The following is a 111,401-nucleotide window of genomic DNA, read 5'->3' as shown; positions in this document are numbered from 1 at the left end:
TTCCAGGCAGCCTTTGTCGGTCACGTGCGCGAGGCGAGCTTTCGGGCGGACGGCAGCTCCGGCGGCTTGGCAAGCTGGACGGCCGCCGAGCTTCTGGCGAGGAAGTTGGTCGACGGGATCGCTCATGTGGTGCCGCGCTCCGACGGCGAGGACGATCGCCAACCGCTCTTCCGCTACCGGATCTCGCGAACGGTGGAAGACGTGCGCGATGGCGCCAAGTCGCGTTACTATCCCGTGGAGATGTCCGCGATCGTCGACGAGATCAGGCGCCGGCCCGGACGCTATGCGGTGCTCGGCATCCCGTGCTTCGTCAAGGCCGTGCATCTCCTTTCTCGGCAGGATCCGGTCCTGAGCGAGCGCATCACCTTCACGCTCGGCCTTTTTTGCGGACACATGAAAAGCGCTCGTTTCGTCGAAAGCTTCGCCTGGCAGATGCAGGCGAGGATGGGAGACGTTGCGGGTGTCGATTTCCGGCTGAAGGATGTCCGCCGGCCGGCGAACTGGTACACCGCTCAGTTGCGGCTCAGGGACGGAGGGACCAGGAGCAAGGACTGGTGGCATCTCGTCGACGGCGACTGGGGGGCTGGATATTTTCAGAATTCCGCCTGCAACTTCTGCGACGACGTGGTCGCCGAGACGGCGGACATTTCATTCGGCGACGCCTGGGTCGAACCCTACTCGTCCGACGGACGGGGCACGAATGTCGTTGTGGTTCGCTCTCCATTGCTGCATCGGCTCATCGCCGATGCCGCCGACGAAGGAAGGCTGGCTCTCGACGAGGTCGACGCCGATTTCGTTGTGCGAACCCAAGCGGCGGGATTCAGACAGCGACGCGAGGGGCTTGGCTTTCGCCTGAGCTGGCCGCGATACGGAATAAGGCCGAACAAGCGCGTGGCGCCGAAATGGAGCGGGCTGCCGGCCCGACGCATGCTGGTCTACTGGCTGCGCAGTTCGATCAGCGCCCACAGCCATCGCATCTTCCTGCTGGCAAGGGCACTCCACCTGCCAATCATCTATACCCGTTGGGCTTCGACGATGCTCGCCCTTTATCAGGGCGTCACCTATTCGCGCGGCTGGGTCGGGAAACTCGTCGATCGCATCGGCGGTCGCGGTGAGAGCTGAGGCTGATCGAGGACACCTACCGGCGACGGGTGAGGAGCATAGCGCTCGGTCATCTCGGCGCAGAATTCGGCAAATTCCTCCGGCACGATCGGCGCGCTCGTATGGTGCGGGGCAAGGCCCCGGTGTTCCGGCGTGAAGCAATAGGTGACGGTCACGTCGAAATCCTCGAGCGCCTCCATCTGCCGATCGAACCATGCCAGCGCATCCGGCCGGAATCGGTCGGCCCAGGAGAGGCCGGTGCGCAGGCAGGTGATCCCGAGGCGCTTCATCCATTCTACGGCGTCCTCAAGCCGCGGGTCCTCGAAATGGAACCATTGCACCAGCCCGATGTCCGGCGTGTGCCGGGCAAATTCCTCGAGCGCCAGCTTCGGCGTGCCGTCTTCGCGCAGAAGTCCCATGTAGAAATGCCGGTAATAGGAAGACCCCTCCGCCTCCTTGTGCCGGGTCGTGGCCGGCCAGGCGCTCGGCAGATCGTAGAGGCTGTACCACTGAATTCGTTCGACCTTGCCCTTCAGCAATTCGGCGGTTCTTTTCAGTCCCCATAGCTGCACCTCCTCGGCACCGAAACTCGAGACGCCGACCTCGCTTACCCAGATCGGCAGATCGGTGACGTTCTGCAGTTCCGCGATCTTCTGCGGCCATTCGTCAATTTGCCAGAGGTTCCAGTCGAGCGGAAAGCCATGGGCGGCCACCGCATCGACGTGATCGAGCACGCCATAGGTATCCATGAGAGCCAGGAAGCCCGGGTCGATCGGCGAGATGCCGCCGAGCACCCTTGTCAGATTGGGGTTCACGCCATGAATGGCGTCCGCGGCGAGCTTCGCCATATGCGCAAAGCGGCTCCAATCGGGGTCGATCTCCGGATCCCAATGGGACTTGTTGTTCGGCTCGTTCCAGATCATTGCGGCTTCGATCATCAATTCCTCCGAACTGCCGGAGACCGGCTGGTTGATTGCGCTGTTCGAGGTCTTCGGCGCTCACGACCCGTTTTCGTTCAACGTGACGATCTTCGCCCCCCAGTCGCCCGCGACCAGGGTCGAGATGGAGGCGGGAGCGATCTCGAAACGGGACCAGGCGTCCGCCGAAAGGCCGAGGACATGGCAGACCAAGGCCTTGATGACGTCCGCATGGCTGACAAGGACGATTTTACCGTCGTCCCCATGCCGTCCGAGTGTTTCGACGAGCGAGATCACTCGCGACTGGACCTCCAGCATCGTCTCTCCGCCCGGCGCGCGGGCAAGGCTCCTTTTGGAATTCCAATGACGCCAATGCGGGTCCCCGTTCAGCACTTCGAACGTCTTGCCGGACCAGGTGCCGAAATCCACTTCGTCAAGCGCATCGGCCGTTTCGACTTCCGGAATGTCCGAGGCAGCGGCGATCGCCGCGGCCGTTTCCTGGGTTCGCTTACGCGGGCTGGCATAGATCGCACCGATATTCTCGCCGGCAAGCCGCGTTGCCAGACGCTCGGCCTGTTCACGGCCGGCCGGGCCGAGCGGAACGTCTGCCGTGCGCCCAGCGAGGAAATTTCCGATCTTGTCGTGGGCGGCGTGCCGCACCAGCAGGAACGTGGTCGTCACTCGGCCGCTCCCCGGAGTGCGTCCGTTTCGCCTGCGATGAATTCCTCAAGGCGTATGCGCGCCTCGGCATCGGTGAATTGCCGCGGCGGCGATTTCATGAAGTAGCTCGAGGGTGCGATAAGCGGACCCCCGACGCCGCGGTCCATGCCGAGCTTGGCGCAGCGAACCGCATCGATGACCACGCCGGCCGAGTTCGGCGAGTCCCAGACCTCCAGCTTCAGCTCGACATTCAGCGGGACGCTGCCGAATGTGGTGCCCTCAACACGGATATAGGCGAACTTCCGGTCGGCGAGCCAAGGCACATGGTCGCTGGGGCCGACATGGATGTCTCCGGGAGCAAGGGGCATGTCCATCTGGCTAATGACCGATTGGGTCTTCGAGATCTTCTTCGATTCCAGCCGCTCCCGTTCGAGCATGTTGAGAAAGTCGGTATTGCCGCCGAAATTGAGCTGATACGTCCGGTCGATCCTGACGCCTCGGTCGCGGAAGAGATTGGCGAGCAGCCGGTGCACGATGGTGGCGCCGACCTGGCTCTTGATGTCGTCGCCGATCAGCGGCAGGCCCCGCTCGGCGAACTTTCTTTGCCAGGATCGGTCGGAGGCGATGAAGACGGGAATGCAGTTGACGAAACCGCAGCCGGCGGCGAGCGCCTGCTCCGCGTACCATCGCGTCGCCACTTCCGAGCCGACCGGGAGGTAGGAGACCAGCACGTCCGTATCGCTTCTTCGCAGGACTTCGGCGACATCGACGGCCGGAGCCTCCGATTCGGGGATTTCCTCGCGCAGATACCGGCCGATCCCGTCGAGCGTTCTGCCGCGCTCCACTGTGACCCCGGTCGAAGCGACCTCTGCGAAACGGAACGTGTTGTTCGGAGGGGCATAGATCGCCTCGGAGAGATCGCGGCCGACCTTCGAAGCGGCAACGTCGAAGGCGGCGGACACTTCGATATCGCTGATGTGATAGCCGCCGAGATTGACATGCATCAGCCCCGGCACCGGCTCGTCTTCCTTGGCGTCACGGTAGAAAGTAATTCCCTGGACGAGGGAAGATGCGCAATTGCCGATTCCGACCAGCCCGATTCGAATGGATTTCGATCGCATCGCCGCACTCCCGCAAGGCATCTACAATGCTCGCCAAACCCACGCACGCCGGAATGGTTCCCGCGGTTGGTTCCGCACGCATTCCGCGGATCGAAATGAGCCGCCGCGCGTTCAACGCCGATGAAGAGCAATGGGCGGAGCGATGCTGGTCTACGGTGACCCGAAGCGCAGCGACCGGGCCGACACTTTGTGCGAGGCAATTGCCGCACAGTTGCGGACGTTCGATCGACGTTCGCCGGGTCTCGAGCGGCACGCCGCTTTGGTCGGTATCTTCATCAAGGCGGGCGAGCTGGTGCAGGGACTGTCGGACGCCGAGTTCGACACGCTTGGTGCGGACGAGCTGTCGGCAAGGCGCGAAAAGTCCGGCGCTCTGCTTCTCGAGCTTGCGCGGCTCGTCGCCCAGTCCTGGTCTTCGGGGTTCTCTGCTCGCCTAGCCCCGCCGGAGCATATCTGGGCACTGCTCCGCGACCTTCGGGCGCCATGGGACCTGTCGATCAAGGAGGGGGAGGGCTATGCCTTCTATGCGCTCTATCCGGAATGTTACATGGAAGCGGCCCGGCGCTCCGGGCTTGCCGCAAACACGGTCGTTATCGGCCTCCGCTCGATCGGCACCAGCCTTTCGGCCGCGGTCGCCGCTGCGATCGGGGCGGCGGCGCCGGTCACCCTGCGCCCGGTCGGTCATCCTTTTAGAAGGGAAATCCGCGTCGGCCCGCATCTTTCGCGACGGCTACTGCAGGACGGGACGGCCGATTTCGCGATCGTCGACGAGGGGCCCGGCCTTTCCGGCAGTTCCCTCGGAAGCGTGGCGGATTGGCTCGAGGAGCACGGCGTCCGCGAAGACCGCATCCACTTCTTTCCCGGCCATAGAGGAGAGCTCGGACCGAAAGCGAGCGAGGATCACCGCAAACGCTGGGCAGAGCGCCCCCGCCACGTCGTCGAGCTGGACGAGCTTTTCTTCGGGGCACACCCGCCGCACCGGCTCGCCGCTTGGGTGAGCGAGCTTGTCGGCCCTCTACGGCAGCCGCTGCAAGAGATTTCCGGCGGAGGCTGGCGTAGCGTGCTTGCGTGCGGACGCGACTCCTGGCCGCCCGCCGATCCGCGGTTCGAGCGGCGCAAATTCCTGGCGCATGCTTCCGACGGGACATGGCTCGTCAAATTCGCGGGCCTGGGCGACGTCGGACAACGCAAGCTCGAAAAGGCACGGTTGCTGGCGAAGGCCGGTTTCGCGCCGCCGGTCGCCGGCCTCTGCCATGGGTTCCTGGTCCAGAAGTGGATTGCGGCGGCGCCGCTTGCGCCAAGCGAGTTTCACCGTGCGGAATTCATTGGACATCTCGGCCGCTATCTAGCATTTCGGGCAAGCCGGCTGCCGCGGCCCAAGACGAATGGCGCCTCGATGGCAATGCTGTACGAGATGGCCATCGCCAATTCGGAGGAAGCGCTCGGCGAAGCCGTTGCGACCCGGCTGAAATCTCGGCTTTCCAATGGTGATGATCTTCCTGTGGTGCCCGTCGATACGGACGGCCGCCTTCACCCGTGGGAGTGGCTGGCCGGCGCCGAGGGGTTCCTGAAGGCGGATGGGCTCGATCATAGTGCTGGCCACGACCTCGTCGGACCTCAGGATATCGCCTGGGACATTGCTGGTGCGACCATCGAGTTCGATCTCTCACCGGATGAAGCGGCCGATCTTCGCGCGGTCGTGTCCGACGGCTGCTTGTGCGCCGTAGACGCTAAGCTGCAGGACATCCTCGAGCTTTGTTATCTGGCTTTCCACCTTGGCCTTTGGAGCTCTGCAAAGTGCGGTGCTGCCGCCGAGGAAGTGCAGCGGCTGGACTCGCTCGTGGCGCGCTATCGAGGCCTGTTGCTCCGGCGCCTCGAAGAGGGCGCCGGACAGGGTGCGTAGCCGTCACCGCTATCTTCCGTAGATCCTGTCGAGAACGTCGGCGACGGTGACGAAGCAATCGTTTTCCGGATCGAAGCGCTCGCCTGCGGCAAGGCGCTCGGCCCAGATCGCCGCGGCGCGTCCGCCCCAATCGTCCGGGGGAAGAGTCAGCACCTCCCGCTGTGTGCCGCGATACCGTTCGGCCCGGAAGTCGAGATAGGAGCCGTCGACGTTTCTGAGGCTGGCACCGCCTTCGGTGCCGTAGAAATCGGCACTGATCACCGCGTCGCATCCCGCCTGCAGGTGCCAGGAGCAAGCGACCCGGGCAACGACTCCGTCAGCCAGTTCGAGTGTCGCGACGGCATAGTCCTCGACCTCGTCGCCATCGCGGCGGATGGGAACGCCCTTGGCAAACAGCCGGCTTTCGACGCGGGCCACCTCCGGAAATCCGAGGACCCAGAGCAGGAGGTCGACGAGGTGCACGCCGAGATCGATGACGCAGCCGCCGCCGGAAAGCGCCTTGTCGTAGAACCATGGCTTGCTGGGACCGTAGGCGTTGTGAAAGGTCAGATCGACTGCGAATACGGTGCCGAGTTCGCCCGAAGTGATCAGGTCCCGAATCCGCTGCATGCCGACGGTATGACGATAGGAGAGATCAACGCCCAGCAGCCTGTCGGCGTGCTGCGCCGCTTCGACGACCGCCAGGGTCTCGTCGCGTGTTCGACCGAGCGGCTTTTGGCAAAAGACCGCCAGGCCCTGCTCCAGCGCCACGATCGACTGGGCGGCATGGAGGGCGCTCGGAGAGGCGATGACGATGCCGTCGAGGCGCTGGTCGAGCAGGGCTTCAAGGGAATTGACCAAGACGGCGTCGGGCGTCAGCTCGCGCGCCGCAGCCGCCATTTCCGGCGTGGGGTCGAATATGGCAGCCGTTTCGACGGCGCCGGTTTCGACGATCGCCCGCATGCGGTGCAAGCCGATTCGCCCCACGCCGAGGAAGCCGACGCGTGGGCGGGTCGTGGCGTCCAGTTTCGTTGCAAGTGGCATCGCGTCACTCATCGTAGATCACCAGTGCCTTGATGAAGCCTTCGGGACGATCGCGCGTCATGTCGAGCGCAGGGCCGAGCTCTTCGAGCCGGAACCGATGCGTATAGAGCCTTGTGGGCGACAGGCGGCCGGCTGCCGTCGCCTCGATCGCTTCGCGAATGCCGCGCATGTAGACGGCCGGGTCCCGTTCATGCGCATTGATCACGTCGAGGCCGCGCCAGTTCCAGAGCTGCATGTTCACCTGCCGCGGTCCGTCCTGGTGGTAGCCTGCAATGATGAGGCGGCCGCGCTCTTTCGTCAGTTCGGCGGCGAGGTCGAGCGGCCATTGCTTGCCCACCGCCTCGACGACGCAGTCGCAAAGCGCGCCGGAGGTCAGTTGCTTCACCTTGTCGATGATCTGCCAATGGTCGTCCATGGCGATGACCTCGCTTGCGCCGGCCTGTTTGGCCGAAGCGAGCGAAGACGGTCTGCGCGATATGGCGATGACCCTTGCGCCCGCCGCGCTTGCGAGCTCCGTCAGGAGGATGCCGAGGAAGCCGATGCCGATGATCGCCACGGTCTCGCGGGGCCGGATTGCGCTCCGCCGGAAGATGTTGAAGGCGCAGCCGAGCGGCTCGCCCGGAAAGGGCTCATCCGCGAGCGCGGCGGGAAGGGATGCGATCGCGGTCTGGTCCGCAATGTCGTGGGTCGCGTAGGCGTGATAGGAGAGCGCCGCGACGCGGTCGCCCGGTGCGAAACCATGCACGTCTTCGCCAATCTTGTCGATGATCCCCCAGCCCTCATGCCCGAGCGCGCCGGGTTCGGTCGGAAACCGCATCCATTCCGGCCCGGCCCAGGGTACGAGATTGGATGCGCAAACGCCGCAGCCTTGCAGCTTGATGCGGACCTGCCCGGGGCCGGGCTCAGGCACCGGCAATTTCTCGAGCCGCAACTCGCCTGGCCCGGTGATGATCGCCGCGGACATTGTGTCTGTCCTCGGCTGCGTTCTGATGTTCATGCCTGCCTCCCGCTGTTGACATGGAGCATGTCCGGCGGCTCGGCACAGCGTGGGCGTTGAGTGGAAGAATATACCCCGCCATACCCTCGTCGCGGCGCCCCAAGAAAGACGCTCGGCCGCCTTGGGCCCTTAACCTCATGTTCCGGCTTTTGTTCCTGCCCGGCCGATTGTCATGGAACCTCATGGGAAGAGCGAGGTTTGTAGCTTGGGCGTGCGCGGGCGATAGCCAGCACAATCATCAGCTATATAGATGTTCAAAGAAGAAGTCATAGATGAAGGAACCTTTGCTGCAGACGTTTGTTGGAGCTTTGTCTCTATCTCTGATTGGTCATAGTCAGGAGCGGTTATGACAAAGGTACTTGTCACCGGCGGCTGCGGGTTCATTGGCAGGCATGTAGTCGATGAACTTCTCTCGAGGAACTATGAGCTCTCCGTGCTGGACTCGTTTCACGAGCAGGTCCACGCGGATGCACAGATCACCTTGCCGCCGGACGTCGACATGCGCCGGGGCGACATTCGCGATCCGGACGCCGTCAAGGACGCGCTGACGGAGATCGATTGCGTCATCCATCTCGCCGCCGAGGTGGGCGTCGGCCAGTCGATGTACGAGATCGCCCGTTATGTCGGTGTGAACGATCTCGGGACGGCCGTGCTGCTCGAGGCGATGATCGAAAGCCCGGTCCAGCGGATCGTCGTCGCGTCGTCGATGAGCGTCTATGGCGAAGGTCTTTACGAGTCCTCGACGGGCGAGCGCATGCCGAATGCCAGGCGCTCACCTGCCCATATCCGGGCCGGCGCATGGGATCTGCTCGGACCGAACGGAGAGACGCTCAGGCCCGTTGCCACGGACGAGCACAAGCCTGTCGACCTCGCCTCCATTTACGCCCTGACGAAATACACCCAGGAACGACAGGTGCTGATCTTCGGTGAAGCCTATGGCAGGGAGGCCGTCGCACTCCGCCTCTTCAACGTGTTCGGTGCCGGGCAGGCGCTTTCCAATCCCTATACCGGCGTCCTCGCCAATTTCGCGTCACGGCTTGCCAACGGGCAGTCGCCGATGGTGTTCGAGGACGGCCGGCAGCGGCGCGATTTCGTTCACGTGCGCGATGTGGCGCGCGCCTTCCGGCTGGCGCTCGAGCAGCCGCAGGCGGCGGGCCACGTCATCAATGTGGGCAGCGGCCATGCCTACGCCATTGCCGACGTCGCTTCGCTGCTGGCGGAAGCCATGGGTGTCCCCGAACTCGAGCCCGAGATCATGAACAGGGCGCGTTCCGGCGACATCCGCAATTGCTTCGCCGATATCTCCAAGGCGCGCGACCTGCTCGGTTTCCAGCCGACGCACAGGCTCGAGGACTCGCTTGCGGAATTCGCGCATTGGGTGCTGAGCGTCGGTGCGATCGACCGTGGCGCCGAAATGAAGCGTCATCTCGAAACGCGGGGGCTCGTCCGATGAGCGCCCGGTCGGTTGACAAGCGATCAGGCGTGGCGGCGCCCGCCCTTTCCGGGAAAGCGGCAGCGACCCTTGTTGTCGGCGGCAGCGGGTTTCTGGGCTGCAATCTCGCGGACAGCTTTCTGCGCGACGGCGAGAAGGTGATCGTCCTCGACAATCTGAGCCGCCCGGGCGTCGAGCGCAATCTAGAGTGGCTCGTGGACAATCATGGCGGGGCCGTCGAGGCCGAGATTGCGGATATTCGCGATCTTGCCGCTATCGAGCCGGTTTTCAAGGACGCCAAGGCGATCTTCCATTTCGCCGCGCAGACGGCTGTGACGACCAGCCTGCTGCAGCCGGTCGATGACTTCGAAACGAATGCGCGCGGTACTCTGAACGTCCTAGAAGCGGCCAGGCGTGCCGGGCGCCGCGCACCGGTGATATTCGCCAGCACCAACAAGGTCTATGGGGGATTGGCAGGCCTGGAGATGGAAGAGGCAGGAGATCGCTACCTGCCGGCCGATGCCGTAACGCGCCGATACGGAGTCGGAGAGGCGCAGCCGCTCGATTTTTCTACGCCCTACGGCTGCTCGAAAGGCGTCGCGGACCAGTACGTGCTGGACTATGCGAAGTCCTTCGGCCTGCCGACAGCCGTGCTCCGCATGAGCTGCGTTTATGGTCCGCGGCAGTTCGGCACGGAGGATCAGGGGTGGGTTGCGCATTTTCTCATTCGCGCGCTCGCCGGTGAGCCGATCTCGATCTACGGCGACGGCAAGCAGGTGCGCGATATTCTCCATGTCGGCGACGCGGTGGCAGCCTATAGGGCACTGCTGACGTCGATCGACCGCCTTCATGGCCGTGCCTTCAATTTGGGCGGTGGTCCCGACAATGCGGTGAGCCTCGCCGAGGTCCTGCACGAGATCGAACTCCTGACGGCACGCAGGCTGATGACCGAAAAATGCGACTGGCGCGCCGGCGACCAGCTGTATTTCGTCGCCGACACGCGCGTACTTGCGGACGCTGTCGGCTGGAGACCCCACACGGGCTGGCGCGCCGGCCTGCGCGACCTTCATGCCTGGCTTCTGCAGGATTGGGCGGAGGTCAGCAAGTCTCGGTTTCGGGACCGGCCGCGGAGGGTCACCGCATGATCGCCCGCGCTCCAGCCGTCTCGCGCCCATTCACCCATGAGGGCCCGGCGCGGCTGCCGCGCCGCATCCTGATGAGCGTCGATGCGGTCGGCGGTGTTTGGCGCTACGCGATGGATCTTGCCGAGGCTCTCCGCAAGGCAGGCATCGAAACAGTCTTTGCGGGTTTCGGTCCCGCGCCCTCCATGGTGCAAAGTCGGGAAGCTGCCCGGATGGGCCGCCTCGAATGGCTTGGCGTGCCGCTGGATTGGATGGCCGACGAGGAAAGTGCACTCGAAGCCGCGGCGGATGGGCTCGGCGAACTGGCGCTCCGGCATTCCGTTGATCTCATTCATCTGAACCTGCCTTCGCAGGCGGCCGGCCTGGCTGTGCAGGTGCCCGTCGTCACCGTCTCTCATTCCTGCGTCGTCACCTGGTTCGAGGCCGTGCGCAATGGCGGCCCGCCGGAGGAGTGGCACTGGCAGAAGCGGCGCAACCGGCTGGGTTTCAATCGCGCTGACGTGGTTCTGGCCCCCAGCCGGAGCCATGCGGCGGCGCTTGAGCGCTGCTATGGCCCGATCGACAATCTTGCCGTCGTCCACAACGCCAGCCGCGAGCAGCCTGCAATGATCTCAAAGCGGAATTTCGTCTTTGCAGCGGGGCGGTGGTGGGACGAGGGCAAGAACGGCGCGGTGCTGGACAGGGCTGCCGCCACGATCCGCTGGCCGGTCGTCATGGCGGGGGCGTGCAGCGGGCCGAACGGCCAGCACCTCGCCATCGCGCACGCCGATCACAGGGGCGAGATCAGTCACGAGCGGGTGATGGCGCTGATGTCGAGCGCTGCGGTCGTCGTTTCGCCGTCGATCTACGAACCGTTTGGCCTGGCGCCGCTTGAGGCGGCCGGCGCCGGAGCGGCGCTGGTGCTTGCCGATATCGCAACCTACCGTGAACTCTGGGATGGTGCGGCACGCTTCTTCGATCCGCGCGATCCGGAGGCGCTGGCGGATGCAGTCAACGATTTGACCCGGGATGCCGCGCATCGCGCAGAGCTTGGCCGCTTGGCCCGATCTCGGTCGCAATGCTTCACAATCGAAGCGCAGCGCGACCGGGTGCTCGATGCCTACAGCCTGGCGATGCACAAATCCTCCCGATTGACGGCAGCGGAGTGAGCGATGCGGTTCCTGTTCTACACCCAATCCCTCGTTTCCGACTGGAACCATGGCAATGCCCATTTCCTGCGCGGCGTGATGCGCGAACTCGTTCGCCGCGGACATCAGGCGACGGCTCTTGAGCCGCGCGATTCCTGGAGCCGCCTGAACCTGATCGCCGACCAGGGTGTCGCGCCGATCGCCGCCTTCCGCAAGCAGTTCCCCGAATTGCGCGCGGAGAGCTACGACCCGAACTTCGATCACGAGGCGGCAGTAGATGACGCCGACGTGGTCGTTGTGCACGAGTGGACCGAGCCGACCCTAATCGCCCGGCTCGGGCGCCTCCGACGCAATGGCGGCCGGTTCACGCTCGCCTTTCACGACACGCATCATCGGGCCGTCAGCCAGCGGCGCGAGATCGCCCGGCTCGATCTGACCGATTATGATTTCGTACTCGCTTTCGGGGAGGCGCTTCGCGAACAGTATCTCAACGCCGGTTGGGGCAAGCATGTCTTCACCTGGCACGAAGCGGCCGACACCTCGCTGTTTCACCCGATGCCGGAGGTGGAAAAGACCGGCGATCTGGTCTGGATCGGCAACTGGGGCGACGACGAGCGGAGCAGCGAGATCGCCACCTTCCTCATCGAGCCGGCGGGACGGCTGAGGCTCAAGACCGCGGTGCGCGGCGTCCGCTATCCCGGCAGCGCGCTGAAGGCGCTGCGGGCGGCGGCAATCGCCTATGGCGGCTGGATCGCCAACGCCGCGGTGCCGCGTGCCTTCGCCGAGCACCGGGCAACGGTGCACATCCCGCGCCGACCCTATGTGGAGGCCTTGCCCGGAATCCCGACCATCCGCGTGTTCGAGGCGCTTGCCTGCGGCATTCCGCTGATCTCGGCGCCGTGGAACGATGCGGAGGGGCTTTTCCGCGCCGGCAAGGACTTTCTCTTCGCCCGGAATGGATCGGAGATGACGCGTCTCCTGCGCCAGGTGCTCGCCGAGCAGGCCGTTGCCAAAGAGCTGACGGCAAGCGGGCTGGAGACGATCCGGACACGCCACACCTGCGCGCATCGCGTCGACGAGCTCCTTGAGATCGTCGCTTCCTATCGGCCGATAGGCGCTGCGGGTGATCTCGTCACGACGAAGGAGGTGGCGCTATGAGGATCGCATTTTACGGATCGAGCCTCGTTTCGGCCTATTGGAACGGTGCGGCGACCTATTACCGCGGTCTGCTGCGGGCGCTGGCCGCGCGTGGTTATCAGATCACCTTTTATGAGCCGGACGTCTATGACCGCCAGAAGCACCGCGACATCGAGCCGCCGGATTGGTGCAGGGTCGTCGTCTACGAAGGGAAGGTCGCGGCGCTGAAGCGGGTTGCTGCGGCGTCGGCCGAGGCCGACATCGTCATCAAGGCGAGCGGCGTCGGCTTCGAGGACGACGACCTGCTCGAAAAGGTGATGTCGGCAGCACGTCCGGCCGCGCTCAAGATCTTCTGGGACGTCGACGCGCCCGCGACGCTTCAGGAGCTCCGGGCCTCGCCGGATCATCCGCTGCGGCGCGCCCTCGCATCGCTCGATCTCGTCTTGACCTATGGCGGCGGCGATCCGGTCGTCGGATCCTATCGCGCGCTTGGCGCCCGCCAATGCGTGCCGATCTACAATGCGGTCGACCCGCAGACGCATCATCGCGTCGCCGAAGACCCACGCTTTGCGGCCGATCTTGCCTTCCTCGGCAATCGCCTGCCGGATCGCGAGGCGCGGGTGGAGGCGTTCTTCCTCGAGCCGGCAGCGCAACTCGGCAATCGGCGCTTCCTGCTCGGGGGAGCCGGCTGGCACGACAAGCCGCTGCCTGCAAACGTCGCCTATATCGGCCATGTCCCGACTGCCGACCACAACGCCTTCAACGCGACGCCGCGCGCGGTCCTTAACATTTCGCGCGACAGCATGGCTGAGAACGGTTTCTCGCCAGCCACACGCGTCTTCGAGGCGGCAGGCGCCGGCGCTTGCCTGATCACCGATGCCTGGGAAGGCATCGAACTCTTCCTGAAGCCGGGCGAGGAGGTGCTGGTCGCCCGCGACGGCCGCGACGTCGCGGAACTGATGCGGACCTTGACGGCTGAGGTTGCGAGGGAGGTCGGGGAGCGGGCGTTCCAGCGCGTGCTCGGCGAACATACCTATGCACATCGGGCGGCCGAAGTGGACCGCATCTTCCGCGAGCGGTCGCGTCGGGTGGAGGCAGCCGAATGAACCGTTCGCTCGATATCGCGGTCCTCGGCCTTTCGCTATCCTCCTCTTGGGGCAACGGCCATGCGACGACATTTCGAGCGCTGCTTCGGGGCGTCCACGCCGCCGGCCATCGGGTGACTTTCCTCGAACGAGACGTCCCCTGGTATGCAAGCCACCGCGACCTCATCGAGCCGGAGTTCTGCGAGCTTGTTTTGTATGGCAGCGTCGACGAACTGCTGACGCGGCATGGCGGCAGGCTGGCCGGTGCGGACGGCGTCGTCATCGGGTCCTACGTGCCGGACGGGGTGGAGGTGATCGACGCGGTCCTCGATCTCGGCCCGAAGCGGCTGTGCTTCTACGACATCGACACGCCGGTGACGCTTGCAAAGCTCGGGCGCGGCGACGAGGAATATCTGGCGCGCCGGCAGGTGCCGTTCTTCGATCTCTATTTCTCCTTTTCCGGCGGCCGGATGCTCGATCGGCTTCGGAGCGACTTCGGGGCGAGGCGACCCGTGCCGCTCTATTGCGCCGTCGACCTGGACATTTATCGCAACACCGGTGCGCCGAGAAAATGGGATCTCGGCTATCTCGGAACCTTCAGCCCCGACCGGCAGCCGATACTCGAACGTCTGCTGATCGAGCCGGCGCGGCGATTGCCTGAAATGCGCTTCGTCGTTGCCGGGCCGAACTATCCGCTCGGGATCGATTGGCCGGGCAATGTGGAGCGCATCGAGCATCTGCCGCCTGCCGAACATGCCGAGTTCTACAGCCGCCAGCGGTTCACGCTGAATGTGACCCGTGCCGACATGGTGGCGGCGGGCTGGTCGCCGAGCGTCCGGCTCTTCGAGGCGGCCGCCTGCCGCACGCCGCTGATCAGCGATTGGTGGAGGGGCCTGGACAGCTTCTTCCCGCCGGGACAGGCCGCCATCGTCGCAACGAGCAGCGACGACGTCGTCGCGGCACTGACGAGCCTCGACGATCGCCAGTGCCGGGCCGTCGCCGACCGCGCCTACCAGCGCGTCGCAAGCGCGCATAGCGCTGCGGTGCGTGCCAGAACCTTCGTCGAGGCCATCGAAAGCGTCGCGCCCAAGACCGATCTCGCCACGAGACATTCCGAGCGGCGGCTTCGGGTATAACCCAAAGGAGAACGGCCTATGGCAAAGAGAAACGGAGCCAATCGCGCAAAGGTCATCCTGGTCGCCGGCGGGGCCGGCTTCGTGGGATCCCATCTTTGTTCAGCCCTGCTTGATGCCGGCAACCGGGTGATCTGCCTCGACAGCTATCTGACGGGCTCTCCGGCGAATGTCGCCGAACTTCAGCGCAACCCCTATTTCACCATGGTCGAACAGGATGTCTGCGACGAAATCGCAAGCGATGAGCCGCTTGACGAGATCTACAATCTCGCCTGCCCGGCTTCGCCGCCCTCCTACCAGGCCGACCCGATCCATACGATGATGACAAGCGTCACTGGAACCGGAAATCTGCTGCGGCTTGCCGCACGGCACGGTGCCAGGTTCCTTCAGGCCTCGACGAGCGAGATCTACGGCGATCCGCAACAGCATCCGCAGCAGGAGGAATATTGGGGCCATGTCAACTGCACCGGGCCGCGGGCCTGCTACGACGAAGGCAAGCGGGCGGCCGAGGCGCTTTGCTTCGACAGCCTGCGGGCCGGCAGCGTCGACGCGAAAGTGGCGCGTATCTTCAACACTTACGGCCCGCACATGCGCCCGAACGACGGCCGGATCGTCTCGAACTTCATCGTCCAGGCGCTGAACAACGAGCCGCTGACGGTCTATGGCAGCGGCGAGCAGACGCGGTCCTTCTGCTATGTGTCCGATCTCGTCGAGGGCTTGATCAGGCTGATGAATCGCGATCCCAATCCGGGGGTGCCGGTGAACCTCGGCAATCCGGGCGAGTTCACCGTCATCGAGCTCGCCGAGCTCGTGCTTTCGAAAGTCAGGACCGCGTCGACGATCGTCCACGCACCCTTGCCGCCCGATGATCCGCAACGCCGCCGCCCCGACATTGCCCGGGCAAAATCGCTTCTCGGCTGGGAGCCGAAGGTTCCGCTACACGAGGGGCTGACTCATACGATCGGCTGGTTCCAACGGATGCTCCCGGAGCAAAGGCCGGTCCGCCGGCGCGGCCGTCCCACGCGTCAGCCGGAAATGTCGGCTCTTTCGCAGGATCTCTGACGATGGTTCAGCAGACGAAATACCGAACGACGATCGAGGATGAGATCGCCGCGCTCGGACCCTGGTTCCACAACATGCGGATCGCCGGCGTCGAAACGTCTCCCGATCATTTCCTCGGAGACTATCCCGCCGTGAAATGGAAGGCGTTCAAGCATGTCGTGCCGGAGGACCTCGGCGGGCGCAGCGTGCTCGACATCGGCTGCAATGCCGGTTTCTATTCACAGGAAATGAAGCGCCGCAATGCCGGTCGGGTGCTCGGCATCGATTCCGATCCGCGCTATCTGCGGCAGGCGAAATTCGCCGCCGAGCAGGCAGGGATGCGGATCGAGTTCCGGCTGATGAGCGTCTACGACGTAGCGCAGCTCGGCGAAAGGTTCGACCTGGTGATCTTCATGGGTGTTCTTTACCACCTGCGCCATCCGCTTCTGGCGCTCGATCTCCTCTACGAGCACGTGGTCGGCGACGAGATGCTGTTCCAGTGCATGCAGCGCGGATCGAGGTCGGTCTCGCCGGTCGAAACCAACTACGATTTTCCGGAATGGGATGTTTTCGATCGTCCGGACTATCCCAAGCTGTTTTTCGTCGAACACCGCTTCGCCGATGATCCCACCAACTGGTTCATCCCGAACCGCGCCGGCGTCGAGGCGATGCTGCGCAGCGCAGGCTTCGTCATCGAAGCCAATCCGGAGCGCGAGGTTTATCTGGTGCGGAAAGGGGAGCGTCCCTTCATGAGCGAGCCAACGCCGCGTGTCGGCTCGCCGAACCGGTAGTTCAACAACGGCTTCCGACGATCACTTCGCCGTGAGGCCGGCGCTTCCGCTTGAAACGACAGTGGGCCGCTCCAATTCCTTCCAGCAATTCAGCTTGCATTCGGAGGCGCCTATGGTCGTCTTTGCCGCCAAAGCCGGATTTCTCGCGCTCGCCGCTGTCGCGACCGTCGCCTTCGGCGTCGCTGCCCCCGCCCAAGCCGAACTGCTTGCCCGCGTCCCCGCCGCGCGCGAAATGGCGGTCTGCGGCGACACGTTGTTTGTCGGTACCAAGGGGTCCTCGGTCTATGCCGTGCCGTTATCCGGGGGCCGCGCCCGGCGGGTGGCGTCCGGGTTCTCCGCTCCGAACGGCGTCGCGTGTTCCCGCGGCCGCCTGTTCGTCGCCTCGAGGGACAGCATCACCGTTTTCGATATCGGGCGCGGCGGCGCTCTGAGCGGCCGGCGCGATATTCGCCGAGACCTGCCGAATTCGGGCGCCCACAGTTATCGCTACATCGCAGTCGGCCCCGATGCCCGGCTGTATGTATCGTTTGGATCGCCCTGCAACATCTGCTCGCCGCGCGGGCTGCAGGGAACGATCGTCAGCATGAACCAGGACGGGTCGGACCTTCGACGCGTCGCCTGGGGCGTTCGCAACTCTGTCGGCTTCGACTGGCGAGGCGGCACCATGTTCTTCACCGACAATGGTGCCGACCGGATGGGCGACGACGTCCCGCCCGACGAGTTGAATGCGCTTCGGCCGGGCGGCTTCTACGGCTTCCCCTATTTCGGCGGCCAAATCCGTCTCACAGGATTTGAGGACGCGACGCCGCCCGCCCGTCAGATCGCGCCCGTCTTCAATTTCCAGGCTCATGTCGCAGCCCTGGGAATCCACTTCTTCCGCAGCCTCGGCGGCGACGCGCTGGTCGCCCAGCACGGCAGTTGGGACAGGTCCGTGCCGGTCGGCTATCAGGTCGTGCGGCTGCGCTTCCGGGGCGGACGGCCGGTCTCGGCGACGACCTTTCTAAGGGACGTCGGCCGGCCGGTCGATGTCAAGGAGGCGCCGGACGGTTCCGTCCTCGTCTCCGACGACGCCGGAGGTGCGGTTTACGTCTTTCGGCGATGAGGCCCGAGGGCTCGTTTTCAGGGCACTTCTCTGACGGCTCGCTCGCCCACGTGATCCTCCCACTCGTCAATGACGTTTCTCATTGTTGAAAAACATCCTGCGGAATTCGGGCTTCTGATCGCCGGTTTGCGATGACATGGTTGATGAGCACCGCATCGTGAGGAGAATACCATGCTTGCCACCGACATGCCCGCGACTCTACGCAGACAATTGGGCCGGTCCGGCCTTTCGGCCGCGGCTATCGGCCTGGGCGGCTGGGCGATCGGGGGCTTTTTCACGCTCAACGGAAAGCCGGATGGCTGGGGCGAGGTCGACGACGAACAGTCGATCCGTGCCCTCCGCCTCGGGCTCGAAATGGGTGCATCGCTGATCGACACGGCCGATGCCTATGGAACCGGTCACAGCGAGGAGGTGATCGGCCGGGCGCTGAGCGGACGAAGGGGCGAGGCAATCATCGCAACCAAGTTCGGCTATACCTATGATCGCGCCGCCCGGGCTCTCGTCGGCACCGATGTCACTCCCGTCTATATCAAAGAGGCCTGCGCGGCTTCGCTCAGGCGTTTGGGCACCGACTATATCGACCTCTATCAAATCCACGTCGGCGAGCTTTCAAGCGATCAAGCGGATGCGGCCGCTGAAACGCTCGAGAAATTGGCGGAGCGGGGCGCCATTCGTTTCTGGGGCTGGAGTACGGACAATGCCGCCGCGGCGAAGCGCATGGTGAAGTTCCCCCATTTCGTCGCCGTGCAGCAGGAGCTGAACGTCTTCACGGATGGGCCGGAGATGCTTGCGATGTGCGAGGGCAACAATCTGGCCAGCCTCAATCGCTCGCCGCTGGCGATGGGATTCCTGACCGGCAAGTTCAGGCCGGATACGCGCTTGCCACCCACTGACGTCAGGGCGGCCGGGCACAGCTGGGTGCGGTTCTTCGAGGACGGCCGGCCGCGTGCCGAGCATCTGCAACGCCTCGCCGCGGTGCGGGAACTCCTCCAGACCGGCGGCAGGACCTTGGCACAGGGGGCCTTGGGCTGGATCCTCGCCCGTTCCCCCAATACCTTTCCGATCCCCGGCTTCAAGACGGAGGCGCAGGTGCGCGAGAATCTCGCCGCACTCGAAAAGGGCGCTTTGTCGGCCGCAGCGATGGGGGAAATCGCCGCGCTTCTCGGCAGCGATCAGTAGCCGCTCTTGCCGATAGAGAGCTGCGGCGTCTCCGGAGCGGCGGCGACGACCCGCCAGCAGAAGACACCGCTGGACCGGTCCGCCTAGAGGCCGTCCACATTTTCTTTTCCCGCGGGGACCGGCGAGAGACGATCACCGGCATGCTGTCACTGGAGCGCCAAGCTGTTGCTGTCTTGCAACGAATTGTCGGCAATTGCTACAATCCGAAATTGTGTGTTTGCCAATCGGCCGGACTCGTGTATGTTGGCATCACTCTTAATTCAAGCCAGAGGAGGCGTGCAATGAATTCCACTCTCGTGACCATGCGCCCCTCTTGCGGAACGGCTGCCGTGGCATCGATGCATCGCGCATTTGGCCCGAGCCGATTTGGTGTCCAGGGCTATTAAACCCCGGATTTCCGCCGATTGGCGCTATCTCCACCTGATCTGACGTGACCGGCTGACGAAGCGATTTTCGTATCTTCGCCTTCGCATCCGCGCGTTTCTGACCTTCGAAAGGACCTGGCCGCCTCGATGCGCCGGGATGGAAAAATCATGCGTGAAGCACAATTTTTAGTTGTTGATACCCTCGCTCCGACGGTCGATGACCTGTGCCGGAAATTCGGCGCCTGGAAGACTGCGCGTGCGCTTCTGATTGCCATCTGGAGGCATCGTCAAACGACGAACCGGGTCTCGCATTTGTCAGATCGCATGCGCCGCGACATCGGTCTTCCGGAGAACGAGGATCGGCTCTTCGAAGCCAAGTTTTCCCTGTGGGATGTTCGGCTTTGAGTGCCGCCTGGTCGGGCGTCCGCGGGTCGAGGAGGAGCGTCATCGGCGCTCCTCATCCTTGAGCCGGCGGGCACTAACTATCGCATGAATAGCGCGCGGAAAGGCGCCGCTGTATCATGTCGCGCGCTCCTCGCGGGAGGCGAGTGGAGCGAGGGAGGACCGAGCCATGCCTATGTCTCCGGTGCTGCGCCGCCTATGGACGAACTGTCTGGCGGCAGCCATTGCTTTCATGTCCGCACATCTGGTCAACGCGTCCGACAAGCTTCCGCCGGAGCTCGAGAAGCTCAAGGCGTCGCTTGAAAAATACCAGGATCCGGTGGTTGCCGTGCGCGACGGCTATTTCTCGACGCTCGGCTGCGTCACCTTCGCGACCGGCACGATGGGGGTGCATTTCCTGAACCCCGCCCTGATCGGCCCGGTGCCCGACCCGATGAAGCCCACTTTGCTGGTCTACGAGCCGGTTGGGGACAAGCTGCAGCTCGTTGCCGTCGAGTGGCTGATCCCGCTCGCCACCGGTGTCAAGTCAAAGCCCGAGCTGTTCGGGCGGCCTTTCGACGGGCCGATGGAGGGCCATGAGCCGCTTCTACCGGCGCAACTGCATCATTACGACCTGCATGCCTGGATCTTCAAGCCGAACCCGCTCGGCCTGTTCCATCCGGTCAATCCGGACGTCAAATGCCCGGAGGGGCCTTATACCTTCCTGGAAGAGGCGCCGAAATCCGTGCCGCATCATGGGGCGCAATGAGGCGAAATATGCCGGGGTCTTTCCGGCATAGCCTCAGGGATCACGGGCGGCCGCGCTCAACCGCCCCTCTTGAGCGGATGTGAACGAAGGGAAGTGATATCCTTCCACCGGTGAGACGCCCTTGGTCTCGCCGGACACGCGCTTGCGGCTTCGCGGAGCCAGCATCTCGGCGGCCAAGTTGTCGAGATAGTCCAGAGCTTCCTGGGCCGCCTCCGCCGTGACCCGGCTGCCATCGGCCCCGGCCGCGCTCCTCAGTTCTTCTCGCATATCCTCCATGGCTTCCGCAATGAAACGCTGGGGGTCGTCGGTCTGCGCAGCAACCCAGTGCAGCAACCGGCATGTCACCATCTCATTGACACGCATCGCGGCGACAGTCTGGCCGAGCATCAGTGTCAGTTTCTGAAGCTTGTTGTCTTTCTGAGGCATCGGGTCCTTCTTCCGTTCTACAGCGCCGTGCGTCTTATCAGACCCACAAGGGCGCTTTAGCACTTTGAATTCCTGCATGTTTTTGTCCTCCAATGGGCGATTTGAGGAAACATGCAGAGGATTGTCTCTCCTTCGCCCTGCAGCAGTCCGGGGAGACGACATCCAAAGGACGAGGAACGAAGCACGGCGCGCAATACGTGTCGCACGCGATGCGCCATAGGCTGAACGGCAAGCAGTGCGATTTGTTCCCTCGGTTCGGCTGGCCGTCATCCTCGCCGGCAGGAACCAAGCAGGCCGTCGCCGCGTTGGCGGCTTTCGGAAGGAGCACGCCAGATGCAGCCATTCTTTACCCAATTCTCAAAGCAGATTTCCGAGCTCGCCGGAAGGCCGTACACTTTTGCCGTGGCGTCCTCGGCGATCGTCATCTGGGCCATATGTGGTCCGCTCTTCGATTTCTCGGCAAAATGGCAGCTCGCCGTCAATACCTGTACGACGATCACGACATTCCTGATGGTCTTCGTGCTTCAGAACTCACAGAACCGCGACGGTGTCGCGCTGCAAGCCAAGATCGACGAGCTGATCCGAGTGAGTGACGCCGAGAACCGCTTCATCGGAATAGAGAAGCTGGACGAACAGGAGCTGAAGGACGTTCGCCGCGACTGCATGCAAGAGGGAACGCAAGCGCGGGACGCGGAAAACGGCGTCACGGGTGCGCATCGCAGCGCGTGACGCGCATTCGGTGCCTTGCCGAGGCGGTGGAACCAAAATCGGAGCGGCGACGTTTCTCGCCAGAGGTGGGAGGTGCAGAATGAGACACATGGACATCCGCAAGCTCGAAAAGACCGATGCCAAGCATGTCTGGGACGTGGCGGAGTACTGCAGGCGAAGCGGTCTGCACAAGGCAGAGGAGCAGCGCCTGATCAAGGTGCTGGGCAGATACGCTTCGGCCCACGAGCTGCAGATGAATGTCGTGCGTCCTCAGACGCGTACACGCTGAGGCGTGATCGCGCAGTGAATTGCGGAGCAAGCGCGTGTGGCCAGTCCTCGCCGGTGCATTCCTGTTTATATGCGGCGTTCTCGTCATGACCTGGGAGGCGCTTGGCCGAAGGCGGCTGAGCGAGCCGCCGCATCCCCTCGACAATGACCCCCAGACGCTGGAGCCAAGACATCAGAGCCTGCGATTCCTCGGGCTGACGCGGAACTGGCACGGGGTGGCAATGATGGCGCTCGGCGCCTTGCTCCTGCTTTTCGGTGCAATCCGCTACGCCTTGGTGCTCTAGGCGGAACTGATCTCGACAAGAAAGACTTCCGAGGCGATGTCCGCCGAAAGCGTGACGGCGAGCGGCTGCTGCAGCACTGCCGTATCTAGCGCGTGCAGCGTCGCCGAGACGCCTTCGGTCGACAGCGCGACGCTGCCGCGGTGGCAGAAAAGGATGAGTTCGCGGGCATGGGAGGTGATCGGCTGCGAGTGCTCGACATGGAGCTTTCGCACCCGGTGCCTGAGTGTCTGCCGGCGGCTCATCACATTCAGGTCGGTGATCGGGCCATTGGTGAGCTTGGCCGAGGTCGCGACATCGGCAGGGAAGGAGAGCGGGGCGTCGGCCGTCGTCAACAGCTTCGGGGGGCGGCCCTCGATCGACAGTGTCATGCCGGCGCCTTCGAGAATGGAAAGGCTCCGGTCGATGCCGGGAAAGCTGGAAAACAGGCCGTCATTGGCAACCGTCGCCATGCTGACGCGCCAGTCGAAATCGGAAAGCGGCGCGCGATCCGGCGACACGGCGATTTCGATTGTCTCGCCGCCGCCGTTCTTCCAGGGCATGTGCCTGTAGTCGTTTGAGCGCAGGATTTTCATGGTGCCACTCCTCGCATGAGGTCGCGCATCCGGTCGAAGTCCTCGTTCATCGGCCGGTCGTCGGCATAGGTTGAGATTGCTCCGCGAATGCGGCCATAAAGAGCATCGGTGCGCGGTGCCCTGCCGCGCGACTTGGGCTGCATGTCATAGGCCTGGGCGGCGGCCAGCAATTCGATCGCGACGATCCGTTCGAGATTGTCGAGGATCGACAGGACCTTCCATGCGGCAGGCGTCGCATGGGTCAGGATATCCTCCTGCAGCGCGGAGGTGATACCGCCGTCAAGGCTTGCCGGTGCTGCCAGCCGGCGGTTCTCGGCGACGAGGGCCGCGGCGGTATACTGGGCGATCATGAAACCGGAGGAGACGCCGCTGTCATCGGCAAGAAACGCCGGAAGGCCGCTCACCAGCGGATTGACCAGACGGTCGATGCGGCGCTCCGAAATCGCGGCGACCTCTGACACGGCGACGGCGAGAGTATCCATTGCAAGTCCGAGCGCGGCTCCGACGGCATGCGCCTGTGAGTGGACCTGGGGTGCCTCGGGCGAACCGAACACGGCCGGATTGTCGGTAACGCTTGCTAGTTCCCGGTCGACGATCTCGGCTACCTGGTAGAAGGCGTCGCGCGCCGCGCCATGCACCTGCGGCACGGCTCTCAGACTTAACGGATCCTGCGTGCGGCTGCCCGCTGTCTCGGCAAGCATCGGGCTTTCCGCGAGCCAGCGACGCAAGGTCTTGCCGACCGCCTGGAGACCTGGCGATTGGCGCAGTGTCAGTGGTGCCTCGGCAAACGGCTCCGCCTGGCTGCCGAGATTTTCATAGGTCAGCGCCGCGGCCGCGTCGGCCCAGCCGAAGAGCCGTTCCGTGCGGGCCAGCGCCAGCGCAGCCTGCCCGGTGGCGCAAGGCGTGCCGTTGACGAGGCTGAGACCCTCCTTTGCTTCGAGCCGCAAGGGCTCCAGCCCCACCCGAGCGAGCGCCTCCATGCCGCTGAGCGTTTCGGCCCCGTGCGCGGCCGCGCCATGACCGATCAGAACGAGCCCGATCGCGGCAGCGTGGGTGAGATAACCGACCGAACCGCGCGAGGGGATGAGCGGAATGATATCCGCATTCAGAAGGGCGATCAGCGCCTCGACGGTCTCGATCCGAACGCCGGAGTAGCCATGCGAGAAATTGGCGATCTGCGCTGCCATCACGGCACGGGCTTCGGCCCGCCCGAGAGGTTCGCCGACGCCGCAGGCGTGGCTTAGAATGATGTTGCGCGACAGAGCCTCTTGGTTCTCGCGACTGATGACGACATCGCAAAGCGCACCGACGCCGGTATTGATACCGTAACCGCGGATGCCGCGCTCGACCAGCGCATCGACGATCCGGCGGGCATCGACGATCCGCTGACGCGTCCGCTCGGACAAGGCAAGGCGAACGCCACCGGCGATGACGGCGATCTCGCGCCATGTCAGCGGTCCATCGATGAGGATCGTCTCAGTCATGCTTCTCGGGTCTTCCCTGCCGGCGCTGGACGAAGCGCGCGACATAGTCGTTTGCCGGATTATCGAGAATATCACTGGGCGAGCCGACCTGCACGACCTGACCGTCTTTCAAGATCGCGATCTCGGATCCGATGCGCAGGGCCTCGTCGAGATCGTGAGTGATGAAGACGATGGTTTTTGCAAGGTTCTGCTGCAGTTGCAGCAACTGATCCTGCATATCGGCGCGGATCAGCGGATCGAGGGCGCTGAAAGCCTCGTCCATCAGGATCACGTCGGTATCCGCGGCCAGCGCCCGCGCGAGACCGACGCGTTGCTTCATGCCGCCCGAGAGCTGGTGCGGGAACTTCGCGTCATAGCCTGACAGGCCGACGGTCTCGATCCATTTCATGCCGATTTCGCGGGCATCGGCTTTCGACAGGCCGCGTACGCGCTGGCCGTAGACGACATTCTGCAGCACGGTCCGGTGCGGCATCAGCGCGAAGCTCTGGAACACCATGCTGACGCGCCGCATGCGGAAGGCACGCAGCGCCTTTGCGTCGAGATCGAGGATATTGCTGCCGTCGAACACGACCTTGCCGCTCGTCGGCTCGATCAGCCGGTTGATATGACGCACCAAGGTCGACTTGCCCGACCCGGAAAGCCCCATAATCACGAAAATCTTGCCGGCGCCGATCTTGAGGCTGACATCGTTGAGGCCGACGCTGCAGCCGGAGCGGGCAAGAATATCGGCCTTGTCGAGGCCATCCTTGGCCATGGCGAGCGCCGCCTTCGCGTCGTGCCCGAAGATTTTGTAGACGTTGCGGATATCGATATCAGCCATTGCGGGCGTCCTCCGTCCGGGGCTTGCCGAAGCCCTGCGTGATGCGGTCGAGCACGATTGCGAGAATAACGATGCCGATGCCGGCCTCGAGCCCCTTGCCGACGTCGAGCGTCTGGATGCCGTTCAGCACCTGCTCGCCGAGACCGCGCGCGCCGATCATCGAGGCGACGACGACCATCGACAGAGCCATCATGATCGTCTGGTTGAGGCCGGCCATGATGGTCGGAGTGGCGAGCGGCAGCTCGACGCCGAAGAGGATCTGCGTCGGACTGCCGCCGAAGGCGGTTGCCGCTTCGACAACCTCGCCGTCGACCTGGCGGATGCCGAGATCTGTCAGGCGGATCAGCGGCGGCACCGCATAGATGATGGTGGCGAGGATCGCCGGCACCTTGCCGAGACCGAAGAGCATCAGCGCCGGGATTAGGTAGACGAAGCTCGGCATTGTCTGCATGACGTCGAGGACCGGCAGGGTGACGTTGCGCACGACGCGGCTCTTGGCGACCAGGATGCCGATCGGCACGCCAACTACCACCGAGACGATGGTTGCCATCAGCATCAGGGCCAATGTCTGCATCGTCAGGTCCCAGAGGCCGAGCACGCCGACGGCGAGAAGCAGGGCACCGACGGCAAGCGTCAGCGTCCAGCGCTTCGAACTCTGCCAGGCAAGCGCCATGAAGGCCAGAATCACCAGCCACCAGGGCAGGCCGCGCAGGATCCATTCGATGAACAGCACGGCCTTCAGGATGACGCCGCTGATCGCCTTGAACACCCAGCCGTAGTTGGTGACGAGCGCCTGGATGAACTCGTTCACCGGGGCGCGGATCGAAAGATTGAGAGAGTCCGGAAACATCGGAAAAATCCTTGCTCGGATAGCCGCCGGCGATCATCGCCGCCTGTCCGCGGCATCTTGGCAGATTGCGGGCGCCGCGCCTTACCGTGGTGGAAGGATAAGGCGCGGCGAACGCAGACGGAATTGAGCTCGTCTTATTTGAGGCTCGCTTCGATCTTGCCGCGGGCCTCTTCGGAAACCCATTTGCCCCAGACGTCGGCCTTGGTCTTGAGGAATTCCGCGGCGGCAGCGGCGGCGTCGACCTTGTTGTCGGCCATATAGGCAAGGCTGCCGTTGACCGCTTCGAGCGGGAAGGTCGCCTTTTCGAGAATCGCGATGATCTCCGGAGCCTCCGAAGCGAAGGTGCTGTTCACGCCATAGGCGACCTCGACGGAAGGGAAGGCGCAGCCCTGATCGCGCTTGCCGTTGGCGCTGCTCAGTTCCTTCCAGCAGGCCTCGTTGTATGCCGGCTCTTCCAGCTGGACGAGCTTGAATTTGCCCATGATGGCCGTCGGCGACCAGTAGTAGAAGAGGATCGGCTCGCCCTGGAGATAGGCGGAGGTGATCGCCGAATCGAGCGCCGTGCCGGTGCCGGGCCGGAAGTTCACATAGGCCTCGCCGAGCTTGTAGGCTTCGAGCTTGGCAGTGCTGACGCCCTCGCAGGTCCAGCCGGAGGGGCAATTCAGGAAGCGCCCCTTGGACGGCTCCTCCGGATCGGCAAACACTTCGACGACCTTAGGGTCGGAAAGCTGAGAGACGCTCTTGAGATCCGGCGCCTTGGCTTCGATGTTGCGAGCGGGATCGCCGTGGACGACATAGTCCGGCACGAACCAGCCTTCGCTGGCACCGACGAAGGTCTTGCCGACAGCAACCACCTTCTTTTCTTCGACCGCCTTGTTCCAGACGTCGGAGCGGCCGAGCCATTCCTCGGCAAAAATCTGTACGTCATTGTTGGCGGTCGCCTGCTCGAGCGTGACGGAATTGCCGGGTATGGAATCCACCTGGCAATCGTAGCCCTTAGCCAGGATCGTCTTCATGACTTCCGTGATGAAGGCGCCGCTTTCCCAATCGATGCCGGCGAAGGTCACGGTCTTTCCGTCGCTGCAATAAGAGGCGTTGGCCGCGCTCGCAGAAGCCGCAAGCATCAGGCCGGCGGCGGCGAAGGTGAGTTTCATAGTGCTGATCGACATGCGCATTCCCCTTTTTTGATCGTCGACTGGATTGCTATTTCAGCTTGGTGAGAACCCGCGCGAAGGCGCGGTCGATGTCTTCCTCCCGGTCATGGTGTCCATTGCGGATCTTCCATTGGCCGGCGACCATGACGTCGCGGACCGTCTCGCCGCCGAGCGCAAAAAGCCAGCGGTCGAGAAACTGATTGCCGCTTGCCGCGGCGATATAGGGATTGGCGCCATCGAGCACGACGAGGTCCGCCCGCGCGCCGACCTGAATGCCCGCCGTACCGAGACCGGCCGCCCGGGCACCGCCGGCGAGTGCGGCGTCGAAGATCGTCCTGCCGACCGAGGCGCCGGGAGCGGCGAGCCGGTTGCGCCTGCGGTCGCGCAGCCGCTGGCCGTATTCGAGAAGCCGGAGCTCTTCCGCGACGCTGGTCGCCACATGGCTGTCGGTGCCGATGCCGAGACGTCCTCCGGCGGCAAGGAAATCGGTGGCGGGAAAGATGCCGTCGCCGAGATTGGCCTCGGTCGCCGGGCAGAGACCGGCAACCGCTCCCGATTTCGCCAGCCGCTCGGTTTCCTCCGGCGTCATATGCGTCGCATGAATGGCGCACCAGCGCTCGTCGACCGGCATTTCGTCGAGCAGCCATTCGACTGGGCGACGGCCGCTCCAGGCGAGGCAATCCTCGACCTCGCGGGTCTGCTCCGCGACGTGGATGTGGATCGGTCCGGAAACCGGTGCCGACCCGAGGATCTCTCGCATCTCTTGGGGCGTGGCGGCGCGCAGGGAATGGATGGCATAACCGAGCTCGGCGCCGGCCTCGGCGCTCGCCGGAACCAGCCGTTCGAGCAGGGCAAGAAAGCGATCCGGATCGTGAAGGAAAGGGCGCTGGCCCGGATTGGGCTCCATGCCGCCGAAGTTGGCATGCGCGTAGAAAACCGGCAGGTGCGTGAGTCCGATGCCGGTCGTACGGGCGGCGTTCAGGATGCGCAGCGACATTTCCGCTGGATCGGCATAGGAGGTGCCGTCCGCCTGGTGATGAAGATAGTGGAATTCGACCACTCGGCCGAAGCCACCCTTCAGCATCTCCACATAGAGCTTCGCGGCGATCGCCTCGATATCGTCCGGATCGACAAGGCCGACGGTGTGGTACATTGTCTCGCGCCATGTCCAGAAGCTGTCGTCGCCGCTACCGGCCACTTCGGCAAGGCCGGCCATGGCGCGCTGAAAGGCATGGGAATGCAGGTTCGACATGGCCGGGACAAGGGGGCCGGCGATGCGTTCGTCGCCCGCTGCCGGCGCCCGGGCCGTTTCGACGGCGGCAATGCATCCGTCACTGTCTAGGGAAATGACCACGTTCTCCGCCCAACCGGTCGACAGAAGCGCCTGCTCGGCAAAGAGCCGGTGAGCGGAAAAGGCAGACATCGCTTTCTCCCTGTACGTGGTTGTATATGGAACTATAGATATTTTCTGGTGGCGCGCAACCTAAAAATCGTCGAAAACAATCCGTGGTCGCCGGTCGCATGTCGGTCCGGCATCGACGAACGGAGCATACTATGCCGTCAATGGAGCGCAAAAGCGACGCATCCGCCTTCGAGGATGGACCCATCCCGCGCTATGAGGCGGTGAAGCAGTTCATCCGCAGCCGCATCGAAAGCGGGGAGTGGCCGGAGCATCATCGCATCCCCTCCGAAAACGACATTGTTGCCGATCTCGGGGTCAGCCGGATGACCGCGAACCGCGCCTTGCGCGAGCTGGCAAGCGAGGGCGCCATCACCCGGGTGCAAGGTGTCGGGTCCTTCGTCGCGCCTCACAAGGGCAGCACCGCGCTGCTCGAAGTCCGCAACATCGCCGATGAGATTCGCGAGCGGGGTCACCGTCACAGCTCTCGCATCGATCGTCTCGAAGAGATATCGGCAAACCCCGACATTGCCGGTGCGCTGGGGCTCTCGACCGGGGCACGGGTCTTCCACTCGATCATCGTTCACGCGGAAAACGGCATGCCGATCCAACTCGAGGATCGTTTCGTCAATCCGGTGATCTGCCCCGACTATCTTAAGCAGGATTTCGTGAGCACGACGCCGAACGCCTACCTGACGCTGGTTGCGCCGATCACCCGCACCGAACAGGTCGTCGAGGCGGTGTTACCGCAGCCCTGGGAATGCAAGCTGCTTTCGATCGGCCGCAACGAACCCTGCCTGATGATCCGCCGCCGGACCTGGTCGGAAAACCGGAATGTCACGGTCGCGCGGCTCATCTATCCCGGTACGCGCTATCGCCTCGAAGGCGTTTCATCGTAAGAAGCCTTGAGACGAACGGGAGCGGAACGATGGAAGAGGACTCGCTGAAGCGCCGCACCGAGCTCGCAAGGCCCGACGTGTCGGCGGATGAGGCAAAGGCGATCCTGCTCGAACATTACGGCGTCTCCGGGGATCTTACCGAACTCGGCAGCCAGCAGGACCGCAACTACCGTGTCAATACGGGCGAAGGCCGCTTCGTGCTGAAGATTGCGAGGGCGGAATACGAGCGCGTCGAACTCGAGGCGCAAAACGCGGCGTTGCGCCATGTGGGCGCCAAGGCCAATGCGCCGATGGTGCCGCGGGTCGTTCCGGCGCGCGATGGCGAAGAGATCGTCAGTGCCGCCGTGCGCGACGTCACCTACCAGTTCCGGCTGCTGACCTACCTCGCGGGAACCCCGCTGACGCGCCGCAAGCACCTGTCGGCAGAAACGGTATCGGCCCTTGGCGACCTCGCCGGTCGGCTCGCCGCGGCACTCGCGGACTTCGACCATCCGGGGCTCGTCCGGCAACTGCAATGGGATCTCCGGCGAGCCGGTCCAGTGGCGCTTCAGCTGCTTTCGGCGATGACCGATGTCGATTTGCGCAAGCGCATCGCCGAGGCGATGGTGGGGGCGATGCGCCGCGTTCAGCCGCTGATGCCGGAGCTGCGCCTCAGGGCGATCCATCAGGATGTCACCGACGACAATGTCGTGAGCCGGGCGGAGAAGGGCGGCCGCCTGGTGCCCGAGGGCGTCATCGATTTCGGCGACGTGCTCCAAGGCTGGCTGGTGGCGGAGCTCGCGGTCACCTGTGCGTCGCTGCTTCACCATGTCGACGGCGATCCTTTCCGCATCCTGCCGGCGGTCAAGGCGTTCCATGCCGTCTGCCCGCTGACCGAGGCCGAAATCAAGGCACTCTGGCCGCTGATCGTCGCGCGCGCCGGCATTCTCGTTGCAAGCTCGGCACGGCAGCTCGAGATCGAGCCGGACAACGCATATGTCCAGGGCAATGCCGCACATGAGCGCGAAATCTTCGATGTCGCCGTCTCCGTTCCCTTCGAGCTTATGGATCATGCCATTCATCAGGCGATCGGCAAGGAGGATGCGTCGCCCGTCCTCCCGGAGAGTGGCCGCCTGATGCCGGACGTCGATCCTCACCGGGTCGGTATCGTCGACCTGTCGCTGCTCGGACCGCATCTGCCCGCCGACCGCTGGCACTACGAGGATACCGAGGCGCTGCTCCTGCAGTCGGCGGCGCGGGCCGCCGGGGCTGCCGCGACCCGCTACGGCGAATTCCGCCTGACCGAAACGCGCCTTCTCCAGGCCAAGCCTCCCCAGACGCTCGCCCTCCATGTCGACCTCTGCCTGCACGGGCAGACCGCAGTTCACGCGCCCTTTGCCGGGCAGCTGCACCAGCGCCGCGGCAGGCTGATTCTTTCGACGCAGGGCCTCCACCTCCATCTGCTGGGGATCGAGCCGGCAAGACTTGAAGATGGGAGCGTCGAGGCAGGGGACCGGATCGGCACGGTCCCCGGCGACGCTTCAGCGCTCGGCTTCATGCGCGTGCAGCTTTGCACCGCCGCGGAAATCGACCCGCCGCCTTTTGCGGTCCCGCATCAGGCGGAAGCCTGGCGGAGGCTCTCTCCGTCGCCGGGGCCAATCCTCGGTTTCGATTGCGATGCGCCGCCACCGCAAGCGGCGGCGCTGCTCGATCGACGGCAGCGCCATTTCGCGCGGCCGCAGAAGAACTATTACCGCAAGCCCCCGCAGATCGAGCGTGGCTGGAAGGAGCATCTCTTCGACGTCGAGGGGCGGGCCTATCTCGACATGGTCAACAACGTCACCATTGTCGGGCACGGCCATCCGCGCCTCTCGGCTGCGGTTGGACGGCAATGGTCGCTGCTTAACACCAATTCCCGCTTCCACTACGCGGCCGTCGCCGAGTTTTCCGAGCGGCTTGCGGCTCTTGCACCGGAAGGCCTCGACACGGTCTTTCTCGTCAACAGCGGCTCGGAAGCGAACGACCTCGCCATCCGCCTCGCCTGGGCCTATTCCGGCGCGCGCAGCGTGGTCTCGCTGCTGGAGGCCTATCATGGCTGGACGGTCGCCAGCGACGCCGTCTCGACCTCCATCGCCGACAATCCGCAGGCTCTGACAACCCGGCCCCAGTGGGTGCACCCGGTCGTCTCGCCGAATACCTATCGCGGGCCGTATCGCGGCGAAAGCTCGACCGGCGACTATGTCGGGGCGGTCGCGGCAAAGCTTGAGGAACTGGATGAGAACGGCGGGGGCCTCGCCGGATTCATCTGCGAAGCGGTCTACGGCAATGCCGGCGGCATTCCGCTGCCGCCCGGTTATCTCGAGGCCGTCTATCGGATGGTCAGGGCGCGTGGCGGTGTGTGCATCGCGGACGAGGTACAGGTCGGCTATGGCCGGCTCGGTCACTATTTCTGGGGTTTCGAGGAACAGGGCGTCGTGCCGGATATCATCTCCGTCGCCAAGGGCATGGGCAATGGCCACCCGCTCGGAGCGGTGATCACCCGCCGCGAAATCGCCGAGGCACTCGAGAAGGAAGGCTATTTCTTCTCTTCCGCCGGCGGCAGCCCGGTGAGCTCCGTCGTCGGGCTGACCGTCCTCGACATCCTGCATGACGAGGCGCTGCAGGAGAACGCCCGCGCGGTGGGTGATCATCTCAAGGAGCGGCTGCAAGCGCTCGGTGAGCTAATCCCGATCGTCGGTGCGGTGCACGGCATGGGGCTCTATCTCGGCGTGGAATTCGTCCGCGACCGCGAGACCCTGGAGCCGGCGACGGAGGAGACGGCGGCGATCTGCGACCGTCTCCTGGAGCTCGGCGTCATCATGCAGCCGACCGGCGACCATCTCAACGTCTTGAAAATCAAGCCGCCGCTCTGCCTCAGCCGCGAGAGCGCCGATTTCTTCGCCGCCATGCTGGCAAAGGTGCTGGAGGAGGGGTGGTAGAGCCCGACTACCCCTCGCTCAGCATCTCCGGCTCACCGGTCAAAAGATCGACGAGGCTTCGGCGAACGCGGCCGATGTCGCGCATCGGCGGCTCACCGAAGTGGCGCGCATATTCGCGGCTGAACTGCGACTGGCTGTCGTAACCAACCTGATGACCGGCGTCGCCCGCGTCGAGGCGCTCCTCCAGCATCAGCCGGCGTGCTTCCTGCAGGCGGAGCTGCTTCTGGTATTGCAGCGGGCTCATCGCCGTGATCGCCTTGAAATGATGATGCAGCGAGGAGACGCTCATGCTGACCCGGTTTGCCAGGTCGTCGATGCGGAGCGGGTGGGAGTAGTGCTCCTTCAGCCAGGCGACGGCGCGGCCGATCTGGTGTGGCTGGCTTTCAGCGGTCGTCATCTGCCGCAGCCTGGCACCATGTGGCCCAATCAGCAGCCGATAGAGGATTTCCTGTTCGATAAGCGGCAACAGGATGGGCATCTCGGCGGGGCGATCGAGGAGCCGCAGCAGTCGCAGTGCCGCGTGTTCCAGGTCCGCCGTAAGCTTGTTAACCGTCATGCCGCGCGGCGACGCGGGTGACCTTGCCGTCTGATCGCCGACCCTGTCGATAAGCGTTGGAATCTTCGCCGTATCGATCTGAAAATTCATGCTGAGATAGGGCTCGTCGTTGGAAGCCAAGGATATTTGCGACAGAACCGGCAGGTCGATCGACGTCAGCAGATAGTCCGATGCGCCATAGACGAACAGCTCCCCGCCGAGCAGGACGCGTTTGGCTCCCTGGACGATGATTGCGAGACTCGGCTTGTAGGCGGCACAATTCGGCTTGGCGGAGCTCGAATGCCGGTGAATGCTGAGGCCCGGAACGATCGTCTGGTGGTCGCCGTCCACCGCGGCAATCCGGGCAATGATGTCGATCATCTCCTGGCGCGGCGTCCGTTGCAGTTCTGACATCTTCTATATTCTTTCCGGTGCTTGGGGCTTATGAGACGGGGCACAGATAGGAGGAGGACGTTGCGGCGCAACGGCCGTTCTTTCATTCTTGCAGGATTGTGCAAAAACTTTGCAGGATCGCACTAACGCAGTGGCGCCCGGGAACAGCATAGTCCGCCTTGCCGCCCGAGGTCCATGCCTCCGCGCGGCGCGCTATTCCCAGACATGAAGGAAAGACCCCATGGCCATCGTAAGAGGATATGCAGCTACGGACGCATCGACGCCGCTCGCCCCTTTCACCTTCGAACGTCGCGAACCGCGCGACGACGACGTCGTCATCGACATCCAGTATTGCGGCGTCTGCCACTCCGACATCCACCAGGCCCGCAATGAATGGGGGAACTCGACCTTTCCCATGGTGCCCGGCCACGAAATCGTCGGCATCGTCCGGGCGGTCGGCTCCAAGGTCACCAAGTTCAAGCGCGGCGACCGGGTCGGCGTCGGCTGCTTCGTCGATTCCTGCACGACCTGCGCCACCCGCGATCCCGATCTCGAACATTACATGCCCGGCCTAGTCGTAACCTATAACGGCGTCGAGGCCGATGGGAAGACCCCGACCCAGGGCGGCTATTCCGATCACATCGTCGTCAAGGAGGGGTATGTCCTCTCGATCCCGGAAAACCTGCCGCTTGATGCGGCCGCGCCGCTGCTCTGCGCCGGCATCACGCTCTATTCGCCGCTCCGCCACTGGAAGGCGGGGCCTGGAAAGAAGGTGGCGATCGTCGGCATGGGCGGTCTCGGCCACATGGGCGTCAAGCTCGCCCATGCGATGGGTGCAGAGGTCACCGTCCTCAGCCAGACATTGTCCAAGAAGGAAGACGGGCTGAAACTCGGAGCCGACCACTATTATGCAACGAACGATCCGCAGACCTTCGAGAAACTGGCCGGAAGCTTCGATCTGATCATCTGCACCGTGGGCACCGAGATCGACTGGAACGCCTATCTCAACCTCTTGAAGGTCGACGGCGATTTCGTGGTCGTGGGCATTCCCGAGAAGCCGGTGCCGGTCCATGCCTTCTCCCTCGTTCCGGCGCGGCGCAGCATCTCCGGCTCGATGATCGGCTCGATCAAGGAAACCCAGGAGATGCTGGATTTCTGCGGCGAGCACGGCATCGTCTCGGAGATCGAGACGATCCGGATGGAGGAGGTCAACGCCGCCTATGAGAGGGTGCTGAAGAGCGACGTGCGCTATCGCTTCGTAATCGACATGGCTTCGATCAAGGCATGATCTGACGAGCCGCTGCCGTCAAACGAGCGGCAGCGGCCCGTCGTTCTTGATTTCCTCCATCACCGCATAGGTGCGGGTCTCCTTGACGCCCGGCAGCGTCCAAAGCACCTGGCCGAGGAAATTGCGGTAGGCGGTCATATCCTCGAAACGGGTCTTGACGAGGTAGTCGAACCCGCCGGCGACCATGTGACATTCGAGCACCGCAGGCGCCTGCTTGATGGCGGCGGCGAACTGGTCGAAGACCTCCGGCGTCGTCTTGTCGAGCATCACTTCGATGAAGACCAGCAGCCCGAAACCGAGCTTGTGCGGATCGAGGCGCGCCCCGAAGCCGGATACGTAGCCCTCTTTCAGAAGCCGCCGCAGCCGCTCGCTCGTCGCGGTCGGCGAGAGGCCGATGCGGTCCGCCAGTTCGAGATTGGTGATCCGCCCGTCGGCCTGCAGGATATTGAGGATCCGGCGATCGGTCTTGTCGATCTGGTGCATCTGCCTGCCCCTGCTCCGATCTATCAGGCGGCGAGCCGCGCTTCGGCGAGCTTCACCCAATAGGTAATCCCGTGCGGGATCACTTCGTCGTTGAAGTCGTAGGCGGGATGGTGGAGACCGGCGGAATCGCCGTTGCCGATGAAGACGAAGGCGCCGGGCCGGGCAAGTAGCATGTAGGAGAAGTCCTCGCCGCCCATCATCGGATCGAGCGCGGCATTGACGTTGCCTTGGCCGGCGACCGTTGCGGCGGCGGCAAGCGCGTGGCCGGTCTCTTCGGCATGGTTGACGGTGACAGGATAGTTGCGGCCGTACCAGACGTCGACCGTCGCGCCATAGGCGCCGGCAATGCTTTCGGCGATCTGGCGGATGCGCGTCTCGCCGGTGTCGCGCACCTCGGGCGTCAGCGCGCGCACCGTGCCGGCCAGGACCGCCTGTTCCGGAATGACGTTGTGGGCGAAGCCGGCATTGAACTTGGTGACGGAAACGACGATGGAGGCAAGCGGGTCGACGGTGCGCGAGGCGATCGTCTGCAGCGCATTGACGATCTGCGCGCCGATGGCGATCGGATCGATGGTCTTGTGCGGCTGCGCCGCATGGCCGCCGCGCCCCTTGATGGTGATGGTGAACTCGTCGGTCGAGGCCATGATCGGCCCGACGCGACTTCCGAAATGACCGACCGGCATGCCCGGCATATTGTGCATGCCATAGACCTCCTCGATGGCAAAGCGTTCCATCATGCCGTCCTTGACCATCTCGTTGCCGCCGCCGCCGCCTTCCTCGGCCGGCTGGAAGATGACGGCGACGCTGCCGGCGAAGTTGCGCGTCTCGGCGAGATATTTCGCTGCACCAAGCAGCATGGCGGTGTGGCCGTCGTGGCCGCAGGCATGCATCTTGCCGGGGGTCGTCGACGACCAGGCCTTGCCGCTCGTCTCGGTGATCGGCAGGGCGTCCATGTCGGCCCTGAGGCCGATGGTGCGGCCGGGGCCGAGATTGCCGCGGATAAGCCCTACGACGCCCGTCCGGCCGAGGCCGGTCACGATCTCGTCAACGCCGAATTCCTTCAGTTTCCTTTCGACGAAGGCTGCCGTATTTTCCACCGCGAACAGGAGCTCCGGGTTCATGTGCAGATGGCGCCGCCATTCGGTCACTTCGTTCTGGAGTTCGGCAGCGCGGTTCAATATCGGCATGATGCTTCCCTGTGGGTCTGTTCGGTGGTGGCCTGACGGCGAGGTGAATGGGCTTTGCCATCTCCTTGCCATATAGGCTAAATAGCCGGACGATACGAGGCAACTGCGGAAATTCGAGGTTAAGATAGTGGTGACAGTTCGACTTCTGATGCGCAACAGGGCAGGCGCGATGGGCGTTTTTGCCGGTGTTTGTGCGGCATTGGCGGCGGCGCTTCCGGCGTCGGCCAATCCGCGGCTCGTTGTCGACGTCGCAACTCTCAAGGTCTACGAGCATCAGGACATCTTCCAGAAATGGTACCCGGCGTCGCTGACCAAGCTGATGACGGCCTATACGACGTTTCGGGCAATCCAGGCGGGACAGCTGACGCTGGAAAGCCCGGTGGTGATGACGAAGAACGCGGCGGCCGAGCCGCCGAGCAAGATGTTCTACAAGCCCGGGCAGGCGATGACGCTCGACAGCGCGTTGAAGATGATGCTCGTCAAATCCGCTAATGACGTCGCCGTGGCGATTGCGGAAACGGTCGGCGGAACGGAGCAGGCTTTCATCGACCGCATGAACGCGGAAGCGCGGCGGATCGGCATGACCTCGTCGCATTTCATCAATGCCAACGGCTTGCCGGGGCAGGGCCAATACACGACCGCGCGTGACCTTGCCGTTCTGGCCATCACGCTGAAGCGCGAGTTTCCGCAATATGCCTCCTATTTCTCGCTGGAAGGCTTCACCACCGGCAAGAAGGACTATGCAAACTACAATATGCTGATCGGCCGCTTCGAAGGGGCCGACGGCATGAAGACCGGCTTCATCTGCGCGTCGGGCTTCAACCAAGTATCGTCGGCGAGCCGTTCTGGTCGCAGCGTCATATCGGTCGTGCTCGGCGAGGATAGCCTCGGCGCCCGCGCCGACGAGTCGGCCCGGCTTCTTCAGATGGCGCTGACGACCCCTGCGGCCGGAAAACCGTCGCTGACCGCCATCGCGCCTTACGGCGAAGGCCGTGAAGTGGTTTCGGACGTCAGCAAGGAGATCTGCTCCAAGCAGGCGGCGAAGGTCCGTAGCGAAGGCCGCGACGAGGGCGGCCGGCAGAAGCTGCTGTCGCCCTATATCCACGAGATCAACCGTCCGCTGAAGCTGGCCTTCGCCGGGCTTATTCCGGGCAGCGGCGACAAGACCGCCAAGGCAGGCAGCGATGTCGCCGGGCAGGGTGATGTCGCCGAGCTCGCCAACGTCCCGGTTCCGGTGCCGCGCCCCAGCTTCTGAGCGCGATGGGAATGCGATTGCGGTTTCCGCCCGGACGCCGCCAAGGTCTATGACGGAGTTCTTTCCATGAACGGTCCACTGCCGGTCGTGCCGGTGTCGATCCTCACCGGCTTCCTCGGTGCGGGCAAGACGACCCTTCTGAACCGCTTGCTGAAGGATCCGGCGCTTGCCGACACCGCCGTGATCATCAACGAATTCGGCGATGTCTCGATCGATCACCTGCTTGTCGAGGCGTCGAGCGACGGGGTGATCGAGCTTTCCGACGGCTGCCTGTGCTGTACGGTCCGCGGTGAACTGGTCGACACGCTCGCCGACCTGATGGACCGAATGCAGACCGGGCGGATCAAGCCGCTGAAGCGCGTCGTCATCGAGACGACCGGCCTGGCCGACCCGGCGCCGGTGCTGCAGTCGGTGCTCGGCAATCCGGTGATCGCCCAGAACTTCCGCCTCGACGGCGTAGTGACTGTCGTCGATGCGGTGAATGGGGCCCAGACGATCGCAAAGCACATCGAGGCGCTGAAGCAGGTCGCCGTGGCCGACCGGCTGGTGATCAGCAAGACGGGGCTTTCCGGTAAGGAACAGCTCGACGCGCTGGCTGACCTTCTGAAGGACCTCAATCCGCGCGCGCCAATCTTCGACGGCGACGGGCAAGAGGCGGGGCGGGCCGACCTGTTCGCCTGCGGGCTCTACGATCCATCCACCAAAGTTGCCGATGTCGGCCGCTGGCTGCAGGACGAGCTCGATGGAAGTGACGATCATGACCATCACCACGGCCATGATCATGGGCACGATCACCACCACCACGACGTCAATCGCCACGGCTCCGACATCCGCTCCTTCAGCATCGTTCACGACCGGCCGATCGAGCCGATGGCGCTCGAAATGTTCGTCGACCTGTTGCGCTCGGCCCATGGCGAGAAGCTGTTGCGTATGAAGGCGATCGTTTGCGTCGCGGACCGGCCGGAGCGCCCGGTGGTCCTGCACGGCGTCCAGTCCGTCTTTCACGCGCCTGAACGGCTTGCCGCCTGGCCGGACCCAGCCGACCGGCGCACCCGGATGGTGCTGATCACCAAGGGGCTCGAAGAGGCTTTCGTGCGCGATCTCTTCGATGCCTTCACCGGCAAGCCGCGCGTCGACCGTCCGGATGCGCAGGCGCTCACCGACAACCCGCTCGCCGTGCCCGGTGTGAAGTTCTGATCAAGCCGCTTTGCCCCTTCCTGCCCACAGGCGTCATAATAGAGAGCGCCGGAATCTCCGCCGTCACGTCTTCTTGCGAATGAGAAAGCGATGGCCGCCGGCGGTCGATGCCGCCTGCTCGAGCCGGTGCCCATCCTCGTTGCAGAAATGCGGAATGTCGATCACGGCCAGCGGATCGGTCGTCTCGACCTCGATGAGCCCGCCGGGCGCCATCGTTTCCATTCGCTTGCGCGTCTTCAAAACGGGAAGGGGGCATTTCAGCCCCCTCAAATCATAGACCACCCTTGGCTCGTCCGGCATCAATTGCCCCAGATCTTCCAGAACGGACGCTTCTTCGGCGGCTGTTCCGCCGGCGCCGTTTCGCTGCCGGCTGCAGGGGCCGTGGCCACTTGCGGATTGGCCCCGGCCGGCGTGGCTGCCTGTTGCTGAGTGCCGGCAGGGTGCTGCTGGGTCGCAGCCGCCTGTTGAGCCCCCGGCTGGACTGCGCTCTGCTCGGCGGGCGCCTGGTTGGCCGGTGCCGGCGCCGCGGGCTCGCTTTTCGAGAACAGGTTCCAGAAGGATTTCTGGGTAGGCGCCGTCTGCAGCGCCGCCTGCTGAACCGGGCGCTCGATCGGGCTCTGCTGCGGCACGGGTACGGCCTTGCCGTCGCGCGTCGCCTTCTCCAGAGCTTCCTTCTGGATCAACGCCGCCTGTTTGGCCTCTTCGGCCTCCTTCTGCTCGGCGAGCCGCTTTTCGAGATCGCTCACCTTCATCAGCTTGCCGGCGTCGAGCGACGTGCCGGTCGGCGCATAGGCAAGCTCGCGGCCCTTGCGCTGCTCGGCGACGATTGCCTTGCGCTCCGCTTCGCTCGGCTCATACCAAACCATGCCGTCGTATTTCTTCAGCGCCTTCTGATAATCGCGCTGGTAGTCCTTGTCGAAATTCGCCATGGCCACTTGCAAGGCCGGCGGCGTCGACATGGCGGGGCACTGGCCGGCAGGGTTGAAGCTGCCGTCGGACTGCTGATTGAAGACGTATTTCCTCTCGCAGACATTGACCTGCGGCGGACGTTTGGTGACTTCGAACTGGTCGTAGCCGACCTTCAGCATCTTCCAGAATTCGATGTTCGGATTGTCGCGGTGGCGGGCCATGTTCTCGGCCGTCATGCGGAAGGGGAAGGCCTGAAGCTGGACGCTCTCCTGACCGCCCTTGAAGGCGTCGCGGGCGAGCGCGAAGATCTCGATGATCTGCTCGTCGGTCATCGAATAGCAGCCCGACGACGAGCAGGCGCCGTGGATCATCAGATGCGTGCCGCTGCGGCCATTCGCCCTGTCATAGGTGTTGGGGAAGCCGGTATTGATCGCCAGGTAATAGTTCGAATTGGGGTTCATCTGGTGCGGATAGAGCGGATAGAAGCCCTCCGGCGCCTGACGGTCACCTTCCTTCACCTTGGGGCCGAGCTTGCCCGACCAGGCACAGATCTTATAGCTCTTCAAGAGCTGGAGGCGGCTTGACGCATTCGCCTTCCAGACCTCGAGCGTTCCCTCTTCCTTGAAAATGCGCAACAGGATCGGGGATGTCTTCTGCATCCCCAGTTCCTTCATCTTGCCGACGATCTTGCCGGACAGCTGGTATTCGGTCTTGTTCTTGACGGAGGAGAGATTGACCGAATCGAGCGTTTCGTTGGTGCAGCCGGCGAGCGCGGCTGCAATGACGGCGGTGACAAAAAGATTCCTGAAACGCATCGGCAAAAGCCCGTTTTAGCCAGATTCCATCCGTGCACGCCCCTTCCGCGAGGGAGAGGTGTCAACGAATCAGTAAGTCATTATCCTTCACGAAATCTTAACCGTGCAGGCGCCCCCTGCGAACGGCCGTTTCTCATGACCCCATGAATATGGCCAAGATTTGGCCACAGTCCCGATTTCCGGTTGTCGAGCGCGCCAAGTTGATCGCAATGGTTAATCCCGGGCGCTGAACGAGGCTAAAGCGGAAGGCGGTCAGGATCACGCTCTGCCTCGCCGCTCAGAGATTGCGGCCGATGTTCAGGTATTTCTGACGGCGGTCGGCGCGCAGTTCGTCGCCATTGCGGCCGGATAGCTCCTTCAGTGCATCGGCGATGACCGTGCCGGTGCGGCCGATCACGGCCTGCGCGTCGCGATGGGCGCCGCCGATCGGTTCGGGAATGATGCCGTCGATGACGCCGAGCGCCTTCAGGTCCTCGGCGGTGATCTTCATGTTGCTGGCCGCTTCTTTCGCCCGCGTCGAGTCGCGCCAGAGGATCGAGGCCGCACCCTCCGGCGAGATGACGCTGTAGATCGCGTGCTCGAGCATATAGACGCGGTTGCCCGTCGCGATCGCGATCGCTCCGCCGGAGCCGCCTTCGCCGATCACTACAGTGACGATCGGCACCTTGACGTTGAGGCACATTTCGGTCGAACGGGCGATCGCCTCGGCCTGGCCGCGCTCCTCGGCGCCGACCCCGGGATAGGCGCCGGCGGTGTCGACCAGGGTAATCAGCGGCAGGCCGAACCGGTCGGCCATTTCCATGACGCGGACCGCCTTGCGGTAGCCCTCGGGGCGCGGGCTGCCGAAATTGTGCTTGATGCGCGACTTCGTGTCGTTGCCCTTCTCCTGTCCGATCACCGCGACCGGCGCGCCGCGGAACCGCGCGAGACCCGCCTGGATCGCATCGTCGTTCGCATAGTTTCGGTCGCCGGCAAGCGGCGTGAACTCGGTGAAGAGCTCCGCGGCATAGTCGAGGAAATGCGGCCGGGACGGGTGGCGCGCAACCTGAGTCTTCTGCCAGGGCGACAGCTTGGAATAGATCTCCGCCATCGCATCGCGGACACGTCCCTCGAGCCGCGCGATCTCATCGGAAGTGTTCACGCTCTCGTCTTCGCCGGCAAGCTTCTTCAATTCGAGGATTTTGCCCTCGAGATCAGAGATGGGTTTTTCGAAGTCGAGATAGTTGTGCATGAGATGCGTTTCCGATCGTTTTGCGACAAGGACCGTCCGGCAAAGCCAACCTGCCCGGCGGTCCTAATCCTGTTTTTTCGCCTGTTTGGCAAGGGGGTGGTGGTTTTGCACCAGCTCGTGCAGCCGTTCTTCAAGCACATGCGTATAGATTTGTGTCGTCGAAATGTCCGAATGGCCGAGCAGTTCCTGCACGGCGCGCAGGTCGGCGCCATTGGCGAGGAGGTGACTGGCGAATGCATGGCGCAGCACATGCGGCGAGATCGCCGCGACCTTGATGCCGGCACGAGCCGCGAGACTCTTGAGGTCGCGGGCAAAGACCTGGCGCGGCAGGTGACCGGATTTGCCGAAGGAGGGGAAGAGCCAGGGGCTCTCCGTTTCCGCCGCTCTTTCGCGCAACTCGGCCCCGTAGGTCCGCATGGCGCGGATCGCGGCCTGCGACAGCGGCACGAGCCGTTCCTTGTTTCCCTTGCCGCGGATCACCAGGAAGCGTCCGTTCTGCGCAAGCACGCTTGCCGGCAGCGACACGAGCTCGCTGACGCGCATGCCGGTCGCATAAAGAAGCTCCAGGAGGGCGTGCATGCGACGCTTCGCGAAGGCGTCTTCGGCGCCGGAGCCGGCCTCCGCCTCGGCCTGGCCGATCAGCCGGGTGACGTCATCGACGCTGAGCGTCTTCGGCAAGGCGCGCGCCTTCTTGGGCGCGTCGAGAATGCCGGTAGGGTCGTCGCCGCGCAGCCCTTCCGCATAGAGGAACTTGTAGAATTGCCGAAGGGCCGACAGCCGGCGTGACTGCGAGGAAGGCTTGAAGCCCTCGCCGGCAAGATGCGAGAGATAGCGTCTCAGATCGTCGGCCGTGGCGGCATTGAGCCGCGTCCCGCAGGTGCGCAGGAAGGAGCTGGCATCCCTGAGATCGCGTTCGTAGGATTGCAGCGTGTTGACCGCCGCGCCTCGTTCGGCGCTCATCATTTCCAGGAAAGCTTCGAGGTGGGCCTCCGAAAGATCGGTCATTGCGGCTTGTTGACCCGTTCGGACGGAATGCGCACCGTCACGTCCCGCTCTACCGGTTCGACGAAGGTGACGAGCGCCACCATGGTTCCATAGATCATGCCGGCCACCACGGCGCAGAAGAACAGGAACCGGAACAGGGTTGGCATTTCAGTCTCCAGTACGCGAATAACGCCATTGCGGAACCGTGATCTATATGAACGGCTCGTCCGGCAAGTTCAAGAAGCGTGGCCCGGCCGGCGCGACGACTTGACGCCCCCCGCCGATTTGTCGATACGGAAGGGGAATGGGGACTGTGACGCCTAATGAACGATGTGACCGAACCGGATTCCGCGACGCTCGCCGAGCGGGCGAAGCTCGCTCTCGGTAAACGCAATCTCATTTTTATCGGCCTGATGGGGGCGGGAAAATCGGCGATCGGTCGGCTGACCGCACAGGCGCTCGGGGTTCCCTTCGTCGATTCCGACCACGAGATCGAGCGGGTTTCGCGCATGACGGTGAGCGAGCTTTTCGCCGCCTATGGCGAGGAGGAGTTCCGTGCGCTCGAGGCGAGGGTGCTGAAGCGGTTGCTGAGATCGGGGCCGCGGGTCGTCTCGACCGGCGGCGGCGCCTATATCAACGAACGCTCGCGCCGGCAGATCAAGAAGGGCGGTTTGACTGTCTGGCTGAATGCGGATCTCGACGTGCTGTGGGAACGGGTGAACAAGCGCGACACCCGGCCGCTCCTCAAGACGGAAAACCCCAAGCAGACGCTGGAGAACCTGATGCGGGCTCGCTACCCGATCTACGCCGAGGCGGACCTCGTGGTCCTGTCGCGCGACGTGAAAAAGGAGACGATGGTCGAGGAGGTCCTCGCCGCCATCGCCGACTGCAAGAAAGTCGAGATGCCATGATGAACCATGTGACGCCTGCCGAGCGAAAGGTCCGGGTAAACCTCGGAGACCGGTCCTACGACATTCTCATCGGCCCCGGCCTGATCGCCGCGGCGGGCAAGGAAATCGCCTCGCGCCTCAAGGGCCGCCGGATGGCGGTGATCACGGACGAAAACGTGGCGCCCCGTTATCTGGAGCCGCTGATGACGAGCCTGAAGGAGAGCGGCATCGAGGCGGTCTCGCTCGTCCTGCCGGCGGGCGAGAAGACCAAGAGCTTCGAGCATCTGATCCCGGTGTGCGACGCCATTCTCGCGGCGAAGATCGAGCGCAACGATGCGGTGATCGCGCTCGGCGGCGGCGTGATCGGCGACCTGACCGGCTTTGCCGCCGGCATCGTCCGGCGCGGCTCGCGCTTCATCCAGATGCCGACCTCGCTTCTGGCACAGGTCGATTCCTCCGTCGGCGGCAAGACCGGCATCAACTCGCCGCACGGCAAGAACCTGATCGGCGTGTTCCACCAGCCGGATCTGGTGCTCGCCGACACGGACGTGCTCGATACGCTGAGTGCGCGCGAGTTTCGCGCCGGCTATGCCGAGGTTGCGAAATACGGCCTGATCGACAAGCCGGAATTCTTCGATTGGCTGGAGCGCAATTGGCAGGCGGTCTTTGCCGGCGGATCGGCTCGCATCGAGGCGATCGCGGTCAGTTGCCAGGCCAAGGCCGACGTCGTCGCCGCGGACGAGCGCGAGAACGGCCTGCGCGCGCTGCTCAATCTCGGACACACATTCGGTCACGCCCTGGAGGCCGCGACCGAGTATGACAGCCGCAGGCTCGTGCACGGGGAAGGCGTTGCGATCGGCATGGTGCTCGCGTACGAGTTCTCCACCCGGATGAATCTTGCAAGTCCGGACAATGCGCGGCGCGTCGAAGCCCACCTCAAGGCGGTCGGATTGCCGACGCGCTTGTCCGACATTCCCGGCGACCTTCCGCCGGCCGAGCGGCTGATGGAGGCGATAGCCCAGGACAAGAAGGTCAAGGGCGGCAAGCTCACTTTCATCCTGACGAGAGGCATCGGCCAGTCCTTCGTCGCCGACGACGTTCCGGCGTCCGAGGTGCTGGGCTTTCTCAAGGAAAAGCATCCGCGATGAGCGTCGAGGCGGCATGGCTGTTCCTGGCGGAGCACTGGCTGTCGCTCCTCTCGGTCGTTTGCCTGCTGCTCCTTTCGGCCTTCTTCTCCGGTTCGGAGGCGGCCCTGACCGCAACCTCCCGGGCGCGCATGCATTCGCTCGAGGGCAATGGCGACCGGCGCGCCGGTCTCGTCAACCGGCTGATCGAGCGGCGTGACCGGCTGGTCGGAACGCTGCTCCTCGGCAACAACCTCGTCACCATTCTCGCCACGTCGCTGACGACCAGCCTGCTGATCCGCCTCGTCGGCAACTTCGCCGTGCTCGTCGCGACGCTCGGCATGACGGTGCTGCTCGTCCTCTTCTGCGAGGTGCTGCCGAAGAGCTGGGCGATCGCCTCTCCCGATCGGTTCGCCCTTGCCGTGGCGCCCATGGTGAAGCGCTTCGTGGCGATTGCCGGTCCGATATCGGCGCTCATAAACGGGATCGTGCGCCGCCTCCTGAACCTATCCGGCGTGAAGGTTTCCTCCGACCGGCCGATGCTTTCGGCCCAGGAGGAACTGCGCGGTGCCGTCGACCTGCTTCATCGGGAAGGGGCGGTGGTCAAGGCGGACCGCGACCGGTTGGGCGGCGTCCTCGACCTCGGCGAGCTCGAGGTTTCCGACATCATGATCCACCGCACCGCCATGCAGGCGGTCAACGCGGAGGAGCCGCCGGAGGTCTGCGTCCGGGAAATCCTCGGAAGCCCCTTCACGCGCCTGCCGCTGTGGCGCGGCTCGACCGACAACATCATCGGCGTTGTCCATTCGAAGGATCTGCAGAGGGCGCTCGCCGAGCCGGGTGTCGAACCGCATACCGTCGATATCGTCAGGATCGCGCAGAAGCCATGGTTCGTGCCGGACACGACCAATCTCACGGACCAGCTCAACGCCTTCCTCAGGCGAAAGCTGCATCTGGCGATCGTGGTCGACGAATACGGCCAGGTTCAGGGCCTCGTCACGCTGGAGGACATTCTCGAGGAGATCGTCGGCGACATTGCCGACGAGCACGACCTCGACATCCAGGGCGTTCGACAGGAGGCCGACGGTTCGATCGTCGTCGACGGTTCGGTGCCGATCCGCGATCTCAACCGCGCTCTTGACTGGTCCCTGCCGGACGAGGAGGCGACCACTGTCGCCGGTCTCGTCATCCACGAAGCGAAGAGCATTCCGGAGGAGCGGCAGGCCTTCACCTTCTACGGCAAGCGTTTCATCGTCATGAAGCGGGTGAAGAACCGGATCACCAAACTGCGCATCCGCCCGGCCGAGGAGGAGGCGGCAGGGCTCTGACCTCTACCAGCGCGTCGCTTCTCCGGGCGCGGCCGGCTCCACCGCCAGCGCATGCAGGCCGGCATCGAGCTCGGGCTTCAATAGGTCGTTGATGGCGCGGTGGCGCGCCACGCGGCTCATGCCGGCAAAGGCGCTCGCGACGATCCGGATGCGCAGGTGGGTTTCGCCGCCGCCGTCGAAGCCGGGCTGGTGGCCGGCGTGCAGATGGCTTTCGTTGATCACCATCAGCCGTTCGGGATGGAAGGCCTCCTGAAGCTTCTCTTCGATGCGGTTCTGCAGCGACATGCTTCCGTCCCATTTTCCTGTTGCTCTGGCGCCGCGATATGGCGCCGGCGATGCAAAATGCGCGCACAAAGCCAGCAACATTCCGCTTTGTCAATTCTTGTTGTGACCCGTCGCAAACCCCATAATGGCTGCCATGAAGCTCGATTCAAAATACTTCGATCGAATCCGCACGCGCCCCAAGGGGGCACAGGCGCGCGTGGAGCCGTCTACGCCGACGTGCCAGTGGGACGGCTGCGACAAGACGGGCGTGCATCGGGCTCCGGTCGGCCGAAATGCGGAAGGCGAGTATTTCCTGTTCTGCTTCGAGCACGTGAAGGAATACAACAAGGGATACAATTATTTCTCCGGGCTCTCGGACACCGAGATCGCCCGCTACCAGAAGGAAGCGGTCACAGGGCATCGTCCCACCTGGACGGTCGGCGTCAACAAGAGTGCCCGCAACGGCCCGACACAATCGCAGATGCGTTCCGGCAGCGCCGGCGCCCAGGCGCGCATGCGGGATCCGTTCGGCTTCTTCAACGAGGCGCGCGCCCGGCAGGCGCGGCACGAGCCGCGGTTGCGCAAGCTGAAGACGCTCGAGGCCAAGGCCTTCGAAACGCTCGGGCTCGCCGCCTCGGCAACCTCCGCCGATATCAAGGCCGCGTACAAGGACCTCGTGAAGAAACACCACCCCGATGCGAATGGCGGAGACAGGGGCTCGGAAGACCGTTTTCGGGCCGTGATTCAGGCCTATCAATTGTTAAAACAGGCTGGTTTCTGCTAACAACGCGGATTAAGACAGAAAACACTTTTGCAGGCGAATGCGCGGCTGCCGTCCGGCGGCCGCTCTGGAGACATGATGAGCAAGATTGACCTCGACATTTCCAACCTCCCCGATACGACGATCTCGGTCCGGGAGGCTTTCGGCATCGATACGGATCTGCGCGTTCCAGCCTATTCGAAGGGCGACGCCTATGTGCCCGATCTCGATCCCGATTATCTTTTTGACCGGGAAACGACGCTCGCCATTCTTGCAGGCTTTGCCCACAACCGACGCGTGATGGTTTCCGGCTATCACGGGACCGGCAAGTCGACCCATATCGAGCAGGTGGCGTCGCGGCTCAACTGGCCCTGCGTGCGCATCAATCTGGACAGCCATGTCAGCCGTATCGATCTCGTCGGCAAGGATGCAATCGTCGTCAAGGACGGGCTGCAGATCACTGAATTCAAGGACGGCATCCTGCCCTGGGCCTATCAGCACAATGTCGCGCTCGTGTTCGACGAGTATGATGCCGGTCGTCCGGACGTCATGTTCGTCATTCAGCGGGTGCTGGAATCCTCCGGCCGCCTCACGTTGCTCGACCAGAGCCGCGTCATCCGCCCGCACCCGGCCTTCCGCCTGTTTGCCACCGCCAACACGATCGGCCTCGGGGACACGACCGGGCTCTATCACGGCACGCAGCAGATCAATCAGGCGCAGATGGACCGCTGGTCGATCGTGACCGCGCTCAACTACCTGCAGCACGACAAGGAGGTCGACATCGTCGCTGCCAAGGTGAAAGGCTTCACGGCCGACAAGGGCCGCGAGACCGTGTCGAAGATGGTGCGCGTCGCCGATCTCACGCGCGCCGCTTTCATCAATGGCGACCTCTCGACGGTGATGAGCCCGCGCACGGTGATCACCTGGGCCGAGAACGCCCATATCTTCGGCGATATCGCCTTCGCGTTCCGTGTGACCTTCCTCAACAAATGCGACGAGCTGGAGCGGGCCCTGGTCGCCGAGCACTACCAGCGTGCCTTCGGTGTCGAGCTCAAGGAAAGCGCCGCCAATATCGTGCTGGAAGCGACTGCCTGAGTTCGCCCAAGCGCCGGCACCCGCCCGGAGCCGCCGGCGCTTAGGTACATCGGTGATGCGCTCGGTATCAGCCGGAGCCGGCTGAAGAAGGAACTGTCGTGAGCTCGAATTCAAAGGCGAAGCCGCAAACGAGGGAAAACGCCGCTGAACCGTTCAAGCGGGCGCTTTCCGGCTGCGTCCGGTCGATCGCCGGGGATGCGGAGCTCGAAGTCGCCTTCGCGAACGAGCGCCCCGGGATGACCGGCGAGCGCATTCGGCTGCCGGAGCTTTCGAAGCGTCCGACCCGGCACGAACTCGCCGTGGCGCGCGGTCTGGGCGATTCCATGGCGCTGCGCAAGGCCTGCCACAACCACCGCATCCATGCGACCATGTCGCCGCAGGGCGCCGATGCGCGGGCGATTTTCGATGCCGTCGAGCAGGCGCGGGTCGAAGCGATCGGGGCGATCCGCATGCCAGGCGTTGCCGACAATCTCTCCTCCATGCTCGAGGAGAAATATGCCAAGGCCAATTTCGGCTCCATCGAAGCGCAAGCGGATGCACCGCTCGAAGAGGCGGTGGCGCTGCTGGTCAGGGAAAAGCTGACGGGCAAGAAGCCGCCGGCGGCGGCCGGCAAGGTGCTCGACCTCTGGCGCGATTTCATCGAGCAGAAGGCCTCCGCCGACATCGGGCACCTGCCGGCGGCGATCAACGACCAGCACGCCTTCGCCCGGGTGGTGCGCGACATGCTTGCCTCGATGGATGTGGCCGAGAAATACGGCGAGGACGATATCGAGCCGGACGAGCAGGAAAGCGAGACCGACGAGGACCAGCCGCGCAGCCAGGAGCAGGACGAGAACGCCAGCGAAGAGGAGGAGGGCTCCGATGCCGCCCCCGCCGATGAAAACCAGTCTGCCGAGGAGCAGATGGAAGAAGGCGAGATGGACGGCGCCGAGATCTCCGACGACGACCTTCAGGACGAGGGCGACGAAGACAGCGAGACGCCCGGCGAGGTCAAGCGGCCGAACCACCCCTTCGCCGATCTGAACGAAAAGGTCGACTACGCGGTCTATACGCGCGAATTCGACGAGACCATCACAGCCGAGGAGCTCTGCGAGGAGGCGGAACTCGACCGCCTGCGTGCCTTCCTCGACAAGCAGCTGGCACACCTGCAGGGGGCCGTCGGCCGCCTCGCCAACCGCCTGCAGCGGCGGCTGATGGCGCAGCAGAACCGTTCCTGGGAGTTCGACCTCGAGGAGGGGTTCCTCGACACTGCGCGGCTGCAGCGGATCATCATCGATCCGATGCAGCCGCTGTCCTTCAAGCGGGAGAAGGATACGAATTTCCGCGACACGGTCGTGACGCTGCTCATCGACAATTCCGGCTCGATGCGCGGCCGGCCGATCACCGTCGCGGCCACCTGCGCGGACATCCTGGCCCGCACGCTGGAGCGCTGCGGCGTCAAGGTCGAGATCCTCGGCTTCACCACCAAGGCGTGGAAGGGCGGACAATCCCGCGAGAAATGGCTGGCCGGCGGCAAGCCGCAGTCGCCGGGCCGCCTCAACGACCTGCGCCACATCGTCTACAAGTCGGCCGATGCCCCCTGGCGCCGCGCGCGCCGCAATCTCGGCCTGATGATGCGCGAGGGGCTGCTCAAGGAGAATATCGACGGCGAGGCGCTGATGTGGGCCCATGATCGCCTGCTCGGCCGGCCGGAGCAGCGCCGCATCCTGATGATGATCTCCGACGGCGCGCCGGTCGACGATTCCACCCTGTCGGTGAACGCCGGCAATTATCTCGAGCGGCATCTGCGCGCCGTCATCGAGCAGATCGAGACGCGCTCGCCGGTCGAGCTTCTGGCGATCGGCATCGGTCATGACGTGACGCGCTATTATCGCCGCGCCGTGACGATCGTCGATGCGGACGAACTGGCCGGCGCCATGACCGAGCAGCTCGCCGCCCTCTTCGAGGAGGAGAGGCATGGCCGCGTCGGGGGCCTGCGCCGGGTCGGCTGAGCGGTTTGCCACGCCGCAAATTCGCCTGCATCTCCATCATCTGCTAGGAGGCTGCCCGTCGGTCAGCACCTGCGTCGCCTCCCTGGAAGGTTGTGCCTAGACATGCTCCGCCGATTCCTTGCCGTTCTCTTCCTGTTGGCGTCGACCGTGGCTGCGAAGGCGGAGGCCTTGTGTGAGATCGCTCCGATCCGCAGCCGGCAGATCTCGCAGTTCAAGGTCGGCTCCGACGCGACGACCTTCGGCAGGCTCGAATTCATCGGCGGCATCGAGATGACCTCGCCCAATGCGCTGTTCGGAGCGGTTTCGGCGATCCGCTTCCGGCCGGGTGGCGAATCCTTCGTCGCCGTTCTCGATACTGGACATTGGGTCGAGGGCGCCGTCATTCGGGACGCGGCGGGCAGGCTGCTGGGCACGACCGACCTCGCCATCACCGCAATGACCGATGCCAATGGCGGGGCTCAGCTCAAGAAATGGATGGTGGATTCCGAGGGGCTGGCGCTGCGCGACGGCGCCGTCATCGTCAGCTTCGAGCAGGCGGCACGGGTCGATCTCTATCCGGACCCAGGTTTTGCCGGATCGCGGCCGATCGGCCAGATGAGCCTGCCCTTTCGGGTCGAGGAGCTGCGTAGCAATGGCGGCCTGGAGACGATCGCAATTGCGCCGAAGGATGGGCCGCTCGCCGGCGCCGCTGTGGTCGTCGCGGAACGTAGCGTCGATGCGTCCGACAATCTGCTGGCCGGCATTCTCGACGGTCCGCTGCGGGGCGCCTTCGCGGTGGTGCGCAACGACCCCTATGCGGTGACCGACGGCGCGTTCATGCCGAATGGCGATCTGCTCATCCTGGAGCGCCGCTTCAATCTCGCCTCAGGACTCGGCATGCGCATCCGGCGGCTTGCCGCCGCCGATATCCGCCCGGGCGCCGTGGTCGACGGCGAGGTGCTGCTCGAGGCCGACATGGGCTACCAGATTGACAACATGGAGGGGCTCGATGTCGTCGTCCGGCCTGACGGCGAGACTCGGCTGATCCTGGTTTCCGACGACAACCATTCGATCCTCGAGCGCAATCTAATGCTCGAGTTCCGGCTGAGGGACGGTTACACTAACTGAAGCGCGACAGGGCCAACCCGGGCCCCGCCTATTCATCTCTTCAAATTCACGCGGTGGCCTTGGCTGCCGGCATCGGCTTGACGACGCTCATCAGCGCACCATAGGGCAGCAAGAGGACGATGCCGCACAGGATCTTCACCGCCAGATCGCCGAGCGCCCACGAAATCCAGCGCGGCGCTTCATAGGCGACGAGGCCGAGGAGCGGTGCTGCTTCCAGCGCGAAGCTGTCGTTCGGGCCGAGGAAGACGAAGACCGGTGCGAAGGCGAAGGAGAAGAACATCGCCGTGTCGAGGCCCGAGCCGATCAGCGAACCGGCGAGCGGAGCGCGCCACCAAGTCTGACGCCGCAGCCGGTTGAATACCGAAATATCGAGAAGCTGGCCAAGCAGGAAGGCCGAACCCGAGGCGATCGCGATCCGCGGCGTCGCGGCGAAGAAGGAAAGCGCGACGGCGACCACGAAGCCGGCGACGACGACGCGGCGCGCGATGCGCGGACCGAACTGGCGATTCGTGAGGTCGGTGACCAGGAAGGCGAAGGGATAGCTGAAAGCGCCCCAGGTCAGAAGATCGCCGAGCTGCATGCCGGCGATTGAGCCGGGCAGGGGATACTGCACGAGGAAGTTCGACGCGACCACCACCAGGGTCATCAGCGCGACATAGACGAAGAACGTACGGTTGATCAGCATTTTTTTATCCTGGGTGATGCCACCAGTGACGCACAAGACCGAAGGCAGGCATCCGGCCGGTGAATCGAACACGAGAAAAAGGCTTGCCGGACGGATCCGCAAGCCTTTCAAGCCGTGTTCGGAAAGGTTCCGGCGCCGATCAGGCGGCTTCGGCAGCCTTCTTGACGATCTGCCGGCGCAGCAGGCGGGCGCGCATGCTCAGCTCGTTCTCGTCGGCCTTCAGCAGGAAGGCGTCGAGACCGCCGCGGTGTTCGACCGAACGCAGAGCCGCAGCGGAGACGCGCAGGCGGAAACGCTGGCCGAGCGCGTCGGAAATCAGCGTGACATTGCACAGGTTCGGCAGGAACTTGCGCTTCGTCTTGTTGTTGGCGTGGCTCACATTGTGACCCGACTGGACGCCCTTACCGGTCAATTCGCAACTACGGGACATGGTACACCTATTTTCTTTTCGCCGCCGGACAATGCGGTAGCGGGCCCAGAGCCCAGGCCGCGTTCCTACTGGCCATTATTGGAAAGTCGCGGTTCTATAGTCAGTGATGGCCCGCCAGTCAAGCCAAACCTGCGCTTTCCTCAAAATCCGTGCCTTGCCAAGGATTATCAAAAATTCAGCGCGGTTGCGAGCCGTCATCTTTCCGGCCGTGCCGCGCCGCGCTATCTCCTCCTGGCGCAGGCGGAATCAAGCCCTTGGTCTCGCCTGTAGAGACTATGACGAATCGGGCGCAGAAATGCCGCAAACCGCTTGCATCTCAGGGAATTGCGGCAGGGCCGCGCCGGGTGTCGTCGAGAAGCAGAATGACACTGTAACATTTTGAGCTGCTGCATGGTTTCGTCCTTGAACCGGTCGCGCTTCACGGATCCTGCAGGAGATTGGCAATGGGGCTTTCGGGAATGATGTTGCGCAGTGGCTTTCGCGTGCCGGCACTCCTGGCCGCCGCGATGTTTTCCACAGCCTGTTTTGCTGCGGAGATCGAGCATCAGACGGACTACAGCATCGCGCTTGCCGGCCTGCCGCTGGCGCGGGCCTCGTTCCACACCGAGATCGAGCAGAATCGCTATACGATCTCGGGAACGTTGAACTCGGCCGGCCTGGTGAACATCATCAGCCCGACCGCCGGCCAGACGCGCGTTTCCGGGCTGATCGGCCGCGACCGCCTCCGGGCGACGCAATACTCGATGTCCTATCGCAGCGGCAAGAAATCCCGGGCGATCAGCGTCAGCTTCCGCAACGGCAATGTGGTGCGCGCAAGCATGGTCCCGAAGCGCACACCATTGCCGAAGAACTGGGTACCGGTGACGAGCCGCGACATGCGCAACGTCCTCGATCCGCTCTCCGGGCTGATCATTCCGGCGACAAGCCGCGTCTGCCCCAATACGCTGCCGATCTTCGACGGCGAATCGCGGCTCGACATCAGGCTGTCGGCCAAGGGCACGCGGAACTTCAAGACCAAGGGCTTTGACGGCGAGGTGATCGTCTGCGGCGTCAAGTTCGTGCCGAAGGCCGGGTACCGAAAGGGGCGTGAGGACGTCGAATATCTGCGCCGCCTGGAAACCATGGAAATCTGGTTCGCGAAGTCGGAGGCGGTCGACGTCTATGCCCCCGTCTATGTCCGCATTCCGACGAAGATCGGGCCGGTGACCGTGTCGGCGACGCGGTTTGGCGGCTAGTCGGGCCTGCCGGTCGCCTCTTTCGAAAATCGCGCAGGCACGATAAATCCATGACAAGTCGAAGGGCGCGGCGGTACGCGGACGTACCGGGTGTCGCCTTCGGGGGCTGCGTGAGGGGAAGTGGGATGAAGTTCAAGGCAACGCTGGTCGGTTTTTCGGCAATCCTGATGTGGTCGCTGCTGGCACTCTTCACCGCGGCCTCCGGTGAGGTGCCGCCGTTCCAGCTTTCGGCGATCTGCTTCATGATCGGCAGCCTGCCGGGCATCATCGTATTGGCGTCGAAACCTCAACGCCTCTCGCTTCTGAAGCAGCCGGCCAAGGTCTGGATCACCGGCATTGCCGGACTTTTCGGCTACCATTTTCTCTATTTCACGGCGCTTCGAAATGCCCCGGCGGTGGAAGCCGGCCTGATCGCCTATCTCTGGCCGCTTCTGATCGTCGTCGGTTCGGCCCTGCTGCCGGGTGAGAGGCTTCGCTGGTACCATATCGCCGGCGCGCTTGCGGGGCTCTCCGGCACCATCATGATCGTGGCACGCGACGGCGTCGCCTTCGACGATGCCTATGCACTCGGTTACGGAGCCGCATTCCTCTGCGCCTTCGCCTGGTCCGGCTATTCGCTGATCACCCGGCGTTTCGGCGCAGTTTCGACCGACGTGGTGACCGGCTTTTGCCTAGCGACCTCGATTCTTTCCCTTCTCTGCCATCTCGGCCTCGAGACCACGGTCTGGCCGCAGGCGCCCCTGGAATGGCTGGCGGTTGCCGGCCTCGGCCTTCTGCCGGTCGGCGCTGCCTTCTATGCCTGGGACTTCGGCGTCAAGAACGGCGACATCCAGTTCCTCGGTGTTGCGAGCTATGCGGCGCCGGTGCTCTCGACATTGATCCTCATCCTGTTCGACTTTGCCGAGCCGTCCTGGCGAATCGCCTTGGCCTGCATGCTCGTCACAGGCGGCGCCGTACTCGCGGCGAAGGATATGATCTTCAGGAGCGGCGGGACGGCGGCGCAAGCGGCCGAGTAACACTCAATCTCGCGGCGGCTGCCAATCCGGTGCGGCCATCTCGAAGGCGGAAAAGTCGAAGCCCGGCGCAACCGTGCAGCCGACGAGCGTCCAGTCTCCGAGCGAGGCGGCCGATTGCCACCAACCGGCGGGGACAATCTGTTGCGGCCGTTCGCCGTTCAGAAGGTCGGGACCGAGCCGATGGCGTGAGGCCCGCTTTCCGGGTTCGGCAATGCTGAGTTCGAGCGGCGCCCCGGCGTAATGATGCCAGACTTCGGCTGCATCGCGGACGCGATGCCAGTGCGATCGGTCACCCTTTTCGAGCAGATAGTAGATTGCCGTCGAGTGGCCGCGTGACCCGTCGTCGGCATCGCGGAAGGTCTCGACGTACCAGCCGCCTTCCGGATGCCGGGTGAGCCCCAGCGTGTCGATGATCGTGGCCGCCGTCATCTCCCGCGCGGCGCTCATCAGAAATTGTCCTTGCGCTTGCGAATTTCCGCGAAGACGGCTGCATCGCTCGCCTTCTCCATGCCGAGGTGAGCGCGGATTTTCGGATCGGCGGCGCGCAGGAACGGGTTGGTTCTCTTCTCAAGGCCGATCGTCGTCGGCGCCGTGAAGCCGCCGTCCGAACGGGTCTCCTCGATTTCGGCGGCGCGCTCTTTCAGCGCCGAGTTTTCCGGATCGATCGTCACGGCGAAATGAGCGTTCGACAGCGTGTATTCGTGGCCGAAATAGACCGCCGTATCGTCGGGAAGCGCCATCAGCCGGTTCAGCGATTGCCACATCGTCTCGGCCGTCCCCTCGAAGAGCCGACCGCAGCCGAGCGCGAACAGCGTATCGGCGGCGAAGAGCAACTTGTCTTCGGGCAGATGGAAGCAGATGTGCCCCGCCGTATGACCGGGCGTTTCGATCACCTCGACCGGATGGCCGGAGAATACGAAGCGTTCCCCATTCGCCACTTGCTTGTCGATGCCTGGAATCTTCGAAGCCTCGCCCTTTGGACCGATGATGGTGACGCCGAAGCGTTCCTTCAGGCCGACATTTGCCGCGACGTGGTCGCCATGGTGATGGGTCGTCAGGATGTGGGTGAGGTGCCAGCCGCGCCGCTCCAGGGCCTCGAGGATCGGCTGCTCCTCGGGTGCGTCGATCGACGCCGTTGCGCCGCTTACCGGATCGTGGACGAGCACACCGAAGTTGTCGCTACGGCAGAGGAAGAGGTCAAGTTCGAGCGCGGCCATGGCTTGGGCCTCCCTTGGAGCATGCGTCGGGACTACAGCGACTTTTGCGCGTCTGATCAGGCGCGCAAAAGTCGCTGTAGCACTTTGAATTGCTGCATGTCTTTGTCCTAAATCGAAGTCGATCTTAGGAGACATGCAGTAGCCGAATGTAGCGAGCCTCGCCTTGAAGTCTACCGCTTCGAAGCTAACATGTTGCGCATGCATACAGATATCGTCGATCTCCGCCAATTCTATCATTCCGAGCTCGGCCGGATGGCAGAGCAAGCCGTCAGCATGGCGATCGCTTCCGTCTGGGCGCGCATGCCGGAAGAGCGGCTGGTCGGCCTCGGCTACGCGGTTCCCTATCTCGAGCGTTTCCGCGCCGACACCGAACGCACCTTCGCCTTCATGCCGGCCGGACAAGGCGCGGTGAACTGGCCGGTTGCCGAACTCTCCTCCACCGCGCTCGTCTTCGACGAGGAACTGCCGCTGCCGGATGCCTCGATCGACCGGGTGCTGATGGTCCATGCGCTGGAATTCGCCGAGAGCCCGCGGGAGACGATGAAGGAGATCTGGCGCGTGCTTGCTCCCGGCGGGCGGCTGGTCATCGTCGTGCCAAACCGTCGCGGTGTCTGGGCGCGGATGGAGCACACGCCCTTCGGTTCCGGCCGGCCCTATTCGCGGGGACAGCTGACTGCACTTTTGCGCGAGACCAACTTCACGCCGGGGGCGAGCTCCGAAGCGCTCTTCTTTCCGCCATCGAGACGAAAGATGATCCTGCGACTGCGCCATGGTCTCGAGCGCTTCGGCCGCTCGCTCTGGCCGGTGTTTTCCGGGGTGATCATCGTCGAGGCGCAGAAGCGGCTCTATCAGGGCCTGCCGGTGGCGGCGCGCGCCTCGCGCCGCGTCTTCGTCCCGGTGCTGGCACCGCATGGCGTTCCCAGCACCCGCACTCGGGCGCCGGAGGTCAAAACCCCGTAAACGCGGCAGCGACGCCGCACTCGACAAATTTGCCGCGCCCCGGTATTGGCTGGACCGCATTCTTCCCCGCGAAAGCCGATCGATGAACCTTGCCCTGAAGAGCCCCGAGCCGCGTCCCGGCATCCTGGACATTGCCGCCTATGTGCCGGGCCGGGAACACGCGCCGGGCGTGGCGAAGGTCCACAAGCTGTCGTCGAACGAAACGCCGCTCGGCGCGAGTCCGCGCGCAATCGAGGCATTCCAGCGGGCGGCGTTTACTCTAGAGCGCTATCCGGACGGGCAGGCTCACGCGCTGAAACACGCGATTGCCGCGGTTCACGGGCTGAACCCGGCCAATATTCTCTGCGGCAACGGCTCGGACGAGCTGCTGGGGCTCCTCTGCCACACCTATCTCGGCCCCGGCGACGAAGGGATCGTCACCGAGCATGGGTTCCTCGTCTACAAGATCCAGATCACCGCCGCCGGCGGGAGGCCGGTGACGGTCAAGGAGAGCGACGCGCGCGTCGACGTCGACGCGATCCTCGCTGCCGTCACCGAGCGGACAAAGATCGTCTTCATCGCCAATCCGGCAAACCCGACGGGAACCTATATTCCCGTCGACGAGGTGCGGCGCCTCCATGCCGGGCTGCCGCCCGGCGTCGTTCTGGTACTCGATGCGGCTTATGCCGAATATGTCCGGCGCAACGATTACGAGGCGGGAGTGGAGTTGGTTTCGGCCAACCGAAACGTGGTGATGACACGGACCTTCTCGAAGATCTATGGCCTTGCGGGCCTGCGCATCGGCTGGATGTATGCGCCGCGCGACATTGTGGAGGCCGTCGACCGCGTGCGCGGCCCCTTCAACCTCAATGCGCCGGCGATTGCGGCCGGGGCGGCGGCGATCCGGGACCAGGCCTTCGTCGCCGCGGCGGTCGATCACAACCTCGCCTGGCTCGCAAGGGCGAGCGAAGCCCTGGCGGCGATCGGTCTCCGTGTCACGCCGTCGGTCACCAATTTCGTGCTGATCCATTTCCAGGAGGCGGGCGGCAAATCGGCCGAGGAAGCGGATGCCTTTTTGACCGGCCGCGGGTTTATCCTGCGTGCCGTCAGCGCTTACGGCTTTCCCAATGCGCTGCGCATGACCATCGGCTCGGAAGAGGCGAATGAGGGCGTGATCGCGGCACTAACCGAATTCATGGGACGGAAATGATGGCTCAGCAGTTCGAAACCATCGCCCTCATCGGCATCGGCCTGATCGGCTCGTCGATCGCGCGCGACATCCTCGACAGGCAGCTCGCCGGAACGATCGTGGTGTCGACGCGCAGCGAAGCGACCCTGAAGCGCGCCGGCGAGCTCGGCCTCGGGCATCGCTATACGCTGTCGGCCGCCGAGGCGGTGAAGGATGCCGATCTCGTCATCGTCTCCGTGCCGGTCGGAGCTTCCGGTGCCGTCGCCGCCGAAATCGCCGCGCATCTGAAGCCAGGGGCGATCGTCACGGATGTCGGCTCGACGAAGGGATCGGTGATCGCCCAGATGGCGCCGCACCTGCCGGACAGCGTGCATTTCGTGCCCGGTCACCCGATCGCCGGCACCGAGCATTCCGGTCCGGATGCCGGCTTCGCCGGACTGTTTCGCGGTCGCTGGTGCATCCTGACGCCGCCGCCGGGCACGGACGAGGAGGCGGTCGCAAAGCTCAGGCTTTTCTGGGAGGCGCTCGGCTCGATGGTCGACGAGATGGATCCGGAGCATCACGACATGGTGCTGGCGATTGTCTCGCATCTTCCGCACATCATCGCCTACAACATCGTCGGCACGGCGGACGACCTCGCAACCGTGACCGAGTCGGAAGTGATCAAATATTCCGCCTCGGGCTTCCGCGACTTCACCCGTCTTGCCGCCTCGGACCCGACCATGTGGCGCGACGTCTGCCTGCACAACAAGGACGCGATCCTCGAAATGCTGGCGCGCTTTTCGGAGGATCTTGCCTCGCTGCAGCGCGCGATCCGCTGGGGCGACGGCGACAAGCTGTTCGATCTCTTCACCCGTACGCGGGCGATCCGCCGGTCGATCATTCAGGCCGGTCAGGATACGGCGATGCCGGACTTCGGCCGGCATGCCATGGACCAGAAATAGATCTGAATTCCGGATTCAAAGCGCCGGCAGGACACCGATCGGAACGAAGGCCAGAAAGGCGGTGCCGTCGCGCACATTGAGCTTGACGGTCGCTTCGTTCTTGCCGGCGGCGAGCGCCGTCAAGACGTTGGCGACATTGTTGATGAGGTCCGTTTCCTCGGGAACGGCTTTCACCAGGTTCTCGCGCCATGCGTCGATGTTCACCAGGGTCAGCGAGAACTCGCCGGAAACGAGCCCCTGATCGTCTACCGAGAAGGGTCCGGTGAGCTTGGCGGTCATTCCGCTTCCTGCGTCCAACGTCAACTGCCGCATTTCGCCCCTGGTACCGCGCAGCATGTGCGGGTTGATCGCGCCGCCTCGCAGCCAGTCGGCCCTACCGGTGACCGTAAGGTCCGCGGCAAGATTGACCGGCGGGGCGGGGCTCGGGCCTTCCTCGGGCCGCAGGTCGAGCTTCTCGACGCTGAGCGCCGCGTCGAGATCATCGCTGTTCTGGCGTAGATGGATCTCCCCGTGGCTGGCGCCGAAACCTATGCCCTTGCCGAGGAGCGGCGAGCGGATCGTGCCGGTCAGATTGTCGTAGGCAATCGACGTACGGTCGATGCCCGAGAGCGTCGCCGCAAGGCTTGCATGCAGCAGCGTCCAATCGGCGGACACCGAAACCCCGGGCGAGACCCGGATTTCAGCGGGGCCGTCGAGTTCGACGACGGCGCGTCCCGGCTGGTAGACCTGTGCCGCCGTCCGCAAGGCGCCGAAGGAGGCGGACGCACCGCGGCGGGTGTCGTCGAGGCGCACCTTGTCGCAGAAGAGGCCGATCCTGAACGGAAAGCCGCGCACGTCGAGATCTGTGCATTCGCCGCCAAGGCCGCTCGCCTGCTTTTCCGCCAAGTAGGCCGGCAACCGTTTCTCGATCTGGTCGGCGGCAACGAACCAGGCGGCGGAATAGAGGCCGGCGACGAGGATGATGCCTGCTGCAAGCCAGAGAAACTTCCTGCTGGCGGGCCGGCCCTTGGCGACCTCGGTTACCGTCATGGTATTGCGTACTCCACTTTGCTGGCCAGTATCGGCATCTACAGCGCGCGTCTTATCAGACGCGCAAAGGTCGCTGTAGCACTTTGAATTGCTGCATGTCTTTGTCCTTAAATCGAGGTCGATTTAAGGAGAACTCGACTTCGACGCAGATGCGCATGCACTCTTCGGCGCGCTCGCCGCAGCTCCCGACAAGGTGGAGCGGCTTCAGGCGGAAAACCGCTTCACAGCTTTGCCCATCCCGCTTTAGAAAGTTCTCAGTCGGCCGCTGCGCCTATCCAGGATGATTCGGTTATTGCGGCAACATTGGTTGAATGGCAGCGGATATGGACGAATTTTGGGTCTTTGGCTACGGCTCGCTGATGTGGAACCCGGGCTTTCGCTTCGAGGAGAAGCTGACGGCGCGGGCTTTCGGCTATCGTCGCTCCCTCTGCGTCCATTCCTGGGTGCATCGCGGCACCGAGCGGCACCCCGGCCTGGTGCTCGGACTGGACCATGGCGGCTCCTGCATCGGCATGGCCTTTCGCGTCGCTGCCGCCGAAAGGGCGGAGGTGGTCGATTATCTGCGCGAGCGCGAGCTGGTCACGCAGGTCTACAAGGAGCGAACCATGCCGGTGCAGCTCTCCGACGGCCGGCGCGTACCGGCGCTCGCCTATGTGATCGACCGCAACCACGTGCAATATGCCGGGGCGCTCAGCGCGGAGCAGGCGGCCGCCACGGTCGCAACCGCCGTGGGCAAGTCGGGAAACAACCGGGAATACGTGCTCAACACGCTTGCCCATCTGAGGGAAATGGGCATCCGCGACCATTGGCTCGAGGAAGTCGCCGCCAGTCTTACCAACGGTGCAGCCGCGTCGGCTCAGGTCTGATCGGTCACTTTTCCCGCGCCAAGTTCGCGCAGGCGCTGTTTGGCCGTCGGCGGCAGCGGCAGGTGAGGATTGGCCTTGACGGTCTCGACGAGGAGCTCGTCGCTAGCGGCCTCGGTCACTTCGACGAGCTTCGCCAAAAAGGCGTCCGGATCAAGGCCGGCTTCGATGGGCGGCAGCACGCGCACCTTGAAATGGCCGGGAAAGCGCAGGAACTTGCGGCGTGGCCAGAAGAGGCCCGGATGCATGGCGACGGGGACGACCGGCACCTGCAGGTCGCGGTAGAGCCGGGCAATGCCGTACTTGTATTCCGGCGGGGCGCCGGGCGGGCGCCGCGTGCCTTCCGGATAGATGATCAGCTGACGTCCGGTCGCCATTTCCCGCTTGGTGCGCTCCATGACCTCCGTCATCGCCTTGCCGCGGGCGGCGCGGTTTACCGGCACCATGCGCTGCTTGATGATGTACCAGCCGAAGAGCGGGATCCAGGTCAGCTCGCGCTTCAGGATGTAGAACGGGTCGTCGAGCCAGGGCAGAAGCGCATAGGCGTCCCAGAAGGACTGGTGCTTCGGCGCGAAGATGTAGGCGCCCTGTGGAACGTTCTCGAGGCCCTCGATCTCGAAGGTCGTCCCGACGATCTTTTGCATGAGCCAGTGGTTGCTGCGCACCCAGTTCTTCGGCACGAACCAGGCTGTCTTGCGCGGCACGAGAAAATAGACCGGGGTCAGCACGATCATCTGGACGATCAGATTGGCATAGAAGACCAGGTTGAAGAGGATCGAACGCAGGATGATCATCAGGCAGGCTCTCGATGGAAGGCGACGCTGACCGCGATGCGGTTGGCCGTTCCGCTGCCTACACGAAACTCGCAGCAAGGAAAACAGTTCTTGCAGGATCCGGCGCGCTACTCTTCCCGCGGCGCGGGGAGAGAAGCGTCGGTTCTCGGATTGTCTGTCAGGTGCGTGCTCACAAGATCCCGCAGCGAGGCGACCGAATATTTGGCGTATTCGAGCAGGATGGCCTTGATGAAGAGCGGATTGCGCAGCCAGTTGGATGTCTTCAGGTCCGAATTGACGACCGGATAGGCGATGAACTGCGTGTCCGGCCGAACCCGGCGCAGTTCGAGCAGGCTGCGGGGCATATGGTAGTTGTTGGTGACGACGAGGACGCTCCGATAGCCGCGGTCCAGGATCCACTGCCCGGCCTCGGTCGCGTTGCCGATCGTATCGACTGCTTCATGGCCGATATCGACGCAGCACTTGAAGAGATCGGCCGAACTTTGCGTGTTGCGGCGTATCTGGCTCTCCGTCGTCGCCGGATTGACGCCGGAGATCAGAAGCCGGTTGCCGGCGCCGGATTTCAGCAGTTCGACCGCCTGGTCTATCCGCTGGAAGCCGCCGGTCAGCACGACGATTGCATCCGCTCTGGGTGTGGCCGGCGGCTGCAGCGAGGCGACCGTATCGGCGAAGTGCAGGAAGCCGGCGACGAAGATGGCGAGAAAGGCGAGCAGCACGAAAAAGCCGCGCCGCAGGATTTTGCGCAGCAGGCTGCGAGACCGACGGCGGCGCGCGGCCCTGTCTCGCCATTTGCCCCTATCGGCCATTCCGCTCTCGCGAAGCTCCTCACCCATTATGATTCTCTCACATAGCCGCCGATTGCGGCAGGGGATAGATCGGTCGGGGGAGATTCACGGTTTTGGAAAGCCCACGAGAGGGGTCAGCTCTGATAGGTATCCGTCCGGCCGGGGTCCGAGCGGATAAGGTCGATTTCGTAGATCGTCCGGGTGACGGTCAGCCGCGCCGTCAGCGTCGTCAGCAAGGCGATGACGATGATGATCGCGAAGATGCCCAGATAACCGGTGTAGCCGATCGCAAAGGTGCCGAAGAGCGCCGTCGCCTGGTCCGTTTCGGGGGTTGCGAGCGTCTGCGATTGCCAGAAACCGGCGATGGCGAATGACAGCGCCGCGAGCAGCCCGCCGGCGCCGGCGCCTTTGAGGCTGATTCTGAGGAAGTGCTTCTGGAACTCGGACGCCACGAAGCCCGCCTCGGCCCCGACGAAATGCAGGACCTCGACGATGTGGCGATTGCCGGAAAGGGCGCCGCGGGTGGCGAACACGACGGTCAGCACCATGGCCGAAAAGACAAGCGCCAGAACGCCGGTCCCGATCATTGTCGTGGTGTTGGCCATGGCGACCAGGCGGTCTACCCACGTGCGATGGTCGTCGAGAATCGCCTCGGGAATCGTCTCCGTCAAGGCCTTTCGCATGGCGGAAAAATCCGGCGGGTCGTTTTCGTCGATGGTTATCACCACGAGCCGCGGCACCGGCAGTTCGTCGAGGTTGAGGCCGCTGCCGAGCCAGGGTTCGAGGAGGCGGGCCGTTGCGGCGCGGTCGATGATGTTGCCGCCCGTCGTGCCGGGGAAGGTCAAGGCGAGGTCGCGCGCGTCGGCGAGCGCCTTCTCCATGTCCAGGTTCTCGTCCGGCTTGATCTGGATGGTGATCTCGCGAGAAATCTGCGATTGCCAGCTTTGCGCCGTCGCGCGCACCATGCTGACGCCGCCGAGCGTCAGGCAGGCGAGGAACGACATGATGGCAATGACGCACATCAAGGCATGGCCGGAGACATTGGCGGAGGGTACGATCGGCCCGGTCGGGCGCACGCGCATCTCGCTGCGGCGCTGCTGCGGCGGCGGGTCTGGCTCGCGGCGGGGGCGCTGCTCATTCATAGATATCGAGCCGCCCCTGTGAAAGGATCATGCGCCGGGCCTCGACCTGGTCCATCAGCGACAGGTCGTGCGTGGCGATCACCACGGCGGTGCCGAGCCTGTTCAGTTCGAGGAAAAGGTTCAACAGCCGCCTTGCCATCGGCGGATCGACATTGCCGGTCGGTTCGTCGGCGAGCAGGATTTCCGGGCGGTCGATCAGCGCCCGGGCGATCGCGGCGCGCTGCTTTTCGCCGCCGGAAAGCACCGGCGGCAGCACATTGATGCGCTCGCCAAGACCGACCCATTTGAGAAGCTCGAGCACGTCCGAGCGATAGCTCGTCTCCTCCTTGCCGCGGACCCTCAGCGGCAGGGCGACGTTCTCATAGGTCGTCAGGTGGTCGAGAAGGCGGAAGTCCTGGAAGACGATGCCGATGCGTCGCCGCAGCATCGGAAATTCCTCGCGCGGAATGGAGGATATGTTGCGGTCGAACATGCGAATGAGCCCGCGCGTCGGCTTCAGCGACAGGAACAGCAGCCGCAGCAGCGTCGTCTTGCCGGCTCCTGATGGGCCGGTCAGGAATTGAAAGGACCGACGCGGAATGTCGAACGTCAGGTCCCGGAGAATTTCCGGCCCCATGCCATAGCGCAATCCGACATTCTCGAAATGAATCAAAGGGACAGTCCAATCTCTCGTCACAATCCTCGACAACCGCCGCAACCGGCCGTTCGCACATCCAGGCGTCCTTGCGCCCCGCCGGGCGCACACGAAGCGCGCTGCATCGCTTTGAACTGCGGTGCCGATTGAAGGACCATGCAGTAGGACAGCGCGCCTGCCAAGGCAAAACCGAGTGCGGAACCATGGTTAAGCGACGGTTAATGTCCCAGGAAAACACGCCGCTTTCGCGGCTCTTTCCGAAACATTAACCATTCCGATTTACGTTCCGTGAGGATTTGATGCAATGCCTTGTTTTTGCAGGGTCTTGCCGCGAGCTTGGCGCGCCCGGCGTAGAAGGGCGCGGCACTCCGATGGGAGAGCCCCATGCAGGCATTTCGCACGAAGACCGCCGGTATCGACCTCCTTCCGCCGGAGCGCGTGCCGCGCGCGGACAATCCCCCGGCCAGGAAACGCGACTATGTCGACGTCGAATTCGAGACCGTCGCTCCTGGTCCGCGGCGCGGCCCTTATCCGGTCTTCAACGACAATCGGCGATCGGCAGCGCGCCCCGTTCCGCCTCCGACGACGACCATTCGAAGCGTGGCAGCGGCGCGGCTCCTCGCGACTGCGGAGGTGAAACTGCGTGCGATGCCGGCGCGGCGTTTCGCCGCCCTCGCCGCCGGCCTTGGCCTCACGGCCTTCCTATTGGTGGCAGGGCTCGGGGGGCACGACGAGGCGGATGCCCGTCCGCTGGCCATCGAGGCGGTCACGACCTCACTCGATTATACCGGCGGCATGCGCGTGCTTTCCGTCTATGGGGCCATCGACAACCGCTCCGATCTCGAACAGCGTCTGCCGCCTGTGGTCGTCGAAGTGATGAGCAACGGACGGCCGGTGACGGCGACGCGGCTGATGCACGAAGGCGCGGCCATCGCGCCGGGTGAAAGCCGCCGCTTCGTCACCCGGCTTCCCTATGCGGGCGGAAAAATGCCTGAAGTCGCCGTTTCCTTTGCGGAAAACAGTGTTTCGCCTCGCTGATTGTGCTAATCGGCGCTGGAAAGGGAGGGCAGGCGTTCTTCCTTCAGAAACGGAGACCCACCATGCCCGTCGTTCGCGGCAAGAATATCGAGATCCTCTATAGCCCCGAGGCGATTGCCAGTCGCAATCGAGACATGGCGGAAGAGATCATGCGCGGGCCGCACAAGGACCTCCTCGTCATCTCGATCCTCAAGGGCTCCTTCATCTTTGCGGCCGATCTCATCCGTGCCATGCACGGGGCGGGGCTTGCGCCGGAGGTCGAGTTCATCACGCTGTCAAGCTACGGCACGGGGACCGAATCCAAGGGTGTGAGGATCACCAAGGATATCGACAGCGACGTGCACGATCGCGACGTTCTCTTGATCGACGATATTCTCGAATCCGGGCGGACGTTGCGCTTTGCCAAGGACCTGCTCTACGAACGCGGCGCCCGCCATGTGACGATCGCCGTACTGCTCGACAAGCGCATGAAGCGCCGCGTCGACTTGGAGGCCGATTATGTCGGCTTCGAATGCCCCGATCACTTCGTGGTGGGCTACGGCATGGACGTCGCCTATGCCTTCCGCGAACTGCCCTTCGTCGGCGTCGTCACCGGCGACGCGGAATAGCGTCTCTCCGGCCTCCGATACCCCGGTTTCACTCTTTGCGGGGAGGGCAATGATTGCTTGCGCCTGATGGGCGAGTATTCGCCCTTTCTCTACCTGGAAGCGCGAGATGCTGAAAATCGATGAGATCGCGTTTACCGAAAGCAAACAAAAACCTGTTTGGTTGGAACGGTGTCACGGCCGCAGGCGGCGTGGATACGGATGTTCAACGACGTAGAGCGTCTTCCTTGCGAACGACGCCGGCGCTCCGTGAGAGCGAATACGGGAGGCCATGATGGCGAAAATCCTGATTACCGAGGATGAGGATGCCTTGCGCTCGTTCGTGGCGCGGGCGCTGCAACTCGATGGACACGAAACGGTTGAGGCCGGGGATGGTGCCGACGGGCTCGCCTGCCTCAAGGACCAGCGCTTCGACCTGCTGCTTTCCGATATCCGAATGCCGGTCATGGACGGCATCGAGCTCGTGCATCAGGCATCGGCGGCCTTTCCCAAGCTCAAGATCTTGCTGATGACCGGCTATGCCGAGCAGCGCGAGCGCACCGACGATCTCACTGGCAAGGTGGTGGATGTGATTTCCAAGCCATTTTCCTTGCCTGACATCCGCAAGGCGGTTGCGCACGCCCTGGCGGCCTGAGGGTTTCCTGAGGCCCTGCTCGGGCGGGGCCTCAGCGCATATCGAGCAAGCGCTCCAGATATAGCCGCTCGACTTCGGGCGACAGGTTGTCGCCGAGCTTGCGCCGGATCGCGTCCAGGATCTGGCGGGCGCGCTGCGTGTCGATCTCGTCCGGCACCTTCACCTGGTCGCCGAAATCCGGTCCGGCGTTCTGCTGGCGGCGGCCGAGCGGATCGCGCCCGTTCTGGCCGTATTGCGGCACACCTTGCCCGGGGCCGGGCCCCTGACCCTGGGCCTGCATCTGGTTCATCATGTCCTGGGCGCCTTCGCGCAGCGCCTGCAGCGCCCGGCCCTGGCTGCCAACCGCCCGTTCGCCCTGGCCCTGGCCGAGGGCGCCCGCGGCGTCCTTCATTTCGCGCCCGGCCTGGCCGAAGCCCTTGCCGGGCTTTATGCCGAGTTCCTCCAGGCCCTTTTGCAGATCGCCCAGCTGCTTGCCGAGCGCCTCCTGCTGCTCTCTGAGCTGCCTCAAGGCTTCCTTCAGCTGCTCGGCGGTCATCTCGTCGAGCGGGTTCGGCTGTCCGTTCGGGTCGCCCTGCTGTCCGGGATCCTGGGGCATGTCCTGGCCGAACAGCTCGTTGTCCTCGCCCTGCAGCGGATCGCCGCGCTGCATCCGGTCACGCAGCGCCTGGTCCAGCTTGAATGTTTCGTCCATCAGCTGCTGCTGCTGCTGCATCAGCTGGCCGAGCTTGTCCATCTGCTGGCGCATGGCGCTGTTCTGCTCGCCGCCCTGTTGCATTCGGCCGGCCTGCAGATTGTTCATCATCCGCTGTAGTTCGGACAGAAGCTGGCGCGCCTGATCGCGCGCTCCGGAGCGCGCCAGGTTCTCGATCTGGTCCATCATCTTTTCCAGATCCTGCTGGCGCAGCACATTGTTCATGTCCGGATTGGCGGCGATCGCCGGATTTTTGGCCGCCTGCTCGGCGAGCGCGCGCATATATTCCTGCATCGCCTGACGCAACTCCTGCATCAGCCTGGCGATCTCCTCATCCGAGGCGTTGCGTTCGAGCGCATCGGAGAGCGCCTGCTGGGCATCGCGCAGCCGGCGCTCGGCGAGCGACAGGTCGCCATCCTCGATGCCGAGGGCTATTTCCCAGAGATGCTCGGCCGCGTCGCGCAGCATATCGTCGTTGCGGGCGAGCTCCATCCGCGTCCGGGCCGACTGGATCAGCAGGAAATGGGTGAGGTTCGGGAGCGTCTCCTCGGGATAGAGCGTCAGCGCATCATTGAGATCGATGGCATGGGGGAGCTGGTTGGCGTCGAGCGCGAAGACCTGCCGCTGTTCGGCGACCGCTGCGGCCAGCGGCTCGAAGAAGCGCCGCGCCGGCAACACCATTTCCTCCGGCACGCTTCGCCCTTCCTGGCCGGCGGCGTCGCGGGCGACGAGAGTGATCTCGACGCGCTTGCCGGAAAGCGGATGTTCGCTCAAGTTCCGGCTGGTCGTTCCCTTGGCATCGCGCGGGTTGCGGCGGGGCAGGTCGAGGCGGTATTCCGGTGGTGGATAGAGCGGCCTGGCGCCGGCAGCTGGTTCGTCCAGAGGCTTGATCTCTGCCCAGGCCTGGGCGATGCCGTAGTCGTCATGGGCGAGGAAGCTTATCTCCAGCGAAGCGTTCGCCGTCGGACGGGGAGCACCATCGAAGGCGATGCCGGGGACGCTGTCGGGAATGATCTTGAAATTCCAGCGCTGTCCGGCAACGGAAAGCGTCCCGTCGCGGGTGATCTTGAAGAGATGGCTGCGGGCGCCGTTCGCCGGCGTGCCGGCCGCTTCCGCCGGCTGCTGCGGCGACGGCTTGCCGGCCACGGCCGGGATGATCGTCGGCTGAGGGCTGCCCGTGTCGGCATAGCTGACCTGCGTCTCCTGGCCGGCGCCGGTTACCCGGACCGTGACGTCGCTGAACTGCGGAATGGTGATCGCAGCCTGCCTGTCGGCGGCTGCCGTATCCTCCCGGCCGGTCAGGAAAATCGGTGCGCGGCCGGTATAGGCCGGCGGCGTCACCCATGCGTCGATGCGGATGTCGGGAGCAGCGACCTGCCGTTCGGGCAGCCGAAACGCATCCGACGCCAGGCCGGCGCGGTTCGAATAGGAATAGGCGAAGGCGACGCAGGCGATGAGGATCGGCACGGCTCTGAGTGCTAGGGGATCGTGTCTCGCAACGTCGGGACGTGGCAGGCCCGTATCGAGGCCGTGGACGAGACGCGCCATGCGTGCCTGGTGCTCGTGCCAGAGTGCCGCACCAACGGCTCCCTCCGTCGCCGGCGCGTCATCCTGCACGCGGATCGCCTGATGCGGCAGCCGATTGCGGTCTTCGAGCATCCGGTCGGCTTCGGCGATCTCCGGCCAGCGAACGCGAGTGAGCGGCAGCAGCGTCAGGAAAAGCCCGGCGGCGAAGGCGAGCAGTACCACGACGTGCAGCCAGAACGGCGCGACACGAAAAAGGCCGAGCCAGCCAGCTGAGAGGAAGAGGAGAACGAGCGAGGCCGGGGCGAGCGCACGGGGCAGGAGCTGCTCGGAAAGCAGGATCAGGCGTGCCAGGAACCGCTTCGTCGCCAGCATTCTGCCGAGTGACTTCGGTTGTGGCGTTTCATCCTGCCGGAATTGCGTCATCCGCCCAAGTTCCCTTTCGATCCCTTTGACCGCCGCGGCGGTCAAAGGTCAGGATAACATCCTTTGTGGCGAAGGCGAGGGCGACAAGAAAAACAAACCGTGATCGCGCCGAGGCGCGGCCCGTCGAAAGATCTACGCCGGGGATCAGTCAAGCCAATCCGGCACCGAGTCGAGGCCGATCAAATCGTCGTAGTCCTCGCGCGGGCGGATCACGTGGAATCGATCGGCCTTGACGAGTACCTCGGGGACCAGAAGGCGGCTGTTATAGGTGCTGGCCTGGACCGCTCCGTAGGCGCCCGCTGAACCGATGGCGAAGAGATCGCCCGGCTTCGGCATCGCCATCTCCCGGTCGAGCGCCAGATAATCGCCCGTCTCGCAGACCGGGCCGACGACGTCGGCCTTGATGCGCGGCGCATTGGCCGCAGAAATCTTCACCGGCCTGATCTCGTGATAGGCTTCGTATAGCGTCGGGCGGATCAGGTCGTTCATCGCGCCATCGACGATTACGAAGGTCTTTTCGCCGCCATCCTTCACATAAATGACTTCCGTGACGAGAATGCCGGCATTGCCGACAATCAGCCGGCCCGGCTCGGTGACGATCTTGCAGTCGAGGCCCTTCAGCTGGTTCTTGACGATGTCCGCATAGGCATCGGGGAGCGGCGGCGGATTGTTGTCTTCCCGGTAGGGGATACCGAGGCCGCCGCCGATATCCACATGGTTGATGGCGTGGCCATCCGAGCGCAGCGTATCGACCAGTTCGCGCAGCAGCTTGAAGGCATCGTCGAAGGGCTGCAGCTCGGTGATCTGGCTGCCGATATGCATGTCGATGCCGGTCACCTTGATGCCGGGGAGCGTCGCGGCATGGGCATAGACGGCGCGCGCCCGCTCCCAGGAAATGCCGAACTTGTTTTCCTTCTTGCCGGTCGAGATCTTGGCGTGCGTGCCCGCGTCGACGTCCGGATTGATGCGGAAGGAGACATGCGCCTTTTTGCCGGCGCGGACGGCCCGCTGGTTGAGGATCTCCAGCTCCGGCTCGGATTCGACGTTGAAGCAATAGATGCCGGCCTCGAGCCCGAGGTCCATTTCGCGCGGCGTCTTGCCGACGCCGGAAAACATGATCCGCTCTGCAGGAATGCCGGCGGCGAGCGCCCGGCGGAGCTCGCCCTCGGAGACCACGTCGACGCCGGCGCCGAGGCGGCCGAGCGTCTTCAGTACGGCCTGGTTGGAATTGGCCTTCACCGCATAGCAGACCATCGCATCGACGTCGGCGAAGGCCCTTGCGAACACCCGGTAGTGTCGCTCGAGCGTCGCGGTGGAATAGCAATAAAAGGGCGTGCCGACGGCGCGGGCGATATCCGTTACTGGGACGTCTTCGGCGTAAAGAATTCCGTCGCGATAGTCGAAATGGTTCACGGGGGTGTCGCTCGCTTAGAGGAGGGGATCAAGCAGGAAGGGGCGGTCCTCGACCGTCTCCTTCGGTTCGGCGGTGCCGGCGGGCGCCTTCGTGTTGATCGCCGTGGTGGCGCCCGGCCGATCGAGATCGCCCTTGCGCCCGCAGCCGGTCAGAACCAGCCCCGGAATTGCCAACAGGAGCGCAAGCCGGGCCGCCTTGGTAGATGTCATCGTCATGTCCCTCGCCGAAGCTGAAGCCGATTGATCTTAGATAGAGCGGTCTCTTATCGGTTTTTCAGCGACTTGTGCACCCTGTTTGTGTGCGCAGATGTCTACGTTTCAATGCATATCGCTGCCTCACCCTAGCCTTCTCCCCGCGTGCGGGGAGAAGGTCGCGGCAGCGGGATTAGGGGCGCGCCGGCGGCAGCGAATCCACTAATTGCGCGCCCGCCACCAGGCAATCTGCTTGCGCACCTCGGCCGGTGCGGTGCCGCCGAAGCTGGTGCGGCTCGCGACGGACGCTTCGACGGTCAGCACGTCGAAGACCTTGTCGGTAATGGCGGGGTTGATCGCCGTGAGTTCGGCAAGCGGGAGGTCAGCGAGATCGCAGCCCTTCTCTTCGGCAAGTGCGACGGCTTTTCCGGTCACGTGATGCGCATCGCGGAACGGAAGGCCCGCCGCGCGGACCAGCCAGTCGGCAAGGTCGGTGGCGGTCGAATAGCCGGAACCGGCGGCGGCCTTCATCCGGTCGGCGCGGATCTTCATGTCGCGGACCATGCCGGTCATCGCCGCGATCGCCAGTTCGAGGCTTTCGGCCGCGTCGAAGACCTGTTCCTTGTCCTCCTGCATGTCCTTGGAATAGGCGAGCGGCAGCCCTTTCATCACCGTCAGAAGCGCAATCAGCGAGCCGTTGATGCGGCCGGTCTTGGCGCGCACGAGCTCGGCGGCATCCGGGTTCTTCTTCTGCGGCATGATCGAAGAACCGGTCGAGAAGGCATCCGACAGGCGGATGAAGCCGAATTGCGGCGTCGACCAGATGACGATCTCTTCGGCAAGACGCGACAGGTGCGTGGCGGCGATTGCGGCGATAGACAGGAATTCCAGTGCGAAGTCGCGATCGGAGACGGTATCGATCGAGTTGCGGGTCGGCTCGCGGAAGCCGAGTGCCTTCGCCGTCATGTGCCGGTCGATCGGGAAGCCGGTGCCGGCAAGGGCGGCGGCGCCGATCGGGCTTTCGTCCATATGCTCGATCGCGTGGCGGACGCGCGAGCGGTCGCGGCCGAACATCTCGACATAGGCCATGCAATGGTGGCCGAAGGTCACCGGCTGGGCCGTCTGCAGATGGGTGAAGCCCGGCATCACCGTGTCGGCATGCTCTTCCGCCCGGTCGAGAAAGGCGCCGATCAGCGCTGTCAGGGCCCTTTCGGTCTTCTGCAGTTCTTCCTTCACCCAGAGGCGGAAATCGAGCGCCACCTGGTCGTTGCGCGAGCGTGCCGTATGCAGGCGTCCGGCGGCGGGGCCGATCAGCGTCGCCAGCCGCGCTTCGATGTTCATGTGAATGTCTTCGAGCCGGCGCGAGAACTCGAAGGCGCCGCTTTCGATCTCTGACAGGATCGTGCCGAGGCCGTGAACGATCTTGTCTTTGTCCTCGGCGGAAATGATGCCCTGATGCGCGAGCATCGTGGCGTGCGCTATTGAGCCGCGGATGTCCTGCGCATAGAGCTTCTTGTCGAAGCCGATCGAGGCATTTATCTCCTCCATGATCGCGTCCGGGCCCGAGGCGAAGCGTCCGCCCCACATCTGGTTGGAGGATTTCGTCTCGGAACTGCCGTCAGCCATCGGAATGCCCGCCTTTGGAGAATGAAATGCAAGACCAGAAGAAACGTCCTCCGGCCGTGAAGTTGTTCGCGCTCGCTGCCCTGTTTGGCGTGATCGCCGGTGCGGCTGCGGTATACGTGAAGGAGACCGGGTCTGGCAATGGCGGCGCGGCGCCGACGGCGGACGCAAGCTGCCCGCTCGCCGGCGAAAAGGTGGCAGCGCTGACGCCGCTGATGCGCGGCCAGGTGGCGGCGATGACACCGGCCGCCAATCCGCGGCCGATTGGCGGTCTCGACTTCACGGGGCCGGACGGAAAGCCGCTGACGCTCGCCTCTTTTGCCGGCAAGACGGTGCTCGTCAATCTTTGGGCAACCTGGTGCCTGCCCTGCCGCGAGGAGATGCCAGCGCTTGACGGGCTGCAGGGGGCGCTTGGCGGCCATCGCTTCGAGGTCGTCGCGGTCAACATCGACACCGGTGGCGACGACAAGCCGAAGGCCTTCCTCGACGAGATCGGGGTCAAAGACCTGCGCTATTATCGCGACGCCTCGATGGGCGTCTTCAACACGCTGAAGAAGGAGGGGCTTGCCTTTGGTCTGCCGGCCACCCTGCTGATCGACGAGAAGGGTTGCCTTATCGGTTCGATGAACGGGCCGGCCGCCTGGGACAGCGACGATGCGAAGCGGCTGATCGAGGTGGCGATAGCGCCGCCTCCGGAAAGTTAAGCGATATCGCGGGCCTCAGCGCGTCGGGACCGGAACGTCGCCGCGATAATCGTAGAAGCCGCGGCCGGACTTGCGGCCGAGCCAGCCGGCCTCGACATATTTCACCAGCAACGGGCAGGGACGGTATTTCGAATCGGCGAGGCCGTCGTGCAGCACCTGCATGATTGACAGACAGGTATCGAGGCCGATGAAATCGGCGAGCTGTAGCGGCCCCATCGGATGATTGGCGCCGAGCTTCATCGCCGTGTCGATTGCATCGACCGTGCCGACGCCCTCGTAGAGCGTGTAGATCGCCTCGTTGATCATCGGCAGCAGGATGCGGTTGACGATGAAGGCGGGGAAGTCCTCGGCGACCGTGACGGTCTTGTCGAGATGGGCGACGAATTCCTTGGCCGTCCGGAAGGTCTCCTCGTCGGTGGCGATGCCGCGCACGAGTTCCACCAGCTTCATCACCGGAACCGGGTTCATGAAGTGGATGCCCATGAAGCGTTCGGGACGGTCGGTCGCCGAGGCGAGCCGGGTGATCGACAGCGACGAGGTGTTGGTGGCAAGCAGCGCGTCCGCCTTCATGATCGGACAAACCTGGCCGTAGATCTTGCGCTTGACGGTTTCGTCTTCGGTGACCGCCTCGATTACGAGATCGGCCTGCGAAAGATCGTTGATATCTGTCGAGCCCTTCATCAGCGACAGCGCCTTCTTGCGGTCGTCGTCGCTCATCTTGCCGGAGGAAACCTGGCGGGCGAGGTTGCCGTTGATGGTCGCCAGCCCTGCTTCGATGCGGTCAGCAGCAATATCGTAGAGCTGTACCTTGTAACCGGCGGCTGCTGAAACATGGGCAATGCCGCAGCCCATTTGCCCCGCGCCAATAATTCCGATTGTCTTGATCATCGAAGCGAACATCCACTTTAGGAAATCTCGGCAGCGGCGCTGCCGAAGATGCAAAAAACCGGGCCGATGGTACGGCCCGGTACGATTGTTAATGCCAACCCGGCAGATTTTCCAGCCCTTTTCGTGCCCGAGTGCGGCGCCCTCAAAGCGCCTTTTCCAGTTCCGGCAGGACGTCGAAGAGATCGGCGACGAGGCCGTAGTCGGCGACCTGGAAGATCGGCGCCTCCTCGTCCTTGTTGATGGCGACGATCACCTTCGAATCCTTCATGCCGGCGAGGTGTTGGATGGCGCCGGAGATACCGCAGGCGATGTAGAGGTCGGGGGCGACCACCTTGCCGGTCTGGCCGACCTGCCAGTCGTTCGGCGCATAGCCGGCATCGACGGCGGCGCGCGAGGCGCCGACGGCGGCGCCGAGCTTGTCGGCGACCGGCAGGATCACCTCCTTGAACTTCTCCGAGGAGCCGAGCGCCCGGCCGCCGGAGATGATGATCTTCGCCGAGGTCAGCTCCGGCCGGTCGGAGGAGGACAGCGCGTCGGAGACGTGACTGGAAAGCCCCGGATCGGCGGCGGCCGAGACGCTCTCGATGACCGCTGAACCGCCTTCACCGGCGGCGGCGAACGAGGCGGTCCTGACGGTGATCACCCGCTTGGCTTCGCTCGTCTGCACCGTCTGGATGGCATTGCCGGCATAGATCGGCCGCCGATAAGTGTCGGCAGAGACCACTTCGATGATCTCCGAGACCTGGGCGACGTCGAGGAGGGCGGCAACCCGCGGCATGACGTTCTTGCCGACCGAGGTGGCGGCGGCAATCAGCGTGTCGTAGGAACCGGCGAGCGAGACGATCAGCGCCGCCAGCGGCTCGGCCAGGTTGTTGGCGAGCGAGGCGTCGTCGGCGACCAGCACCTTGGCGACGCCGGAAAGCTTGGCCGCCTGCTCGGCGACCCCTTTAACGCCTGAGCCGGCAATGAGCACATGCACATCGCCGCCGATCTTCGTCGCGGCGGTCAGCGCCTTCGCCGTCTGGTCGGAAAGGTGGGTGGTGTCGTGGTCAGCCAGAAGCAGAATGGCCATGATGGAAATCTCCCTTTCCTTAAACTTAAAGCACGCCGGCTTCGGACTTGAGCTTGTCGACGAGCTCGGCGACCGACTTCACCTTGATGCCGGCCTTGCGGCCGGACGGCTCTTCGGTCTTCAAGACCTTCAGCCGCGGTGCGGTGTCGACGCCGAAATCGCCAGGCGTGTGTCTGTCGAGCGGCTTCTTCTTCGCCTTCATGATGTTCGGCAGCGAGGCATAGCGCGGCTCGTTCAGGCGCAGATCGGTGGTTACCACCGCCGGCAGCTTCAATTCGACCGTCTGCAGGCCGCCGTCGACCTCGCGGGTGACGTTGACCTTGCCGTCGCCGAGCTCGACCTTGGAGGCGAAGGTGCCCTGCGGCCAGCCGAGCAGCGCCGAGAGCATCTGGCCGGTCTGGTTGCTGTCGTCGTCGATCGCCTGCTTGCCGACGATGATCAGCCCCGGCTGTTCGGCTTCGGCGACACCCTTGACGATCTTGGCGACGGCGAGCGGCTCGACCTGGTCCTCGGTCTCGACGAGGATCGCCCGGTCGGCGCCCATGGCGAGCGCGGTCCTCAGCGTCTCCTCGGCCTTGGCCGGGCCGATCGATACGACCACCACTTCCGACGCCTTGCCGGCTTCCTTGAGCCGCAGCGCCTCTTCGACCGAGATCTCGTCGAACGGGTTCATCGACATCTTCACATTGGCAAGCTCGACGCCCGAACCGTCCGCCTTCACCCGGATCTTGACGTTGAAGTCGACGACCCGTTTCACCGTTACCAGGATTTTCATGGATTCTTTCCCTCCAGCAGCGTTCGCAGGAAAATGCGCCTTAACAAAGCGGCCTGATTGTCGATTGGCGACATCGATACGCGTTTTTTCTCCAATTACAATCGCCAACCGCAACGCTAAACCGATATTAGCCCGCGAACTTTATTAACGTTTACGTACACGTAAGACAAGCTTCCGGCAAGCGGGCGGGAGGGGCCTGAGGCGGAAACCTTTCCCTGCGCCTGAAGACCGCGTAATCTGTTGAAATCGCAGCGTATAATCGTCAGATCGGGACCGCCCGCTCCGTTCCTTAGGTCGGACGGCCCCAGGGGGTCGGCGGTTTCCGCTTGCCCGGCAGGGGCGTCTCCGTTCCCTCGACAGGCCCAGACTCGTGTTCGACGGCGCGGGGGCTGACAATGGTGCGATCGAAAAGCGGCACGCCGCGGCGTCGCAAAACGATCACGAGAACGAGGCCGGCAAGGATGCCGCCGATATGGGCGGTCCAGGAGACGCTGCCGCCCGGATCGACAGCGAACATGTAGAACTGCTGGCCGATCCAGAAGGCGAGCGGGATGGCGGCGGGCAGCGGCAAGGGAATGCGGAAAAGCACGAGCACCCAGACCCGGACCTTCGGGTGCAGCAGAAAATAGGCGGCGACCACGCCGGAGACGGCACCGGAGGCGCCGATCAGCGGCGCTTCAGAGGCGGGATCGATGAGCCCGTGCGCCAGCGCGCCGGCGGCGGCGCACAGCAGATAGAACAGGAGAAAGCGGACGTGCCCGAGCGCGTCCTCGACATTGTCGCCGAAGACCCAGAGAAACAGCATGTTCATCGCCAGATGGGTGAAGTCGCCATGCAGGAAGGAATAGGTGACAAAGGTGAACTCGTCCGGGACGAGCGCAAGGGCGGGGTCGAGAATGGCGTAGTCGAACACAATCGCCGGGATGTAGCCGAAACCGAGCACGGCGGCATTGGCGAACTCCTCGGTGGCGATCGGTACGGTGAAGAGCCAGACGGTGAAATTGACGAGGATCAGCGTCACCGTCACATATTGCATGTCGATATGCTTCAGGGCGTTCCTGTCGTGCAGCGGTATGAACATGCGATCCCCGAAGCGTGATTTTGCGCGAGCCTATCTGTTCTTGCCCGGAACCCAAAGGACGTCGGCGCGTCCCATGTCGTTCGCCCAACGGGCGGCGACGAACAGGAAGTCGGAGAGCCGGTTGATATAGGCAACCGCCTCGCGGCTGACGATCTCGCCTTCGGCCTCGGCAAGCGCCACCATCTGCCGTTCGGCGCGGCGGGCGACGGTGCGAGCGGCATGGAGCGCTGCGGAGGCGGCGCTGCCGGCAGGCAGCACGAAGGAGCGCAGCGGCTCGAGATCGGCATTCAGCCGGTCGATCTCGGCCTCGAGGCGAGCCACCTGGGCGGCGACGATCCTTAGCGGCTCATAGTCCTGCTTCTCGCCGGTCTCGGGTGTGGCGAGATCCGCGCCGAGATCGAAGAGATCGTTCTGGATACGCATCAGCATCTGATCGAGATCCGGCCTGTCGCCGGTATGCTGGCGCGCTAAGCCGACGAAGGCATTCGCCTCGTCGACGCTTCCATAGGCATCGACGCGGAGATCGCTCTTCGAGCGGCGCGGGCCGGCAACGAGGCCGGTCGTGCCGTTGTCGCCGGTCCGGGTGTAGATCTTGTTGAGCTTGACCATCGTGACTTCGCTTGGTCCTCAGCTCGGCCGGCCACCGCCGGTGACCCACAGTGTCAGCATGATCAGCACGAGTGCCAGCGCCTGCAACGCTATGCGCGTCTGCATCAGCTTGTTGGACGTATTGCCGCTGCCCTTGCGGGCCATGTTCAACAGGCCGCGGATGAGCACGATCGCAACCAGGCCCATGACGAACAATGTCACGGCGGTCAGGAAACTGGGCATGTCATCGCTCCTTCTATTCAATCAGCCGAGTCGGCCGATGATACTGTAGAACAGCGCCGCCGGCAGGAGTTTCTTGAGCAGCACACCCTGTTTGGCGGGCCTGGTCACGACATAATGCGGCCTCGGCCGGCGCGACGTCAAAGCGTGTTTCAGAACGTGATAAACGGCCTCCGGTCCGAGCCTTCCGCGGACCGGCTTGCTTTCGCCGCGCAGGCGTTTCAGCTGTTTCTCGTACTCCGCCCGGTGGACGGAATTCTTGAGGTCGATGAAGCGCTCGACATAGGCAAGCGCATTGGCGGTGAACTTCGACGTGATCGGCCCCGGCTCGATCAGGCTGACCTCGATGCCGCTGCCGGCAAGCTCCATCCGCAATGTCAGCGACAGGGCCTCGAGCGCGGATTTCGAGGCGTTGTAGGCGCCGCGCCAGCGATAGGGGACGAGACCGAGGATCGACGAGCATTGCACGATGCGGCCGCCGCCCCGAGCCCGCATCGCCGGAATGACGCGGCGCGTCAGATCGTGCCAGCCGATCACGTTGGTTTCGAGCTGCAGCCGCAGCGCTTCCGTCGGCAGGTCCTCGACCGCGCCCGCCTGGCCATAGGCACCGTTGTTGAAGAGCGCATCGATCCGCCCGCCGCTCAGCGCCATCACGGCTTCCACCAGGGCGGCGATCGTCTCCGGCCTGGTATAATCCATGAGGAAGGTTTCGATGCCTTCCTGTTCGAGCTCCGCCTGGTCCTCCGGCCGCCGGACGGTCGCGAAGACGCGCCAGCCGTCGCTTTTCAGAGCGCGCGCGCAATAGGCGCCGATGCCGGATGAGCAGCCGGTGACGATAATGGTGGGGCGTTCAGACATCCGGTCGATTCCTGTAGAAATACCTGTCCCGTTTCCCATATTCACGATTGGGAAACAATTGAATTGCGCGCACTTGCGTCCTGGCGGCGCGCCGCCACAGGCATGGCGCGTAGCCGGTCACGCGGAAGGGCGGGCACCACAGGAGACGGAATGCCGGCATCGCTTCGCATCATCTGGAAGGTCGTGTTCGATGCGCTCTGGCATTTCAGCGAGGACGACGGCTGGGCGATGGCGAGCCATGTGGCCCTGTCGTCGCTGATGGCGGTCTTCCCCTTCCTGATCTTCGGCACCGCGCTCGGCAGTTTCCTCGGGGCCGACCAATTCGCGGTGACGGCCGTCCACCTGATCTTCGATGCCTGGCCCGAATCGATCGCCAAGCCCGTCGCCGATGAGATAGTCGAGGTGCTGACCATCCAGCGCGGCGGAGTCTTGACGCTTTCCGTCGTCGCGGCCGCCTATTTCGCCTCGAACGGCGTCGAAGCGCTGCGAATTGCGCTGAACAGGGCCTATCGCGTGGCGGAAAGCCGCCCGTGGTACATAACCCGGCTCGCCAGCCTCGGCTTCGTGCTTGCCGGCGTCCTGATCCTCGCCGTCATCAGCATTCTGCTGGTCGCCGTCCCGCTGGCCGTCCGCAATGCCGACCAATGGCTGCCCTGGCTCGACGCCGTGCTGGCGACCGTCGACAATTGGGGCCTGGCGCTGGCGCTCGCGATGCTGACGATGGGGCTGTTGGTGTCGCATCTGTGGCTGCCGGACGGGCACCGCAAGATCGTCGACGTGTTGCCCGGCATCCTGCTGACGCTGCTTCTGTGGTCGATCGGCGCCTATGCCTTCGCATCCTATCTGGCGGCCTTCTCCAACTATGTGGCAACCTATGCCGGCCTCGCCTCGATCGTGATCGTGCTGGTTTTCCTCTACATGGTCGGGGCGATCTTCATCATCGGCGCCGAGATCAATGCCGCCATCCTGAAGTTCAAGGTCAAGCGCATGGTGTCACGCAGCTTCCAAGGGCGCGGCGAGGGACCGCCCTCCCAATAGGACGGCTTTATGCCGCCTCCAGGACCATGGCGCGCAGTTCCGCCGGCGAGCAACCGGCGGTGCGGAAGGCGGCGATACCTGTGTCCCCGTTGCTCTTCGACAGTTTCCTGCCGTCCGCCCCGAGGATCAGGCGATGATGATGATAGACCGGCTCCGGCAGGTCGAGAAGCCGCTGGAGCAGGCGGTGGATGGAGGTTGCGTGGTAGAGGTCGCGGCCGCGCACGACATGGGTGATGCCCTGCAGGGCGTCGTCGACGACCACCGAAAGATGATAGCTCGAGGGCGCGTCCGAGCGCGACAGGACGACGTCGCCCCAGACACCCGGATCCGCCGCGATCAGGCCGGTTTCCCCGGCCGGACCTTCCCCGGTCTCGCGCCACAGGAGCGGTTCGGCAAGGCGGCCGACCGCCTTCGCCACGTCGAGCCGCCAGGTGTGGGGACGGCCGCCCGCGACGAGGTCGGCCTGCTCGCTTGCCGTCAGCGCACGCTCGCGGCCCGGATAAAGCGGCGTCCCGTCCGGATCGCGGGGCCATGCCCTTCCGCTCGCCTCATGCGCCGCCACCGCCGTTTTGATCTCGCCGCGGGTCATGACGGAAGGATAGACCAGCCCCATGGTTCTCAAGCGTTCGAGCGCTGCCGCATAAAGATCGAGCTGATCTGATTGGCGCCGCACCGGTTCTTCCCAGATGAGACCCAACCAGGCGAGGTCCTCGAAAATCGCCGCCTCGAACTCCGGACGGCAGCGCGCCCGGTCGATGTCCTCTATCCTCAGCAGGAAACGGCCGCCCATCGCGCTCGCCATGTCGTGGTTGATAATGGCTGACAATGCGTGGCCGAGATGCAGCAAGCCGTTTGGGCTTGGGGCGAAGCGGAAAACCGGTTGTGCTGGCGGCGGAACGGGCATTGTGCTCCTTTGCCATGGAAGCTGTATAAAGGTCATCCGCTATTTTGGAGGGTGCATGCGGATCATTCGCACAAGCGACGATATCGAGGCTGGCCTCGCGGGTCTCGTGATGCTCGACGCCCGCCTGGAGCACGTCCTCGACAAGGCCGGGCCGGTGCCGCTCAGGCGCACCGATCCGGGCTATCGCGGCCTTGCCAATATCATCGTCTCGCAAATGGTCTCCAAGGCGAGTGCGGCGGCGATCTGGAGCCGCATGGAGGCGTCGCTCGGCGAGATCAGCGCCGACGCCGTGCTTTCGCTTGACGACGATGCCTGCCGGCAATTCGGTCTTTCCCGCGCCAAGGCAGATACGCTGCGGCGGGTGGCGACCGCGGCGGTTACGGACGAGATCGATCTCGACGGCATCTGCAACATCGAGGCGGCCGCAGCGATCCACGAGCTGACGGCGATCAAGGGTGTGGGGCGCTGGACGGCGGAGGTCTATCTGCTCTTCTGCGCCGGCCATCCGGACGTCTTTCCCTCCGGCGACGTGGCGCTGCAGAACGCCGTCGGTCACGCGCTCGGTTTCGAGTTGCGGCCGACGGCAAGCGAAATCGATTCGCTCGCCGCCTCTTGGTCCCCCTGGCGGAGCGTCGCGGCCCGGCTTTTCTGGGCTTACTATGCGCGTGAGATGCGGCGTGATGCGCTGCCCGTGACGCCTTGAAGAGAAAAGCGAATCCTTTGTTTGGTTTTTCTTTCCGGCTTCACAATCCTGTCGCAACAGGCCTAATATAGAAGATGCAGATGCCGAATCGCTCAGGAGAATACGCTTGACGATTGCAGTCTCACCTCAGGCCCTGCCGGCGCTTGTGTTGAACGCCGATTACCGGCCGCTGAGCTATTACCCCTTGTCGCTCTGGTCCTGGCAGGACGCGATCAAGGCGGTCTTTCTCGACCGCGTGATAATCCTTGCCGAATACGAACACTCCGTCTCCTCTCCCAGCTTCTCGATGCGGCTGCCGAGCGTCGTCTGCCTGAAAAGCTATGTCCAGCCGTCGCGCTTTCCGGCCTTCACCCGGTTCAACGTCTTCCTGCGCGACAAGTTCGAATGCCAGTATTGCGGATCCCCGGACGATCTGACCTTCGACCACGTGATCCCGCGCGCGCATGGCGGCCAGACGACCTGGGAAAATGTCGTCGCAGCCTGTTCGCCCTGCAACCTGCGCAAGGGCAGCAAGCTGCCGAAGCAGGCCCACATGTTCCCGCATCAAAGGCCGTACCAGCCGACCGTGCAGGACCTGCACAACAATGGACGGCTCTTCCCGCCGAACCATCTGCACGAAAGCTGGATGGACTATCTCTACTGGGATGTCGAGCTGCAGCCGTAAGGCCGTGCCTTTTTTCAGGTCAATGCGAATATCTTGGCGTGAGCGGTTGCGACCTCACGCCTTGGCGGCGCCCCGCAGCGCGATCGCCGCGAGGATCAGGCTGGCGATGACGTTCCAGCCGGCGAAGGACAGGCCAAGGACGCGCAGCGCCGCGTCGGTGCAGGACGGAGCGTGCTTCGCGTCAAGATCGCCGAGCAGGTCGCCGACATTTGAGGAGATGCCCTGGGCGGTCGTCGCGCAGGTCGACGGACCCTCCCAGAAATGCCATTCAGCACCGGCGTGATAGACGCCGATCCCGGCGCCGACGAGCATCAGGACGCCGACGATTCCGAGCAGCGCGCGCGTCGTCCAGGCCGGCAGTTTCAGCACGCTGGCGACAATGGCGACGAGGCCGAGCGGAATGCCGTAGTAATAAGGGTCGCGCTGCATGAGGCAGAGGGCGCAGGGGATGTAGCCGCCGATATGCTCGAAACCGAGCGCGCCACCGACGGTCGCCGCCATGCCGAGCGTGACGACGAGGGCGAGAAGCAGTTGCTGGCGCGTGGCGGCGGAAGCCTCGATCATGAATACCTCGCAAGGGCGGCGAAACGGCGCCCGTCTTCTTATGTAGGTTCGGTTCCGCTGTAAATCGCCGTCACCGGTCCCCGGCCGCACGCTTTTGTGATCGCCGCTGCGAAAATCGCAATTTCTCGATTGACCGGCGCGAAAACGATCGTGTAAATCCCAAACCGCTGATATCGCTTGAGCCTTGCCCCATTGGCGGAATTGGTAGACGCGCTCGACTCAAAATCGAGTTCCCAAAAGGAGTGCTGGTTCGACCCCGGCATGGGGCACCACTCGATCCCGTCTTTCGACACCGAAAAAGATACCCCGGCGGACTTCCGCTCCGGGTCAGCGTCCGAGGTTTTCGGCGGCGGCAAGGATCTGCGCCGCGGTTGGGAAGGTGCAGAGGTCGTTCGGCCCGTCGCGCGCCTCGATTTGCGCCCAGCCGACGATGCCGGTGGCGTCGACCAGATAATGCCCGACGAGCTGGGTGCCATGGTCCGCCAGGATCGCTTTGTCCGCTTCGTCGAGCTCGAAGCCGTCGCTGGCGTTGAGGACAACGTTGGCTTCCATGGGCTGCAAAGGCTCCGGGAACACGCCGGCAGGATTGATGCGAGCCGCCTCGAACTGCGCCATCGATGCGCGATGGGGCCATTCGGGCCGCTCGCTGCTGCCATCGGGCAGGAATTCGCCCCGCGGCACGCCGAAGGCCCGGTGCGTGTGGCAATCCGGGTCGCACAGGAGCGTGACCGGCGTCGGCCGATGGCGGAAATAGAGGCGAGCGCGTTCGACCGGCGTGTTGATCACCGCCAGGGTCTCTATCCCGGCGGCGCGTAGCGCTGGCTGGAGGCCGGCAAGCTGTTCCACCTGACGTCGACAGAACGGGCAGTGCAAACCGCGAAAGAAGCCGATCAGAAACGGGCGACCGCGCAAATCGGCAAGAGAGACCATTCCTTCAGGGTTGGCCGCGGCGAGCGCGAACGAGGGGGCGGGTTCTCCCGGCTGCAGCGGCCGGATCTGGTTTGCCATGGAATACTCCTCCCTACCGCGTCATGTGGAGGTCATGCAGCATGGGTTGGCACGACTTTGACTCCGACCGCCGTCGGGCTGAGGTCGCTTGAGCTCCGCACTATACCGGAAACGGCGCTTTCGCTCTATCAGGCAAGATGCCAGCGGACCTCGTCCCTGTTCCGAGTTCCTTCACCCGGCCCGCACCCATTGAATTCCACGGGGCGAAAGTGTTAGCTGCTGCGCTGCAGCAAACTCCAGCGCGGCCCATGCTACCGAAGATCGACACATACGACGACCTCTATCGCGAATTCCGCTGGCGGATTCCGGAGAGGTTTAATATCGGCGTCGCCGTCAGCGACGCATGGGCGGCGCGTGACCCTGAACGTATCTGCCTGCAGCATTTCAGCCCGGACACCGCGCCTCATTCACTGACATACGGCGCCTTCGCGGCTCGCTCCTCGGCCTTTGCCGGCGGGCTTGCCGCGCAGGGCATCAAGCCGGGCGATCGGGTCGCCATTCTGCTGCAGCAGGGCTTCGAAGCGGCAATCGCCCATGCGGCGATCTACAAGCTCGGCGCGATCGCCCTGCCGCTGGCGCTGCTTTTCGGCGTCGAGGCGCTCAGCTACCGGCTGCAGGACGCCGGGGCGACGGCGGTCGTCACCAATCGCTTCGGCTACGAGCGGCTTGCGGCGTTCCGAAGAGAACTGCCAGAGCTTCGGCTGGTAGTGCTGGCGGAAGAGGAGGAACTGCCCGATACGGTGCTCTTCGACCGGCTGGCGGCGGGCGAGGGCCGTTTTGCCGCCGCCGATACCGGGCCGGACAATCCGGCGCTGATGATCTATACGTCCGGGACGACCGGCCCGCCGAAGGGGGCGCTGCACGGCCACCGCGTGCTGCTCGGCCATCTGCCGGGTTTCCAGTTTCACCATCACTTCCTGCCTCAGCCGGGCGACCGGATGTGGACGCCGGCCGATTGGGCCTGGGCGGGCGGGCTCTTGAACGCGTTGCTGCCGTCGCTGTTCTTCGGCGTGCCGGTGGTTTCCTCGCCGGCGCAGAAGTTCGATCCGCATGTGGCCTTCCGCATCATGGAAGAGATGAATGTGCGCAACGCCTTCATTCCGCCGACGGCGCTGAGGCTGCTCAAATCCGTCGATCGGCCCCGCGACCGCTACAGGCTCGATCTGAGAACGATCGGCTCGGCCGGCGAAGCGCTCGGGCGCGAGACCTTCGACTGGGCGAAGGAGGCGCTCGGCGTCGAGGTCAGCGAATTCTACGGCCAGACGGAATGCAACATCGTCATTTCGTCGGCCGCCGACCTCGGAGTATTGAAACCGGGCTCGATGGGCAAGGCCGCACCCGGCCATGGGGTGGCGATCATCGACGGCGAGGGGCGTGTGCTGCCGCCGGGCACGACCGGCCAAGTCGCGATCAAGCGCCCCGATCCGGTGATGTTCCTGGGCTATTGGCGAAACGTCAAGGCGACCGAGGCGAAGTTCATCGGCGACTGGATGACCACCGGCGACCAGGGCGTCATGGATCAGGAGGGTTACTTCACCTTTTTCGGCCGCGACGACGACGTCATCACCTCGTCCGGCTACCGGATCGGCCCCGGCGAGATCGAGGACTGTCTCGTCGGCCACCCGGACGTTCAGATGGCCGCGGCGATCGGCAAGCCGGACCCGATCCGCACCGAGATCGTCAAGGCCTATGTGGTGCTGAAGCCCGGTGTCGCCGCAGCCGAAGAGACCGCGGCTGCGATCCGCGACTGGGTGAAGAACAGGCTCTCCATGCACGAATATCCGCGCGAGATCGAGTTCGTCGACAGCCTGCCGCTGACCACTTCGGGCAAGGTGATCCGGCGGCTGTTGCGGGAGAGGGCTGCTGCCGAGGTGGAGGCAGCGCGCGACCGCTGATTCCGCCCCATCAGCGCCCGGCCAGCGCGCGGATCTTCTCGCGCAGTAGCCGCGCCATGTTGCGGGTGTTGCGGTAGAGGTGAAGCTGAGCCGCCACCTGGCGCACGTCGCGGTCGCGGTTCTGCTGCAGGCCGATCACCAGCGTCCCCATCTCCTCGCGCTCCTGCCAGAAGCGGGCGATCATCGGATGGTCGGGCACGGCGCAGGAATCGGAGCGGGCGATATTGGCGTCGTTGAGATGCCATTCGGTGAGTTCGGCCAAGAGCAGCTTGCCCGGCGAATATTTCGCGTAGTCCTCGTTATAGGCGGTCTTCCAGGTATAGGCCTCGCCGGCCATCATGAGCACGACCATCGCGGCGATCGCCTTGCCGTCGAGATCGAGCGTGTGGATGCGGACGCTGTCGGCTTCGGCGAGATTGGTGATTGCTTCCCGCGCGAAGGCGGCGCGGAAGCGGTCCATGATCATGGCGCTGCGTTCGCGGCCTTTCCAGCCGGAGGCCTCGAGCGCCAGGAACTCCTCCAGCCGCCAGCGGATCTCCTCCGGTTGACGCGCGACGCTGTAGGCGAGGTTGCCGTGTTTTTCGAGATTGTTCCACTGGCGTCGCAGTTCCTTGAAATGCGCCCGGCTGATCGCCTGGCGCAGATAGGTTGGACCGTCGAGCAGGCTTTCGAGCATCGGCCGTTCGAAGGTATCGGTCACCGTCAGCGGGAGGTTCTCGCCGATCGCCACGGCCCGGGCGAGCTGCGCGAATTTGCCCTTGAGGCGCACGTCCGGCAGCACCAGCACCTGCGGCATGCCGGAGGAGGGCGAGGCGAGCGCCGTATAAAGGTTGCTGATCGTCTCGGCGGCGTCTTCCGCGTCAAGCAGCGGCACGCCCAAGGGGCCGAAGGGATTGGACCAGCCGCGAATGATCGGCGCGCCGATCGAGAAGCCCGGCTTCTCGATCGAGAAAGGCATCAGGAAGCGCAGGCGGCTGCTGCGCTCGTTGCTGTCGCGGATGACGGCGAGGCGAATCACCCGATCCTCCAGCCGTGGCATGGCGGGCGCCAGGAAGCGGCCAGTGAAGAAGACGTTCGGCTCGATCGCGCGGTTGGACAGGAAGTCGAGCTCCCGCTGCAGTTCGTAGCCGGAGCGGGCCTGGTAGATGGCCAGATGCCGGCCGGACCTGCCCACCATCAAGGTCCGTTCGGCCTGCGTCGGATCGGCGGCCGGTTGCGCCAGGCCGCCAAGCAGGCGGTTCGCGCTTCCGTTCGCTTCCCCGGGGAACTGGATGTTGCCGTTCATGGCTTGATTGCCTCGTTTTCGTCATGACCGCTCCTTGCGCCGGCAAGTGCCAGGAGCGTGAAACCAAAGGTGTGCCTCACCGCCACATGCAGGATCGCCGCCTCCACGAACATCGCGCCCGCGGTCGCTGAGGCCGCTCCGGTCAAGCCGAAGAGCGGAATGAGCGTGACGTTGAGCGCGACATTGGCACCGAGCGCGGCCACATAGAGGATGACGCAGAGCTTTTGCCGTCCGGCCATCGTCAACAGGGTCTCGGCGGGGCCGACAAAGGCCTTGGCGAGGATACCGGTGAGCAGTATCGCCATCAGCGGAGCACCGGCGGGGAAGGCCGGGCCGAACAGCGACAGCAGCAGCGGACCCGCCAGCACGACGGTGCAGCCGATAGCGAGTGACGGCCAGAACGACCAGCGGGCGCTTTCGATGGCGATCTCCGCCAATTGATGCCGGTCGCGCGCTGCCATGGCCGCCGAAAAGCGCGGGCCGGCGGCCGCCCTGACCGCGAACATGACGAAATGGACGAGCGCCATGGTCTTCGCGGCGGCAAAGTAGATCGCCACGTCGTCCGGCTTCACATAGAGGCCGACGATCACGACGTCGGAATTGGTCAAGAGGAAGCCGAAACCGTCGACGAGGAATATCGGGATCGAGACGCGCAGCCAGCGGCTGAGTTCGATTTTCATCGGGCCGGGAAGGTAGTGCCGGTCGAGCCGCCAGACCATTATTGCGAACTGCCCGAGCGTCGTCACATAGGTCGCGGCAAGCGCTGCGGCCATCGCCGTCGTTGCAGCGGACGGCAGGCCCGCGACCGTTGCCAGGACCATGAAGGCGAGGATCAGCAAGGGCCGCACGAGGAAGGTCGGGCTCATTGCCGCAACCGGCCAGCTATGGGCGCGCGCCGTGCCGTCCATCACGTCGCCGAGCGCAATCATCGGCAGGGTAATGAGGCCGAGATAGAGGGGCACGAAGTAGTAGCTCTCGATTGCCGTGCCGAAGAGCCACAGACCCGCTGCGCCGATCGCGGCAAGGGCGGTTGCGGAAAGGAGGGCGAAGATGCGCGCCGTCGTCGTCAGGCCGCGGATTTCCGGAAGCTCCGAAGTGGTGCTGTATTCCGGCAGGAACCGGATAACCGCGGTGGGGAGCCCGAGGCAGGAGAGATTGCCGAACAGGACCGTCATCACCCAGACGAAGATGAAGATGCCGTATTCGAACTCGCCCATCAGGCGCGCGAGAAAGATCTGCGAGGCGAAGGCGATTGCCGCGCTTAGGATGCGGATCGCAAAGGCGATCAGCGCCATGCGCTGGGCGCGACTGCGGGTATCGGAGCCGGTGAGCACGGGCAGGAGCCGCTGCACGGAATCGGACAGGCGGTGCCTCAGCGCCGACGGCAGCATTCGTCCGGCCGTTTGACATACCGCCATCAACACGAAGACACCCTGAGATTACGCAATACAGGGCATCACTTCTGCCAGAACAGCGTTAACAAACGGTTCAGCAGGCCGCTCTGCGGCGCGGTCTCGGACGCGAAAATGCCGCCCGGAGGCGGCATCTCGTCAGGCTTCGTAGCTTCCGTGGCAATGCTTGTATTTCTTGCCCGAACCGCAGGGGCAGGGCTCGTTGCGCCCGACATTGCCCCAAGTGGAGGGGTCTGCGGCGTTGCGCTTTGCCGGGGAGGCGGCGCCAAGCGCCACCTGCGCGAAGTCGTCCTCGCCGGTAATCGGGTCGAAATGATGGGCTTCCATAGGCGGCAGCGGCTGCGGCTCCTGGGGCGCCTCGCGCACCAGTTCGACGCGCATCAGCTGCGCCGATACCGCCTGGCGGAGATTGACGAGCAGGGCCTGAAAGAGCTCGAAGGCTTCGGACTTGTATTCCTGCAGCGGGTCGCGCTGGGCGTAGCCGCGGAAGCCGATGACCGAGCGGAGATGGTCGAGGTTGACGATGTGCTCGCGCCAGAGGTGATCGAGCGTCTGCAGCACGACCGAGCGCTCGACATATTGCATGATCTCCGGCCCGAAGCGCTCGGCGCGTTCGGCGGCGGCCTTGTCGGCGGCGGCGGTGATGCGCTCCAGAATGTCGTCCTCGGCGATCCCTTCCTCGGCGACCCATTCGGTAATCGGGAGGTCGAGGTTGAGGTATTGCTGGACGTCGGCCTTAAGTCCTTCCGCATCCCACTGCTCGGCATAGGCTCGCTCGGGAATGCGCTTGGCGACGATATCCCCGATCACTTCGTTGCGCATGTCGGTGACCGTCTCGGTGACGCTTTCCGCGTCCATGAGTTCGAGACGCTGCTCGAAGATGACCTTGCGCTGGTCGTTGAGCACGTCGTCATATTTCAAGAGGTTCTTTCGGATGTCGAAGTTGCGGGCCTCGACCTTCTTCTGGGCGCGTTCGAGCGCCTTGTTGATCCACGGATGGACAATCGCCTCGCCCTCCTTGAGGCCCAGTTTCTGCAGCATGCCGTCCATGCGGTCGGAGCCGAAGATGCGCATCAAATCGTCCTGCAGCGACAGGAAGAACTTCGAGCGGCCCGGGTCGCCCTGGCGGCCGGAGCGGCCGCGCAACTGGTTGTCGATGCGGCGGCTTTCGTGGCGTTCGGTGGCAAGGACATAAAGGCCGCCGGCGGCGAGCGCCTTGTCCTTGAGCTTCTGCACCTCCTCGCGGATCGCCTTTTCGCGCGCATCGCGCTCGGGGCCGGGCTCGACCTCGGCCAGTTCCTGCTGGATGCGCATGTCCGGGTTGCCGCCGAGCTGGATGTCGGTGCCGCGGCCGGCCATGTTGGTTGCGATGGTGACGGCGCCCGGCACGCCGGCCTGGGCGACGATATAGGCTTCCTGCTCGTGGTAACGGGCGTTCAGCACCTGGAATTTCGAGAAGCCGCTCTTCTTCAGCATATCGGCGAGCAGCTCGGACTTCTCGATCGAGGTGGTGCCGACGAGCATCGGCTGGCCGCGCTCGTGGGCCGCCTTGATCTCGTCGATGATCGCCTTGTACTTCTCGCCCGCGGTGCGATAGACCTCGTCGTCCTCGTCGAGGCGCTTGATCGGCAGATTGGTCGGCACTTCGACCACTTCCAGGCCGTAGATGTTGCCGAATTCCTCGGCTTCCGTCGCCGCGGTGCCGGTCATGCCGGCAAGCTTTTCGTACATGCGGAAGTAATTCTGGAAGGTGACCGAGGCGAGCGTCTGGTTCTCGGGCTGAATCTGCACCTTTTCTTTGGCTTCCAGCGCCTGATGCTGACCTTCGGAGTAGCGACGCCCCGGCATCATGCGGCCGGTGAACTCGTCGATGATGACGATCTCGCCGTTGCGCACGATATAGTCTTTGTCACGCGTGAACAGCTTGTGCGCCTTCAGCGCGTTGTTGACGTGGTGGACGATCGCCACGTTCTCGATGTCGTAGAGCGACTCGCCCTTCAGGAGCCCGGCTTGGCGCAAGAGGTTTTCGAGCTTCTCGGTGCCCTCCTCCGAGAAATTGGCCGAGCGCTGCTTTTCGTCGATCTCGTAGTCTTCCGGCGACAGCAGCGGAATGAAGTCATTGATCGTATTGTAGAGATCCGAGCGGTCGTCGAGCGGGCCGGAGATGATCAGTGGCGTGCGCGCCTCGTCGACCAGGATCGAGTCCACCTCGTCGACGATCGCGAAGAAGTGACCGCGCTGCACCATCTGGGCGCGCTCGTATTTCATGTTGTCGCGCAGATAGTCGAAGCCGAGCTCGTTGTTGGTCGCGTAGGTGACGTCGCAGGCATAGGCGTCGCGGCGCTGCTCGTCGGTGAGGCCGTGGACGATGACGCCCGTCGTCAGGCCGAGGAAGCCGTAGATCCGCCCCATCATGCTGGCGTCGCGCTGGGCGAGATAGTCGTTGACGGTGACGACATGCACGCCCTTGCCGGCGAGCGCGTTAAGGTAGACGGGCAGCGTCGCCACCAGCGTTTTGCCTTCGCCGGTCTTCATTTCGGAGATGGAGCGCTCGTGCAGGATCATGCCGCCGATGAGCTGGACGTCGAAGGGACGCAGGCCGAGAACGCGGCGGGCGGCCTCGCGCACCACGGCAAAGGCCGGCACAAGGAGGTCGTCGAGGGTCTTGCCTTCGCCGAGTTGGCTCCGAAACTCCACCGTCTTTGCAGCGAGCGCTTCGTCGCTCAGCGTTTTCATGTCGGCTTCGAGAGCGTTGATTGCGTCCACCCGACCCTGGTAGCCGCGGACGCGGCGATCGTTGGCGGAACCAAACAACTTGCGGGCAAGGCCGCCGAGACTGACCATCCGAATGGTCCTTTCCTTATTTATCGCCCTGGGAGTTTCAGGTCCGGCTCGAAAAACCGTCTAATGCCGTGAAACGCCCGGAAACTGTTCTGGACGCGAGGTTGCGTGACAGATAAGAGGGGGGTCGGATTATGTCAACGCACTTGCGCGGCCGGACGGCTACAGAACCGCCACATTCTGGTGTTGTGCAGCCCCCTCGAAGGGCCGGAGGCAATCGCGCTGGCGGCCAATGGTGAAAGGTAAGAAACATGTCTAGATACAAGACCCTGGCGGCCGCGGCGCTGGTCGCGATGATGGCCGCAGGCGTCGCCCGCGCCGAAGGGACCGATCCGGTCGTCGCGAAGGTCGGCGGGCAGGAAATCCGTCAGTCGGAGCTTGATCTCGCGATCACCAGCCTCGATCCGCAGCTCCAGCGGATGCCCGACGAACAGAAGCGCGCCGCAGCCCTTTCCGCCGTCATCGACGTCAAGCTGCTCGTCAAGGATGCCGAGAAGGAAGGCCTGCAGAACGACGCGACCTTCAAGCAGCGTGTCGCCTTCCTAACCGAGCGCGAACTTCACAACGCCTTCTTCAAGAAGCACGTCGTCGATGCGGTGACGAAGGAAGAGGTCAAGGCACGCTACGACAAGGAAATCGCCGCCATCCCGGCGCAGGAAGAAGTCAAGGCCCGCCACATCCTCGTCAAGACCGAGGACGAGGCCAAGGCGATCATCAAGGAACTGGACGCCGGCAAGAGCTTCGTCGAACTCGCCAAGGCCAAGTCCACCGATCCGAACAAGGACGATGGCGGCGACCTCGGCTACTTCACCAAGGGCCGGATGGTGCCGGAATTCGAGACGGCTGCTTTCGCGCTCGAGAAGGGCAGCTATACAAAGATGCCGGTCAAGACCCAGTTCGGCTTCCACGTGATCCTGGTCGAGGACAAGCGTCCGCAGGCGCCGCCGACGCTCGAGCAGGTCGAGCCGCAGGTTCGTCAGCTCGTCATGCGCGACAAGTACCTTGCGCTGCTGGACACTGCCAAAAAGGCGACCGGCGTCGAGATTTCCGATCCGGCGCTGAAGAAGGCCTATGAAGACGCCGGCAAGGCGCGCCAAGGCCAGTAGCTTTTTCGGGGCCGCCACCCTCAAGGACGGTCCCGTGCCAGAGCGGAGAAGAGGCGTTCGTCGCGCCAGCCGCTCGTCAAGACTAGGATCGGGATGCCCGGCGGCTGAATGTCGCTCGGGCATTTCTCGCACCATTTGGAGCGGGATGAGGAAAAGTGTGCGCGGCGTTCCGCGCGCATCCCGCTCTGAAACAATGGAAAAGATCACCATGGTTGCCCGTAACCATGGTGATCAGAGGCATTCAAACAGGGTTCGCCATGTCCGGTACCGTTTCTCCGCTCGCTCCGAAAACCTTTGCTGAAATGCCGCCCCTTCGCGGCGTGCGCATGGCGACCGCCGCCGCGGGGATCAAGTACAAGAACCGCACTGACGTGTTGATGATGGTCTTCGATCAGCCGGCGGCGGTGGCCGGTGTCTTCACGCGTTCGAAGTGCCCGTCCGCCCCCGTCGACTTCTGCCGTAGAAATCTCCCGGGCGGTCACGCACGTGCCGTGGTCGTCAATTCGGGCAATGCCAATGCCTTCACCGGCAAGAAGGGCAAAGAGGCGACCGAACTCACCGCGCAGTCCGCCGCCCGGGCGGTCGGCTGCAATGAGGGCGAGATTTTCCTGGCCTCGACGGGCGTGATCGGCGAGCCGCTCGACGCCACCAAGTTTGCCGGCGTGCTCGACGGGCTCGCGGCATCGGCCAAGGAGGACTTCTGGTTCGAGGCCGCCAAGGCGATCATGACCACGGACACCTATCCCAAGGTCGCGACCCGTAGCGCCGAGATCGGCGGCGTCACGGTCACCATCAACGGCATCGCCAAGGGTGCCGGCATGATCGCGCCGGACATGGCGACCATGCTTTCCTTCGTGGTGACCGATGCCGACATCGCACCCGCCGCACTGCAGGCGCTGCTTTCGGCCGGCGTCGGCCCCAGCTTCAATTCCGTGACGGTCGACAGCGATACGTCCACTTCCGACACCTTGATGCTGTTTGCCACCGGCGCTGCGGCCAAGGACGGGCAGGCGAGGGTGGAGGATGCGGGCGATGCGCGGCTCCAGTCCTTCGGGAGGGCGCTCAACGACCTGCTGCGTGACCTGGCGCTGCAGGTCGTGCGCGACGGCGAAGGCGCGCGCAAGATGGTGGAAGTGACCGTCGAGGGCGCTGAGAACGACGCTGCCGCCAAGCGCATCGCGCTTTCGATCGCCAACTCGCCGCTTGTCAAGACGGCGGTTGCCGGGGAGGACGCCAACTGGGGCCGGGTGGTCATGGCGGTCGGCAAGTCCGGCGAGATGGCCGAGCGCGACAGGCTGGCGATCTGGTTCGGCGACGTCCGCGTCGCCGTCGAGGGCGAGCGCGATCCGGCCTATTCGGAAGCGGCAGCGACCGCCGTGATGAAGGGCGAGGACATTCCGATCCGCGTCGACATCGGCCTCGGTCCGGGTCGCGCAACGGTCTATACCTGCGACCTCACCAAGGAATATGTCGAGATCAACGGCGATTACAGAAGCTGATGCGGTCGCTCGCTTGATCGGGACGGGATATGACATCGAACGACAGACGGCCGCCGGTCGAGAGCGGGGTGGTTGGAGCAAGCATGGTTGATCTTCCCAGTGTGCGGCGCCTCGAAGCGGTGGGCTTTCGCGCCTGGCCCGCCGCGACGGTCGTTTATGACGGCAGCTGGCTTATACGACTGACCGCCGGGCATCCCTCCAAGCGCCTGAATTCGATCAATCCGCTCGATCCGTCCGATTATCGCGACATTGCCATCCGGCTCGAGAAGGCGGCGCGGCGCTTTGCCGAACATGGCCGGCCGCTTACGGTCCGGCAGACCCCGCTCACACCGCCGCAACTCATCGCCTACATGGACGGCGAAGCCTGGACATCCTTCAGCCGCAGCCTCGTCATGGAGCTCGATCTCGCGCAGGGTGAGCTCGGCGAGGGCATGGACCACCTGCCGATCAAGGATCTCGGCCGTTTTGTCGACGCGAGGCTCCAGATCGGCAAGGGCGATCCGGCGACCAAGCCGGTGCTGGCCGAGATCATCAACGCCATCAAACCCGAATGCGGCCTTTTTCTCTTCGAGGATCGCGACTTCGGCCCGACGGCCGTGTCGCTCGTCGTTCACGACAACGACCTGGCCGGCATCATGCAGTTCTCGGTGGCGGAGTCCGTCAGGCGCCGGGGCGTCGGCAGGGCGCTTCTCGACGCGTCACTGCGCTGGGCACGCCTGCGCGGCGCCAGAAAGGCCTGGCTGCAGGTGGAAGCCGCCAACACGGCAGCAATCGCGCTCTACCGGAAAGCCGGTTTCTCCGAGGTTTATGATTATCTTTATCGCGCGCCGAGGATCTGACGCATGGAAGTAGCGGCAAAGAAGATCGTGCTCGTTGCAGCCTGTGCGCTAGTCGACTCGGACGGGCGCATTCTCCTGGGGCAACGGCCCGAAGGAAAGCCGCTTGCCGGCCTCTGGGAGTTCCCCGGCGGCAAGGTCGAGGCCGGCGAAACGCCGGAGGAGACGCTGATCCGCGAACTCGAAGAGGAACTCGGAATTCGCACCAAGGTCGCCTGCCTTGCACCTCTCACCTTCGCGAGCCACAGCTACGACGACTTTCACCTGCTGATGCCGCTCTACATCTGCCGGCGCTACGAGGGTTTTGCCGAGGGGCGGGAGGGCCAGCTGATCAAATGGGTGCGCCCGAAGGCCTTGCGTGATTACCCGATGCCGCCGGCGGACGAGCCGCTGATCCCGTTCCTGATGGATCTCCTTTAGGCGCAGGGCGGAAGGCGGCATTCCGGGTGCTGCCGCGTCTCATTAATAAATTTGTCTGTGATCGGAGGAAAACCGAGCGTCAACGCCGGTCAACTCCCCTAAATTCCAAGATTTATTAATCAAAAGTTTATCACCCTCCTTCACAATCGAGCCTATCAGTTTCGGCGCGCCCCGATCATTGGCCGCGCCGGTTTCGGGCAGCTGTGGTGAGGTCGAAGCTTGGGAAGGGTGCTTCGCCCCGCTCTCTGAGGTGTTTGTGAGGCTGGAATGGTGGACGAGGATTTCTGGAGGACAGTTCAGGACAAGGATCTGGTGGCGAGCCAGTCCCGCCGGACGGGCGTGCTCAATCTGTCGCTGCTGTTCGGCACGGCAGTGATCGCGCTGACGCTGATCCTGACGCCAATGCTTTCATCGAAGGGCGACAAGCGGATGCTCGCAAACACGCCGATCGACTACGACAATATCTCCACCGGCTCGATTCCCTCCGGCGGCACGGCGAAGCGCTACACCGTGCGCCGCAGCGTGCTTCAGGAAATGCCGGGCGCCGTCTGCATCATCGATGCAAACGGCAGCAGGAGCGGGTGCTGATTCGAGCGAATACGCGCAAGCCCCGCGTCTTTCGCTGCCATTGACCATAGGACGGTTGGGAGCTCCTCGAGGACCTCGCCGCCCTCATGGGGCCGGAGGACGCATGGACAAGCTGAGATCTCTCCTTCGCAGCCGAGACGGTGCTACCGTCGTGGAGTATGGTCTCATCGCGGCCCTGATTTCCGTCGCCCTTCTCCTCGGCTTTCAGAACTTTTCCAACGAATTGCTGAATGTGCTGAACTTGATCGCCGATGCGATGGAAGACTCCTGGACATAGTCCCAGTCCGGGCGATACCGGCACGAGTTGGGCAAAATGCCCTGTCAGGACTGCTTCCCCGAACCCTTCAGTGCGTGTTCGCTCACCCCGAGCGCATCCGACAGCCTCTGCTTGGCCGAGCCGGGCTTCAGCGGTTTCTGCTGGCTCTCATGCGGCGCCCAGCCCGAGACATAGATGATCGAGAAGGTCGCGCGAACCCGGCCGTCCGGATCGGAGAAGTGTTCCGCATAGATCTCGGCCGCTCTCAGGAAGAAGCGGCGCGGCACCGGCCGGCGGCTTCTGGCCTTAAGCGGGTTGGTCATGCCCATTGCCCGCAAATCCTTGAGAAGCCCGAAGAGCGAATCGTAGCGAACCGTGTAGGTTTCCGCGTCGGCGACCGGCAGGGCAAAACCCGCGCGCTGCAGAAGCCCGCCCATGTCGCGCACGTCGGCGAAGGGCACGACCCTTGGGCTCGCTCCGCCGGTCAGTTCCGCTTCCGCCGAAAGCAGGCATTCGCGAAGCTCCTGCAACGTGCCGCTGCCGGGAATCGCGGCAAGGAAGAGCCCGTCCGGCTTGAGGGCGCGGCGAGCCTGGATGAAGACGCCGGGCGTATCGTTGGTCAGATGCAGCGACAGCGGCGACACCAGCAGATTGACAGTTTGCGTTTCCGCCGGGATGCGCTCGAGGGGGGCAATGGTAACCGGAGCATGGGGCGAGCCGAAGCCTTCGTCGGTTTCCACTCGCTCGATAGTGCCGACCTTTCCCGTTTCGGCGAGGCGGGCGGCGGCGGCGCCGGTGTAGCCGTGCAATTCCATGGCTCTGTCGAAATACCGGTCGACGACACTGACGCGATCTGCCAGTTCCTGCGCCACGATATCAAGAAGGAAGGTCGCTTTCGGGTCCGCCCGGCGCAGCGCTTTGCGGCGGTGCGCCTCGACGAGGCTCTGGTCAAAGACGATTTCCACGATACTCTCTCCGAAATCACGGATGCAAAGAAACCCTGAAGGGGACAAAGTCAACCTTATGGAACGGGACGGTTGGAGAAATCGGGCGAAGCGCTGGAGAGCGCTGTTTCAAACGTTCGGCGGGGCGGCGGTCAATCTGGTCTTCCCGCCCGTCTGCTGCGGTTGCGGTCGGCTGACCGGCGATGCGCATGCCATCTGCCCCTCCTGCTGGGCGGAGCTGCGCCTGATCGAGCGACCCTATTGCGAAATCATCGGCTCGCCCTTCGCCTTCGATCCCGGCCCGGGGGCCGTTTCGCCGCAGGCGATTGCCAATCCGCCGCCCTTCCACCGGTTGCGTTCCGTGTCTCTCCTCGAGGGAATTGCCCGCGATCTGGTGCATGGGCTGAAGTATCGCGACCGCACCGATCTCGCGCGGATGATGGCCGAATGGATGGTCCGGGCCAGCGACGGCGCCGTCGCGGCGGCCGATATGATCGTGCCGGTGCCGCTCCACGCATTTCGGCTCTGGCGGCGAAAGTTCAACCAGTCGGCGGAACTGGCGCGCTGTGTCTCCGAACGGGCCGGTAAGCCCTATCGTCCCGATGTGCTTCGCCGTATCAGGCGCACGCGCCGGCAGGTCGGGCTCGGGGCGCGGGCACGCGAGGAGAATGTCCGCGGCGCCTTTGCCGTACCCGAGAGCGCCAAATCCTCGCTCGTGGGGAAACGCATCGTCCTCGTTGACGACGTCTACACGACCGGCGCAACGGTTTCCGCCGCGACCGGCGCGCTGAGACGCGCCGGAGCCGCGGAGGTCACGGTTTTGACCTTTGCAATGGCGTTGCCCGAGCCTATATGACGAAAAAACGGCCGGCGCTGGTGCCGGCGAAGGAGCAGTTCGAAACCATGGCTTCGGTCGTCATTTATACGCGTCAGTTCTGTGGCTATTGCACAAGAGCGAAGAAACTTCTGGAGAGCAAGGGCGTCGATTTCGTCGAGCACGACGCGACCTATGACCCGGCGCTTCGCCAGACGATGATCGAAAAGTCCAATGGCGGGAGGACCTTTCCGCAGATCTTCATCAACGACGTCCCGGTCGGCGGCTGCGATGATCTGCATGCACTCGATCGGGCCGGCAAGCTCGACGAGATGCTCGCCGCTTGAGTTAAGGCGAAGCGCACAGTATCGCACGAAAGCTCAAAGGAATGGTCCGGGTCGGGTAGACCCCACGCTCTGGCTTGGGAGAAAAGGGCAATGAGTTTCAAGGCTGCAGCCGTCCAGATGTGCTCCGGCGTCGATCCGGCGAGGAACGTCGAAACGATGGTCAGGCTGGTGCGACAAGCCGCAACGCAGGGCGCCAGCTATATTCAGACGCCTGAAATGACCGGGGCCATCCAGCGCGACCGGGCGGGGCTGCGTTCGGTAATTAAAGACGAAGCCGACGATCTCGTCTTTGAGGAGGCGGCGCGTCTTGCCGGCGAACTCGGAGTCTATCTCCATGTCGGCTCCACGCCGATCGCGCTTCCGGACGGCAAGGTCGCCAATCGCGGCTTCCTGTTCGGGCCGGATGGCAAGAAGATCTGCGACTACGACAAGATCCACATGTTCGATGTCGACCTCGACAATGGCGAAAGCTGGCGCGAGAGCGCCGTCTATCGGCCGGGCGCCACGGCGCGCATGGTCGATCTACCCTTCGGCAAGCTGGGTTTTGCGATCTGCTACGACGTCCGCTTTCCGGAGCTCTTCCGCCAGCAGGCGGTGGCCGGCGCGGAGATCATGTCGGTGCCGGCGGCGTTCACCCGTCAGACCGGCGAGGCGCATTGGGAAATTCTGCTGAGGGCTCGCGCCATCGAGAACGGGCTTTTCGTCATTGCCGCTGCCCAGGCCGGGCAGCATGAGGACGGACGGGAGACCTTCGGACATTCGATGATCGTCGATCCCTGGGGCAGGGTGCTTGCCCAGGCCGGCCCGGCCGGTGAGGCGGTCCTTATCGCGGAAATCGACGTGGCGGCGGTCAGCGGCGCGCGAGGGCGCATACCCAATCTCAGGAACGCCCGCGATTTCGTGCTCGATCAAGTGGTCCCGGCTGGAAAAGGAGGCGTTGCAGCTTGATCCGCTACAATTTGTCCTGCGACCATGGCCATGGATTCGAAGGCTGGTTCTCGTCGAGCGGCGACTTCGACCGGCAGGCCAAAGCTCATCTCGTCACCTGCCCCACCTGTGGTTCCGGCTCGGTCAGCAAGCAGTTGATGGCGCCAACCGTCTCCACCGCCCGCAAGAAGGAAGCCCGGCAGGCCCTCGTCATGGACCAGGCGCAGAAGGAGACGATCGCCAAGCTTCGTGAAATGGTCAAGACGATCCGCGCCAACGCCGAAGATGTCGGCGAGCGCTTTCCCGAGGAGGCCCGCAAGATCCACTATGGCGAGGCCGACCAGCGCGGCTTGATCGGCAAGGCGACCGCGGAAGAGGCGACCGCGCTGCTCGAGGAAGGCATTGAGATCGCGCCGCTGCCAGTGCTTCCGGACGACACGAACTGAGCGGCCCGGCCGGCGTCCTCAAATCGGCCGTTTGGCGACGATCATGTAGTTGACGTCCATGTCCTTCGACAGGTTCCATTGATTGGCAAGCGGGTTGAAGAACACGCCGGTGCGGTCGGCGACCTCCATGCCGCTCGCTTCGAGCGGCTTTTCGAGTTCTTCCGGGCGGACCAGCTTGTCGTATTGATGGGTGCCGCGCGGCAGCCAGCGCAGCACGTTCTCGGCGGCGAAGATTGCGAGGGCAGCGGCCTTCAGGGTGCGGTTGATGGTGGCGACGAACATCAGGCCGCCGGGCCGCACCATATGGGCGCAGGTGGTCATGAAGAAGTCGACATCGGCGACATGCTCGACGACTTCCATGTTGAGGACGATATCGAAGCTCTCGCCAGCCTCGGCCAAAGCCTCGGCGGTCACGGCGCGGTAGTCGACGTTGACGCCGCTGCCCGCCGCATGCGCCTTGGCGATGCCGATATTCTTTTCAGAAGCGTCCGCACCGAGAACATCCGCGCCCATGCGCGCCATCGGCTCGGACAACAGCCCGCCGCCGCAGCCGATATCGAGAAGGCGCAGGCCTTTCAGCGGCTGCGGGCTCTTCGGATCCCGGTCGAACTGTTCGCACACTTTGTCGCGGATATAGGCGAGGCGCACGGGGTTGAACTTGTGCAGCGGCCGGAACTTGCCGGTCGGATCCCACCATTCGGCCGCCATTGCCGAGAAACGGTCCACCTCGCTCTGGTCGATCGTCGTGCGTGCCGTCTCGCTCATCGGAGCCTCCTCGCGTATCGGGTCCGGGCAGAAACGTCGCGCCTGAAATCCGCCCTGTCGAAAGGTGAAGTCGGACGATCGACGGGCGATGTCAAGGGGCGGCTTTGCAAACCGCCTCAAGCCTTGGCGGGCTGATAGTGCAGGATGACGACGCCGGATTTTAGCGGGCGGACATGGGTGAGGTCCAGCTTGGTGCGCTCAGGGATGTTCTGGAAGAGCGGAGTGCCTTTGCCGAGGAGCACCGGATTGATGCCGAGACGGTATTCGTCGACCAGTCCACGGGCGGTCAGGGTGGCGGCAAAGTCGGCGCTGCCGAAGATGAAGATCGTGCCGCCGTCGCGCTGCTTCAGGCGCTCGACCTCGGCGACGGCGTCGCCGGAGACGAGTGTCGTGTTGTTCCACTCGGCGCTCGTCAGCGTCTTCGAGAAAACGTACTTTTCCGCCCCGTTCATGAAAGTGGCGATGTTGCCCTCGGCCGAGGGCCAATAGGCGGCCATCATCTCGTAGGTGACGCGTCCGAAGAGCAGCGTACCGGCTTCCAACTGCGTCTCGCCGATATAGGCGGCAAGCTCGTCCTCGAAGACGAACCAGTCGATATCATGCCCCGGCGCCTCGAAGAAGCCGTCGACACTGACCATGTCCCACATGATGACCTTGCGCATTGCCCTTCCTCCCGTTGAACGTCGCCGCCTGACTTTCGCTCAGGTCGGAGAATGACAAAACTGCAGCAAGTTTGCAAGTGGTGCTAATATTGAAGCATTGCGATCGCAGATGATTGCTGCCAACTTAGAGAGCAGGAATCCGGCGTGAGACGGTGGTGAGGCGATGAGAGATCGGATCGGCTGGGCGGTAGAGATGCTTGCGCCCGAGGCATCCGAGTGCATTCTCGAGATCGGCTGCGGTCACGGCTTGGCGGCGACGATGGTGTGCGACCGGCTCGTCGACGGTCGGTTGCTTGCGATCGACCGTTCGGCGGCAATGATCGAGGCCGCGCGGCGGCGAAATGCCGCCTTCGTCGCCGACGGGCGAGCCGAGTTCGTGGTCGCGGAACTCGCACGGGCCGAGTTTGGCAGCGCCGTATTCGACAAGGCTTTTGCTCTGCGCGTCGGCATTTTCGCGCGCGGCAATCCGGAGCGCGAGCTTGCCGTCCTAGCCAGGCACTTGTCGCCGTTCGGACGGCTCTTTCTCTTTCACGACGAACCCTCGCGCACTGCCAACGATCTCGTGCCGCGTCTCGAAGCGGGTGTGTGCCGCAGCGGCTGGACGGTGGAGGCGCGGGCGACGCATCGGGTTCGCGGTTGCGACGTCGCCTGCGTCGTGGCGAGACACCCGGATTTCGCCGCCTGACGTCCGGCCAGATCCTGGAAACCTGCCCCCGACGCTCAAGTCTTCCTCCACCCTCCCATTGCACGCCGCCCGCTGATCCGCTAAGAGACGCCGCGACTTTCCGCTCCCCGCAGCGGTGGCTGGCCGATGTCCGAGAAGTCTCTGCTTTTTGATCGTCAGGCGCCGGCGGGAGTGCTGTCGGGCGCAGGCGCGAAACATGTTGGTACGGTAGAGGCGAAATGGCACGCATCGTGATGAAATTCGGCGGGACTTCCGTCGCAGATTTGAACCGCATCCACAATGTCGCCCGCCATGTAAAACGCGAAGTCGATGCCGGCCACGAGGTCGCCGTCGTCGTTTCCGCGATGTCCGGCAAGACCAACGAGCTGGTCGGCTGGGTCGAGAACATGCCGAAGGTGGCGGGCTCGAATGCGCCGTTCTACGATGCGCGCGAATATGACGCGGTGGTCGCCTCCGGCGAGCAGGTGACCTCCGGACTGCTGGCGATCGCCCTGCAGTCGATGGGCATCAACGCCCGCTCCTGGCAGGGCTGGCAGCTGCCGGTCAAGACCGACAACGCCCATGGTGCGGCCCGCATCCTCGACATCGACGGCGCCGATATCATCCGCCGCATGGGCGAGGGTCAGGTGGCGGTCGTTGCCGGCTTCCAGGGGCTCGGCCCCGACAATCGCGTCGCGACCCTCGGCCGCGGCGGCTCCGACACCTCCGCCGTCGCCATCGCCGCTGCCGTCAAGGCCGACCGCTGCGACATCTACACCGACGTTGATGGCGTCTACACGACCGATCCGCGCATCGAGCCGAAGGCGCGGCGATTGAAGAAGATCGCCTTCGAGGAAATGCTGGAAATGGCTTCCCTCGGCGCCAAGGTCCTGCAGGTGCGCTCGGTCGAGCTCGCCATGGTGCACAAGGTGCGTACCTTCGTACGCTCGTCTTTCGAGGATCCCGATGCGCCGGGCATGGGTGACCTTCTGAACCCGCCCGGAACGCTGATTTGTGATGAGGATGAGATCGTGGAACAGGAAGTCGTAACCGGCATCGCCTATGCCAAGGATGAAGCCCAGATCTCGCTGCGGCGCTTGGCCGACCGGCCGGGCGTTTCCGCGGCGATCTTCGGCCCACTCGCCGAAGCCCATATCAACGTCGATATGATCGTCCAGAACATTTCCGAAGACGGCTCCAAGACGGACATGACCTTCACGGTCCCGTCCGGCGACGTCAACAAGGCGCTGAAGGTGCTCTCCGACAACAAGGAGAAGATCGGCTACGACGTCGCGCAATCGGAATCCGGCCTCGTCAAGGTTTCGGTCATCGGCATCGGCATGCGCAGCCATGCGGGTGTCGCCGCCTCTGCCTTCCGAGCGCTCGCCGAGAAGGGCATCAACATCAAGGCGATCACCACCTCCGAGATCAAGATTTCCATCCTGATCGACGGTCCATACGCGGAATTGGCGGTTCGCACTTTGCATTCCGCCTACGGTCTCGATAAGAGTTAGACAGCAGGCATTCGATTGGGGATTCGCGGCCGCCAGGGCCCGCGCCTCCCGTCACGTGCCGTCGTATATTCTTATTCGGGAGACCCTACGCGATGAGAGACCTTTCCGCGGGTCCGCGCGTTCTCCTCAAGCGGTTGCGCGAGCTCATGGCGGAACCGCTCGAGCCGCAGGAGCGCCTTGACCGTATCGTGCGCCAGATCGCGCAGAACATGGTCGCGGAAGTGTGCTCCGTCTATGTGCTGCGCTCCGACGGCATTCTCGAGCTTTACGCGACCGAAGGTCTGAACAAGACCGCGGTGCACTTGGCACAACTGAAGATGGGCCAGGGTCTCGTCGGCACGATCGCCGCCTCGGCGCGCCCGCTCAATCTCTCCGACGCGCAGGCGCATCCGGCCTTCACCTATCTCCCCGAGACCGGCGAAGAGATCTACCACTCCTTCCTTGGCGTGCCGATCCTGCGCACCGGGCGCGCGCTCGGCGTTCTGGTCGTGCAGAACAAGGCGATGCGCAACTATCGCGAGGACGAGGTCGAGGCGCTCGAGACGACCGCCATGGTGCTCGCCGAGATGGTCGCGACCGGCGAGCTCAAGAAGATCACCAAACCCGGACTTGAGCTGGACCTTTCGCGCCCCGTTGCGATCGAGGGCAACAGCTATGGCGAAGGCATCGGCCTTGGCTATGTGGTGCTGCACGAGCCGAGGATCGTCGTCACCAACCTGCTCAACGAGGATACGGAGCACGAACTGCAGCGCCTCGCCGAGGCGCTGGGGTCGCTGCGCATCTCGATCGACGACATGCTGTCGCGGCGCGACGTGTCGATGGAAGGCGAGCACCGGGCGGTGCTCGAGACCTACCGCATGTTCGCGCACGATCGTGGTTGGGTGAGAAAGCTCGAGGAAGCGATCCGCAACGGCCTGACGGCCGAGGCGGCGGTCGAGAGAGTGCAAAGCGAGACGAAGGCAAGGATGATCCGGCTGACGGATCCCTATCTGCGCGAGCGGATGCATGACTTCGACGATCTCGCCAACCGCCTGCTGCGCCAGCTCTCCGGCTACGGCGCCAAGCTTTCCGCCGCCGATTTCCCGAGCGACGCGATCATCGTCGCGCGCGCCATGGGCGCGGCGGAACTGCTCGATTATCCGCGCGAGAACGTCCGCGGCCTCGTCCTGGAAGAGGGTGCGGTCACCAGCCATGTGGTGATCGTCGCGCGCGCCATGGGCATTCCGGTCGTGGGGCAGGCAGCAGGAGCGGTGGCGCTTGCCGAAAACCGCGACGCGATTATCGTCGATGGCGATGACGCTAAAGTGCACCTGCGCCCGGTCGCCGACCTGCAGCGCTCCTACGAGGAAAAGGTGCGCTTCCGCGCCCGCCGCCAGGCGCAGTTCAGGGCGCTGAAAGACGTCGAGCCGCTGACGAAGGACGGCAAGCGCATTACGCTGCAGATGAATGCCGGGCTCCTGGTCGATCTACCGCATTTGAACGAAGCGGGCGCCGAAGGCATCGGCCTCTTCCGCACCGAACTGCAGTTCATGATCGCCTCCACCATGCCGAAGGCGGAGGAACAGGAAGCGTTCTACCGCAACGTCTTGAAGCAGACGGGCGGCAAACCGGTAACCTTCCGCACGCTGGACATTGGCGGTGACAAGGTCGTGCCCTATTTCCGCGCGGCGGAAGAGGAAAATCCGGCGCTCGGCTGGCGCGCCATCCGGCTGTCGCTCGACCGGCCGGGCCTGCTGCGGACCCAGTTCCGAGCGATGCTGCGCGCGGCTGCCGGCGCCGAGTTCAAGCTGATGCTGCCGATGGTGACCGAGGTGTCGGAACTCAAGGTGGCGCGCGAGCTCCTGCAGAAGGAGATCGAGCGGCAGTCGAAACTCGGAGAGCAATTGCCGCGCAAGCTGCAGTTCGGGGCGATGCTCGAGGTGCCGGCTCTGCTCTGGCAGCTTGACGAACTCATGGCCGAGGTGGATTTCGTCTCGGTCGGCTCGAACGATCTCTTCCAGTTCGCCATGGCGGTCGATCGCGGCAATGCCCGCGTTTCCGACCGTTTCGACATTCTCGGTCGGCCGTTCCTGAGAATGTTGCGCGACATCGTGCGCGCCGGCGAACGCAACGACACGCCGGTGACGCTCTGCGGCGAGATGGCGAGCAAGCCGCTTTCGGCCATGGCACTGCTCGGTATCGGCTTCCGCTCGGTATCCATGGCCTCGACTGCCGTCGGGCCTGTCAAGGCCATGCTGCTGGCACTCGACGCCGACAAGCTGGCCGAAGTCCTCAATGCCGCCCTGGACGATACAAAATCCGAAACGCCGATCCGCCAGCTTCTGGTGGATTTCGCGGAGGCGAACGGCATACCGGTATAGATTGATCGAAAGCGTCTTCATCCTCGTCCGAACCGGGTTCGGGCGAGGCGGACGTGTTTGGAGTGAAACTTGGCAAAGCTTCCTGTTGAAAAGATGCGCGAGCTCGAACGGCGTTTCGCGGAGATCGAGGCGCGCATGTCCGCAGGCCCCGCGGCCGACGTCTATGTGAAGCTCGCATCGGAATATTCCGAGCTCCAGCCGGTCGTGACGAAAATCCGCGTCTACGAGAAGGCGGTCGCCGAGCTTGCCGATATCGAGGCCATGCTCGCCGACCGGGCGACGGACAAGGAGATGCGCGACCTCGCGGAAATGGAAAAGCCCGAGGTGGAGGAGCGGATCGAAGCGCTCGAAGAGGAGATCCAGATCCTGCTCCTGCCGAAGGATGCGGCCGACGAAAAAAGCGCCATCCTCGAAATCCGCGCCGGCACGGGCGGGTCGGAAGCGGCGCTCTTTGCCGGCGATCTGTTCCGCATGTACGAGCGCTACGCTGCGGCCAAGGGCTGGCGGGTCGAGGTGCTCTCGGCGAGCGAGGGCGAGGCCGGCGGCTACAAGGAAATCATCGCGACGGTTTCCGGGCGCGGCGTGTTCTCGCGGCTGAAATTCGAGTCCGGCGTCCACCGGGTGCAGCGCGTACCCGAAACGGAAGCGAGCGGCCGCATCCACACCTCTGCTGCGACCGTCGCTGTTCTGCCGGAGGCAGAGGAGATCGATATCGAAATCCGCCCCGAGGATATCCGTATCGACACGATGCGCTCTTCGGGAGCGGGCGGCCAGCACGTCAACACCACGGATTCGGCAGTCCGCATCACCCACCTGCCCACCGGCCTCGTCGTCACCAGCTCGGAAAAGTCGCAGCACCAGAACCGCGCCAAGGCGATGCAGGTGCTGCGTTCCCGGCTCTTCGACATGGAGCGCCAGCGCGCCGACAGCGAAAGGTCGGCCGACCGCAAGAGCCAAGTGGGGTCCGGCGACCGTTCGGAGCGTATCCGCACCTACAACTTCCCGCAGGGCCGCCTGACCGACCACCGTATCAATCTGACGCTCTACAAGCTCGACCGGATGATGGAGGGTGAGATCGACGAGGTCGTCGACGCCTTGCTTGCGGACCACCAGGCAAGCCAGCTCGCCCTGCTCGGCGAACGGCAGAATTGAGCCGGGGATGCGCGAGACATTGGACAGGCTGCTTTCCGAGAGCCGCGATCGGTTGAGGGCCGCCGGCATCGAACATGCGGCGGTCGATGCCAGGCACCTGATTTCCGGTCTACTCGGCCTGTCGCTCGCCGGCTTTATTGCAAGGGGAGGCGAGCCGGTCAGCCCAGAAGATGCAGCGCGTATCCGCGCGGCGATCGACCGCCGGATGGCACGCGAGCCGGTCTACCGCATTCTTGGCGAGCGCGAGTTTCATGGATTGGCCCTGTCGCTTTCGAGGGAAACGCTGGAGCCGCGGCCGGACACCGAAACGCTTGTCGACTGCCTGATCCCCCATGTGCGCCGCATAGCCGCGGGCAAGGGACACTGCCGGCTCATAGACCTTGGAACCGGCACCGGTGCCATTTGCCTCGCGCTTCTCGCCGGGGTACTTGAAGCGCGCGGCACCGGTACCGATATATCGGAAGACGCCTTGGCGACGGCACGCGAAAACGCGAAGAGGAACGGGCTCGCCGAACGCTTCCTGACGCTTAGGAGCGATTGGTTCGAGGCAGTGGAAGGGCGGTTCGACGTCATTGTCTCAAATCCGCCGTATATCCGGTCCACTGTCATAGATGAGCTTGAGCCGGAGGTCAGAAACCATGATCCGGCTGCCGCCCTGGATGGCGGAATTGACGGGCTTGACGCTTACCGTGCCATCGCTCAACACGCCGGCCGCCATCTCGAAGCGGACGGAGTTGTAGGCTTGGAAATCGGTTTCGATCAGAAGCAGGCAGTTACGGCGCTGTTCCAAGCGCAGAGCTTCCGCCTGCTTGAGAGCCGCAAGGATCTCGGCGGCAACGACCGGGTCCTGATATTCGGGCAGGACGTCAAAGGCAGCATCACCGTTGAAAAAATGCTGCACTAGCGCCCTCTTTTCTGGATGAGCAAAGAAAGGGCTTGGAATCGCCAAGGAAGCGGGCTAGTTTCTGGCCGCGCACTGGGCAGAGGTCATGGACCAGAGATTCGTTCCAGTATGACCTGGCCACGGGGATTGCTCTCAAGAAAGAGTTGCTAGGGTTCAACAGTGCCTTGTGCGGGTACCTGTTAATTTGACGTCAGCCGGCGCCGGGACCGCGAACAGGCGGTCTGCCGTGGCGCGTGTTTTCTCGGGCGCGGACAATCCGGCCGGGATACGGAACCATATGATTATCATCAGCAAGAAAATTCAGGTGAATGGACGATGAGGCCAGGACAGCAGAACAAGCGCGGCCGTGGGCGGAATAACAACAACGGAAGCAATAACAACAATAACAACCGCAAGGGATCCAATCCCTTGACGCGGACGTACGACAGCTCCGGCCCGGATGTGAAAATTCGCGGTACCGCCCAGCATATTGCGGAAAAATACGCCGCGCTTGCCCGCGACGCCCAGAGCGCCGGCGACCGTGTCATGGCAGAAAACTACCTGCAGCATGCCGAGCACTACAACCGCATCATTGCGGCGGCACAGGCGCAGATGCAGGATCGCTTCCAGCGCGAAGAGCGCCAGGACTATCAGGACCGCGACCTCGACCGCGATCAGGACGATCTGGATCAGGTCTATGCCGAGCCGGCACCGGCCGCCGCAGCACCCGCCCAGGCGCCTGCTCCCAGCGAGCCGCAGCCGGTTATCGACGGTTCCGGCCCGCAGCCGGTGATCGAAGGCATGCCTGCCGAAGTGGCGATGGAGGAGGAGACGTCGGTGGCGTCTTCCGGCCGCACCGGCTCGCGGCGCCGCAGTGCCTCCCGCCCGCGTCGCCAGCCGCGCCGCAATGCAGCAGACGAGCCCGCGGCTGAAGGACAGCCTGGCGGCGACGCCCCGGTCCTGGCGGCATCGGAATAGCGCCAGAAATACGAGATTTCCCTATCTGAAAGCCCGGCCGGACGGCCGGGCTTTTTGCATCGGTTAAATGCCAGCTCGCGAGCCCGGCGGCTCCGCAGGCCTTCGCCATGCACCGGAAAGATTCGCGGAACGCCGCTTTCCGATGCCCTTTAATTTCCGAAAATATCGCCCCATATTCGCTTCGAAGACTTGGACCCCCGCAACGCGGGGACGAGCCGTCACTACAGCGCCGCACGTCGTATTGGACGCGCAAAGATCGCTGTAGCACCTTAAATCGAAAGCGATTTAAGGAGACATGTAGTAGCGGGCTTGCCGAATGCGGGAGCCTGATCCTGAAACGCCGGCCAGTGCCACAACGATGGGCTCGCCGGATCATGGAGGTAAGACATGAATATCGAGAAGTATTCCGAGCGGGTACGCGGCTTCCTGCAATCGGCGCAGACCCATGCGTTGGCCGAAGGGCACCAGCAATTCACGCCGGAGCATGTCCTCAAGGTATTGCTCGACGACGATCAGGGCATGGCCGCATCGCTCGTCGAACGCGCCGGAGGCGATGTGCGCGAGGCAAGGGCGGGCACGGCCGCGGCGCTGGCGAAGCTTCCGAAAGTCACAGGCGGCAGCGGTTCCGTCTACCTGTCGCAGCCGCTCGCCAAGGTTTTCACCGCCGCGGAAGAGGCGGCGAAGAAGGTCGGCGACAGTTTTGTAACCGTCGAGCGCCTGCTGCTGGCGCTGGCGATGGAAAGCTCGGCCGCGACCGCCGCCATCCTTACGAAAGCCGGCGTAACGCCGACGAAACTCAACCAGGTCATCAATGAAATCCGCAAGGGCCGGACGGCCGACACCGCCAATGCCGAGCAGGGCTTCGATTCCCTGAAGAAATACGCGCGCGACCTCACCGAGGAGGCACGCGACGGCAAGCTCGATCCGGTGATCGGCCGCGACGACGAAATCCGTCGCACGATCCAGGTGCTGTCGCGCCGCACCAAGAACAATCCGGTGCTGATCGGCGAGCCGGGAGTCGGCAAGACCGCGATCGCCGAGGGCCTGGCGCTTCGTATCGTCAATGGCGACGTACCGGAAAGCCTCAAGGACAAGCGGCTGATGGCCCTCGACATGGGCGCGCTGATTGCCGGTGCGAAGTACCGCGGCGAGTTCGAGGAGCGGCTGAAGGCCGTGCTCAACGAGGTGCGCTCGGAAGAGGGCGAGATCATCCTCTTCATCGACGAGATGCATACGCTGGTCGGCGCCGGCAAGGCGGACGGGGCGATGGACGCTTCGAACCTCCTGAAGCCTGCGCTGGCACGTGGCGAGCTGCACTGCGTCGGCGCGACCACGCTTGACGAGTACCGCAAGCATGTCGAAAAGGATGCGGCGCTTGCCCGCCGGTTCCAGCCGGTGTTCGTCGAGGAGCCGACGGTCGAGGACACGATCTCGATCCTGCGCGGCCTCAAGGAAAAATACGAGCAGCACCACAAGGTGCGGATATCCGACTCCGCGCTGGTGGCCGCGGCGACGCTTTCCAACCGCTACATCACCGACCGTTTCCTGCCCGACAAGGCGATCGACCTCATGGACGAGGCGGCCTCGCGGCTCAGGATGCAGGTCGACTCCAAGCCGGAGGAGCTCGACGAACTCGACCGGCGTGTCATCCAGCTGAAGATCGAACGCGAAGCCCTGAAGAAGGAGACCGATGCTTCCTCGAAGGACCGCCTCGAGAAGCTTGAGCTCGACCTTGCGGCGCTTGAGGAACAGGCCGCGACCCTGACCGCCCGTTGGCAGGCGGAAAAGCAGAAGCTTGGCCGGGCGGCGGACCTCAAGAAGCAGCTTGACGAGGCGCGCAACGAACTCCAGATCGTCCAGCGGAAGGGTGAATTCCAGCGGGCAGGCGAGCTTGCCTATGGCGTCATCCCGAATCTCGAGAAGGAGCTTGCCGAGGCCGAGAGCCAGGACGGCTCGAGCGCCAAGGCCATGGTGCAGGAGGTGGTCACCCCCGACAACATCGCCCATGTCGTCTCGCGCTGGACCGGCATTCCGGTCGATAAGATGCTCGAGGGCGAGCGCGAAAAGCTGCTGCGGATGGAAGACGAGCTGGCCAAATGGGTCGTAGGCCAAGGTGATGCCGTCCAGGCCGTGTCCCGCGCCGTCCGACGCGCCCGCGCGGGGCTCCAGGATCCGAACCGGCCGATCGGCTCGTTCATCTTCCTGGGGCCCACCGGCGTCGGCAAGACGGAGCTTACCAAGGCACTTGCCCGCTTCCTCTTCGACGACGAGACGGCGCTGATGCGGATCGACATGTCGGAATACATGGAGAAGCATTCGGTCGCCCGGTTGATCGGCGCACCCCCCGGCTATGTCGGCTATGAGGAGGGCGGTGCGCTCACCGAATCCGTTCGCCGCCGGCCCTATCAGGTCGTGCTGTTCGACGAGATCGAGAAGGCGCATCCGGATGTCTTCAACGTGCTCCTGCAGGTGCTCGACGACGGCCGCCTGACGGACGGTCAGGGCCGCACGGTCGACTTCAAGAACACGATGATCATCATGACCTCGAATCTCGGTGCCGAATACCTGACCGGCCTCGGTGAGAACGAGGACAGCGACGCCGTCCGCGACCAAGTCATGGAAGTGGTCAGAGCGGCCTTTAGGCCCGAATTCCTGAACCGGGTGGACGAGATCATCCTGTTCCACCGGCTGCGCCGCTCGGAGATGGGGGCGATCGTCGACATACAGCTCGAAAGGCTGCGCAAGCTGCTCGGCGAGCGGAAGATCACGCTGGAGCTCGAGGAGGAGGCGCGGGCCTTCCTTGCCGACAAGGGCTACGACCCGGCCTATGGTGCGCGGCCGCTGAAGCGGGCGATTCAGAAATATGTCCAGGACCCGCTGGCGGAAAAGATGCTGCAGGGCGAGTTCCCGGACGGATCGGCGATCAAGATCGTTGCGGGTTCCGACCGGCTGAACTTCAAGCGCGGCACGCCCGCGGCAAAGGAAGCCGCCTAAGCATCTCTCAAAATGCGAAAAGGCCGCCCGCAATAGGGCGGCCCCATTCGTGTCTCGTCTCCGTTCCTCGTGGAGACGCTACTGGCTTGCGACCTGGCTCGGATCGTCCTTGCCGAGAAGTTCGTCGATGCGCTCCCGCTCCTTCTCGAATTTTGCCAGCACCTCGCCGGAGAGCGACTTGCCGCCCGGCAGGCGGATGCGCAAGGGGTCCACCTTGTTGCCGTTGACGATCAGTTCGTAGTGGAGATGCGGGCCGGTCGACAGGCCGGTGGTGCCGACCCAGCCGATCACCTGGCCCTGCACGACCTTTGCGCCCGCCTTGACGTTCTTGGCGATGGCGCTCTGGTGATTATAGGATGAGACATAGCCATTGGCGTGGCGGATCAGCGTCTGGTTGCCATAGCCGCCCGAATCCCACCCGGCTTTTTCGACAACGCCGTTGCCGGCTGCGATGATCGGCGTGCCGCGCGGCGCCGACCAGTCGACGCCCGTGTGCATTCGCGAGAAACCGAGGATCGGGTGGCGGCGCATGCCGAAGCCGGACCGGAAGTGGCCGTTCGGAACCGGATTGCGCAACAGGAACTGGCGGATGCTCTTG

The 111,401-nt window shown here is 64.0% G+C and carries 111 protein-coding genes and 1 tRNA gene (2 of these 112 running past the window's edge); 61 read left to right on the top strand and 51 right to left on the bottom strand.

The features are described from left to right. Window positions 1-1,122, top strand: the 3' portion of a protein-coding gene (locus tag NXT3_RS16315; protein WP_179864785.1) for a Coenzyme F420 hydrogenase/dehydrogenase, beta subunit C-terminal domain. 303 nt of this gene lie to the left of the window's left edge; the window shows 1,122 of its 1,425 coding nt (coding positions 304-1,425); its start codon lies beyond the left edge, outside the window; it ends in the stop codon at window positions 1,120-1,122. On the opposite strand, the gene NXT3_RS16310 is transcribed toward NXT3_RS16315, so the two are convergent. Genes NXT3_RS16310 through NXT3_RS16300 form a run of 3 tightly spaced genes read right to left on the bottom strand, consistent with a single transcriptional unit; the run spans window position 1,062 to window position 3,799 of the window. Continuing rightward, a complete protein-coding gene (locus NXT3_RS16310) occupies window positions 1,062-2,039 on the bottom strand; it encodes a glycoside hydrolase 5 family protein (RefSeq protein ID WP_037419944.1) in 978 nt (325 codons plus the stop codon). The genes NXT3_RS16315 and NXT3_RS16310 overlap by 61 nt on opposite strands. Before the next feature lie 60 nt (window positions 2,040-2,099). Then, entirely contained in the window at window positions 2,100-2,699 is a 600-nt protein-coding gene (locus NXT3_RS16305; RefSeq protein WP_037419941.1) for a histidine phosphatase family protein, read from the bottom strand. Continuing rightward, window positions 2,696-3,799 (bottom strand): inositol-3-phosphate synthase, encoded by a 1,104-nt coding sequence (locus NXT3_RS16300; RefSeq protein WP_037419938.1) that lies wholly within the window; start codon window positions 3,797-3,799, stop codon window positions 2,696-2,698. The genes NXT3_RS16305 and NXT3_RS16300 overlap by 4 nt, the downstream gene beginning before the upstream one ends. Window positions 3,800-3,941: 142 nt before the next feature. On the opposite strand from NXT3_RS16300, the gene NXT3_RS16295 reads away from it, so the two are divergent. Beyond that, complete coding sequence (locus NXT3_RS16295; RefSeq protein ID WP_104840019.1) at window positions 3,942-5,699, top strand: protein kinase family protein; 1,758 nt, start codon at window positions 3,942-3,944, stop codon at window positions 5,697-5,699. A gap of 9 nt (window positions 5,700-5,708) precedes the next feature. On the opposite strand, the gene NXT3_RS16290 is transcribed toward NXT3_RS16295, so the two are convergent. Both NXT3_RS16290 and NXT3_RS16285 read right to left on the bottom strand, forming a co-directional pair. Next, window positions 5,709-6,734, bottom strand: coding sequence for a Gfo/Idh/MocA family protein (locus tag NXT3_RS16290; RefSeq protein ID WP_097526613.1), 1,026 nt, complete (start codon window positions 6,732-6,734; stop codon window positions 5,709-5,711). Further along, complete coding sequence (locus NXT3_RS16285) at window positions 6,727-7,719, bottom strand: MDR/zinc-dependent alcohol dehydrogenase-like family protein (RefSeq protein WP_097526612.1); 993 nt, start codon at window positions 7,717-7,719, stop codon at window positions 6,727-6,729. The genes NXT3_RS16290 and NXT3_RS16285 overlap by 8 nt, the downstream gene beginning before the upstream one ends. Window positions 7,720-8,065: 346 nt before the next feature. On the opposite strand from NXT3_RS16285, the gene NXT3_RS16280 reads away from it, so the two are divergent. From NXT3_RS16280 to NXT3_RS16225, 12 genes are all read left to right on the top strand, one after another. Continuing rightward, entirely contained in the window at window positions 8,066-9,172 is a 1,107-nt protein-coding gene (locus NXT3_RS16280; protein WP_037419928.1) for an NAD-dependent epimerase/dehydratase family protein, read from the top strand. After that, on the top strand, window positions 9,169-10,296 hold the full coding sequence (locus tag NXT3_RS16275) for an NAD-dependent epimerase/dehydratase family protein (RefSeq protein ID WP_097526611.1): 1,128 nt from the start codon (window positions 9,169-9,171) through the stop codon (window positions 10,294-10,296). The genes NXT3_RS16280 and NXT3_RS16275 overlap by 4 nt, the downstream gene beginning before the upstream one ends. Window positions 10,297-10,367: 71 nt before the next feature. Continuing rightward, window positions 10,368-11,441 carry a glycosyltransferase family 4 protein gene (locus NXT3_RS16270; RefSeq protein ID WP_179864789.1) on the top strand — a complete coding sequence of 358 codons (1,074 nt, stop codon included), beginning with the start codon at window positions 10,368-10,370 and terminating at the stop codon, window positions 11,439-11,441. 3 nt (window positions 11,442-11,444) lie between these two features. Further along, entirely contained in the window at window positions 11,445-12,578 is a 1,134-nt protein-coding gene (locus tag NXT3_RS16265) for a CgeB family protein (protein ID WP_104839699.1), read from the top strand. Further along, window positions 12,575-13,663 carry a CgeB family protein gene (locus tag NXT3_RS16260; RefSeq protein ID WP_097526608.1) on the top strand — a complete coding sequence of 363 codons (1,089 nt, stop codon included), beginning with the start codon at window positions 12,575-12,577 and terminating at the stop codon, window positions 13,661-13,663. The genes NXT3_RS16265 and NXT3_RS16260 overlap by 4 nt, the downstream gene beginning before the upstream one ends. After that, window positions 13,660-14,778, top strand: a complete 1,119-nt coding sequence (locus tag NXT3_RS16255; RefSeq protein WP_104839698.1) for a CgeB family protein — start codon at window positions 13,660-13,662, stop codon at window positions 14,776-14,778. Before NXT3_RS16260 ends, NXT3_RS16255 begins: the two co-directional genes overlap by 4 nt. 18 nt (window positions 14,779-14,796) lie before the next feature. Further along, window positions 14,797-15,837, top strand: coding sequence for a UDP-glucuronic acid decarboxylase family protein (locus NXT3_RS16250; protein ID WP_037419913.1), 1,041 nt, complete (start codon window positions 14,797-14,799; stop codon window positions 15,835-15,837). A 2-nt stretch (window positions 15,838-15,839) separates the two neighbouring features. Further along, on the top strand, window positions 15,840-16,607 hold the full coding sequence (locus NXT3_RS16245) for a TIGR04290 family methyltransferase (RefSeq protein WP_037420129.1): 768 nt from the start codon (window positions 15,840-15,842) through the stop codon (window positions 16,605-16,607). 112 nt (window positions 16,608-16,719) lie between these two features. After that, the gene (locus NXT3_RS16240; protein WP_097526712.1) at window positions 16,720-17,709 is read left to right on the top strand and encodes a PQQ-dependent sugar dehydrogenase; all 990 of its coding nucleotides are present in this window, start codon (window positions 16,720-16,722) and stop codon (window positions 17,707-17,709) included. Between the two features lie 171 nt (window positions 17,710-17,880). Further along, complete coding sequence (locus tag NXT3_RS16235) at window positions 17,881-18,888, top strand: aldo/keto reductase (protein WP_104839697.1); 1,008 nt, start codon at window positions 17,881-17,883, stop codon at window positions 18,886-18,888. Window positions 18,889-19,421: 533 nt separating this feature from the next. After that, entirely contained in the window at window positions 19,422-19,658 is a 237-nt protein-coding gene (locus NXT3_RS16230; RefSeq protein WP_097526606.1) for a DUF1127 domain-containing protein, read from the top strand. 166 nt (window positions 19,659-19,824) lie between these two features. After that, window positions 19,825-20,403 (top strand): hypothetical protein, encoded by a 579-nt coding sequence (locus NXT3_RS16225; protein ID WP_097526605.1) that lies wholly within the window; start codon window positions 19,825-19,827, stop codon window positions 20,401-20,403. A gap of 33 nt (window positions 20,404-20,436) precedes the next feature. On the opposite strand, the gene NXT3_RS16220 is transcribed toward NXT3_RS16225, so the two are convergent. Then, a complete protein-coding gene (locus tag NXT3_RS16220) occupies window positions 20,437-20,907 on the bottom strand; it encodes a hypothetical protein (protein ID WP_234819788.1) in 471 nt (156 codons plus the stop codon). Window positions 20,908-21,162: 255 nt separating this feature from the next. On the opposite strand from NXT3_RS16220, the gene NXT3_RS16215 reads away from it, so the two are divergent. The 3 genes from NXT3_RS16215 (at window position 21,163) to NXT3_RS16205 (ending at window position 22,109) form a co-directional block, all read left to right on the top strand. Then, window positions 21,163-21,558 (top strand): low affinity iron permease family protein, encoded by a 396-nt coding sequence (locus NXT3_RS16215; protein ID WP_037419897.1) that lies wholly within the window; start codon window positions 21,163-21,165, stop codon window positions 21,556-21,558. A gap of 79 nt (window positions 21,559-21,637) precedes the next feature. Next, complete coding sequence (locus tag NXT3_RS16210; protein WP_037419894.1) at window positions 21,638-21,826, top strand: hypothetical protein; 189 nt, start codon at window positions 21,638-21,640, stop codon at window positions 21,824-21,826. Window positions 21,827-21,860: 34 nt separating this feature from the next. Next, on the top strand, window positions 21,861-22,109 hold the full coding sequence (locus NXT3_RS16205; RefSeq protein ID WP_037419891.1) for a hypothetical protein: 249 nt from the start codon (window positions 21,861-21,863) through the stop codon (window positions 22,107-22,109). Here NXT3_RS16205 and NXT3_RS16200 read toward each other — a convergent pair. From NXT3_RS16200 to hutF, 6 genes are all read right to left on the bottom strand, one after another. Continuing rightward, window positions 22,106-22,681 (bottom strand): HutD/Ves family protein, encoded by a 576-nt coding sequence (locus NXT3_RS16200; protein ID WP_037419888.1) that lies wholly within the window; start codon window positions 22,679-22,681, stop codon window positions 22,106-22,108. The genes NXT3_RS16205 and NXT3_RS16200 overlap by 4 nt on opposite strands. Then, on the bottom strand, window positions 22,678-24,165 hold the full coding sequence (locus NXT3_RS16195) for an HAL/PAL/TAL family ammonia-lyase (protein WP_097526604.1): 1,488 nt from the start codon (window positions 24,163-24,165) through the stop codon (window positions 22,678-22,680). Before NXT3_RS16195 ends, NXT3_RS16200 begins: the two co-directional genes overlap by 4 nt. Next, the gene (locus NXT3_RS16190) at window positions 24,158-24,985 is read right to left on the bottom strand and encodes a quaternary amine ABC transporter ATP-binding protein (protein WP_097526603.1); all 828 of its coding nucleotides are present in this window, start codon (window positions 24,983-24,985) and stop codon (window positions 24,158-24,160) included. The genes NXT3_RS16195 and NXT3_RS16190 overlap by 8 nt, the downstream gene beginning before the upstream one ends. Next, complete coding sequence (locus NXT3_RS16185; protein WP_104839696.1) at window positions 24,978-25,835, bottom strand: ABC transporter permease; 858 nt, start codon at window positions 25,833-25,835, stop codon at window positions 24,978-24,980. The genes NXT3_RS16190 and NXT3_RS16185 overlap by 8 nt, the downstream gene beginning before the upstream one ends. Before the next feature lie 134 nt (window positions 25,836-25,969). Beyond that, entirely contained in the window at window positions 25,970-27,004 is a 1,035-nt protein-coding gene (locus NXT3_RS16180; RefSeq protein ID WP_097526710.1) for an ABC transporter substrate-binding protein, read from the bottom strand. A gap of 34 nt (window positions 27,005-27,038) precedes the next feature. Further along, the gene (hutF, locus tag NXT3_RS16175) at window positions 27,039-28,412 is read right to left on the bottom strand and encodes a formimidoylglutamate deiminase (RefSeq protein WP_104839695.1); all 1,374 of its coding nucleotides are present in this window, start codon (window positions 28,410-28,412) and stop codon (window positions 27,039-27,041) included. A 131-nt stretch (window positions 28,413-28,543) separates the two neighbouring features. Between hutF and hutC the strand changes: the two genes are divergently transcribed. Together hutC and NXT3_RS16165 are read left to right on the top strand one after the other, a co-directional pair. After that, window positions 28,544-29,287, top strand: a complete 744-nt coding sequence (gene hutC, locus NXT3_RS16170) for a histidine utilization transcriptional repressor HutC (protein ID WP_037419879.1) — start codon at window positions 28,544-28,546, stop codon at window positions 29,285-29,287. 29 nt (window positions 29,288-29,316) lie between these two features. Continuing rightward, a complete protein-coding gene (locus tag NXT3_RS16165) occupies window positions 29,317-32,244 on the top strand; it encodes an aminotransferase (RefSeq protein WP_097526600.1) in 2,928 nt (975 codons plus the stop codon). Between the two features lie 7 nt (window positions 32,245-32,251). On the opposite strand, the gene NXT3_RS16160 is transcribed toward NXT3_RS16165, so the two are convergent. Further along, a complete protein-coding gene (locus NXT3_RS16160) occupies window positions 32,252-33,193 on the bottom strand; it encodes an AraC family transcriptional regulator (protein WP_104839694.1) in 942 nt (313 codons plus the stop codon). Between the two features lie 220 nt (window positions 33,194-33,413). On the opposite strand from NXT3_RS16160, the gene NXT3_RS16155 reads away from it, so the two are divergent. After that, on the top strand, window positions 33,414-34,460 hold the full coding sequence (locus NXT3_RS16155) for an NAD(P)-dependent alcohol dehydrogenase (protein ID WP_104839693.1): 1,047 nt from the start codon (window positions 33,414-33,416) through the stop codon (window positions 34,458-34,460). Between the two features lie 18 nt (window positions 34,461-34,478). On the opposite strand, the gene NXT3_RS16150 is transcribed toward NXT3_RS16155, so the two are convergent. Continuing rightward, window positions 34,479-34,943 carry an Lrp/AsnC ligand binding domain-containing protein gene (locus NXT3_RS16150; RefSeq protein WP_037388644.1) on the bottom strand — a complete coding sequence of 155 codons (465 nt, stop codon included), beginning with the start codon at window positions 34,941-34,943 and terminating at the stop codon, window positions 34,479-34,481. Between the two features lie 23 nt (window positions 34,944-34,966). Continuing rightward, a complete protein-coding gene (locus tag NXT3_RS16145; protein ID WP_104839692.1) occupies window positions 34,967-36,130 on the bottom strand; it encodes a M20 aminoacylase family protein in 1,164 nt (387 codons plus the stop codon). Between the two features lie 169 nt (window positions 36,131-36,299). Between NXT3_RS16145 and NXT3_RS16140 the strand changes: the two genes are divergently transcribed. Beyond that, window positions 36,300-37,385, top strand: a complete 1,086-nt coding sequence (locus NXT3_RS16140) for a D-alanyl-D-alanine carboxypeptidase family protein (RefSeq protein ID WP_050988265.1) — start codon at window positions 36,300-36,302, stop codon at window positions 37,383-37,385. Window positions 37,386-37,451: 66 nt separating this feature from the next. Next, complete coding sequence (locus NXT3_RS16135; protein WP_104839691.1) at window positions 37,452-38,582, top strand: CobW family GTP-binding protein; 1,131 nt, start codon at window positions 37,452-37,454, stop codon at window positions 38,580-38,582. Between the two features lie 63 nt (window positions 38,583-38,645). Here the strand turns inward: NXT3_RS16135 and NXT3_RS16130 are convergent, their stop codons facing one another. The 5 genes from NXT3_RS16130 to NXT3_RS16110 form a co-directional block, all read right to left on the bottom strand. Next, on the bottom strand, window positions 38,646-38,882 hold the full coding sequence (locus tag NXT3_RS16130; RefSeq protein WP_097526594.1) for a sulfurtransferase TusA family protein: 237 nt from the start codon (window positions 38,880-38,882) through the stop codon (window positions 38,646-38,648). Next, window positions 38,882-40,306 (bottom strand): L,D-transpeptidase family protein, encoded by a 1,425-nt coding sequence (locus tag NXT3_RS16125; RefSeq protein ID WP_104839690.1) that lies wholly within the window; start codon window positions 40,304-40,306, stop codon window positions 38,882-38,884. The genes NXT3_RS16130 and NXT3_RS16125 overlap by 1 nt, the downstream gene beginning before the upstream one ends. 277 nt (window positions 40,307-40,583) lie before the next feature. Continuing rightward, window positions 40,584-41,537, bottom strand: a complete 954-nt coding sequence (locus NXT3_RS16120) for an acetyl-CoA carboxylase carboxyltransferase subunit alpha (protein WP_097539701.1) — start codon at window positions 41,535-41,537, stop codon at window positions 40,584-40,586. Window positions 41,538-41,600: 63 nt separating this feature from the next. Further along, the gene (gene xerD / locus NXT3_RS16115) at window positions 41,601-42,542 is read right to left on the bottom strand and encodes a site-specific tyrosine recombinase XerD (RefSeq protein WP_097539700.1); all 942 of its coding nucleotides are present in this window, start codon (window positions 42,540-42,542) and stop codon (window positions 41,601-41,603) included. After that, on the bottom strand, window positions 42,539-42,688 hold the full coding sequence (locus tag NXT3_RS16110) for a hypothetical protein (RefSeq protein WP_018235448.1): 150 nt from the start codon (window positions 42,686-42,688) through the stop codon (window positions 42,539-42,541). Before NXT3_RS16110 ends, xerD begins: the two co-directional genes overlap by 4 nt. A gap of 156 nt (window positions 42,689-42,844) precedes the next feature. Between NXT3_RS16110 and NXT3_RS16105 the strand changes: the two genes are divergently transcribed. From NXT3_RS16105 to NXT3_RS16095, 3 genes are read left to right on the top strand one after another with little or no spacing between them, the layout of a single operon-like run. Continuing rightward, a complete protein-coding gene (locus NXT3_RS16105) occupies window positions 42,845-43,432 on the top strand; it encodes a shikimate kinase (protein WP_037419837.1) in 588 nt (195 codons plus the stop codon). Then, window positions 43,429-44,559: a 3-dehydroquinate synthase gene (aroB, locus tag NXT3_RS16100; RefSeq protein ID WP_104839689.1), complete on the top strand. Its 1,131-nt coding sequence runs from the start codon at window positions 43,429-43,431 to the stop codon at window positions 44,557-44,559. Before NXT3_RS16105 ends, aroB begins: the two co-directional genes overlap by 4 nt. Beyond that, window positions 44,556-45,863: an HlyC/CorC family transporter gene (locus NXT3_RS16095; protein WP_037419831.1), complete on the top strand. Its 1,308-nt coding sequence runs from the start codon at window positions 44,556-44,558 to the stop codon at window positions 45,861-45,863. Before aroB ends, NXT3_RS16095 begins: the two co-directional genes overlap by 4 nt. A 3-nt stretch (window positions 45,864-45,866) precedes the next feature. On the opposite strand, the gene NXT3_RS16090 is transcribed toward NXT3_RS16095, so the two are convergent. After that, on the bottom strand, window positions 45,867-46,148 hold the full coding sequence (locus tag NXT3_RS16090) for a BolA family protein (RefSeq protein ID WP_037419828.1): 282 nt from the start codon (window positions 46,146-46,148) through the stop codon (window positions 45,867-45,869). Between the two features lie 124 nt (window positions 46,149-46,272). On the opposite strand from NXT3_RS16090, the gene NXT3_RS16085 reads away from it, so the two are divergent. The 4 genes from NXT3_RS16085 to NXT3_RS16070 all read left to right on the top strand — a co-directional run bounded on the left by NXT3_RS16085 (window position 46,273) and on the right by NXT3_RS16070 (window position 51,080). After that, complete coding sequence (locus NXT3_RS16085) at window positions 46,273-46,911, top strand: J domain-containing protein (protein WP_095678005.1); 639 nt, start codon at window positions 46,273-46,275, stop codon at window positions 46,909-46,911. Window positions 46,912-46,986: 75 nt separating this feature from the next. Beyond that, complete coding sequence (gene cobS, locus NXT3_RS16080; protein ID WP_037419822.1) at window positions 46,987-47,982, top strand: cobaltochelatase subunit CobS; 996 nt, start codon at window positions 46,987-46,989, stop codon at window positions 47,980-47,982. A 98-nt stretch (window positions 47,983-48,080) separates the two neighbouring features. After that, window positions 48,081-49,973 carry a cobaltochelatase subunit CobT gene (cobT, locus tag NXT3_RS16075; RefSeq protein ID WP_097526590.1) on the top strand — a complete coding sequence of 631 codons (1,893 nt, stop codon included), beginning with the start codon at window positions 48,081-48,083 and terminating at the stop codon, window positions 49,971-49,973. A gap of 102 nt (window positions 49,974-50,075) precedes the next feature. Next, window positions 50,076-51,080 (top strand): esterase-like activity of phytase family protein, encoded by a 1,005-nt coding sequence (locus NXT3_RS16070; RefSeq protein WP_104839688.1) that lies wholly within the window; start codon window positions 50,076-50,078, stop codon window positions 51,078-51,080. A gap of 46 nt (window positions 51,081-51,126) precedes the next feature. Here the strand turns inward: NXT3_RS16070 and NXT3_RS16065 are convergent, their stop codons facing one another. Together NXT3_RS16065 and rpmB are read right to left on the bottom strand one after the other, a co-directional pair. After that, window positions 51,127-51,765: a VUT family protein gene (locus NXT3_RS16065; RefSeq protein ID WP_037420118.1), complete on the bottom strand. Its 639-nt coding sequence runs from the start codon at window positions 51,763-51,765 to the stop codon at window positions 51,127-51,129. A 139-nt stretch (window positions 51,766-51,904) separates the two neighbouring features. Then, complete coding sequence (gene rpmB / locus NXT3_RS16060) at window positions 51,905-52,195, bottom strand: 50S ribosomal protein L28 (RefSeq protein WP_012709220.1); 291 nt, start codon at window positions 52,193-52,195, stop codon at window positions 51,905-51,907. A gap of 443 nt (window positions 52,196-52,638) precedes the next feature. On the opposite strand from rpmB, the gene NXT3_RS16055 reads away from it, so the two are divergent. Continuing rightward, on the top strand, window positions 52,639-53,430 hold the full coding sequence (locus NXT3_RS16055; protein ID WP_162109123.1) for a DUF3108 domain-containing protein: 792 nt from the start codon (window positions 52,639-52,641) through the stop codon (window positions 53,428-53,430). A gap of 125 nt (window positions 53,431-53,555) precedes the next feature. Continuing rightward, window positions 53,556-54,446 (top strand): aromatic amino acid exporter YddG, encoded by an 891-nt coding sequence (locus NXT3_RS16050; RefSeq protein WP_037419815.1) that lies wholly within the window; start codon window positions 53,556-53,558, stop codon window positions 54,444-54,446. Between the two features lie 3 nt (window positions 54,447-54,449). Here the strand turns inward: NXT3_RS16050 and NXT3_RS16045 are convergent, their stop codons facing one another. Together NXT3_RS16045 and gloB are read right to left on the bottom strand one after the other, a co-directional pair. Further along, a complete protein-coding gene (locus NXT3_RS16045; protein ID WP_104839687.1) occupies window positions 54,450-54,893 on the bottom strand; it encodes a cupin domain-containing protein in 444 nt (147 codons plus the stop codon). Then, the gene (gene gloB, locus NXT3_RS16040) at window positions 54,893-55,663 is read right to left on the bottom strand and encodes a hydroxyacylglutathione hydrolase (protein ID WP_104839686.1); all 771 of its coding nucleotides are present in this window, start codon (window positions 55,661-55,663) and stop codon (window positions 54,893-54,895) included. Before gloB ends, NXT3_RS16045 begins: the two co-directional genes overlap by 1 nt. Window positions 55,664-55,852: 189 nt before the next feature. Between gloB and NXT3_RS16035 the strand changes: the two genes are divergently transcribed. The 3 genes from NXT3_RS16035 to NXT3_RS16025 all read left to right on the top strand — a co-directional run bounded on the left by NXT3_RS16035 (window position 55,853) and on the right by NXT3_RS16025 (window position 58,735). Then, the gene (locus tag NXT3_RS16035; RefSeq protein ID WP_097526586.1) at window positions 55,853-56,623 is read left to right on the top strand and encodes a class I SAM-dependent methyltransferase; all 771 of its coding nucleotides are present in this window, start codon (window positions 55,853-55,855) and stop codon (window positions 56,621-56,623) included. Window positions 56,624-56,705: 82 nt separating this feature from the next. Beyond that, on the top strand, window positions 56,706-57,812 hold the full coding sequence (gene hisC / locus NXT3_RS16030) for a histidinol-phosphate transaminase (protein ID WP_097526585.1): 1,107 nt from the start codon (window positions 56,706-56,708) through the stop codon (window positions 57,810-57,812). Then, window positions 57,809-58,735 (top strand): prephenate/arogenate dehydrogenase family protein, encoded by a 927-nt coding sequence (locus tag NXT3_RS16025; protein WP_097526584.1) that lies wholly within the window; start codon window positions 57,809-57,811, stop codon window positions 58,733-58,735. The genes hisC and NXT3_RS16025 overlap by 4 nt, the downstream gene beginning before the upstream one ends. A gap of 15 nt (window positions 58,736-58,750) precedes the next feature. On the opposite strand, the gene NXT3_RS16020 is transcribed toward NXT3_RS16025, so the two are convergent. Then, window positions 58,751-59,764, bottom strand: coding sequence for a DUF2125 domain-containing protein (locus tag NXT3_RS16020; RefSeq protein WP_037419803.1), 1,014 nt, complete (start codon window positions 59,762-59,764; stop codon window positions 58,751-58,753). 311 nt (window positions 59,765-60,075) lie between these two features. Here NXT3_RS16020 and NXT3_RS16010 point away from each other — a divergent pair, with 311 nt between their 5' ends. Further along, the gene (locus tag NXT3_RS16010) at window positions 60,076-60,630 is read left to right on the top strand and encodes a gamma-glutamylcyclotransferase (RefSeq protein WP_104839685.1); all 555 of its coding nucleotides are present in this window, start codon (window positions 60,076-60,078) and stop codon (window positions 60,628-60,630) included. Here the strand turns inward: NXT3_RS16010 and NXT3_RS16005 are convergent. The 4 genes from NXT3_RS16005 to ftsE all read right to left on the bottom strand — a co-directional run bounded on the left by NXT3_RS16005 (window position 60,621) and on the right by ftsE (window position 63,964). Beyond that, entirely contained in the window at window positions 60,621-61,421 is an 801-nt protein-coding gene (locus tag NXT3_RS16005; RefSeq protein ID WP_097526580.1) for a lysophospholipid acyltransferase family protein, read from the bottom strand. The genes NXT3_RS16010 and NXT3_RS16005 overlap by 10 nt on opposite strands. Window positions 61,422-61,528: 107 nt before the next feature. Beyond that, a complete protein-coding gene (locus NXT3_RS16000) occupies window positions 61,529-62,227 on the bottom strand; it encodes a YdcF family protein (RefSeq protein ID WP_037420112.1) in 699 nt (232 codons plus the stop codon). 113 nt (window positions 62,228-62,340) lie between these two features. Beyond that, window positions 62,341-63,348 (bottom strand): cell division protein FtsX, encoded by a 1,008-nt coding sequence (locus NXT3_RS15995; protein WP_104839684.1) that lies wholly within the window; start codon window positions 63,346-63,348, stop codon window positions 62,341-62,343. Further along, window positions 63,341-63,964: a cell division ATP-binding protein FtsE gene (gene ftsE / locus NXT3_RS15990; RefSeq protein WP_234782359.1), complete on the bottom strand. Its 624-nt coding sequence runs from the start codon at window positions 63,962-63,964 to the stop codon at window positions 63,341-63,343. Before ftsE ends, NXT3_RS15995 begins: the two co-directional genes overlap by 8 nt. Before the next feature lie 402 nt (window positions 63,965-64,366). On the opposite strand from ftsE, the gene NXT3_RS15985 reads away from it, so the two are divergent. The 3 genes from NXT3_RS15985 (at window position 64,367) to NXT3_RS15975 (ending at window position 66,259) form a co-directional block, all read left to right on the top strand. Next, a complete protein-coding gene (locus tag NXT3_RS15985; protein WP_104839683.1) occupies window positions 64,367-65,020 on the top strand; it encodes a hypothetical protein in 654 nt (217 codons plus the stop codon). Between the two features lie 62 nt (window positions 65,021-65,082). Next, the gene (hpt, locus tag NXT3_RS15980; RefSeq protein WP_097526576.1) at window positions 65,083-65,628 is read left to right on the top strand and encodes a hypoxanthine phosphoribosyltransferase; all 546 of its coding nucleotides are present in this window, start codon (window positions 65,083-65,085) and stop codon (window positions 65,626-65,628) included. Window positions 65,629-65,899: 271 nt separating this feature from the next. Further along, entirely contained in the window at window positions 65,900-66,259 is a 360-nt protein-coding gene (locus tag NXT3_RS15975) for a response regulator (protein WP_037419785.1), read from the top strand. 31 nt (window positions 66,260-66,290) lie between these two features. Here NXT3_RS15975 and NXT3_RS15970 read toward each other — a convergent pair whose 3' ends face one another. The 4 genes from NXT3_RS15970 to argH all read right to left on the bottom strand — a co-directional run bounded on the left by NXT3_RS15970 (window position 66,291) and on the right by argH (window position 72,131). Continuing rightward, window positions 66,291-68,900: a TIGR02302 family protein gene (locus tag NXT3_RS15970; RefSeq protein ID WP_097526575.1), complete on the bottom strand. Its 2,610-nt coding sequence runs from the start codon at window positions 68,898-68,900 to the stop codon at window positions 66,291-66,293. 144 nt (window positions 68,901-69,044) lie between these two features. Further along, on the bottom strand, window positions 69,045-70,313 hold the full coding sequence (gene lysA / locus NXT3_RS15965; protein WP_037419781.1) for a diaminopimelate decarboxylase: 1,269 nt from the start codon (window positions 70,311-70,313) through the stop codon (window positions 69,045-69,047). Window positions 70,314-70,328: 15 nt separating this feature from the next. Then, a complete protein-coding gene (lptM, locus tag NXT3_RS15960) occupies window positions 70,329-70,523 on the bottom strand; it encodes an LPS translocon maturation chaperone LptM (RefSeq protein ID WP_050988264.1) in 195 nt (64 codons plus the stop codon). A gap of 204 nt (window positions 70,524-70,727) precedes the next feature. After that, window positions 70,728-72,131 (bottom strand): argininosuccinate lyase, encoded by a 1,404-nt coding sequence (argH, locus tag NXT3_RS15955; protein WP_104839682.1) that lies wholly within the window; start codon window positions 72,129-72,131, stop codon window positions 70,728-70,730. A gap of 26 nt (window positions 72,132-72,157) precedes the next feature. Here argH and tlpA point away from each other — a divergent pair, with 26 nt between their 5' ends. Continuing rightward, window positions 72,158-72,832, top strand: coding sequence for a thiol:disulfide interchange protein TlpA (gene tlpA, locus NXT3_RS15950; RefSeq protein WP_037419771.1), 675 nt, complete (start codon window positions 72,158-72,160; stop codon window positions 72,830-72,832). A 15-nt stretch (window positions 72,833-72,847) separates the two neighbouring features. Here tlpA and NXT3_RS15945 read toward each other — a convergent pair whose 3' ends face one another. The 7 genes from NXT3_RS15945 to NXT3_RS15915 all read right to left on the bottom strand — a co-directional run bounded on the left by NXT3_RS15945 (window position 72,848) and on the right by NXT3_RS15915 (window position 78,334). Beyond that, window positions 72,848-73,720, bottom strand: a complete 873-nt coding sequence (locus tag NXT3_RS15945) for a 3-hydroxybutyryl-CoA dehydrogenase (RefSeq protein ID WP_037419783.1) — start codon at window positions 73,718-73,720, stop codon at window positions 72,848-72,850. A gap of 142 nt (window positions 73,721-73,862) precedes the next feature. Continuing rightward, the gene (locus NXT3_RS15940; RefSeq protein ID WP_095677910.1) at window positions 73,863-74,792 is read right to left on the bottom strand and encodes an electron transfer flavoprotein subunit alpha/FixB family protein; all 930 of its coding nucleotides are present in this window, start codon (window positions 74,790-74,792) and stop codon (window positions 73,863-73,865) included. Between the two features lie 25 nt (window positions 74,793-74,817). After that, window positions 74,818-75,567, bottom strand: a complete 750-nt coding sequence (locus tag NXT3_RS15935; RefSeq protein ID WP_104839681.1) for an electron transfer flavoprotein subunit beta/FixA family protein — start codon at window positions 75,565-75,567, stop codon at window positions 74,818-74,820. Between the two features lie 289 nt (window positions 75,568-75,856). After that, a complete protein-coding gene (locus tag NXT3_RS15930) occupies window positions 75,857-76,648 on the bottom strand; it encodes a rhomboid family intramembrane serine protease (RefSeq protein WP_104839680.1) in 792 nt (263 codons plus the stop codon). Between the two features lie 30 nt (window positions 76,649-76,678). Beyond that, window positions 76,679-77,257, bottom strand: a complete 579-nt coding sequence (locus NXT3_RS15925) for a cob(I)yrinic acid a,c-diamide adenosyltransferase (protein ID WP_097527904.1) — start codon at window positions 77,255-77,257, stop codon at window positions 76,679-76,681. 18 nt (window positions 77,258-77,275) lie between these two features. Further along, a complete protein-coding gene (locus NXT3_RS15920; RefSeq protein WP_012709193.1) occupies window positions 77,276-77,479 on the bottom strand; it encodes a twin transmembrane helix small protein in 204 nt (67 codons plus the stop codon). A 21-nt stretch (window positions 77,480-77,500) separates the two neighbouring features. Next, complete coding sequence (locus tag NXT3_RS15915) at window positions 77,501-78,334, bottom strand: SDR family oxidoreductase (protein WP_037427359.1); 834 nt, start codon at window positions 78,332-78,334, stop codon at window positions 77,501-77,503. 150 nt (window positions 78,335-78,484) lie between these two features. Between NXT3_RS15915 and NXT3_RS15910 the strand changes: the two genes are divergently transcribed. Beyond that, window positions 78,485-79,372 carry a YihY/virulence factor BrkB family protein gene (locus tag NXT3_RS15910; RefSeq protein WP_037427361.1) on the top strand — a complete coding sequence of 296 codons (888 nt, stop codon included), beginning with the start codon at window positions 78,485-78,487 and terminating at the stop codon, window positions 79,370-79,372. Between the two features lie 7 nt (window positions 79,373-79,379). On the opposite strand, the gene gluQRS is transcribed toward NXT3_RS15910, so the two are convergent. Then, window positions 79,380-80,276, bottom strand: coding sequence for a tRNA glutamyl-Q(34) synthetase GluQRS (gene gluQRS, locus NXT3_RS15905; RefSeq protein ID WP_104839679.1), 897 nt, complete (start codon window positions 80,274-80,276; stop codon window positions 79,380-79,382). 55 nt (window positions 80,277-80,331) lie between these two features. Between gluQRS and NXT3_RS15900 the strand changes: the two genes are divergently transcribed. Both NXT3_RS15900 and NXT3_RS15895 read left to right on the top strand, forming a co-directional pair. Further along, window positions 80,332-80,979: a DNA-3-methyladenine glycosylase family protein gene (locus tag NXT3_RS15900; protein WP_097527907.1), complete on the top strand. Its 648-nt coding sequence runs from the start codon at window positions 80,332-80,334 to the stop codon at window positions 80,977-80,979. Window positions 80,980-81,085: 106 nt separating this feature from the next. Further along, window positions 81,086-81,643 (top strand): HNH endonuclease, encoded by a 558-nt coding sequence (locus NXT3_RS15895; RefSeq protein ID WP_037388531.1) that lies wholly within the window; start codon window positions 81,086-81,088, stop codon window positions 81,641-81,643. 54 nt (window positions 81,644-81,697) lie between these two features. Here NXT3_RS15895 and NXT3_RS15890 read toward each other — a convergent pair whose 3' ends face one another. Then, window positions 81,698-82,207 (bottom strand): disulfide bond formation protein B, encoded by a 510-nt coding sequence (locus tag NXT3_RS15890; protein ID WP_097540656.1) that lies wholly within the window; start codon window positions 82,205-82,207, stop codon window positions 81,698-81,700. 186 nt (window positions 82,208-82,393) lie between these two features. Here NXT3_RS15890 and NXT3_RS15885 point away from each other — a divergent pair. Continuing rightward, window positions 82,394-82,479 (top strand) — tRNA-Leu (locus tag NXT3_RS15885). 55 nt (window positions 82,480-82,534) lie between these two features. Here NXT3_RS15885 and NXT3_RS15880 read toward each other — a convergent pair. Next, a complete protein-coding gene (locus NXT3_RS15880) occupies window positions 82,535-83,215 on the bottom strand; it encodes a redoxin domain-containing protein (protein ID WP_037426546.1) in 681 nt (226 codons plus the stop codon). Window positions 83,216-83,463: 248 nt separating this feature from the next. On the opposite strand from NXT3_RS15880, the gene NXT3_RS15875 reads away from it, so the two are divergent. Further along, window positions 83,464-85,110, top strand: a complete 1,647-nt coding sequence (locus tag NXT3_RS15875) for an AMP-binding protein (protein ID WP_104839678.1) — start codon at window positions 83,464-83,466, stop codon at window positions 85,108-85,110. 10 nt (window positions 85,111-85,120) lie between these two features. On the opposite strand, the gene NXT3_RS15870 is transcribed toward NXT3_RS15875, so the two are convergent. The 3 genes from NXT3_RS15870 to secA all read right to left on the bottom strand — a co-directional run bounded on the left by NXT3_RS15870 (window position 85,121) and on the right by secA (window position 90,651). Continuing rightward, window positions 85,121-86,395, bottom strand: a complete 1,275-nt coding sequence (locus NXT3_RS15870; RefSeq protein WP_104839677.1) for a GNAT family N-acetyltransferase — start codon at window positions 86,393-86,395, stop codon at window positions 85,121-85,123. Beyond that, a complete protein-coding gene (locus tag NXT3_RS15865) occupies window positions 86,392-87,786 on the bottom strand; it encodes a lipopolysaccharide biosynthesis protein (RefSeq protein ID WP_199773355.1) in 1,395 nt (464 codons plus the stop codon). Before NXT3_RS15865 ends, NXT3_RS15870 begins: the two co-directional genes overlap by 4 nt. A 159-nt stretch (window positions 87,787-87,945) precedes the next feature. Further along, window positions 87,946-90,651, bottom strand: coding sequence for a preprotein translocase subunit SecA (gene secA, locus NXT3_RS15860; RefSeq protein ID WP_104839675.1), 2,706 nt, complete (start codon window positions 90,649-90,651; stop codon window positions 87,946-87,948). A 248-nt stretch (window positions 90,652-90,899) separates the two neighbouring features. Here secA and NXT3_RS15855 point away from each other — a divergent pair, with 248 nt between their 5' ends. From NXT3_RS15855 to NXT3_RS15830, 6 genes are all read left to right on the top strand, one after another. After that, on the top strand, window positions 90,900-91,754 hold the full coding sequence (locus tag NXT3_RS15855; protein WP_097527912.1) for a peptidylprolyl isomerase: 855 nt from the start codon (window positions 90,900-90,902) through the stop codon (window positions 91,752-91,754). 257 nt (window positions 91,755-92,011) lie between these two features. Further along, complete coding sequence (argJ, locus tag NXT3_RS15850; RefSeq protein ID WP_104840018.1) at window positions 92,012-93,253, top strand: bifunctional glutamate N-acetyltransferase/amino-acid acetyltransferase ArgJ; 1,242 nt, start codon at window positions 92,012-92,014, stop codon at window positions 93,251-93,253. A 29-nt stretch (window positions 93,254-93,282) separates the two neighbouring features. Then, window positions 93,283-94,092: a GNAT family N-acetyltransferase gene (locus NXT3_RS15845; protein WP_199773301.1), complete on the top strand. Its 810-nt coding sequence runs from the start codon at window positions 93,283-93,285 to the stop codon at window positions 94,090-94,092. Between the two features lie 3 nt (window positions 94,093-94,095). Beyond that, window positions 94,096-94,509 carry an 8-oxo-dGTP diphosphatase MutT gene (mutT, locus tag NXT3_RS15840; protein WP_104839673.1) on the top strand — a complete coding sequence of 138 codons (414 nt, stop codon included), beginning with the start codon at window positions 94,096-94,098 and terminating at the stop codon, window positions 94,507-94,509. A 267-nt stretch (window positions 94,510-94,776) separates the two neighbouring features. Continuing rightward, window positions 94,777-95,097, top strand: a complete 321-nt coding sequence (locus NXT3_RS15835) for a hypothetical protein (protein WP_037388500.1) — start codon at window positions 94,777-94,779, stop codon at window positions 95,095-95,097. A gap of 103 nt (window positions 95,098-95,200) precedes the next feature. After that, on the top strand, window positions 95,201-95,374 hold the full coding sequence (locus NXT3_RS15830) for a Flp family type IVb pilin (protein WP_037426562.1): 174 nt from the start codon (window positions 95,201-95,203) through the stop codon (window positions 95,372-95,374). Window positions 95,375-95,418: 44 nt separating this feature from the next. Here the strand turns inward: NXT3_RS15830 and NXT3_RS15825 are convergent, their stop codons facing one another. Beyond that, entirely contained in the window at window positions 95,419-96,318 is a 900-nt protein-coding gene (locus NXT3_RS15825; protein WP_104839672.1) for a methyltransferase domain-containing protein, read from the bottom strand. 58 nt (window positions 96,319-96,376) lie between these two features. On the opposite strand from NXT3_RS15825, the gene NXT3_RS15820 reads away from it, so the two are divergent. The 4 genes from NXT3_RS15820 (at window position 96,377) to NXT3_RS15805 (ending at window position 98,831) form a co-directional block, all read left to right on the top strand. Beyond that, a complete protein-coding gene (locus NXT3_RS15820) occupies window positions 96,377-97,153 on the top strand; it encodes a ComF family protein (RefSeq protein WP_234828055.1) in 777 nt (258 codons plus the stop codon). A 47-nt stretch (window positions 97,154-97,200) separates the two neighbouring features. Further along, window positions 97,201-97,458, top strand: coding sequence for a glutaredoxin 3 (gene grxC / locus NXT3_RS15815; RefSeq protein ID WP_037426574.1), 258 nt, complete (start codon window positions 97,201-97,203; stop codon window positions 97,456-97,458). A 90-nt stretch (window positions 97,459-97,548) separates the two neighbouring features. After that, window positions 97,549-98,406, top strand: coding sequence for a carbon-nitrogen hydrolase family protein (locus NXT3_RS15810; protein WP_097527915.1), 858 nt, complete (start codon window positions 97,549-97,551; stop codon window positions 98,404-98,406). Further along, window positions 98,403-98,831 (top strand): DUF1178 family protein, encoded by a 429-nt coding sequence (locus NXT3_RS15805; RefSeq protein ID WP_104839670.1) that lies wholly within the window; start codon window positions 98,403-98,405, stop codon window positions 98,829-98,831. The genes NXT3_RS15810 and NXT3_RS15805 overlap by 4 nt, the downstream gene beginning before the upstream one ends. Before the next feature lie 18 nt (window positions 98,832-98,849). Here the strand turns inward: NXT3_RS15805 and ubiG are convergent, their stop codons facing one another. Together ubiG and NXT3_RS15795 are read right to left on the bottom strand one after the other, a co-directional pair. After that, a complete protein-coding gene (gene ubiG / locus NXT3_RS15800) occupies window positions 98,850-99,596 on the bottom strand; it encodes a bifunctional 2-polyprenyl-6-hydroxyphenol methylase/3-demethylubiquinol 3-O-methyltransferase UbiG (protein ID WP_097527917.1) in 747 nt (248 codons plus the stop codon). A gap of 116 nt (window positions 99,597-99,712) precedes the next feature. Beyond that, window positions 99,713-100,258 (bottom strand): dihydrofolate reductase family protein, encoded by a 546-nt coding sequence (locus NXT3_RS15795; RefSeq protein ID WP_037426586.1) that lies wholly within the window; start codon window positions 100,256-100,258, stop codon window positions 99,713-99,715. 163 nt (window positions 100,259-100,421) lie between these two features. Here NXT3_RS15795 and NXT3_RS15790 point away from each other — a divergent pair, with 163 nt between their 5' ends. The 7 genes from NXT3_RS15790 to clpB all read left to right on the top strand — a co-directional run bounded on the left by NXT3_RS15790 (window position 100,422) and on the right by clpB (window position 110,803). Beyond that, the gene (locus tag NXT3_RS15790; protein ID WP_104839669.1) at window positions 100,422-100,943 is read left to right on the top strand and encodes a methyltransferase domain-containing protein; all 522 of its coding nucleotides are present in this window, start codon (window positions 100,422-100,424) and stop codon (window positions 100,941-100,943) included. A gap of 218 nt (window positions 100,944-101,161) precedes the next feature. Then, entirely contained in the window at window positions 101,162-102,436 is a 1,275-nt protein-coding gene (locus tag NXT3_RS15785; RefSeq protein WP_037426588.1) for an aspartate kinase, read from the top strand. Window positions 102,437-102,528: 92 nt separating this feature from the next. Next, the gene (gene ptsP, locus NXT3_RS15780) at window positions 102,529-104,796 is read left to right on the top strand and encodes a phosphoenolpyruvate--protein phosphotransferase (protein ID WP_104839668.1); all 2,268 of its coding nucleotides are present in this window, start codon (window positions 102,529-102,531) and stop codon (window positions 104,794-104,796) included. A 69-nt stretch (window positions 104,797-104,865) separates the two neighbouring features. Continuing rightward, window positions 104,866-105,948, top strand: a complete 1,083-nt coding sequence (gene prfA, locus NXT3_RS15775; protein ID WP_037426594.1) for a peptide chain release factor 1 — start codon at window positions 104,866-104,868, stop codon at window positions 105,946-105,948. 7 nt (window positions 105,949-105,955) lie between these two features. Continuing rightward, a complete protein-coding gene (gene prmC, locus NXT3_RS15770; protein WP_104839667.1) occupies window positions 105,956-106,852 on the top strand; it encodes a peptide chain release factor N(5)-glutamine methyltransferase in 897 nt (298 codons plus the stop codon). Window positions 106,853-107,167: 315 nt separating this feature from the next. Next, complete coding sequence (locus NXT3_RS15765) at window positions 107,168-107,809, top strand: DUF4167 domain-containing protein (RefSeq protein WP_104839666.1); 642 nt, start codon at window positions 107,168-107,170, stop codon at window positions 107,807-107,809. 387 nt (window positions 107,810-108,196) lie between these two features. Then, the gene (gene clpB / locus NXT3_RS15760; protein ID WP_104839665.1) at window positions 108,197-110,803 is read left to right on the top strand and encodes an ATP-dependent chaperone ClpB; all 2,607 of its coding nucleotides are present in this window, start codon (window positions 108,197-108,199) and stop codon (window positions 110,801-110,803) included. 78 nt (window positions 110,804-110,881) lie between these two features. Here clpB and NXT3_RS15755 read toward each other — a convergent pair whose 3' ends face one another. Beyond that, window positions 110,882-111,401, bottom strand: partial view of a M23 family metallopeptidase gene (locus NXT3_RS15755; RefSeq protein WP_097527923.1) — the 3' portion only. Its footprint extends 1,436 nt past the window's final position; only the last 520 of its 1,956 coding nucleotides appear in the window; the start codon falls outside the window, past its right edge; the stop codon is at window positions 110,882-110,884.

This window comes from Sinorhizobium fredii (assembly GCF_002944405.1).
GTDB lineage: Bacteria > Pseudomonadota > Alphaproteobacteria > Rhizobiales > Rhizobiaceae > Sinorhizobium > Sinorhizobium fredii_C.
This window is presented reverse-complemented; position numbering and strand designations above follow the sequence as displayed.

Coding starts and splice junctions, on each gene's coding strand:
- NXT3_RS15920 (WP_012709193.1), bottom strand. CDS start 77,479: ATGCCCAGTTTCCTGACCGCCGTGACATTGTTCGTCATGGGCCTGGTT.
- NXT3_RS16035 (WP_097526586.1), top strand. CDS start 55,853: ATGTTGCGCATGCATACAGATATCGTCGATCTCCGCCAATTCTATCAT.
- NXT3_RS16280 (WP_037419928.1), top strand. CDS start 8,066: ATGACAAAGGTACTTGTCACCGGCGGCTGCGGGTTCATTGGCAGGCAT.
- NXT3_RS16125 (WP_104839690.1), bottom strand. CDS start 40,306: ATGCGTTTCAGGAATCTTTTTGTCACCGCCGTCATTGCAGCCGCGCTC.
- NXT3_RS16300 (WP_037419938.1), bottom strand. CDS start 3,799: ATGCGATCGAAATCCATTCGAATCGGGCTGGTCGGAATCGGCAATTGC.
- NXT3_RS16245 (WP_037420129.1), top strand. CDS start 15,840: ATGGTTCAGCAGACGAAATACCGAACGACGATCGAGGATGAGATCGCC.
- NXT3_RS15935 (WP_104839681.1), bottom strand. CDS start 75,567: ATGAAAATCCTGGTAACGGTGAAACGGGTCGTCGACTTCAACGTCAAG.
- NXT3_RS16000 (WP_037420112.1), bottom strand. CDS start 62,227: ATGGCCGATAGGGGCAAATGGCGAGACAGGGCCGCGCGCCGCCGTCGG.
- NXT3_RS16310 (WP_037419944.1), bottom strand. CDS start 2,039: ATGATCGAAGCCGCAATGATCTGGAACGAGCCGAACAACAAGTCCCAT.
- NXT3_RS15830 (WP_037426562.1), top strand. CDS start 95,201: ATGGACAAGCTGAGATCTCTCCTTCGCAGCCGAGACGGTGCTACCGTC.
- NXT3_RS15930 (WP_104839680.1), bottom strand. CDS start 76,648: ATGTTCATACCGCTGCACGACAGGAACGCCCTGAAGCATATCGACATG.
- NXT3_RS16025 (WP_097526584.1), top strand. CDS start 57,809: ATGATGGCTCAGCAGTTCGAAACCATCGCCCTCATCGGCATCGGCCTG.
- NXT3_RS16190 (WP_097526603.1), bottom strand. CDS start 24,985: ATGGCTGATATCGATATCCGCAACGTCTACAAAATCTTCGGGCACGAC.
- NXT3_RS16255 (WP_104839698.1), top strand. CDS start 13,660: ATGAACCGTTCGCTCGATATCGCGGTCCTCGGCCTTTCGCTATCCTCC.
- NXT3_RS16010 (WP_104839685.1), top strand. CDS start 60,076: ATGGCAGCGGATATGGACGAATTTTGGGTCTTTGGCTACGGCTCGCTG.
- cobS (WP_037419822.1), top strand. CDS start 46,987: ATGAGCAAGATTGACCTCGACATTTCCAACCTCCCCGATACGACGATC.
- ftsE (WP_234782359.1), bottom strand. CDS start 63,964: ATGGGGCCGGAAATTCTCCGGGACCTGACGTTCGACATTCCGCGTCGG.
- NXT3_RS15835 (WP_037388500.1), top strand. CDS start 94,777: ATGGTGGACGAGGATTTCTGGAGGACAGTTCAGGACAAGGATCTGGTG.
- NXT3_RS15945 (WP_037419783.1), bottom strand. CDS start 73,720: ATGATCAAGACAATCGGAATTATTGGCGCGGGGCAAATGGGCTGCGGC.
- NXT3_RS16085 (WP_095678005.1), top strand. CDS start 46,273: ATGGCTGCCATGAAGCTCGATTCAAAATACTTCGATCGAATCCGCACG.
- NXT3_RS16250 (WP_037419913.1), top strand. CDS start 14,797: ATGGCAAAGAGAAACGGAGCCAATCGCGCAAAGGTCATCCTGGTCGCC.
- NXT3_RS16020 (WP_037419803.1), bottom strand. CDS start 59,764: ATGACGGTAACCGAGGTCGCCAAGGGCCGGCCCGCCAGCAGGAAGTTT.
- NXT3_RS16185 (WP_104839696.1), bottom strand. CDS start 25,835: ATGTTTCCGGACTCTCTCAATCTTTCGATCCGCGCCCCGGTGAACGAG.
- prmC (WP_104839667.1), top strand. CDS start 105,956: ATGCGCGAGACATTGGACAGGCTGCTTTCCGAGAGCCGCGATCGGTTG.
- NXT3_RS16215 (WP_037419897.1), top strand. CDS start 21,163: ATGCAGCCATTCTTTACCCAATTCTCAAAGCAGATTTCCGAGCTCGCC.
- argJ (WP_104840018.1), top strand. CDS start 92,012: ATGTCCGGTACCGTTTCTCCGCTCGCTCCGAAAACCTTTGCTGAAATG.
- NXT3_RS16220 (WP_234819788.1), bottom strand. CDS start 20,907: ATGCAGGAATTCAAAGTGCTAAAGCGCCCTTGTGGGTCTGATAAGACG.
- mutT (WP_104839673.1), top strand. CDS start 94,096: ATGGAAGTAGCGGCAAAGAAGATCGTGCTCGTTGCAGCCTGTGCGCTA.
- NXT3_RS16180 (WP_097526710.1), bottom strand. CDS start 27,004: ATGTCGATCAGCACTATGAAACTCACCTTCGCCGCCGCCGGCCTGATG.
- gluQRS (WP_104839679.1), bottom strand. CDS start 80,276: ATGCCCGTTCCGCCGCCAGCACAACCGGTTTTCCGCTTCGCCCCAAGC.
- NXT3_RS16095 (WP_037419831.1), top strand. CDS start 44,556: ATGAGCGTCGAGGCGGCATGGCTGTTCCTGGCGGAGCACTGGCTGTCG.
- NXT3_RS16275 (WP_097526611.1), top strand. CDS start 9,169: ATGAGCGCCCGGTCGGTTGACAAGCGATCAGGCGTGGCGGCGCCCGCC.
- NXT3_RS15970 (WP_097526575.1), bottom strand. CDS start 68,900: ATGACGCAATTCCGGCAGGATGAAACGCCACAACCGAAGTCACTCGGC.
- NXT3_RS16295 (WP_104840019.1), top strand. CDS start 3,942: ATGCTGGTCTACGGTGACCCGAAGCGCAGCGACCGGGCCGACACTTTG.
- NXT3_RS16210 (WP_037419894.1), top strand. CDS start 21,638: ATGAGACACATGGACATCCGCAAGCTCGAAAAGACCGATGCCAAGCAT.
- NXT3_RS16050 (WP_037419815.1), top strand. CDS start 53,556: ATGAAGTTCAAGGCAACGCTGGTCGGTTTTTCGGCAATCCTGATGTGG.
- argH (WP_104839682.1), bottom strand. CDS start 72,131: ATGGCTGACGGCAGTTCCGAGACGAAATCCTCCAACCAGATGTGGGGC.
- grxC (WP_037426574.1), top strand. CDS start 97,201: ATGGCTTCGGTCGTCATTTATACGCGTCAGTTCTGTGGCTATTGCACA.
- NXT3_RS16230 (WP_097526606.1), top strand. CDS start 19,422: ATGCGTGAAGCACAATTTTTAGTTGTTGATACCCTCGCTCCGACGGTC.
- NXT3_RS16235 (WP_104839697.1), top strand. CDS start 17,881: ATGCTTGCCACCGACATGCCCGCGACTCTACGCAGACAATTGGGCCGG.
- NXT3_RS15785 (WP_037426588.1), top strand. CDS start 101,162: ATGGCACGCATCGTGATGAAATTCGGCGGGACTTCCGTCGCAGATTTG.
- xerD (WP_097539700.1), bottom strand. CDS start 42,542: ATGACCGATCTTTCGGAGGCCCACCTCGAAGCTTTCCTGGAAATGATG.
- NXT3_RS16135 (WP_104839691.1), top strand. CDS start 37,452: ATGAACGGTCCACTGCCGGTCGTGCCGGTGTCGATCCTCACCGGCTTC.
- NXT3_RS16240 (WP_097526712.1), top strand. CDS start 16,720: ATGGTCGTCTTTGCCGCCAAAGCCGGATTTCTCGCGCTCGCCGCTGTC.
- NXT3_RS15820 (WP_234828055.1), top strand. CDS start 96,377: ATGGAACGGGACGGTTGGAGAAATCGGGCGAAGCGCTGGAGAGCGCTG.
- NXT3_RS16195 (WP_097526604.1), bottom strand. CDS start 24,165: ATGACTGAGACGATCCTCATCGATGGACCGCTGACATGGCGCGAGATC.
- NXT3_RS16285 (WP_097526612.1), bottom strand. CDS start 7,719: ATGAACATCAGAACGCAGCCGAGGACAGACACAATGTCCGCGGCGATC.
- NXT3_RS16110 (WP_018235448.1), bottom strand. CDS start 42,688: ATGCCAACCCTGTTCCGGTTCCTGTTCTTCTGCGCCGTGGTGGCCGGC.
- NXT3_RS16130 (WP_097526594.1), bottom strand. CDS start 38,882: ATGCCGGACGAGCCAAGGGTGGTCTATGATTTGAGGGGGCTGAAATGC.
- NXT3_RS16200 (WP_037419888.1), bottom strand. CDS start 22,681: ATGAAAATCCTGCGCTCAAACGACTACAGGCACATGCCCTGGAAGAAC.
- NXT3_RS16225 (WP_097526605.1), top strand. CDS start 19,825: ATGCCTATGTCTCCGGTGCTGCGCCGCCTATGGACGAACTGTCTGGCG.
- NXT3_RS15795 (WP_037426586.1), bottom strand. CDS start 100,258: ATGCGCAAGGTCATCATGTGGGACATGGTCAGTGTCGACGGCTTCTTC.
- ptsP (WP_104839668.1), top strand. CDS start 102,529: ATGAGAGACCTTTCCGCGGGTCCGCGCGTTCTCCTCAAGCGGTTGCGC.
- NXT3_RS15855 (WP_097527912.1), top strand. CDS start 90,900: ATGTCTAGATACAAGACCCTGGCGGCCGCGGCGCTGGTCGCGATGATG.
- NXT3_RS15880 (WP_037426546.1), bottom strand. CDS start 83,215: ATGGCAAACCAGATCCGGCCGCTGCAGCCGGGAGAACCCGCCCCCTCG.
- NXT3_RS15810 (WP_097527915.1), top strand. CDS start 97,549: ATGAGTTTCAAGGCTGCAGCCGTCCAGATGTGCTCCGGCGTCGATCCG.
- NXT3_RS16260 (WP_097526608.1), top strand. CDS start 12,575: ATGAGGATCGCATTTTACGGATCGAGCCTCGTTTCGGCCTATTGGAAC.
- NXT3_RS15910 (WP_037427361.1), top strand. CDS start 78,485: ATGCCGGCATCGCTTCGCATCATCTGGAAGGTCGTGTTCGATGCGCTC.
- NXT3_RS16055 (WP_162109123.1), top strand. CDS start 52,639: ATGGGGCTTTCGGGAATGATGTTGCGCAGTGGCTTTCGCGTGCCGGCA.
- ubiG (WP_097527917.1), bottom strand. CDS start 99,596: ATGAGCGAGACGGCACGCACGACGATCGACCAGAGCGAGGTGGACCGT.
- NXT3_RS16160 (WP_104839694.1), bottom strand. CDS start 33,193: ATGTCAGAACTGCAACGGACGCCGCGCCAGGAGATGATCGACATCATT.
- aroB (WP_104839689.1), top strand. CDS start 43,429: ATGATGAACCATGTGACGCCTGCCGAGCGAAAGGTCCGGGTAAACCTC.
- NXT3_RS15995 (WP_104839684.1), bottom strand. CDS start 63,348: ATGAATGAGCAGCGCCCCCGCCGCGAGCCAGACCCGCCGCCGCAGCAG.
- NXT3_RS16005 (WP_097526580.1), bottom strand. CDS start 61,421: ATGATCATCCTGCGTTCGATCCTCTTCAACCTGGTCTTCTATGCCAAT.
- NXT3_RS16045 (WP_104839687.1), bottom strand. CDS start 54,893: ATGAGCGCCGCGCGGGAGATGACGGCGGCCACGATCATCGACACGCTG.
- NXT3_RS16065 (WP_037420118.1), bottom strand. CDS start 51,765: ATGCTGATCAACCGTACGTTCTTCGTCTATGTCGCGCTGATGACCCTG.
- NXT3_RS15790 (WP_104839669.1), top strand. CDS start 100,422: ATGAGAGATCGGATCGGCTGGGCGGTAGAGATGCTTGCGCCCGAGGCA.
- NXT3_RS15865 (WP_199773355.1), bottom strand. CDS start 87,786: ATGCTGCCGTCGGCGCTGAGGCACCGCCTGTCCGATTCCGTGCAGCGG.
- hutC (WP_037419879.1), top strand. CDS start 28,544: ATGCCGTCAATGGAGCGCAAAAGCGACGCATCCGCCTTCGAGGATGGA.
- NXT3_RS15875 (WP_104839678.1), top strand. CDS start 83,464: ATGCTACCGAAGATCGACACATACGACGACCTCTATCGCGAATTCCGC.
- hpt (WP_097526576.1), top strand. CDS start 65,083: ATGCCCGTCGTTCGCGGCAAGAATATCGAGATCCTCTATAGCCCCGAG.
- NXT3_RS16265 (WP_104839699.1), top strand. CDS start 11,445: ATGCGGTTCCTGTTCTACACCCAATCCCTCGTTTCCGACTGGAACCAT.
- tlpA (WP_037419771.1), top strand. CDS start 72,158: ATGCAAGACCAGAAGAAACGTCCTCCGGCCGTGAAGTTGTTCGCGCTC.
- NXT3_RS15845 (WP_199773301.1), top strand. CDS start 93,283: ATGACATCGAACGACAGACGGCCGCCGGTCGAGAGCGGGGTGGTTGGA.
- NXT3_RS15975 (WP_037419785.1), top strand. CDS start 65,900: ATGGCGAAAATCCTGATTACCGAGGATGAGGATGCCTTGCGCTCGTTC.
- hutF (WP_104839695.1), bottom strand. CDS start 28,412: ATGTCTGCCTTTTCCGCTCACCGGCTCTTTGCCGAGCAGGCGCTTCTG.
- NXT3_RS16165 (WP_097526600.1), top strand. CDS start 29,317: ATGGAAGAGGACTCGCTGAAGCGCCGCACCGAGCTCGCAAGGCCCGAC.
- NXT3_RS16105 (WP_037419837.1), top strand. CDS start 42,845: ATGAACGATGTGACCGAACCGGATTCCGCGACGCTCGCCGAGCGGGCG.
- gloB (WP_104839686.1), bottom strand. CDS start 55,663: ATGGCCGCGCTCGAACTTGACCTCTTCCTCTGCCGTAGCGACAACTTC.
- clpB (WP_104839665.1), top strand. CDS start 108,197: ATGAATATCGAGAAGTATTCCGAGCGGGTACGCGGCTTCCTGCAATCG.
- NXT3_RS15925 (WP_097527904.1), bottom strand. CDS start 77,257: ATGGTCAAGCTCAACAAGATCTACACCCGGACCGGCGACAACGGCACG.
- NXT3_RS15870 (WP_104839677.1), bottom strand. CDS start 86,395: ATGAACGGCAACATCCAGTTCCCCGGGGAAGCGAACGGAAGCGCGAAC.
- NXT3_RS16120 (WP_097539701.1), bottom strand. CDS start 41,537: ATGCACAACTATCTCGACTTCGAAAAACCCATCTCTGATCTCGAGGGC.
- NXT3_RS16070 (WP_104839688.1), top strand. CDS start 50,076: ATGCTCCGCCGATTCCTTGCCGTTCTCTTCCTGTTGGCGTCGACCGTG.
- NXT3_RS16140 (WP_050988265.1), top strand. CDS start 36,300: ATGGGCGTTTTTGCCGGTGTTTGTGCGGCATTGGCGGCGGCGCTTCCG.
- NXT3_RS16290 (WP_097526613.1), bottom strand. CDS start 6,734: ATGAGTGACGCGATGCCACTTGCAACGAAACTGGACGCCACGACCCGC.
- NXT3_RS16270 (WP_179864789.1), top strand. CDS start 10,368: ATGAGCGTCGATGCGGTCGGCGGTGTTTGGCGCTACGCGATGGATCTT.
- NXT3_RS15900 (WP_097527907.1), top strand. CDS start 80,332: ATGCGGATCATTCGCACAAGCGACGATATCGAGGCTGGCCTCGCGGGT.
- NXT3_RS15890 (WP_097540656.1), bottom strand. CDS start 82,207: ATGATCGAGGCTTCCGCCGCCACGCGCCAGCAACTGCTTCTCGCCCTC.
- NXT3_RS16150 (WP_037388644.1), bottom strand. CDS start 34,943: ATGCACCAGATCGACAAGACCGATCGCCGGATCCTCAATATCCTGCAG.
- NXT3_RS16090 (WP_037419828.1), bottom strand. CDS start 46,148: ATGTCGCTGCAGAACCGCATCGAAGAGAAGCTTCAGGAGGCCTTCCAT.
- secA (WP_104839675.1), bottom strand. CDS start 90,651: ATGGTCAGTCTCGGCGGCCTTGCCCGCAAGTTGTTTGGTTCCGCCAAC.
- hisC (WP_097526585.1), top strand. CDS start 56,706: ATGAACCTTGCCCTGAAGAGCCCCGAGCCGCGTCCCGGCATCCTGGAC.
- NXT3_RS15765 (WP_104839666.1), top strand. CDS start 107,168: ATGAGGCCAGGACAGCAGAACAAGCGCGGCCGTGGGCGGAATAACAAC.
- NXT3_RS16155 (WP_104839693.1), top strand. CDS start 33,414: ATGGCCATCGTAAGAGGATATGCAGCTACGGACGCATCGACGCCGCTC.
- NXT3_RS15985 (WP_104839683.1), top strand. CDS start 64,367: ATGCAGGCATTTCGCACGAAGACCGCCGGTATCGACCTCCTTCCGCCG.
- NXT3_RS16145 (WP_104839692.1), bottom strand. CDS start 36,130: ATGCCGATATTGAACCGCGCTGCCGAACTCCAGAACGAAGTGACCGAA.
- NXT3_RS15915 (WP_037427359.1), bottom strand. CDS start 78,334: ATGTCTGAACGCCCCACCATTATCGTCACCGGCTGCTCATCCGGCATC.
- rpmB (WP_012709220.1), bottom strand. CDS start 52,195: ATGTCCCGTAGTTGCGAATTGACCGGTAAGGGCGTCCAGTCGGGTCAC.
- NXT3_RS15940 (WP_095677910.1), bottom strand. CDS start 74,792: ATGGCCATTCTGCTTCTGGCTGACCACGACACCACCCACCTTTCCGAC.
- lptM (WP_050988264.1), bottom strand. CDS start 70,523: ATGACATCTACCAAGGCGGCCCGGCTTGCGCTCCTGTTGGCAATTCCG.